Origin of the sequence: Sphaerisporangium sp. NPDC005288, from assembly GCF_040607475.1 — a bacterium.
Lineage (GTDB): Bacteria > Actinomycetota > Actinomycetes > Streptosporangiales > Streptosporangiaceae > Sphaerisporangium > Sphaerisporangium rhizosphaerae.
On record NZ_JBEXGT010000022.1, the window covers coordinates 1 to 114,771 of the forward strand.

At 71.9% G+C, this 114,771-nt stretch carries 102 protein-coding genes and 1 pseudogene (1 of these 103 only partly in view); 49 read left to right on the top strand and 54 right to left on the bottom strand.

The window, feature by feature from the left end:
• From ABZU32_RS21240 to ABZU32_RS21250, 3 genes are all read left to right on the top strand, one after another.
• On the top strand, positions 1-475 hold a 475-nt coding region (locus ABZU32_RS21240; protein WP_354924463.1), incomplete at its 5' end, for a hypothetical protein.
• Positions 472-1,104, top strand: coding sequence for a BREX system ATP-binding domain-containing protein (locus ABZU32_RS21245; RefSeq protein WP_354924615.1), 633 nt, complete (start codon positions 472-474; stop codon positions 1,102-1,104). The genes ABZU32_RS21240 and ABZU32_RS21245, both read left to right, overlap by 4 nt.
• Positions 1,105-1,166: 62 nt before the next feature.
• Entirely contained in the window at positions 1,167-1,334 is a 168-nt protein-coding gene (locus ABZU32_RS21250; RefSeq protein WP_354924465.1) for a hypothetical protein, read from the top strand.
• Between the two features lie 28 nt (positions 1,335-1,362).
• On the opposite strand, the gene ABZU32_RS21255 is transcribed toward ABZU32_RS21250, so the two are convergent.
• A complete protein-coding gene (locus ABZU32_RS21255) occupies positions 1,363-1,569 on the bottom strand; it encodes a hypothetical protein (RefSeq protein ID WP_354924467.1) in 207 nt (68 codons plus the stop codon).
• A 59-nt stretch (positions 1,570-1,628) separates the two neighbouring features.
• Between ABZU32_RS21255 and ABZU32_RS21260 the strand changes: the two genes are divergently transcribed.
• Positions 1,629-1,964 carry a hypothetical protein gene (locus tag ABZU32_RS21260; RefSeq protein WP_354924469.1) on the top strand — a complete coding sequence of 112 codons (336 nt, stop codon included), beginning with the start codon at positions 1,629-1,631 and terminating at the stop codon, positions 1,962-1,964.
• Here ABZU32_RS21260 and ABZU32_RS21265 read toward each other — a convergent pair.
• A pseudogene (locus ABZU32_RS21265) lies at positions 1,954-2,265 on the bottom strand (integrase core domain-containing protein); the annotation flags it as partial. The gene ABZU32_RS21260 and the pseudogene ABZU32_RS21265 overlap by 11 nt on opposite strands.
• Before the next feature lie 64 nt (positions 2,266-2,329).
• On the opposite strand from ABZU32_RS21265, the gene ABZU32_RS21270 reads away from it, so the two are divergent.
• Complete coding sequence (locus ABZU32_RS21270; RefSeq protein ID WP_354924471.1) at positions 2,330-3,706, top strand: IS30 family transposase; 1,377 nt, start codon at positions 2,330-2,332, stop codon at positions 3,704-3,706.
• 194 nt (positions 3,707-3,900) lie between these two features.
• On the opposite strand, the gene ABZU32_RS21275 is transcribed toward ABZU32_RS21270, so the two are convergent.
• From ABZU32_RS21275 to ABZU32_RS21290, 4 genes are all read right to left on the bottom strand, one after another.
• Positions 3,901-4,326, bottom strand: a complete 426-nt coding sequence (locus ABZU32_RS21275; protein ID WP_354924473.1) for an IS3 family transposase — start codon at positions 4,324-4,326, stop codon at positions 3,901-3,903.
• Between the two features lie 243 nt (positions 4,327-4,569).
• Positions 4,570-5,982: an MFS transporter gene (locus tag ABZU32_RS21280; RefSeq protein WP_354924475.1), complete on the bottom strand. Its 1,413-nt coding sequence runs from the start codon at positions 5,980-5,982 to the stop codon at positions 4,570-4,572.
• A 365-nt stretch (positions 5,983-6,347) separates the two neighbouring features.
• Positions 6,348-7,802 carry an aldehyde dehydrogenase gene (locus ABZU32_RS21285; protein ID WP_354924477.1) on the bottom strand — a complete coding sequence of 485 codons (1,455 nt, stop codon included), beginning with the start codon at positions 7,800-7,802 and terminating at the stop codon, positions 6,348-6,350.
• Between the two features lie 178 nt (positions 7,803-7,980).
• Positions 7,981-8,904 carry an oxidoreductase gene (locus ABZU32_RS21290; RefSeq protein WP_354924479.1) on the bottom strand — a complete coding sequence of 308 codons (924 nt, stop codon included), beginning with the start codon at positions 8,902-8,904 and terminating at the stop codon, positions 7,981-7,983.
• A gap of 84 nt (positions 8,905-8,988) precedes the next feature.
• Here ABZU32_RS21290 and ABZU32_RS21295 point away from each other — a divergent pair, with 84 nt between their 5' ends.
• Positions 8,989-9,534 carry a TetR family transcriptional regulator gene (locus tag ABZU32_RS21295; RefSeq protein ID WP_354924481.1) on the top strand — a complete coding sequence of 182 codons (546 nt, stop codon included), beginning with the start codon at positions 8,989-8,991 and terminating at the stop codon, positions 9,532-9,534.
• A gap of 275 nt (positions 9,535-9,809) precedes the next feature.
• Positions 9,810-10,583: a transposase family protein gene (locus ABZU32_RS21300; RefSeq protein WP_354924617.1), complete on the top strand. Its 774-nt coding sequence runs from the start codon at positions 9,810-9,812 to the stop codon at positions 10,581-10,583.
• A gap of 7 nt (positions 10,584-10,590) precedes the next feature.
• Here ABZU32_RS21300 and ABZU32_RS21305 read toward each other — a convergent pair whose 3' ends face one another.
• A complete protein-coding gene (locus ABZU32_RS21305) occupies positions 10,591-10,938 on the bottom strand; it encodes a hypothetical protein (protein WP_354924483.1) in 348 nt (115 codons plus the stop codon).
• Between the two features lie 384 nt (positions 10,939-11,322).
• Here ABZU32_RS21305 and ABZU32_RS21310 point away from each other — a divergent pair, with 384 nt between their 5' ends.
• On the top strand, positions 11,323-12,771 hold the full coding sequence (locus tag ABZU32_RS21310; RefSeq protein WP_354924485.1) for a mycothione reductase: 1,449 nt from the start codon (positions 11,323-11,325) through the stop codon (positions 12,769-12,771).
• 9 nt (positions 12,772-12,780) lie between these two features.
• Here the strand turns inward: ABZU32_RS21310 and ABZU32_RS21315 are convergent, their stop codons facing one another.
• The 4 genes from ABZU32_RS21315 to purN all read right to left on the bottom strand — a co-directional run bounded on the left by ABZU32_RS21315 (position 12,781) and on the right by purN (position 17,214).
• Entirely contained in the window at positions 12,781-13,632 is an 852-nt protein-coding gene (locus ABZU32_RS21315; protein ID WP_354924487.1) for a bifunctional methylenetetrahydrofolate dehydrogenase/methenyltetrahydrofolate cyclohydrolase, read from the bottom strand.
• 210 nt (positions 13,633-13,842) lie between these two features.
• Positions 13,843-14,577, bottom strand: coding sequence for a DUF899 domain-containing protein (locus tag ABZU32_RS21320; RefSeq protein WP_354924489.1), 735 nt, complete (start codon positions 14,575-14,577; stop codon positions 13,843-13,845).
• A gap of 412 nt (positions 14,578-14,989) precedes the next feature.
• Positions 14,990-16,537: a bifunctional phosphoribosylaminoimidazolecarboxamide formyltransferase/IMP cyclohydrolase gene (gene purH / locus ABZU32_RS21325; protein WP_354924491.1), complete on the bottom strand. Its 1,548-nt coding sequence runs from the start codon at positions 16,535-16,537 to the stop codon at positions 14,990-14,992.
• Positions 16,534-17,214, bottom strand: a complete 681-nt coding sequence (gene purN, locus ABZU32_RS21330) for a phosphoribosylglycinamide formyltransferase (RefSeq protein ID WP_354924619.1) — start codon at positions 17,212-17,214, stop codon at positions 16,534-16,536. The genes purH and purN overlap by 4 nt, the downstream gene beginning before the upstream one ends.
• Before the next feature lie 81 nt (positions 17,215-17,295).
• Between purN and ABZU32_RS21335 the strand changes: the two genes are divergently transcribed.
• Both ABZU32_RS21335 and ABZU32_RS21340 read left to right on the top strand, forming a co-directional pair.
• Positions 17,296-17,706, top strand: a complete 411-nt coding sequence (locus ABZU32_RS21335) for a hypothetical protein (protein WP_354837383.1) — start codon at positions 17,296-17,298, stop codon at positions 17,704-17,706.
• Between the two features lie 173 nt (positions 17,707-17,879).
• Positions 17,880-18,191, top strand: coding sequence for a UBP-type zinc finger domain-containing protein (locus ABZU32_RS21340; protein WP_354837385.1), 312 nt, complete (start codon positions 17,880-17,882; stop codon positions 18,189-18,191).
• Between the two features lie 280 nt (positions 18,192-18,471).
• Here the strand turns inward: ABZU32_RS21340 and ABZU32_RS21345 are convergent, their stop codons facing one another.
• The gene (locus ABZU32_RS21345; RefSeq protein WP_354924493.1) at positions 18,472-20,205 is read right to left on the bottom strand and encodes a DUF6350 family protein; all 1,734 of its coding nucleotides are present in this window, start codon (positions 20,203-20,205) and stop codon (positions 18,472-18,474) included.
• A gap of 182 nt (positions 20,206-20,387) precedes the next feature.
• On the opposite strand from ABZU32_RS21345, the gene ABZU32_RS21350 reads away from it, so the two are divergent.
• Both ABZU32_RS21350 and ABZU32_RS21355 read left to right on the top strand, forming a co-directional pair.
• The gene (locus ABZU32_RS21350; RefSeq protein ID WP_354924495.1) at positions 20,388-21,101 is read left to right on the top strand and encodes a hypothetical protein; all 714 of its coding nucleotides are present in this window, start codon (positions 20,388-20,390) and stop codon (positions 21,099-21,101) included.
• Complete coding sequence (locus ABZU32_RS21355; RefSeq protein ID WP_354924497.1) at positions 21,098-21,409, top strand: transcriptional regulator; 312 nt, start codon at positions 21,098-21,100, stop codon at positions 21,407-21,409. The genes ABZU32_RS21350 and ABZU32_RS21355 overlap by 4 nt, the downstream gene beginning before the upstream one ends.
• Positions 21,410-21,567: 158 nt before the next feature.
• Here ABZU32_RS21355 and sucD read toward each other — a convergent pair whose 3' ends face one another.
• Both sucD and sucC read right to left on the bottom strand, forming a co-directional pair.
• Positions 21,568-22,455 carry a succinate--CoA ligase subunit alpha gene (gene sucD / locus ABZU32_RS21360; RefSeq protein WP_354837393.1) on the bottom strand — a complete coding sequence of 296 codons (888 nt, stop codon included), beginning with the start codon at positions 22,453-22,455 and terminating at the stop codon, positions 21,568-21,570.
• A complete protein-coding gene (gene sucC, locus ABZU32_RS21365; RefSeq protein ID WP_354837395.1) occupies positions 22,455-23,633 on the bottom strand; it encodes an ADP-forming succinate--CoA ligase subunit beta in 1,179 nt (392 codons plus the stop codon). The genes sucD and sucC overlap by 1 nt, the downstream gene beginning before the upstream one ends.
• Before the next feature lie 324 nt (positions 23,634-23,957).
• Between sucC and ABZU32_RS21370 the strand changes: the two genes are divergently transcribed.
• Positions 23,958-24,851, top strand: a complete 894-nt coding sequence (locus tag ABZU32_RS21370; RefSeq protein ID WP_354837397.1) for a hypothetical protein — start codon at positions 23,958-23,960, stop codon at positions 24,849-24,851.
• Positions 24,852-24,944: 93 nt separating this feature from the next.
• Here the strand turns inward: ABZU32_RS21370 and pcrA are convergent, their stop codons facing one another.
• A complete protein-coding gene (gene pcrA / locus ABZU32_RS21375; RefSeq protein ID WP_354924620.1) occupies positions 24,945-27,167 on the bottom strand; it encodes a DNA helicase PcrA in 2,223 nt (740 codons plus the stop codon).
• A 201-nt stretch (positions 27,168-27,368) separates the two neighbouring features.
• On the opposite strand from pcrA, the gene ABZU32_RS21380 reads away from it, so the two are divergent.
• Positions 27,369-28,097 carry a PIG-L family deacetylase gene (locus ABZU32_RS21380; protein WP_354837399.1) on the top strand — a complete coding sequence of 243 codons (729 nt, stop codon included), beginning with the start codon at positions 27,369-27,371 and terminating at the stop codon, positions 28,095-28,097.
• Positions 28,098-28,157: 60 nt separating this feature from the next.
• On the opposite strand, the gene ABZU32_RS21385 is transcribed toward ABZU32_RS21380, so the two are convergent.
• From ABZU32_RS21385 to ABZU32_RS21400, 4 genes are all read right to left on the bottom strand, one after another.
• A complete protein-coding gene (locus tag ABZU32_RS21385; RefSeq protein WP_354924499.1) occupies positions 28,158-28,961 on the bottom strand; it encodes a CPBP family intramembrane glutamic endopeptidase in 804 nt (267 codons plus the stop codon).
• A 100-nt stretch (positions 28,962-29,061) separates the two neighbouring features.
• On the bottom strand, positions 29,062-29,757 hold the full coding sequence (locus ABZU32_RS21390; protein WP_354924501.1) for a neutral zinc metallopeptidase: 696 nt from the start codon (positions 29,755-29,757) through the stop codon (positions 29,062-29,064).
• 122 nt (positions 29,758-29,879) lie between these two features.
• Positions 29,880-30,512, bottom strand: coding sequence for a response regulator transcription factor (locus ABZU32_RS21395; protein ID WP_354837616.1), 633 nt, complete (start codon positions 30,510-30,512; stop codon positions 29,880-29,882).
• Between the two features lie 46 nt (positions 30,513-30,558).
• Positions 30,559-31,746 carry a PspC domain-containing protein gene (locus ABZU32_RS21400; protein ID WP_354924503.1) on the bottom strand — a complete coding sequence of 396 codons (1,188 nt, stop codon included), beginning with the start codon at positions 31,744-31,746 and terminating at the stop codon, positions 30,559-30,561.
• A 186-nt stretch (positions 31,747-31,932) separates the two neighbouring features.
• Here ABZU32_RS21400 and ABZU32_RS21405 point away from each other — a divergent pair, with 186 nt between their 5' ends.
• The 8 genes from ABZU32_RS21405 (at position 31,933) to ABZU32_RS21440 (ending at position 40,217) form a co-directional block, all read left to right on the top strand.
• Positions 31,933-33,894, top strand: a complete 1,962-nt coding sequence (locus ABZU32_RS21405; RefSeq protein ID WP_354924505.1) for a PspC domain-containing protein — start codon at positions 31,933-31,935, stop codon at positions 33,892-33,894.
• A complete protein-coding gene (locus tag ABZU32_RS21410; RefSeq protein ID WP_354837409.1) occupies positions 33,884-34,060 on the top strand; it encodes a hypothetical protein in 177 nt (58 codons plus the stop codon). The genes ABZU32_RS21405 and ABZU32_RS21410 overlap by 11 nt, the downstream gene beginning before the upstream one ends.
• A gap of 130 nt (positions 34,061-34,190) precedes the next feature.
• Positions 34,191-34,634: a VOC family protein gene (locus ABZU32_RS21415; RefSeq protein WP_354924508.1), complete on the top strand. Its 444-nt coding sequence runs from the start codon at positions 34,191-34,193 to the stop codon at positions 34,632-34,634.
• Entirely contained in the window at positions 34,634-35,653 is a 1,020-nt protein-coding gene (locus ABZU32_RS21420) for a pyridoxamine 5'-phosphate oxidase family protein (RefSeq protein WP_354924510.1), read from the top strand. Before ABZU32_RS21415 ends, ABZU32_RS21420 begins: the two co-directional genes overlap by 1 nt.
• Entirely contained in the window at positions 35,650-36,102 is a 453-nt protein-coding gene (locus tag ABZU32_RS21425; protein ID WP_354924512.1) for a nuclear transport factor 2 family protein, read from the top strand. The genes ABZU32_RS21420 and ABZU32_RS21425 overlap by 4 nt, the downstream gene beginning before the upstream one ends.
• Positions 36,103-36,355: 253 nt before the next feature.
• Positions 36,356-36,844, top strand: coding sequence for a (2Fe-2S)-binding protein (locus tag ABZU32_RS21430; protein ID WP_354837417.1), 489 nt, complete (start codon positions 36,356-36,358; stop codon positions 36,842-36,844).
• Between the two features lie 50 nt (positions 36,845-36,894).
• On the top strand, positions 36,895-39,246 hold the full coding sequence (locus ABZU32_RS21435) for a xanthine dehydrogenase family protein molybdopterin-binding subunit (protein ID WP_354924622.1): 2,352 nt from the start codon (positions 36,895-36,897) through the stop codon (positions 39,244-39,246).
• Positions 39,243-40,217: a xanthine dehydrogenase family protein subunit M gene (locus tag ABZU32_RS21440; protein WP_354924514.1), complete on the top strand. Its 975-nt coding sequence runs from the start codon at positions 39,243-39,245 to the stop codon at positions 40,215-40,217. Before ABZU32_RS21435 ends, ABZU32_RS21440 begins: the two co-directional genes overlap by 4 nt.
• A gap of 189 nt (positions 40,218-40,406) precedes the next feature.
• Here the strand turns inward: ABZU32_RS21440 and ABZU32_RS21445 are convergent, their stop codons facing one another.
• Positions 40,407-41,336: a hypothetical protein gene (locus ABZU32_RS21445; protein WP_354924516.1), complete on the bottom strand. Its 930-nt coding sequence runs from the start codon at positions 41,334-41,336 to the stop codon at positions 40,407-40,409.
• Between the two features lie 294 nt (positions 41,337-41,630).
• Here ABZU32_RS21445 and ABZU32_RS21450 point away from each other — a divergent pair, with 294 nt between their 5' ends.
• From ABZU32_RS21450 to ABZU32_RS21470, 5 genes are all read left to right on the top strand, one after another.
• A complete protein-coding gene (locus ABZU32_RS21450) occupies positions 41,631-42,839 on the top strand; it encodes a hypothetical protein (protein ID WP_354924518.1) in 1,209 nt (402 codons plus the stop codon).
• Positions 42,840-42,943: 104 nt separating this feature from the next.
• Complete coding sequence (locus ABZU32_RS21455; RefSeq protein WP_354924520.1) at positions 42,944-43,522, top strand: dihydrofolate reductase family protein; 579 nt, start codon at positions 42,944-42,946, stop codon at positions 43,520-43,522.
• Between the two features lie 17 nt (positions 43,523-43,539).
• Positions 43,540-43,917, top strand: coding sequence for a YciI family protein (locus ABZU32_RS21460; protein WP_354924522.1), 378 nt, complete (start codon positions 43,540-43,542; stop codon positions 43,915-43,917).
• Positions 43,899-45,140 (top strand): DUF6596 domain-containing protein, encoded by a 1,242-nt coding sequence (locus ABZU32_RS21465; RefSeq protein ID WP_354924524.1) that lies wholly within the window; start codon positions 43,899-43,901, stop codon positions 45,138-45,140. The genes ABZU32_RS21460 and ABZU32_RS21465 overlap by 19 nt, the downstream gene beginning before the upstream one ends.
• Positions 45,141-45,339: 199 nt before the next feature.
• On the top strand, positions 45,340-46,521 hold the full coding sequence (locus tag ABZU32_RS21470) for an SRPBCC family protein (protein WP_354924526.1): 1,182 nt from the start codon (positions 45,340-45,342) through the stop codon (positions 46,519-46,521).
• Positions 46,522-46,829: 308 nt separating this feature from the next.
• Here the strand turns inward: ABZU32_RS21470 and ABZU32_RS21475 are convergent, their stop codons facing one another.
• The 3 genes from ABZU32_RS21475 to ABZU32_RS21485 all read right to left on the bottom strand — a co-directional run bounded on the left by ABZU32_RS21475 (position 46,830) and on the right by ABZU32_RS21485 (position 50,033).
• On the bottom strand, positions 46,830-47,609 hold the full coding sequence (locus ABZU32_RS21475) for a hypothetical protein (protein ID WP_354924528.1): 780 nt from the start codon (positions 47,607-47,609) through the stop codon (positions 46,830-46,832).
• Positions 47,606-48,097, bottom strand: coding sequence for a SigE family RNA polymerase sigma factor (locus tag ABZU32_RS21480; RefSeq protein ID WP_354924530.1), 492 nt, complete (start codon positions 48,095-48,097; stop codon positions 47,606-47,608). Before ABZU32_RS21480 ends, ABZU32_RS21475 begins: the two co-directional genes overlap by 4 nt.
• Positions 48,098-48,350: 253 nt before the next feature.
• Complete coding sequence (locus ABZU32_RS21485; protein WP_354924532.1) at positions 48,351-50,033, bottom strand: alkaline phosphatase D family protein; 1,683 nt, start codon at positions 50,031-50,033, stop codon at positions 48,351-48,353.
• A gap of 282 nt (positions 50,034-50,315) precedes the next feature.
• Between ABZU32_RS21485 and ABZU32_RS21490 the strand changes: the two genes are divergently transcribed.
• Together ABZU32_RS21490 and ABZU32_RS21495 are read left to right on the top strand one after the other, a co-directional pair.
• Positions 50,316-53,006, top strand: a complete 2,691-nt coding sequence (locus tag ABZU32_RS21490; RefSeq protein WP_354924534.1) for a CDP-glycerol glycerophosphotransferase family protein — start codon at positions 50,316-50,318, stop codon at positions 53,004-53,006.
• The gene (locus ABZU32_RS21495) at positions 53,003-54,079 is read left to right on the top strand and encodes a glycosyltransferase (RefSeq protein WP_354924536.1); all 1,077 of its coding nucleotides are present in this window, start codon (positions 53,003-53,005) and stop codon (positions 54,077-54,079) included. Before ABZU32_RS21490 ends, ABZU32_RS21495 begins: the two co-directional genes overlap by 4 nt.
• On the opposite strand, the gene ABZU32_RS21500 is transcribed toward ABZU32_RS21495, so the two are convergent.
• Both ABZU32_RS21500 and ABZU32_RS21505 read right to left on the bottom strand, forming a co-directional pair.
• Positions 54,020-55,183: a sulfotransferase gene (locus ABZU32_RS21500; protein ID WP_354924538.1), complete on the bottom strand. Its 1,164-nt coding sequence runs from the start codon at positions 55,181-55,183 to the stop codon at positions 54,020-54,022. The two genes, ABZU32_RS21495 and ABZU32_RS21500, sit on opposite strands and share 60 nt — an antisense overlap.
• 3 nt (positions 55,184-55,186) lie before the next feature.
• Positions 55,187-56,530: a CDP-alcohol phosphatidyltransferase family protein gene (locus ABZU32_RS21505; RefSeq protein ID WP_354924540.1), complete on the bottom strand. Its 1,344-nt coding sequence runs from the start codon at positions 56,528-56,530 to the stop codon at positions 55,187-55,189.
• A 261-nt stretch (positions 56,531-56,791) separates the two neighbouring features.
• Here ABZU32_RS21505 and ABZU32_RS21510 point away from each other — a divergent pair, with 261 nt between their 5' ends.
• Complete coding sequence (locus ABZU32_RS21510) at positions 56,792-57,685, top strand: polysaccharide deacetylase family protein (RefSeq protein WP_354924542.1); 894 nt, start codon at positions 56,792-56,794, stop codon at positions 57,683-57,685.
• Positions 57,686-57,867: 182 nt separating this feature from the next.
• The gene (locus ABZU32_RS21515; RefSeq protein WP_354837447.1) at positions 57,868-58,098 is read left to right on the top strand and encodes a DUF397 domain-containing protein; all 231 of its coding nucleotides are present in this window, start codon (positions 57,868-57,870) and stop codon (positions 58,096-58,098) included.
• 10 nt (positions 58,099-58,108) lie between these two features.
• On the opposite strand, the gene ABZU32_RS21520 is transcribed toward ABZU32_RS21515, so the two are convergent.
• A complete protein-coding gene (locus ABZU32_RS21520) occupies positions 58,109-59,071 on the bottom strand; it encodes a YafY family protein (RefSeq protein WP_354924544.1) in 963 nt (320 codons plus the stop codon).
• Between the two features lie 61 nt (positions 59,072-59,132).
• Between ABZU32_RS21520 and ABZU32_RS21525 the strand changes: the two genes are divergently transcribed.
• Complete coding sequence (locus ABZU32_RS21525; protein ID WP_354924546.1) at positions 59,133-59,717, top strand: DinB family protein; 585 nt, start codon at positions 59,133-59,135, stop codon at positions 59,715-59,717.
• 1 nt (position 59,718) lies between these two features.
• Positions 59,719-60,156: a VOC family protein gene (locus tag ABZU32_RS21530; protein WP_354924548.1), complete on the top strand. Its 438-nt coding sequence runs from the start codon at positions 59,719-59,721 to the stop codon at positions 60,154-60,156.
• Between the two features lie 591 nt (positions 60,157-60,747).
• Here ABZU32_RS21530 and ABZU32_RS21535 read toward each other — a convergent pair.
• The 4 genes from ABZU32_RS21535 to guaA form a co-directional block, all read right to left on the bottom strand.
• Positions 60,748-61,239: a GDYXXLXY domain-containing protein gene (locus tag ABZU32_RS21535; RefSeq protein WP_354837455.1), complete on the bottom strand. Its 492-nt coding sequence runs from the start codon at positions 61,237-61,239 to the stop codon at positions 60,748-60,750.
• Positions 61,236-62,744, bottom strand: a complete 1,509-nt coding sequence (locus ABZU32_RS21540; protein ID WP_354924549.1) for a DUF2157 domain-containing protein — start codon at positions 62,742-62,744, stop codon at positions 61,236-61,238. Before ABZU32_RS21540 ends, ABZU32_RS21535 begins: the two co-directional genes overlap by 4 nt.
• Before the next feature lie 31 nt (positions 62,745-62,775).
• Complete coding sequence (locus ABZU32_RS21545; RefSeq protein WP_354924550.1) at positions 62,776-64,005, bottom strand: acyltransferase; 1,230 nt, start codon at positions 64,003-64,005, stop codon at positions 62,776-62,778.
• A gap of 88 nt (positions 64,006-64,093) precedes the next feature.
• Positions 64,094-65,644, bottom strand: coding sequence for a glutamine-hydrolyzing GMP synthase (guaA, locus tag ABZU32_RS21550; protein WP_354837461.1), 1,551 nt, complete (start codon positions 65,642-65,644; stop codon positions 64,094-64,096).
• A 157-nt stretch (positions 65,645-65,801) separates the two neighbouring features.
• Between guaA and ABZU32_RS21555 the strand changes: the two genes are divergently transcribed.
• Complete coding sequence (locus ABZU32_RS21555; protein ID WP_354924552.1) at positions 65,802-68,153, top strand: beta-propeller domain-containing protein; 2,352 nt, start codon at positions 65,802-65,804, stop codon at positions 68,151-68,153.
• Positions 68,154-68,533: 380 nt separating this feature from the next.
• On the opposite strand, the gene ABZU32_RS21560 is transcribed toward ABZU32_RS21555, so the two are convergent.
• Positions 68,534-70,270 (bottom strand): glycerol-3-phosphate dehydrogenase/oxidase, encoded by a 1,737-nt coding sequence (locus ABZU32_RS21560; protein WP_354924624.1) that lies wholly within the window; start codon positions 70,268-70,270, stop codon positions 68,534-68,536.
• Positions 70,271-70,682: 412 nt separating this feature from the next.
• Entirely contained in the window at positions 70,683-71,453 is a 771-nt protein-coding gene (locus ABZU32_RS21565) for a DeoR/GlpR family DNA-binding transcription regulator (RefSeq protein ID WP_354924554.1), read from the bottom strand.
• Between the two features lie 121 nt (positions 71,454-71,574).
• Here ABZU32_RS21565 and ABZU32_RS21570 point away from each other — a divergent pair, with 121 nt between their 5' ends.
• Together ABZU32_RS21570 and nagA are read left to right on the top strand one after the other, a co-directional pair.
• Entirely contained in the window at positions 71,575-72,675 is a 1,101-nt protein-coding gene (locus ABZU32_RS21570; RefSeq protein ID WP_354924556.1) for a sugar isomerase, read from the top strand.
• Positions 72,672-73,808 (top strand): N-acetylglucosamine-6-phosphate deacetylase, encoded by a 1,137-nt coding sequence (gene nagA / locus ABZU32_RS21575; protein ID WP_354924558.1) that lies wholly within the window; start codon positions 72,672-72,674, stop codon positions 73,806-73,808. Before ABZU32_RS21570 ends, nagA begins: the two co-directional genes overlap by 4 nt.
• Before the next feature lie 159 nt (positions 73,809-73,967).
• Here the strand turns inward: nagA and ABZU32_RS21580 are convergent, their stop codons facing one another.
• Both ABZU32_RS21580 and guaB read right to left on the bottom strand, forming a co-directional pair.
• A complete protein-coding gene (locus tag ABZU32_RS21580) occupies positions 73,968-75,086 on the bottom strand; it encodes a GuaB3 family IMP dehydrogenase-related protein (protein WP_354924559.1) in 1,119 nt (372 codons plus the stop codon).
• Between the two features lie 120 nt (positions 75,087-75,206).
• A complete protein-coding gene (gene guaB / locus ABZU32_RS21585; protein WP_354837473.1) occupies positions 75,207-76,685 on the bottom strand; it encodes an IMP dehydrogenase in 1,479 nt (492 codons plus the stop codon).
• Positions 76,686-77,207: 522 nt separating this feature from the next.
• Between guaB and ABZU32_RS21590 the strand changes: the two genes are divergently transcribed.
• Positions 77,208-77,585 carry a DUF5319 domain-containing protein gene (locus ABZU32_RS21590; RefSeq protein WP_354837475.1) on the top strand — a complete coding sequence of 126 codons (378 nt, stop codon included), beginning with the start codon at positions 77,208-77,210 and terminating at the stop codon, positions 77,583-77,585.
• Here ABZU32_RS21590 and ABZU32_RS21595 read toward each other — a convergent pair.
• The 4 genes from ABZU32_RS21595 to groES all read right to left on the bottom strand — a co-directional run bounded on the left by ABZU32_RS21595 (position 77,546) and on the right by groES (position 80,727).
• A complete protein-coding gene (locus ABZU32_RS21595) occupies positions 77,546-77,752 on the bottom strand; it encodes a hypothetical protein (protein ID WP_354924561.1) in 207 nt (68 codons plus the stop codon). The two genes, ABZU32_RS21590 and ABZU32_RS21595, sit on opposite strands and share 40 nt — an antisense overlap.
• Entirely contained in the window at positions 77,749-78,375 is a 627-nt protein-coding gene (locus ABZU32_RS21600) for a sigma-70 family RNA polymerase sigma factor (protein WP_354837622.1), read from the bottom strand. The genes ABZU32_RS21595 and ABZU32_RS21600 overlap by 4 nt, the downstream gene beginning before the upstream one ends.
• Before the next feature lie 306 nt (positions 78,376-78,681).
• Positions 78,682-80,304: a chaperonin GroEL gene (groL, locus tag ABZU32_RS21605; protein WP_354924563.1), complete on the bottom strand. Its 1,623-nt coding sequence runs from the start codon at positions 80,302-80,304 to the stop codon at positions 78,682-78,684.
• 108 nt (positions 80,305-80,412) lie between these two features.
• Positions 80,413-80,727, bottom strand: coding sequence for a co-chaperone GroES (gene groES, locus ABZU32_RS21610; RefSeq protein ID WP_082776538.1), 315 nt, complete (start codon positions 80,725-80,727; stop codon positions 80,413-80,415).
• 312 nt (positions 80,728-81,039) lie between these two features.
• Between groES and ABZU32_RS21615 the strand changes: the two genes are divergently transcribed.
• Entirely contained in the window at positions 81,040-82,236 is a 1,197-nt protein-coding gene (locus ABZU32_RS21615; RefSeq protein ID WP_354924565.1) for a class I SAM-dependent methyltransferase, read from the top strand.
• A gap of 218 nt (positions 82,237-82,454) precedes the next feature.
• Positions 82,455-84,146: a hypothetical protein gene (locus ABZU32_RS21620; RefSeq protein WP_354924567.1), complete on the top strand. Its 1,692-nt coding sequence runs from the start codon at positions 82,455-82,457 to the stop codon at positions 84,144-84,146.
• A gap of 111 nt (positions 84,147-84,257) precedes the next feature.
• Here the strand turns inward: ABZU32_RS21620 and tsaD are convergent, their stop codons facing one another.
• From tsaD to ABZU32_RS21670, 10 genes are all read right to left on the bottom strand, one after another.
• The gene (gene tsaD, locus ABZU32_RS21625; RefSeq protein WP_354837485.1) at positions 84,258-85,289 is read right to left on the bottom strand and encodes a tRNA (adenosine(37)-N6)-threonylcarbamoyltransferase complex transferase subunit TsaD; all 1,032 of its coding nucleotides are present in this window, start codon (positions 85,287-85,289) and stop codon (positions 84,258-84,260) included.
• Complete coding sequence (gene rimI / locus ABZU32_RS21630; protein WP_354924569.1) at positions 85,282-85,755, bottom strand: ribosomal protein S18-alanine N-acetyltransferase; 474 nt, start codon at positions 85,753-85,755, stop codon at positions 85,282-85,284. The genes tsaD and rimI overlap by 8 nt, the downstream gene beginning before the upstream one ends.
• Complete coding sequence (gene tsaB / locus ABZU32_RS21635; protein ID WP_354924571.1) at positions 85,752-86,420, bottom strand: tRNA (adenosine(37)-N6)-threonylcarbamoyltransferase complex dimerization subunit type 1 TsaB; 669 nt, start codon at positions 86,418-86,420, stop codon at positions 85,752-85,754. The genes rimI and tsaB overlap by 4 nt, the downstream gene beginning before the upstream one ends.
• A gap of 361 nt (positions 86,421-86,781) precedes the next feature.
• Positions 86,782-87,333, bottom strand: coding sequence for a class F sortase (locus ABZU32_RS21640; protein ID WP_354924573.1), 552 nt, complete (start codon positions 87,331-87,333; stop codon positions 86,782-86,784).
• 22 nt (positions 87,334-87,355) lie between these two features.
• Positions 87,356-88,003, bottom strand: coding sequence for a hypothetical protein (locus ABZU32_RS21645; RefSeq protein WP_354837497.1), 648 nt, complete (start codon positions 88,001-88,003; stop codon positions 87,356-87,358).
• Positions 88,004-88,187: 184 nt separating this feature from the next.
• Positions 88,188-88,643 carry a tRNA (adenosine(37)-N6)-threonylcarbamoyltransferase complex ATPase subunit type 1 TsaE gene (gene tsaE, locus ABZU32_RS21650; RefSeq protein ID WP_354924575.1) on the bottom strand — a complete coding sequence of 152 codons (456 nt, stop codon included), beginning with the start codon at positions 88,641-88,643 and terminating at the stop codon, positions 88,188-88,190.
• 76 nt (positions 88,644-88,719) lie between these two features.
• Positions 88,720-89,892: an alpha/beta hydrolase gene (locus tag ABZU32_RS21655; protein ID WP_354924577.1), complete on the bottom strand. Its 1,173-nt coding sequence runs from the start codon at positions 89,890-89,892 to the stop codon at positions 88,720-88,722.
• A gap of 13 nt (positions 89,893-89,905) precedes the next feature.
• A complete protein-coding gene (gene alr, locus ABZU32_RS21660) occupies positions 89,906-91,036 on the bottom strand; it encodes an alanine racemase (protein WP_354924579.1) in 1,131 nt (376 codons plus the stop codon).
• Positions 91,037-91,218: 182 nt separating this feature from the next.
• Entirely contained in the window at positions 91,219-92,721 is a 1,503-nt protein-coding gene (locus ABZU32_RS21665; protein WP_354924580.1) for an NAD(P)H-hydrate dehydratase, read from the bottom strand.
• 161 nt (positions 92,722-92,882) lie between these two features.
• On the bottom strand, positions 92,883-93,233 hold the full coding sequence (locus ABZU32_RS21670) for a holo-ACP synthase (RefSeq protein ID WP_354837507.1): 351 nt from the start codon (positions 93,231-93,233) through the stop codon (positions 92,883-92,885).
• Between the two features lie 88 nt (positions 93,234-93,321).
• Here ABZU32_RS21670 and coaA point away from each other — a divergent pair, with 88 nt between their 5' ends.
• The 6 genes from coaA to ABZU32_RS21700 all read left to right on the top strand — a co-directional run bounded on the left by coaA (position 93,322) and on the right by ABZU32_RS21700 (position 98,966).
• Positions 93,322-94,224, top strand: coding sequence for a type I pantothenate kinase (coaA, locus tag ABZU32_RS21675; protein WP_354924626.1), 903 nt, complete (start codon positions 93,322-93,324; stop codon positions 94,222-94,224).
• A gap of 9 nt (positions 94,225-94,233) precedes the next feature.
• Positions 94,234-95,205: a DUF389 domain-containing protein gene (locus ABZU32_RS21680; RefSeq protein WP_354924582.1), complete on the top strand. Its 972-nt coding sequence runs from the start codon at positions 94,234-94,236 to the stop codon at positions 95,203-95,205.
• A 151-nt stretch (positions 95,206-95,356) separates the two neighbouring features.
• The gene (locus ABZU32_RS21685; RefSeq protein ID WP_354924584.1) at positions 95,357-96,265 is read left to right on the top strand and encodes an ABC transporter ATP-binding protein; all 909 of its coding nucleotides are present in this window, start codon (positions 95,357-95,359) and stop codon (positions 96,263-96,265) included.
• Entirely contained in the window at positions 96,258-97,157 is a 900-nt protein-coding gene (locus tag ABZU32_RS21690) for an ABC transporter permease (RefSeq protein WP_354924586.1), read from the top strand. Before ABZU32_RS21685 ends, ABZU32_RS21690 begins: the two co-directional genes overlap by 8 nt.
• Positions 97,154-98,071 (top strand): ABC transporter ATP-binding protein, encoded by a 918-nt coding sequence (locus ABZU32_RS21695; RefSeq protein ID WP_354837515.1) that lies wholly within the window; start codon positions 97,154-97,156, stop codon positions 98,069-98,071. The genes ABZU32_RS21690 and ABZU32_RS21695 overlap by 4 nt, the downstream gene beginning before the upstream one ends.
• A 178-nt stretch (positions 98,072-98,249) precedes the next feature.
• Entirely contained in the window at positions 98,250-98,966 is a 717-nt protein-coding gene (locus ABZU32_RS21700) for an ABC transporter permease subunit (RefSeq protein ID WP_354837517.1), read from the top strand.
• Positions 98,967-98,976: 10 nt separating this feature from the next.
• Here the strand turns inward: ABZU32_RS21700 and ABZU32_RS21705 are convergent, their stop codons facing one another.
• The gene (locus ABZU32_RS21705) at positions 98,977-102,534 is read right to left on the bottom strand and encodes an NACHT domain-containing protein (protein WP_354924588.1); all 3,558 of its coding nucleotides are present in this window, start codon (positions 102,532-102,534) and stop codon (positions 98,977-98,979) included.
• A 269-nt stretch (positions 102,535-102,803) separates the two neighbouring features.
• Positions 102,804-103,178: a hypothetical protein gene (locus ABZU32_RS21710; protein WP_354837521.1), complete on the bottom strand. Its 375-nt coding sequence runs from the start codon at positions 103,176-103,178 to the stop codon at positions 102,804-102,806.
• Positions 103,179-103,309: 131 nt separating this feature from the next.
• Between ABZU32_RS21710 and ABZU32_RS21715 the strand changes: the two genes are divergently transcribed.
• Positions 103,310-103,858 carry a hypothetical protein gene (locus tag ABZU32_RS21715; protein ID WP_354924590.1) on the top strand — a complete coding sequence of 183 codons (549 nt, stop codon included), beginning with the start codon at positions 103,310-103,312 and terminating at the stop codon, positions 103,856-103,858.
• Between the two features lie 212 nt (positions 103,859-104,070).
• On the opposite strand, the gene glmM is transcribed toward ABZU32_RS21715, so the two are convergent.
• The 3 genes from glmM to rplM are packed head-to-tail and all read right to left on the bottom strand — an operon-like array spanning position 104,071 to position 106,450.
• Positions 104,071-105,432, bottom strand: coding sequence for a phosphoglucosamine mutase (gene glmM / locus ABZU32_RS21720; protein ID WP_354924592.1), 1,362 nt, complete (start codon positions 105,430-105,432; stop codon positions 104,071-104,073).
• Entirely contained in the window at positions 105,429-105,953 is a 525-nt protein-coding gene (rpsI, locus tag ABZU32_RS21725; RefSeq protein WP_354837527.1) for a 30S ribosomal protein S9, read from the bottom strand. Before rpsI ends, glmM begins: the two co-directional genes overlap by 4 nt.
• A gap of 53 nt (positions 105,954-106,006) precedes the next feature.
• Positions 106,007-106,450 (bottom strand): 50S ribosomal protein L13, encoded by a 444-nt coding sequence (gene rplM / locus ABZU32_RS21730; protein WP_354924594.1) that lies wholly within the window; start codon positions 106,448-106,450, stop codon positions 106,007-106,009.
• 378 nt (positions 106,451-106,828) lie between these two features.
• On the opposite strand from rplM, the gene ABZU32_RS21735 reads away from it, so the two are divergent.
• The 3 genes from ABZU32_RS21735 to ABZU32_RS21745 all read left to right on the top strand — a co-directional run bounded on the left by ABZU32_RS21735 (position 106,829) and on the right by ABZU32_RS21745 (position 114,329).
• Positions 106,829-107,572 carry a CAP domain-containing protein gene (locus tag ABZU32_RS21735; RefSeq protein WP_354924596.1) on the top strand — a complete coding sequence of 248 codons (744 nt, stop codon included), beginning with the start codon at positions 106,829-106,831 and terminating at the stop codon, positions 107,570-107,572.
• Positions 107,573-107,607: 35 nt separating this feature from the next.
• Positions 107,608-109,488 carry a hypothetical protein gene (locus ABZU32_RS21740; protein ID WP_354924598.1) on the top strand — a complete coding sequence of 627 codons (1,881 nt, stop codon included), beginning with the start codon at positions 107,608-107,610 and terminating at the stop codon, positions 109,486-109,488.
• A gap of 3,908 nt (positions 109,489-113,396) precedes the next feature.
• The gene (locus ABZU32_RS21745; protein WP_354924600.1) at positions 113,397-114,329 is read left to right on the top strand and encodes a hypothetical protein; all 933 of its coding nucleotides are present in this window, start codon (positions 113,397-113,399) and stop codon (positions 114,327-114,329) included.
• A 355-nt stretch (positions 114,330-114,684) separates the two neighbouring features.
• Here ABZU32_RS21745 and truA read toward each other — a convergent pair whose 3' ends face one another.
• Positions 114,685-114,771, bottom strand: the end of a protein-coding gene (truA, locus tag ABZU32_RS21750) for a tRNA pseudouridine(38-40) synthase TruA (protein WP_354924602.1). The gene runs 774 nt beyond the window's last position; 87 of the gene's 861 nt are visible here — the last part of the coding sequence; its start codon lies off the right edge, out of view; it ends in the stop codon at positions 114,685-114,687.

The following is a 114,771-nucleotide window of genomic DNA, read 5'->3' on the forward strand; positions in this document are numbered from 1 at the left end:
ATTCCTGGTACCGACAGTGGAGGCAAACGCGATCAAACGCTCGCAACCCGTACGGCGTGTCGCACCCCGGCGAACGTATGTGGACACCGCACTAGCCGGCCGTGACGTTTCGGGCGAGAACTACGGCTGGGCATCATCGGCGGTCTCATTCACAAAATCCTGGGTGCTGTCCCACGGCGGCGAATCCGAAGCCGGACGAGAAGCCCGTGATCGGATCCTCTCCGCGTCACCCGCATACCAGAACGGAACCAACATCCGCCTGCATGAAGCGATCAGCATCGGCAAGCAGGGCGGCCACAACGAAGCCCTTCACCTTGCCACCCAAGTCATCTCGGAACTCGACCCCGCGTACCGCTCACACATGATCTTGCACACGGCCAACATGGTGCTCGACACCGTGCCGACCTACAAGCGCGGAAAGCTTCCCGCGCTCAGCGACTACCGAGCTGTGGTCGGCGCTCCCGCGAGCAACTGACACGCACACACTCATCGGAGAACGGCGGCCCGCCGTCCCGGCGTGCGAGCACTCCGCCGGAGAACGCACGGCAGGACGCACGAGAGGTCGGGCGACGGCGGTCGGGGTACGGCCCGGGGGATCGCCGTCGTCGGCCGGGGGCCGCTGGCAGTGCTCGACCTGCTCGCCGTCGGCCTGAACCGCTTCGCCGCCGCCCTGGCCGCCGGTTCACCGCCGAGTCCCCGCCGAGCGCGCTGCGGGCCATCGTGGACGGCTGGATGTTCACCCTCGAAGAGGATTCCCTGACCGCCGGAGTCGCCGAGGACGACGCCGAGGCGCTGGAGGCGGCGGTCGCCGAGCTGCTGGAACGGCGGTTGGCCGAGGTGGGCCGGTCCGCGCCGACGTTCGCCGCCTCGCTGCGCGGCTACCGCGCCGCCGTCGCGGCCGGGGACACGGCGGCGGCCGAGGGCGTCCTGGCCTGGCTCGGCGGGCAGCCGCACGTGGCCGCCTCCGCCAAGCGGGCGGCACCATCATCACCCGGGCCGCGCCCGACTCTCCACCTCCGGCCACATACTGGAGGTGAGGCGACAGGAAGAAAGATGACCAGGAGAGAGTTCGATGCCTGGTACGCCAGAAACAAGGATGAGTGACAATGGCCACCCTTGGTCCCGGGGAGAACGCACCATATCGATGGGAGCTCTCTGATCGAGAGTTGACCCTCATCGTCTCGAGCCTGATCGACTCACTGACCCGGAACTCACCCCAGGAGATCGAGTATTTCTTCGGGTGGAACGCCTCCGACCTCCAGCGATTCGTGGAAGACACCAACCGGCAGGCCGATGCGGTGAAGCGGGCGGGCGGCGAGAAACCCTCCGTCTAGGTCGTACGGGTCGGAGATCGGCGAGCCCTCAGTCATCGAATTCCGGAAAATCCAGTCCGCCGCTGGCATTCCAGGTAACGAGCATTGTCGGCTGCTCCCGGTCGAATCGTGCTCGATCCAGCCGTATTCCGCTCTCAAGCTCTATCACCGCAAGTACCACTGCCTCCCGATACAGCGGATCTTGACGATCATCATCGATGTCATACCCGAGGAACAACTCGGCGTGGTGGGCCATCGGGCCCAGCCCGGTTGTCCAACCCTCACGCGGCGCGTATGGATCCCACCCGCCGACACATGAACCGTCAACCCAGTGAGGTGATCTCAGCGAAACAGTTCGGGGCGATCGGGATTTCTTGGACGCCGCTGATGGCGTTCCGGTCCTTTCAGGAGGAGTCGCCGAAGGCCGGAAACACACGTGGAGCCTCCGGTAGAAGAGCTCTCACCACAAGCGCTCAACCGGCCGGAAGGCTCCACGTGATTGCTCATCGTGCCACGCTCGACGTCTCCCGCGTACTGGTTCACTACACCGCCGGGCTGCTGCGGGCCGAACGCCGAGTGCGCGGCACGCCCACCGGCAGCCGGGCCCTGACCCTGAATCGCCCCGACTTTGATGGAGACCTCAGCGGCTGATTGCTAGGGCTTCGTTGGAGTGGTGCTGAGCGTAGTAGATCGCCTCGAACTCGTCGGGCGGGAGGTGTCCGATGGCTGAGTGCAGGCGGGTGCTGTTGAACCAGGCCACCCATTCAGCGGTGGCCAGTTCCACATCGGCCAGGCTGCGCCAGGGGCCTCGGGACTTGATCAGTTCGGTCTTGTAGAGGCCGATCTGCGATTCCATCAGGGCGTTGTCGAGCGCGTCGCCGACCGTGCCGATGGAGGCGTCGATGCCGGCCGCCAGCAGATGAGTGGTAAACCGGAAAGACGTGTATTGGGCGGATTCAACCGGTCGTCGCAACACCTTGATCCGGAGGTGTTGCATGGGCAGACAAGTCGGGTGGATGACGACCCGCACCGGGCGGCCGACGATGCGGTCACCGGGACGGCCTCCGATCCGTCGGGACGTGGAGCGAGCGTTCTGGAGGAAGATCGCCGAGGGGCTGACCAGCGAGGATGCCGCCCTGGCCTGCGGCGTGTCGGGGCCGGTCGGGTCTCGGTGGTTCCGCGAGGGTGGCGGCATGCCGTTGATCGAACTCAGTCCGCCGTCAGGCAGGTACCTGTCGTTCACCGAGCGGGAGGAGATCGCCCTGCTCAAGGCTCAGCGCAAGGGGGTTCGCGAGATCGCGCGCTGCCTGGGCCGGTCGCCCTCGACCATCTCGCGGGAACTGCGGCGCAACGCCGCCACGCGAGGTGGCCGCCTGGACTACCGGGCATCGATCGCGCAGTGGAAGGCCGAGCTGATGGCGCGGCGCCCCAAGACGCCGAAACTGGTGGCCAATAGCCAGCTACGGGAGTACGTGCAGGCCCGCCTGGCAGGTCGGCTCCAGGGGCCGGACCGCAATCCGGTAACCGGTCCGCGGCCCTCAGCCTGGAAGGGCCGGAACAAGCCCCGGCGTCAAGACCGCCGGTGGGCGCTGTCGTGGAGTCCTGAGCAGATCTCCAACCGGCTCAAGGTGGACTTCCCCGATGATGAGTCCATGCGCATCTCGCACGAGGCGATCTACCAGGCCCTGTTCATCCAGGGCCGCGGAGCGCTCAACCGCGAGCTGGTCGCCTGCCTGCGCACCGGTCGTGCGCTGCGTGTCCCCCGCGCCCGCAGCCGGCGTCAGGCCAGCGGCCATGTCACCCCGGACGTGGTGATCAGTCAGCGGCCTGCCGAGGTGGAGGACCGCGCCGTCCCAGGCCATTGGGAGGGCGACCTCATCATCGGCACGGACCGCTCCGCGATCGGGACTCTGGTGGAGCGCACGACCCGGTTCACCCTTCTGCTGCACCTGCCGCGGATGGAGGGCTACGGCACTGAGGAACGTGTGAAGAACGGCCCGGCGCTGGCCGGTCGCGGTGCCGAAGCCGTGCGGGACTCCATAGCCAAGCAGATCATCGGGTTGCCCGAGCAGTTGCGCCGCTCACTGACCTGGGACCGGGGAACAGAACTCGCCCAGCATGCACAACTGCGCATCGACACCGGGGCGCGAGTCTATTTCGCCGACCCTCATAGCCCCTGGCAGCGGGGCACCAACGAGAACACCAACGGCCTGCTGCGCCAGTACTTCCCCAAAGGCACCGACCTGTCTCGATGGAGTGCCGAAGAGCTGGCAGCCGTGGCGTCCACGCTTAACACCAGGCCTCGAAAGACCCTCGGGTGGAAGACACCGGCCGAAGCCTTCAGCGAGCACCTAAACTCGCTGATGAGCAGCAGTGTTGCGACGACCGGTTGAGCCCAAGTTGACTGCCCGCATCCGAGTGATGAATCAGTCCCGGCCCGACCGGATGACCGGTGCGCTCGCGCCGCCACAACGCCATGTCCAGGGCGTCCAGCACGAGGGTGGTTGTGCTTGGTGAGTGAGGCGGCCCAGCCGACGATCGCCCGGGAGTAGACGTCGACGACGAACGCGACGTAGACCACCCCGCATCAGGCCGTCACATGGGTGAAGCCGGCCACCCAGGCGGCGTTCGGCCGCTGAGCGGTGAAGTCGCGCTGCAGGTCGGCCGCCCGCGCATGTCCGGGATCGGGCGTCGTGGTGCGGATCCTTTTGCCCCGCCGGGCGCCTTGCAGGCCGAGCGCACGCATGCGCCGCTCGACGGTGCAGCGGGCCACCCGGACTCTCTGGCGCAGGAGTTGCTGCCAGACCTTGCGGGCGCCGTAGACGCCGTAGTCGGCGGTGTGGATGCGCTGGATGTGTTCGTCCAGCTCGGCGTCGCGCACCGCCCGCGGTGACGGTGGCCGGTTCTTGGCGGCGTAGTAGGTGCTGGTGGAGATGGGGCAGCCGTGTTCGGTCAGGACACGGCAGATCGGCTCGACACCGAACACGTCGGCGTGCTGGTCGATGAAGGTCACGAGTGCGTGTGTGGCCGGTCGAGCTCGGCCGCGAAGAAAGCGACTCAGATTCAAAGAGTCAAGGCAACGCATTGGGCCGGGGTTCGGTAGCCGAGGCACTTGTACTGGTGGGCGCGGCTGTGAGGACGGAGCACGATCACCGGCCGTCACGGCCTGCCTGAAACCGTCACCCAACGCACAGTACCTCCGTCGGGAGTCGCACGCGGCCTATGTCGGGGCCGCTCAGCCCTGGGTGGTCCCTGTCTACTCTGCGGCGGCGGGAGTCGGCTGGAGGTGGGGCGTACGGACGGCTTTGCGGGCCGGGGCGAGGGCGGCGGCGAGGGCGGCTCCGAGCAGGAGGAGGATCAGCGCGGAGAAGCTGTGGGTGTAGCTGGAGTCGTACGGCAGGCCGGAGGGCTGGAGGTGGCTGGTGACCAGGAGGCTGGTGATCGCGGTTCCGATGGCGCCGCCGATGGAGCGGAGGTTGGCGTTCATGCCGGTCGCGGCGCCGGTCTGCTCGGCAGGTACGCCGCCGACGATGAGGTTGGCCATGGATGCGAAGGCGAGACCGACGCCGAGGCCGAAAACGCCCGCCGCGACGGCGATCTGCCACTGCTGGGTGTGCCACAGGGCGAGGATGGCGCAGGCGACCGCGGCGGAGACGGCCCCCGAGATCAGCAAGCGTTTGGCGCCGACCATGGGTTCCAGGCGTCCGCTGACCACACCGGCGACGAACATCGCGATCAGCATGGGCAGCATGAGCAGTCCGGACGTGGTGACGCTGGCGCCGAATCCGTAGCCGGCGGAGCGGGGTGTCTGTACGAAGCCGGGCAGGAACGACCAGACCGAAGACAGGCCTGCGCCGAACAGCAGGGCGGCGGCGTTCGTGGTCCACACGGACCGCACGCGCATGATGCGCAGGTCGATCAGCGGGCTGCGGGAGTGGGACTCCGCGAACAGCCACAGGGCGAAGAGCACGACGGCCGCGGCGAACAGCGCGATCACAGCAGCGGAGCTCCAGCCCCACCGGCTGCCGCGGCTGACCGGCAGGAGCAGCGCGACCAGCCATCCGGACAGCAGCACCGCGCCGGACCAGCTGACCCGTCCCTTCGCCCGTCGGGGCGACTCGGGGACATAGCGCAGGGCTAGCAGGGCGGTGACGGCGACGATGACGACGGGAAACCAGAACAGCCAGCGGTAGTCGAGCCCGGCCACGATGGGACCGGCAGCGACTATGCCGACGCCGCCGCCGGCGGCGATCACGGCGGACAGGTTGCTGATGCTGCCGCTGACCCTGCCGGGTTCGAACTGGTCGCGGATGATGCCGAAGGACAGTGGGAACACCGCGCCTCCGGCGCCCTGAATGATGCGGGCGATGATCAAGACGCCGACGTTCGGAGCGAGGGCGGCGAGCAGACAACCGGCGAGGACGGTCAGCAGGACTGCGACGAGGGTGCGCTTCTTGCCGGCCAGGTCGCCGACCCGGCCGATGATCGGGGTGCACACCGAGGCGGACAGCAGGTAGGCCGTCATTACCCAGATGGCGGTGGATTGGGAGGTGTGCAGTGCGTGTTGGATAGTCGGCAGAGCCGGCGCGATCAGTGACTGCAGCATGGAGAACACGCCCGCCCCGCTCGCGAGGACTGCGAAGATGAGGCGGGTGGACTTGCTGGGCATGGGGTTGTCTCTCCGGGGAAACGGGGGCGTCTTGACGACGGCGCGGGACAGGTCGCGGGTCTCGTGCATGCGGGTGGCACGCCGGTACAGCGATTGCGGGGAGTGGTCACGGCCAGGAGGTGGGCCGGGCGCGTCGCAGCGGTTCGGGCCGCGCGGGGCGGCGGTTCGCCGGGGCGTCGCCGGTGACAGTGCGACCGACGGATCGACCCGGCCCGGCTCGGCTCGGCTCGGTTCGGTTCACGTTGCTCGCCCCCGTGCATGCTCAGGACGTGCCGGCGTCGAGCAGGGGGTGCGGCAGGCCGGGCCGGCCTGCCGACCGCACTGCGGGTGGTTCCGGCCCGGTAGGTCTGCGCCTCTCCGGTCGGCTACGGCTGCCGGAGCCGGGTGATGGACTTGTGCTCGATGTAGCCGGTGAGTCCGACCTTGCCGTACTCGCGGCCGAGGCCGCTGGCCTTGTAGCCGCCGAAGGGGCCGTCGAAGCTGATGGGCGAGCCGTTGAGGGTGATGGTTCCGGTGCGCAGCTTGCGGGCGACGGCCAGGGCGCGCTCGGGGTCGGCGCTCCAGATGCCGCCTGAGAGGCCATATTCGGAGTCGTTGGCGATACGGACGGCGTCGTCCTCGTCGTCGTAGGCGATGACGGCCAGGACTGGGCCGAAGATCTCCTCCTGGGCGATGCGCATGGAGTTGTCGACGTCGGCGAAGAGGGTCGGGGTGACGTAGTTGCCCTTTTCCAGGCCCTGGGGGACGTGCGGGCCGCCGGTGACCAGGCGGGCGCCCTCCGCTATGCCGATGTTGATGTAGTCGATGACGCGCTGCTGCTGGTCGGGGCGGATCATCGGGCCGATGAAGGTGTCGGGGGCGGAAGGGTCGCCGACCTTCAGCGATTCGACCATGTCCTTGAGCGCGGCGACGACCTCTTCGTAACGCTCGCGGGGAACCAGGATGCGGGTCTGCAGGATGCAGGCCTCGCCGTTGTTGCCGAGGGAGCCGAAGCGCAGGCCCTGTACGGCGGCGTCCAGGTCCGCGTCCTCCAGGATCAGAGCCGCGGACTTGCCGCCCAGCTCCAGGCTGACCCGCTTGAGGTGCTCGCCGGCGATGGAGGCGATGCGCCGGCCGGCACGCGTGGAGCCGGTGAAGGCAATCTTGTCGACGTCCGGGTGGGAGACGAGGTACTCGCTGGTCTCGCGGTCGGCGGGAAGGATGCTGAGCACGCCTGCGGGAAGCCCGGCCTCGTGCCACAGGTCCGCTAGCAGCATCATGCTGAGGGAGTTCTCCGGGGAGACCTTCAAAACAACCGTGTTGCCGGCCAGCAGGGCCGGGATCAGCTTGGCGGTGGCGGCGGAGAACGGCGAGTTCCACGGGATGACCGCGGCGACCACGCCGATCGCCTCACGCCGCACGATGGTGTCGAAGGCCACCGACGGGTCGGAGGGTTCGATGACCTCCTCCCAGCCGAACTCCTCGGCCGCCTTGAGATAAGCGTTGACCTGGCGGGTCAGGAAGGGCTGGCCGACCTTGGTGAACCAGCCGGCCGAGCCGTTCTCGACGGAGATTGCCGCGGCGACCTCGTCGGCGCGGGCGGTGCGCAAGGCGTCGTAGCGCCGGACGATCTCCTGCCGCTCCTCGGGCGTGGTGCGCGGCCAGGGGCCGTGGTCGAAGGCCTCGCGGGCCGCGGCGACGGCCGCGTCCACGTCGGCGGGTGCGGCCTGGGCCACGCGGCCCAGCACCGACTGGTCGTGGGGGGAAAGGATGTCGAGCAGCTCCGGGTTGCTGGGGGTGACCCAGGAGCCGCCGATGTAGAGCTTGTCGCGAACAGTCATGTCTGTCGATTTCTTCCTGTGAAACGTGGTGGGTGCAGGGCCCGGGCGGGAGTGCGTCCCGGGCGATGCCGCAGGGGTGGAGGAGACCACCGGAGCGAGCGGGTATCCGCGCTGTCGCCGGGCCCGTGGTCGCGTGCCGTCGGGCGGGCGACCGACGGCACGCGAAGCTGCAGGGTCGTTACGCGGTCTGGTGGTCGGTGGAGCGGCTCGCTTCGGCCCATGTGTCGGCCTCGGCCAGGCGAGCCTTTTCCGCGCTGACAGCGATTTCCAGGGCGTCGCTGCCGAGCAGGAGCCGGCGCGGGGGCTCGGGCGCGTCCACGGCGGCGATGACGGCCCGGGCCATTCGGGCGGGGTCGCCGGGCTCGTTGCCGCTGTAGGCCGCAAACTGCTCCAGCCATGCGCCGACCGTCTGCTGATAGTCAGGAGCGATGGGTCCGGACGGCTTCGCGGCGCCGGCGGCCCAGCCGGTGCGGATACCGCCCGGCTCCACGATGATCACCTTGATGCCGAACGGGGCCACCTCGTTCGCCAGCACCTCGGAGAAGCCTTCGACTCCGAACTTTGCTGTCTGGTAGGCGCTGAGCCCGGGCGTGCCGCCGACCCGGCCGCCGATGGACGAGATCTGCACGATGTGCCCGGACCGCTGGCCACGCAGTACGGGCAGGGCAGCCCGGGTCACGTTGATCACACCGAACAGGTTCGCCTCGACCTGCGCCCGGAACTCGTCCTCCGGGAAGTCCTCGATCGAACCGCTGGTGGCGTAACCCGCGTTGTTCACAATGACGTCGACGGTGCCGAATCGCTCCACTGCGGCCGCCACCACGTCCCGAGCCTCGGACCGCGACGTGACATCCAGCGCCACGGTCTCCAGCCGCTCCGGATACTTCGCCTTCAGATCAGCCAGAGCCTCCGGCCTACGGGACGTCACGACGACTCGATCACCGTCCTCAAGAGCCTGAAGAACCAGGGCCCTGCCCAGCCCCTGGGAACCACCGGTGATCAACCAAGTCCGTGACATGGCGTTCTCCTCATCATCTCGTTGCCTCTTGCCGCTCTCCAGGGCGCGATCCCAATGTAGACGTTTCATCGTCAACTGCAACATGCATGTTGCAATAAATAGATGAGATGTATCTCACTATGGGATGATGGCGCTGTAATCACCACTGCTGGTTAGGATCGCCGGACCATGAGAGCCGATGCCGCACGCAACCTGTCCTCCGTCCTCCGCACCGGGGCCCGCCTCCTGGCGGAGGATCCGAGCACGTCGATGGCGGCCATTGCCGCTGCGGCGGGTGTCGACCGCACCACCGTTCATCGCCGCTTCGCGAATCGGGAGGCGCTGCTGCGCGCCGTCTTCCAGGCCAAACTCGACTTGGCCGAGCGGGTGTTGGACGAGGCGCGGCTGACCGAGGCCCCGGTGCCGGTCGCTCTCCACCGCTATCTGGAGGGGATCATCCCGGTCAGCCGCGAGTGGCCTGCCGACACGCGCCGCATGATGCAGAAGGACCCCGAAGCCAGCGCTCGCCGTGAAGCGCAGAGTGCGCGCCTGAGCACCTTCATCCAGCGCGCTTGCGATGAGGGCTACCTGCGCGCCGATATCGATGCGGCCTGGGCACGTGCGGTCCTCGACGCACTCGTCGACAGCATCGCCCACCGGTTCCCCGCAGTGGATCCCCCGCAGGCGGCCGACCTCGTCGCGGACGCCTTCCTGCGCGGCCTCGGCGTGACCTGACCCTGCGGGTGAGCCAGTCGCCGGTGCCCTAGCCTTCTTCCGCGCCGTCGCCGTCCAGCATCAACCCGCACGCATGCAGCCACCCCTGGTGCGCTGATCCCGCCACTCCGGCGGGCCGGCCAAGCCCCCCAACCCCATCGCGCGCAAGGCGTGCGCACCCCACCAATCCCCTTTCACAGACTCACCTGCTGAAGAATCGAGGACACCATGGCGCGCGCTCGGATCACGCCACGCTCGATGTCTCCCGCGCACTCGTTCACCACCTCGCCCGGCTCCTGCGCGACGAACGCCGGCTGCGCGGCACCCCCACCGGCAGCCGAGCCCTGAGCCCGTTTCGGCAGGCGGTCCTGGTGCTGCGCTGGTTCCGAGGCGAGCACGACATCCCCAAACTCGGCCGCGACCATCGCGTCTCCCGAGCCACTGCCTACCGCTACCTCCACGAAGGGATCGACGTTCTCGCAGCTCAAGCGCCAGATCTACACGAAGCTCTCGACCGCGCCCACACCGAGGGACTGGCGTATGTGATCCTGGACGGCACGCTGATCCCCATCGACCGCTGCGCCGAACAGACCACCAGCGTCAAGGGCGAACCCATCGACACCTGGTACTCCGGAAAGGCCCACCAGCACGCCGGCAACCTCCAAGCACTGTCGGCACCCGGTGGGCTGCCGTTGTGGATCGCCGAGGTCGAACCCGGCTCCGTCCACGATCTCACCGCTGCCCGCGCACAGGTTCTGGGCGCGTTGTACGCCGCAGTCGCACGCGGCCTGCCCACCCTCGCCGACAGCGGCTACGACGGCGCCGGAATCGGCATTCACACGCCGATCAGACAGCCCGAAGGAAACCAGATCCTCAGCCCGGACAACCGCACCTACAACCGGCTTCTACGCGCCTTGCGCTGTATCGGCGAGCGCGGGTTCGCCCTGCTCAAGGGCCGCTGGCGGACCCTCCAGCACATCACGGTCAGTCCCAGCCGAATCGGCGCCATCGCTCGCGCGGCGCTTGTCCTCACCCATTTCGAGCACAGTTATCTATCGGCTATTCGCTGAGATCACGTCAGTGAAGCATGGTGAATTCGGCATTGACATCCCAGTGCGCCACCCATGCCCGGGCACCGCGGCTCAATGGCTCGATCACCGCTGGAATCATGCCCAGGAACCCAGCGACCTGCAGGACGGCGACTCCTGTCTCCGTCCGTTCAAAGGAGAGCGCATCTCCAGGAGACAGCAGATACGCGTCCACCGGAGTCATGTCACGACAGCGCTCAAGTCTGCCGCCGATCCGGGTCACGGCATCTTTCACGGTCAGCGCACCCGAAAGCGGCTGGACCACGATCCAGCAGATGTCATCGGGCAGATCCGTCTTGAGGGTCCTCAGATAAAGGTCGATCAGCTCGTTCGGCAACGTCGCCTCCTCATCTGATACGCCAGCCGCACTTGGAGACCGCCGTGCTGACGGAGCCGTCCCGCTTCACGCTCACCGGCCGACCGGACCAGATGACCGGCGCCAGGAGGGTAATAAAATATCGCTGCGGGGGCGGCGTCCGGGGACGGGCGCTGGAGCGCTGCTCGGCACCTTCGCCGACGACGAGGTGCGGGTCGTCCCGCCGCACGAACGGTCGGCGGCTCTTGTGGATCGAGCTCATCGGATGGCCGTCGCGACCTGGCGCAGTCGGTGTGAATCCGGGGGCCTGGCTGTGCGCGCGGGCGGAGTATGACCCATAGTCGTAAGCGGGTTACCGGGCCTCGGCTGCCGCGACGGAGCCGGTCCCGCGATCCCCGGAACGGCATGATCACGACAGCGAACGGCGTCGTCAACGGGTCCGCCGATGGTGAAGAACTGGCGAACCGTGCGGCGGCATCCGGCGGAATGGAGACGGACGTGCGGCACTACGACCTGGTGGTCCTGGGGGCGGGCAGCGGCAACATGCTGCTGAACGACGACCTCGCGCACCTGCGCACCGCCGTCGTCGAGCCCGACCGGTTCGGCGGCACCTGCCTCAACCGCGGATGCATCCCGACCAAGATGCTGGTCGCCGCCGCCGACGCGGCGACCGGCGCCCGCGCGGCGGCGCGGCTCGGCGTCACGGCCACGGTCGAGAAGGTCGACTGGAAGGCCATCCGCGAGCGGGTGTTCGACAGGATCGATCCGCTGCACGACAGCGCGCAGCGGTACCGCCGCCGGCACGGCGTCGACGTGTACGCCGAGGAGGCCCGGTTCGTCGCGCCGAAGGTCCTCCAGGTCGGCTCCGAGCGGATCAGCGCGGACACGATCTTGATCGCGGTCGGGTCCCGGCCGGTCATCCCGGACATCGCCGGGCTCGACGGCGTTCCGTACCACACCTCGGACACGATCATGCGCATCGACGAGATGCCGGCCTCGCTGGTCATCGTCGGCGGCGGGTTCATCGCCGCCGAGTTCGGCCACATCTTCGGCGCCCTCGGTTCTGAGATCACGATCGTGCAGCGCGGTCCGCGGCTGCTGACGGCGGAGGACGAGCAGGTGTCGGCGCGGTTCACCGAGCTCGCCGCGCAGCGGCACCGCGTCCTGCTGAACTCCCACGCCACCTCGGTGGCGCGGCACGGCGACGGTGTCGAGGTCCGCGTGGCCGGGCCCGACGGCGAGCAGGTCGTCCGCGCCGCGATGTTGCTGGTGGCCGTCGGCCGGCGGCCCAACACCGACCGGCTCGACTGCGCCGCCGGTGGCCTCGACGTCGACGAGCACGGCCACATCCGCATCGACGCCGCGTGCCGCACGTCGGTGCCCGGCGTCTGGGCGATCGGCGACGCGGCCAACCACTACCAGCTCAAGCACATGGCCAACGCCGAGGTGCGGCTCGTGCGGCACAGCATGCTGCACCCGGACGACGTGCGCGACCTGCGCACCACGGTCGCGCCGCACGCGGTGTTCTCCGACCCGCAGATCGCCTCCATCGGGCTCACCGAGCAGGACGCCCGGTCCCGTGGCATCCCCCACCTGGTCAGCGTCCGCGACTACTCCGACACCGCGTGGGGGTGGGCGCTGGAGGACACCACCGGCTTCGTCAAGATCCTGGCGAACCCGGCCGACCGCACGATCCTCGGCGCGCACATCATCGGCCCGCAGGCCGCCACGCTCATCCAGCCGCTGATCCAGGCAATGACGCTCGGGCAGACCGTGGACCGCATCGGGCAAGACGTGCTGTACATCCACCCCGCCCCGACCGAGGTCGTCGAACAGGCCCTCCTCGGCCTGTGACGAGCTGGGTCAGCGGGCCTGGTGTTCGGCGGCCTCTACGACGTTGGTGAGGAGCATCGCGCGGGTCATCGGGCCGACGCCGCCCGGGTTGGGCGCGACGAACCCGGCGACCTCGCGGACGTCCGCCGCGACGTCGCCCGCGAGCTTGCCGTCCACCCGGGAGACGCCGACGTCGAGCACGGCCGCGCCGGGCTTGACCATGTCACCGGTGATCAGGCCGGGCACGCCCGCGGCGGCCACGACGATGTCGGCCTCGCGCACCCGCGCCGGGAGATTCTGGGTGCCGGTGTGGCACAGGGTCACGGTGGCGTTCTCGGTGCGGCGGGTCAGCAGCAGGCCGAGCGGGCGGCCCACGGTGATGCCGCGGCCGATGACGGTGACGTCGGCGCCCTTGATCGGCACCCCGTACTCCTGCAGCAGCACCACGATGCCGCGCGGCGTGCAGGGCAGCGGCGCGTCCACCATGTGGACGAGCCGGCCGAGGTTGACCGGGTGCAGGCCGTCGGCGTCCTTGCCCGGGTCCATGCGCTCGATCAGCGCCTGGGTGTCGAGGTGGCGGGGCAGCGGGAGCTGGACGATGTACCCGGTGCAGGCCGGGTCGGCGTTCAGCTCGTCGATCGCGGCCTCGACCTCGGCCTGCGAGGCCGTCTCGGGGAGGTCCTTGCGGATCGAGGCGATGCCGACCTCGGCGCAGTCGCGGTGCTTGCCGGCGACGTAGATCTGGCTGCCGGGGTCGTCGCCGACCAGGATCGTGCCGAGGCCGGGAGTGACGCCCCGCGCGGCGAGCCTGCTCACCCGCTGCGCCAGGTCGGCCTTGATCTTCGCCGCTGTGGCCTTGCCGTCGAGAATCCGCGCGCTCACAACTCGCCATCCTCCCACGCCGCCCCGCCGCCCGAGGATACGAGGGTGCCGCTCCCCGCCCTGCCGCCCGGGCGAGGTGGGAGGCCGCCTTCCCTCGCCGGGGAACGGCCCGCCGCTCCCCTCGACATGGCACGCCCGGCCCCGGCGAACCGCCGCCGGGAGAACGGCCGCCCCCGGCCGCCGGGCGCCCGGGGCCGGGGATCGGTGGGGTCAGTGGCAGCAGGCGCCCGCGCCGGCGTCGCCGTAGCGGTCGTGGTGGGGGAACTCGCTCACGTGCCTCTGCCGGCCGAGGAAGGTGAAGTCGAGGTAGTTGTAGGTGTTCAGCAGCACCTCGGGGCCCCGGCCGAAGGTCGAGTAGGTGTGGAACACGCGGTCGCCGTCGCGCAGGAAGACGCTGAGGCCGTGCCCGTCCTGCCCGTTCTGGGCGAAGAAGTGCAGGCCCTTGGCCTCCAGGGTCGCCTTGTCCATGTAGTTGTACTCGACCGGCGCGACGGCCTCGTCGTTGCTGGCGTGGAAGTCGTAGTTGAAGTCGCCGCCGTCGGAGGAGTACCACGGCACCTGCCAGCCCATGCGCCGCCGGAACCGCTCGATGGAGTCCAGCGGCGCCCGCGACACCAGGGCCAGGGTCGTCTCGGAGTCGTTCAGATGACGCAGGTCGCCGACGTGGTCCACCAGGAACGAGCAGCTCGTACAGCCCTCGTCGGCCTCGCGCACCCACATGAAGTGGTACACGATGAGCTGGCGCCGCCCCTCGAACAGGCCGGCCAGGCCGGCCTCGCCGCCCGGTCCGCGGAAGACGTACGGCTTGGCGACCTCGACCATGGGTAACGCGCGGCGCTCGGCGTTGAGCGCGTCCCGGGCCCGGGTGAGTTCCTTCTCCTTCTCCAGCAGCTCGGTGCGAGCCTTCAGCCACTCCTCGCGCGACACGATCGCGGGTGTCTCCACCGGTCCTCCCTGAGATGCGACGACTGCCTTGCCCAGCGCCGCCGCGCGACCGTGCCACCCGCAGGGGGCACGGTACGGGCGGGGGCCCGGCGGGCGGCACGCGGCCGGGCCGCCGGACCCGTGTCCACGGTAGACCGGGCGTGCCCGGCGGTCGCCCTGATAGGGGGAGGTCAGGGGTGGTGGTGTGGTGGCGGCCCGGCCCGCTCGCCGGGCCGCCGCGCGACCAGTGACCACTAGCGACCAGTGCGGTGACCACATACGTTCACCGGGCGCGGCTCTCCGCCCCCGGCCACGTACCGCAGTGATCGGCGCCGGGTCGGCGGGTCGTGGTACGGCGATGCCGGCGCCTGCTACGGCGCCGGAGCCGGTGCACGTTCGTGGACAGCGCACTAGCAGTGACCACCAGTGGCGATCAGTGGAAGAAGTGGCGCGTGCCGGTGAAGTAGAGCGTGATGCCGGCCTTGGCGGCGGCCTCGACGACCTCCTCGTCGCGGACGGACCCTCCGGGCTCGACGACGGCCTTCACTCCGGCGTCGATGAGCACCTGGAGCCCGTCGGCGAAGGGGAAGAAGGCGTCGGAGGCGGCCACCGAGCCCTCCGCCCGGTCACCGGCCCGCGACACCGCCAGGCGGGCGGAGTCGACCCGGTTGACCTGCCCCATGCCGACGCCGACGGTGGCGCCGCCGGAGGCGAGCAGGATGGCGTTGGACTTGACCGAGCGGCAGGCCTTCCACGCGAACGCCAGGTCGGCGAGGACCTCGGGCGAGGCCGCCGACCCGGTCTTGAGCTCCCAGCCGGCCGGGTCGTCACCAGGGGCGTCCACCCGGTCGACGCTCTGGACGAGCAGGCCGCCGTCGATGCGGCGGAACTCGGCCGGGTTGGCCGGGCCGGCCGGGCAGCGCAGCAGCCGGAGGTTCTTCTTCTTCGTCAGCACGGCCAGGGCCTCGCCGGTGAACGACGGCGCCACGACGACCTCGGTGAAGATCGGCGCGATCTGCTCGGCGAGCTCCTCGGTCACCTCGCCGTTCACCGCGATCACCCCGCCGTACGCCGACACCGGGTCGCAGGCGTGCGCCTTGCGGTGCGCCTCGGCCACGTCCGCGCCGACGGCCAGGCCGCACGGGTTGGCGTGCTTGATGATCGCCACGGCCGGCTCGGCGAAGTCCCATGCGGCACGCCAGGCCGCGTCGGCGTCGACGTAGTTGTTGTAGGACATCTCCTTGCCGTGCAACTGCTCGGCGTTGGCCAGGCCGTCCTGACCGCCGGAGTAGAGCGCGGCCCCCTGGTGGGGGTTCTCGCCGTACCTCAGCACGGCCCGGCGCTTCCAGGCCGCGCCCATGAAGGACGGCCAGGCGGTGTCCTCCTCGGGGGCGTAGACACTGGCGAACCACGAGGCCACCATCGTGTCGTACGCGGCGGTGTGGGCGTAGGCGACGGCGGCGAGGCGACGGCGCTCGGGCTCGGCGAAGCCGCCCTCCTCCACGGCCCTGCGCACGTCGTCGTAGCGGGCCGGGTCGGTCACCACGGCGACCGTGCCGTGGTTCTTCGCCGCCGCGCGGATCATGGCCGGCCCGCCGATGTCGATCTGCTCCACGCACTCCTCCGGCGAGGCGCCCGAGGCCACCGTCTGCTGGAAGGGGTACAGGTTGACCACGACGAGCTGGAAGGGCTCGATCTCCAGCTCTTCGAGCTGCTTGACGTGGGAGGGGTTGGAGCCGTCGGCCAGCAGGCCGGCGTGCACGCGCGGGTGCAGGGTCTTCACCCGGCCGCCCAGGCACTCGGGGAAGCCGGTCAGCGACTCCACCGGAGTCACCGGCACGCCGAACGAGGCGATCTTGGAAGCCGTGCCCCCCGTGGACACGATCTCGACGCCGGCGGCGTCCAAGGCTCGGGCGAGCTCCTCCAGCCCGGTCTTGTCGTAAACCGTGATCAGCGCGCGCCGGATGGCGATGCGGGTCACTTCGTGCTCCTCCCTGTGTCCAGACGGGCCGGACCACCCGGACCGCCCGGAGATTGCGACTGGCTCAGATGGTCCCGCTCGCCCAGGCGGACGTGGCGGCCGGCGACCGTCCAGCCCTCCCGGGCCATGCGGCCCACGACCTCGACGAGCAGGCGGCGCTCCACGGTCTTGATGCGCTCGTGGAGCGCGTCCTCGTCGTCGCCGTCGAGGACGGGCACCGCCTCCTGGGCGATCACCGGGCCGGTGTCCACGCCGGCGTCGACGAGATGGACGGTGCAGCCGGTCACCCGCACGCCGTAGGCGAGGGCGTCGGGCACGGCGTGCGCGCCGGGAAAGGACGGCAGCAGGGCGGGATGGGTGTTGACCACCGGGAACGCGCCGAGGACCTCCGGGCCGAGGATCTTCATGAATCCCGCGGAGACCACGAGGTCGGGCTCGTGGGCGGCGATCGCCGCGCGCAGAGCCTGGTCCCAGGCCGAACGGGCCGAATGATCGGCCAGCTTGACGACGAAGGTGGGCAGGCCGGCGCGCCGGGCGCGGGCGAGCCCCTCGATGTCGTCGCGGTCGGCGCCGACCGCGACGATACGGGCTCCATATGCGTCATCAGCGGCGGCGTCCATGAGGGCCTGTAGGTTGGTCCCGGAACCGGAGACGAGGACCACGAGCCGAGCCGACAGGGCTGCACTCCTTCGGGGCGACGGTTGACGGTATGGCGTCAGCGTATCGGCCCGCCCGCTCCACGACGCAGAGGAGGTCAGGTGCAACCACCCGCGGAGACATCAACGGGGAGCGAGATCGGGCGCCGGGCGCTGCTGCTCTCCATCGGCGCGCTGGCGCTCACCTTCCTGGTGCCGGTGTTCGGCCTGGCCCTCGCCGTCTTCTCGGCCGTCGTGTGCTACCGGGCGTGGCGGGCGTTGTCGGCCCGGCATCGGCCGGTCGTGCTCGCCGTCCTCGGGATGCTGCTGTCGCTGGCGTCCCTGTGCCTGGCCACGCTGGTGATGTGGGTCCAGACGTACTTCAGCGGAGAGCTGACGGCCTACACCGAGTGCATGAAGGGGGCGGGCACGGCGACCTCGCAACAGGTGTGCGTCGGCGACCTGGAACGCGCCGTGGAGCACCGGCTGCCGTTCATGCCCAAGGGCAGCGTGAAGCTTCCCTTCCCTCCGTGAGCCCCGACCTCGCCGCGGCGTGGGTTCACCCTCGGGCCGTGGGACCGGCCTGACCCGCGGGGTGTGCCGCCGCTTATGGTGGCGTAGAGAGACAAGGACACCAGGGCCTGCCTCGCTGACACCCCGGTGACCAGGACGCCGCCGGGCGCGTCGCCGCCGAACCGAGGAGAACCATGAACCACTGCGAGCACATCGCGGCCATCCACGACGTCGAGCCCACCCCGCAGGAGGGCTGTGCGGAGTGCCTTGCCATGGGGTCGCGCTGGGTCCACCTGCGCACCTGCCTCACCTGCGGTCACGTCGGCTGCTGCGATTCCTCCCCCAACCGCCACGCCAGCCACCACTACGCGAGCGAAGGCCACCCGGTCGCCGAGTCGTTCGAGCCCGGCGAAGACTGGGCGTGGTGCTACGCCGACGAACAGCTGTTCGAGCCGTCCCCGAGCGGCAAGGGCGAGCGCTCCCACGCCACGCGCTTCCACCTCTGACGCGGTGACCACCTACGTTCACCGGGCTCGGCTCTTCACTCCGGCCATGTACCGGATCTGATGGGCGCCGGGTCGGCGGGTCGCAGTGCGGCGATGTCGGCGCCGGCTACGGCGCCCGGCCTGGTGAACGGGTGAACGTTCGCGGACAGACCACCTAGCCATCCCGTGACCCGTACTTGTTCCCGCCGCGCCGCCGACGGACGGCCCTGGCCGCGGTCCGAGGCGCGGCCGTCGGCCGGCGCCGTCGCACCGCGAGCGCTGGAAGGCGCCCGGCACGGGGTCAGGAGTCGCGGTCCCAGGCGTAGGGGTCGACGTAGATGATGTGGCCGCCGCGGTCGTCGGACTCGTCGACGATGTCGCGGCGCGGCGGGCGTGGCTCCTCGCGCCTGGCCGTGCCGCGGCCCGCGCCGGCCGCGGCCCCCGTCCCGGCGAGCCCCTTCCCCGTGGGACGCCTGCCCGCCGGCCCCTTGCCCGCGCGTGGCGCCTTGGCCGAGGGGCCGTCCACCGGGGCCGGGTCGAAGGTCTCCACGGCCGCCGAGGCGTGCTCGTCCGTCCAGTCGGCCCTGATCACCGGGATCGGCTGGGTGTCGGCCTCGGTGGCGTCCATCCAGTGGCCCGGCAGCTCGCCGGTGGTGGCCGGCGCGGCCAGCTTGACCTTGCTGGCCACCTTGACCAGCGCGTCCCCCGCCCTGCGGACCGGCGTCGCCTCGACCGTGGCGCCGTGGAACACCAGCCACCAGTTGGCCAGCCCCGCGGAGATGCCCGCGGCCACGCCGACTTCCAGGGTGACCGACAGCGCCACCTCCCACGCCGAGGGCCCGACGGCCGCGAGGCGCGCGCCGCCGAGTGGGCCGCCGGCCAGCGCCGCGAGCAGCCCCGACGCCAGGCCGGTGGCCAGACCGCAGACGAAGCCCCACAGCGGCGCCGACTCGAAGTGCGGGGTCGGCGAGACGCGCGCCACCACCACCCCGGCCACCGCGCCGGCGATGAACGGCACCGCGAGCACGCCCATGATCCATGGCGGCATGGAGCCCGAGTCGGGCAGGGCGCCGAGGATCGGCAGGGCGGGAAGCGCGCCCAGTTGCACGCCGGTGGGCGCGACCAGCGTGCCCGTGCCGAGGGCGAATCCCGGCCCGCTGATGTAGGCCAGGCCCCAGATGACGAAGTTGAACAGGTAGAGCACTTCGACCAGCAGCAGCAGCGCCCCGCCGACGAAGCCGGGGGCCAGCAGCTCCGACAGCCGCCTGACCTGGCCGAAATCGGCGACGACGGCTACGAGCACCAGAATGAGCCCGGCCACCAGCAGGATCGACAGCGCGACGGCCGTGCCGACCGCCACCGACCGCGCACGCTCGGGCAGCAGCCGCAGCATCGAGCGCCACGGTCCGATCGTGCGGGCGGTGGCCAGCGAGCCGGCGACGAACGCCAGGACGAGGTGGCTGACCAGCGCCTCGCCGACGGACGGCTGGGTGAGGTTGTTCTGCGCGGCCAGCGCGATGGCCCCGGCCAGCAGCGCGTACGGCGCGGCCAGCGAGATGCCGGCCTGGGCGATGAGCACGAGCTGGGCGCGGCGGCGGGCGTTGGCGAGGTCCTTGGTACTGCCCTTGGGCAGCCGGGCGGGCAGCCGGAGCCGCAGGTCGGCGTCGCGCGCCATCCACATCGCCGCGCGGTACAGCAGCGCGGCGGGCAGCACCGTGAGGCCGATCGGCAACAGGCCGACGCGCCCGCCGGGGATGGCGAAGCCGGCGTGGTGGGCGGCCAGCCAGACCTGGCAGGCGGCGCGGAACACCCCGGGGAGCCCCTGCCCGAACGCGCCGCGGGGCGCGGCGATCCACCCGATGAGGGTGAGCGTGGTCAGGACTGCGAGGCCGACGCCGAGGGTCCAGGCCGCGGCGAGCATGCCGGACACGGGCAGCGGACGGCGCGCCTCGTCGTCGTCGCCGCTCCCCGCGAGGGGGATGCGACTGAGGACGGTGCGGGGGGCCGCCCGGAGCTGGTCGAAAAGGGCCGTCACAGTAGTCGATGGTCTCAGCATGTCCGCCCGTCACGGGCCTACCGCGCCCCGCGTGTCGCCCCCTTTGTCCCCGGACGGTCAAGAGACCACGTAAGGCGTGCTCCACCGCCCGACGGCTTGACGGCCCGATGTCTGCGTTGCAAACCTGTCTGTGACGCAGACATATGACTCTGGAGGCCGCCATGACGGAGTTCGAGCCGGACGGGTTACTGCGCGACGTGGAGGCCCTGCGGCGGCGCGCCCGATCCGACCGGCACGCCTTCCGGTTACCGCTGCTGTACTTCGGCGCCTTCACCCTGGGCACCGCGCCCCTGTATGCGCTGGCCTACGCGGCCCACACGCCTCCGGAGGACGGGTCCGCCGATGGCGTCACCACCGGCTTCACGTCCTGGCTGCTCGCTCGTGAGACCTGGCTCGATCTGGTCTGGCTGGCTGGGCTGGCCGCCGGAGCCGTGCTGACCGTCTGGTGGTATCGCCGCCACGGCGACAGCGCCGGCATCCAGACTTCCGCGAGAGGCCCGGCCACCACGTGGGCCGTCGCGGGCGTCGCGCCGTTGATCTGGTTCCTGGCCCCGCTCGTCAGCCTGTTCGTCTGGTTCCTGTGGCCGCTGTTCGTCCGCAACACCTTCGGCTTGCTGGCCCTGGCCTTCGGCCTCATCGCGCTGGCACGGACCGAACGCAGCCGCCACCTGTGGATCGTCACCCTGCTCTACACGGCCGCCGCGGCGCCCGCCGTCGTGTACGACATGCAGAACATGTACTACCGGCTGTTCCATCTGTTCGGCTTCACCCCTGAGACCATGCCCTACGGTCCGCTCCAGGGCAGCCCCGTGCTGCTCCCGGGCCTCATCCTGCTCGTGGGCGGGCTCGCCGCGAGAAAGGAAAGCCGCGCATGACCCACCCGACCGGTGGCCTTTCCGATGTCGTCCACCAGCGCCACCGCCTCGGCATCCTGACGATCGCCGCGGAGGCCACGCGCGTCGAGTTCACCTACCTGAAGAACGCGCTGGAGCTGACCGGGGGCAACCTCAACCGCCATCTGGCGGTACTGGAGGACGCCGGAATGGTCGCCCTGGAGAAGGCGATCGAGGGCAGGCGCCCGAAGACCTGGGTGGTCATCACCAGAGCCGGCCGCGGGGCGCTGGCCGCCGAGATCGCCGCCCTGGAGGAGCTGGTCCGGCGTCACCGCGCCCAGCAAGCGTAGAGCGGCGAATCTGGCACGCACGAGACGGTCCGGGCATGGGGCACGAGACGGTCCGGGCATGGGGCCGGGCCGGCTGCTTGTTGAGAGGGACGCCCGGCCTTCGCGGCCGGGCGTCCCTCTGTCTCGCGTTTTCGCGCTGTCGTTTCTTCGCGGCCGCGTCAGCGGGTGCGCATGATCTCGCGCATGAGGCGGGCGGTCTCGCTGGGGGTCTTGCCGACCCGCACGCCGACCTTCTCCAGCGCTTCCTTCTTGGCCTGCGCGGTGCCCGCCGAACCCGACACGATGGCGCCGGCGTGCCCCATCGTCTTGCCCTCGGGCGCGGTGAACCCCGCCACGTAGGCCACGACGGGCTTGGTCACGTGCTGCTCGATGTAGGCCGCCGCGCGCTCCTCGGCGTCGCCGCCGATCTCGCCGATCATCACGATCGCCTCGGTCTCCGGGTCGGCCTGGAAGGCCTCCAGAGCGTCGATGTGCGTCGTGCCGATCACCGGGTCGCCGCCGATGCCCACCGCCGTGGAGAACCCGACGTCACGCAGCTCGTACATGAGCTGGTAGGTCAGCGTGCCCGACTTGCTCACCAGGCCGATGCGGCCCTTGGAGGTGATGTCGGCCGGGATGATGCCGGCGTTGGAGGCGCCGGGCGAGGCGATGCCGGGGCAGTTCGGGCCGATGATGCGGGTCTTGGCGCCCTTGGCGATGGCGTAGGCCCAGAACTCGGTGGAGTCGTGGACCGGGATGCCCTCGGTGATGACGACGGCGAGCGGGATCTCGGCGTCGATCGCCTCCTTGACGGCGGCCTTGGTGCCGGCCGGCGGCACGAAGATGACGGTGACGTCGGCGCCGGTGGCGGCCATGGCCTCGGCCACGGTCGCGAAGACCGGCAGCTCGACCCCGTCGAAGTCGACCGTGGTGCCCGCCTTGCGAGGGTTGGTACCGCCGACGACCTTCGCACCGGACTTGAGCATGCGACGGGTGTGCTTGGAGCCCTCGGAACCCGTGATGCCCTGAACGATGATCTTGCTGTTCTCGGTCAGCCAGATTGCCATTACGCACCTACCGCAGCGAGCTCGGCGGCGCGCTTGGCCGCTTCGTCCATCGTGTCGACGAGTTCGACGCGGGGCAGGCCCGCGTCCTTGAGGATCTGCCGCCCGAGGGTGGCGTTGTTGCCGTCCAGCCGGACGACCAGCGGGTGGGTGACCGCCTCACCGCGGTCGGACAGCAGCTTGAACGCCGAGACGATGCCGTTGGCGACGGCGTCGCAGGCGGTGATGCCGCCGAAGACGTTGACGAAGACCGACTTCACGCTCGGGTCGGACAGCACGATCTCAAGGCCGTTGGCCATGACCTCGGCCGAGGCGCCGCCGCCGATGTCGAGGAAGTTGGCCGGCCGCTGGCCGCCGTACTGCTCGCCGGCGTAGGCGACGACGTCGAGGGTCGACATCACCAGGCCCGCGCCGTTGCCGATGATGCCCACCGCGCCTTCGAGCTTGACGTAGTTGAGGTCCTTCTCCTTGGCGCGGGCCTCCAGCGGGTCCTCGGCGGCCTTGTCCGCGTAGGACTCGTGCTCGGCCTGGCGGAAGGTGGCGTTGTCGTCCAGGGTGACCTTGCCGTCGAGCGCCTTGACCTGGCCGTCCTCGGTCAGGATCATCGGGTTGACCTCGACCAGCGTGGCGTCCTCGTCCACGAAGACGGCCCAGAGCTTCTCGATGATCTCGGCGGCGCCGTCCAGCGCGGCCTCCGGCAGACCGCCCGCCTGGGCGATCTCGCGGGCGCGCGCGCGGTCGACGCCGGTCAGCGGGGAGACCGGGATCTGGGCGACCTTCTCGGGCGAGGTGTGCGCGACCTCCTCGATCTCCATGCCGCCCGCGGCGGAGCAGATGGCGAGGAAGGTGCGGTTCGCGCGGTCGAGCAGGAAGGAGAAGTAGTACTCCTCGGCGATCGCGCTGGCCTCCTCGACGAGGACCTTGTGGACCGTGTGCCCCTTGATGTCCATGCCGAGGATGCCGGTGGCCTTGCTCTCGGCGTCGGCGGCGTCGGCGGCGACCTTGACGCCGCCCGCCTTGCCGCGGCCCCCGGTCTTGACCTGGGCCTTGACGACGACGCGACCGGTCAGCTGCTCTGCCGCCGCGCGCGCCTCCTCCACGGTGTGCGCGACGACGCCGCGCGGCACCGGGATGCCATACTCCGCGAAGAGCTCCTTCGCCTGATGTTCGAACAGGTCCACGAGGGTCCGTCCTTGCTTGTCCGGCTGTCTTCTTCTCTACGTTGAGACCAGACCTCAGAGCACCCGCGATCGCCGGAAGCCTGGCCTGAGAAGCCTAGCCGCCACCAGGACGTGCGGCGCTCGCCGGGGGTCCATTACCCGCACGCCGGCGGTAATCGGATACGCCGTCTTTTCCCAAGAATCCCGCAAATCCCGCGACGATCCCCTACCACCCCGCTTACCGCTACATTTCCACAAGTCGTGATTTCACCGTGATCTTGACTGGAGAGAATGCGAAACCCCTCGACGACGGGGCGAGGGACTATAACGGGAGGAACCCCCCAAATGAGGCGACTCATCGCCCTTGCCGCGGTCACCGCGGCCGTACCTGCGCTCGCGCTGGCCGCCCCGGCCACCGCGCAGTCGGCGACCACCACCGCGGCGCCCGCCACCGCCAAGCCCGGCAACCCGGTCGACGCCCTGCGCCTGCAGTTCGCGAAGAAGAGCGGCGTGCGGGTCGACGAGAACACGAGAATGGGCATCGGCAAGCAGGACATTTTCGCGTTCCGGGAGACCGGAAGCCTGCGTTTCGGCCGATCGGGCGTCGACGCCTACGACGCGAAGATCACCCTCAAGGGCTTCGACAAGGACGGCGACAGCACCGTCCGCGCCATCGTGGTCGGCGGCAAGATGTACCTCAAGAGCGCGCTTTACGACGAGTTGCTGCCCGCCGGCCGCACCTGGGTGCGCACCTCCGGCAAGCCCTCGACCTACAGCAACGGCCCGATCGACCTGCTGAAGCCGAACGTCCTCAAGGCCATCCTCGCCACCGCGAAGGCCAAGAGCCCCGGCGGCACGGTCGGCGGCGCCAGGACCACGCTGGTGCGCGGTTCGATCCCGCTGTCCTCGCTCGGCAAGGTCTCGCCGATGCTGTCGTCGATCGCCAAGTCGAAGAACGGCAAGAAGATCACTGTGCCGTGGCGGATGTGGATCGGCGCCGACCAGCTTCCCCGCCGCTTCCAGACGACCGTCAAGGTGCCCGTCAGCCCGTCCACCGGCTCCTCCCTCGGCGACGTGTACATCGCCGCCGACAACCGCTACACCTCCTGGGGCGCCAAGATCGTCATCACGGCGCCCCCGGCGGACCTGGTCGTCGACGAGAAGGACCTCACCGACGAGCTTCCGGTGATCCCCGACCTCACCACCAAGATCCCCGGCCTTCCCACCCGCGAGCACTGACGAAGTGAGGCCCGGTGAGCGTGCTCACCGGGCCTCACCCGTTCAGGGGCCGACGGACACCGGCCGGGATCGGCCTCAGGGCCGGCCGGTGGGTCAGAGCTTCTCGAGGGGGGCGTAGGCGAGCAGGAGGGTCTTCTCACCGCCGGAGCCGAAGTCGACCTTCACCTTGGTCTTCTCGGCCATGCCGTCCACGGACACCACGGTGCCGAGCCCGAACTGGTCGTGGGTGACGCGGTCGCCCGGGCTGAGGTTCGGGACGGCGCGGCCGCCGGCCTTGCGCGCGGGCGCCGCCTGGGCCCGCGTCTCACGCTTGGTGGCCGCGCCCCAGGCGCTCTTGGCCGGATCGCCGCGCCAGTCGACCAGGTCGGCGGGCACCTCGGCCAGGAACCGCGAGGCCGGGTTGAACGCCGGCGACCCCCACGAGCTGCGGACGGCGGCCCGCGAGACGTAGAGCCGCTGCTGGGCGCGGGTGATGCCGACGTAGGCGAGCCGGCGCTCCTCCTCCAGCTCGCGGGGCTCGCCCAGAGAGCGGGTGTGCGGGAAGACGCCGTCCTCCAGGCCGGTGAGGAAGACGACCGGGAACTCCAGCCCCTTGGCGGTGTGCAGGGTCATCAGCGTGACGACGCCCTGGTGATCTTCACCTTCGGGGATCTGGTCGGCGTCGGCGACCAGCGAGACCTGCTCGAGGAAGTCGACCAGCGTGCCGTCGGGATTGGCCTCCTCGAACTCCTGCGCCACCGAGATCAGCTCGTTGAGGTTCTCCAGCCGGCTCTCGTCCTGCGGGTCGCCCGAGGTCTCCAGCTCGGTGCGGTAGCCGGTGGCGGTCAGGACCTCCTCGGCCAGCTCGGAGATCGGCAGCTCCTTGCCCCGCAGCTCCTCGAGCAGGGCGACGAACTCCTTGATGGCGTTGAGCGAGCGCGTGGCGAGCCCCGGCGCCTCCTCGGCGCGGCGCAGCGCCTCGTAGAACGGGACGCGCTCGCGGACGGAGTAGGCGTCCACCATCGCCTCGGCGCGGTCGCCGATGCCGCGCTTGGGGACGTTCAGCACGCGGCGCAGCGAGACGGTGTCGGTGGGGTTGGCGAGCACGCGGAGGTAGGCCAGCAGGTCACGGACCTCCCTGCGCTCGTAGAACCGCACGCCGCCGACGACCTTGTACGGCAGGCCGGTGCGGATGAAGATCTCTTCGAACACGCGGGAGGCGGCGTTGGTGCGGTAGAAGACCGCCACCTGGCCGGGGGTCACGTCATCCTCGTCGGCGAGCCGGTCGACCTCCTGGGCGACGAACATGGCCTCGTCGTGCTCGTTGTCGGCCACATAGCCGACGATCTTGGGCCCGGCGCCCTGGTCGGACCAGAGGTTCTTGGGCTTGCGGCTCTCGTTGCGCGAGATCACGGCGTTCGCGGCCGACAGGATGGTCTGCGTCGAGCGGTAGTTCTGCTCGAGCAGAATCGTGCGGGCGTTGGGGTAGTCGCGCTCGAACTCGAGGATGTTGCGGATGGTCGCGCCGCGGAAGGCGTAGATCGACTGGTCGGCGTCGCCGACCACGCACAGCTCGGCCGGCTCGACCGCGCCCTCGCGCACCACGTCGCCGTCGGCGGTGCGGACCTCGGGGTGGCCGACCAGCTCTCTGATCAGGATGTACTGCGCGTGGTTGGTGTCCTGGTACTCGTCGACCATCACGTGGCGGAAGCGGCGCCGGTAGTGCTCGGCCACGTCGGGGAAGAGCTGGAACAGGGTGACCGTGAGCATGATGATGTCGTCGAAGTCCATCGCGCCGGCCTCGGTCAGCCTGCGCTGGTAGGCGGCGTAGGCCTCGGCGAGCGTGCGCTCGAGATGGGTCTGCGCCTTGCCCGCCGCCGTCTCGTAGTCGATCAGCTCGTTCTTGAGGTTGCTGACCTGCGCGGAGAACGAGCGCGGCGGATAGCGCTTGGGGTCCAGGTCGAGCTCGCGGCAGACCATCGCCATCAGCCGCTGGGAGTCGGCCTGGTCGTAGATGGAGAAGCTGGAGGTGAAGCCCAGCCGCTTGGCCTCACGGCGCAGGATGCGCACGCAGGCGCTGTGGAAGGTCATCACCCACATGGCCTTGGACCGCGGGCCGATGAGCCGGTCGACCCTTTCCTTCATCTCGCGGGCGGCCTTGTTGGTGAAGGTGATCGCCAGGATCTCCTGCGGCTGCGCATCGCGCTCGGCCAGCAAGTAGGCGATGCGGTGGGTGAGCACGCGCGTCTTCCCCGACCCCGCCCCGGCGACGATCAAGAGCGGGCTGCCCGCGTGGACGACGGCGTCCCGCTGCTGCGGGTTGAGCCCGTCGAGCAAAGGGTGATCAACAGTGGGGTTCACGGCTCGGGTCGACACGCCCCTAGATTATGGCCGCCCACCGACAATGGGCGCCCCTTCGGCTCCTCTCGGGCCGCCGGATAGGCTTCGCGCCGCACGAGCTCGCACGCCCGGCGCCGGTCGCGGAAATATCGCGACCGTGCCGCTTGTTCAGCGCCCAGTGGACCAAGGAGGACGACCGTGACGGCACTTGACGACACCGAGATCGGCACGACCCTGGTGGTGACCGCGCACCCCGACGATGTCGACTTCGGCGCAGCGGGCACCATCGCGGCCCTTACCGACAAGGGTATTCGCGTGGTGTACTGCATCGTCACCGACGGCGACGCCGGAGGGTTCGACCGCGAGCTCGACAACGGCGGGATGGCCGAGCTGCGGCGCGGCGAGCAGATCGCGGCGGCCAAGGTGGTCGGCGTGGAGGACGTGCGCTTCCTCGGCTACAAGGACGGCACGGTGGAGCAGACCCTCCCCTTGCGCCGCGACATCGCCCGGGTGATCCGCCAGGTGCGCCCCGACCGGGTGATCACCTCTCATCCCGAGCGCAACTACCTGCGCATGGGGCCGAGCCACCCCGACCACCGCGCCGTCGGCGGCGCGACGCTCGACGCGGTCTACCCCGACGCGCGCAACCCGTACGCCTTCCCCGAGCTGCTCGCCGAGGAGGGCCTTGAGGCGTGGACGGCGCGCGAGGTGTGGCTGACCGGCGGGCAGGCCAACAACCACTACATCGACGTCACCGCCACGCTCGACCGCAAGTTCGCGGCGCTGCGGGCGCACGCCAGCCAGACCGCGCACATGGACGACCGGCTCGAGACCTTCGTCAAGGGCTGGCTGGCGACCAACGCCCAGGCCGCGGGCCAGCCGGAGGGCACCTACGCCGAAGCCTTCCAGGTGGTCCCCACCGCCTGACGCGAGCCACCGCCTGACGCGAGCCACCGGGTCCGCCGGCGGCCGTGGCCCCCGTCCGGCTCAGTCCGCCGTCCCCCGGCCGCTACGGTCGAGCCGGCGGGTGGCGCGGGCGGCAAGGAATCCCAGCGAGTTGGTCGCCAGGTGCAGCAGCGACGGCGCGAGCAGGCCCCCACGACGCCGCAGCTCCAGGAAGAACGCCCCGGCCAGCCCGGTGACCGCCACCGACCCCGCCACCGTCGCGGCCGCCCCGCCCTTCGCGGGGCGGGTCGCGGGCGGGTCGGCGGCCTGGACGAGGTGGCCGAGGGCGGGGTTGGCGGCCGCCATGTCCAGAGACGGCAGGATGTGCCAGAGGCCGAACAACGCCGACGAGCCCGCGACGGCGGCCCACGGCCCGTGCGAACGGCGCAGCGCGGCGGGCAGCACGCCCCTGAAGGCGACCTCCTCCAGCAGCACGGTGCCGAACGGCACCTGGAGCAGGATCTCCTCGGCCAGGCGGGCGCGGGACAGCCCGAGCGCCCGCTGGTCGCGGAAATAGCGCCGCGTCGGCGGCAGCAGCACCCCCGCCGTGTACACCGCCGCCACCGCCGCCGCCAGGCATCCGCCGATGCGCGCACCCCTGCGCGCGTGCGTGAAACCCATCTCCGGCCACGACAGCCCGCCGCGCCGGCCCAGGAGCACCAGTGCGCCGGTGGCCGCGGCCGAGGTCAGGGGCGCCAGCCGCCGGGCCGCGCGGTTGTTGAGGACGTTGGCCGCCGCCAGGACGCCCACCGCCGGCAGCAGCAGCCGCGTCGCGGGCATGACGCCCTCGTCCCGCGCCGGTGTTCCGCTCCCGCGCGGGGCTGCTTGGACGGCTCGCGTGCTCATGACCCACCTCCTGGCTTCCGGCCTGCCGGCCTGATCGCCGACGCCGACGCCGACGCGGGCCACGTTACGGGCCCCGACGGCCCGGAACGTCCACCCGGGCTCAGCAGGTGTTGACGCCGTTGTTGTATCCCTTGGCGAAGGACTGCTGGCGCTCGGCCGGGGTGCCGTGCGCGTCCTCACGCCACCAGGCGTCGGTCGGGTCGCCGGCGGCCGCCAGGTTGGCGAGCAGCTCCTCGTCGTCGCCGCTCTCGGCCTCCAGCTGCCCGGCGTCGATCAAGCCCTTGAGCGCGCCGCCGGCGTAGCAGTCGGCCTGCAGCTCGCGGTTGATGTTGAGGCTGAAGTCGCTCATGAGCTGGGCCTGCACCGCGTGGCCGAGCTCGTGCGGAATGATCACGTACACGGCCCCGTCGCCCTTCTCCTCGTACAGGGAACGCATCCACTGCGCGTCATAGGCGACGAAGTGCCCGACCGGGCAGTAGAAGGCGTTCTCGGGCACCGCCGGCTGGCCGCCGCAGTCGGGACCGTCCTGGCCGGAGTACGCCTCGAATTTGCTCAGCGGGCGGTAGGTGCGCCCGGCGGCCTGGAAGGTCTGCTGCCAGTAGCGCTCGGTGAGGGTGCGCGCGAGCTCGACGTCCTCCTCGAACGTCTGGCCGAGCGCGGACGGGCTCGCGGACCCGGAGGCGGAGCCCGTGACGGGGTCGGGCGCGGAGTGCCGGTCTTTCGGCGACGCCACGAGGGAGCAGCTCGCCGTGAGCACGGCCGCGAGCACGAGCGTCGAAAGTGCGCGAGGGGTCACACGCCCATCCTGGCGGACCGGCCCCCGCGCCGCGAACGGTTCCCCGTCGCGGGACGGGCGGCCACCCGGCCACCCGGCCACGCAGCCACACGGCCAGACGGCCATACGGCCACGCGGGCGGGTCAGACCAGGCGGCGGGCGGTGGCCCAGCGGGACAGCTCGTGCCGGTTGGACAGCTGGAGCTTGCGCAGCACCGAGGAGACGTGGGTCTCGACCGTCTTCACCGAGATGAACAGCTCTTTGGCGATCTCCTTGTAGGCGTACCCGCGCGCGATGAGCCGCAGCACCTCGCGCTCGCGCGTGGTCAGCGAGTCCAGCTCGGGATCGATGGAGGGCGCCTCGGTGGAGGCGAAGGCGTCCAGGACGAACCCGGCCAGACGCGGCGAGAACACCGCGTCGCCCTCCGACACCCGGACGATCGCGTCGGTCAGCTCGCGGCCGCTGATGGTCTTGGTGACGTATCCTCGGGCCCCGCCGCGGATGACGCCGATGACGTCCTCGGCGGCGTCGGAGACCGACAGCGCCAGAAAGCGGACCGGCGCCCCCGAGCCGAGGACCCGGCGCAGGACCTCCTGGCCGCCGCCCCCGGGCATGTGCACGTCGAGCAGGACGACGTCGGGCTTGAGCGACTCGATGGCGGCGACCGCGGACTCGACGTCCTCGGCCTCGCCGATCACCTCGATCTGGGGGCCGAGCTCGGCGCGCACCCCCGACCGGAAGAGCCGGTGATCGTCAACGATCAGAACCTTGACCATATTCACGGCATTCACGGCTTCCTCACCCTTCGGGGCAGGTGGCGGATCACGACTGCTCCCGTTTCATCGTCAACATCACCTCGGTGCCCTCGCCCGGCTCGGTCTTGACCCGGGCGCCGCCGCCGTGGCGCTCCATCCGGCCGATGATCGACTGGCGGATGCCCATGCGGTCGTCGGGCACGTCGTCCATATTGAAACCCTTGCCGCGGTCCCTGACGAACACGGTGACCTCGCCGGGCTCGACCTCGGTGTACACGGATATCACCGCCGCCTCGGAGTACTTGGCGGCGTTCACCATCGCCTGCCGCACGGCCTGGAGCATCGCGCGCAGCCCGTTGTCCAGGTCGCAGTCGCCGACGCAGACGATCTCGATGGGCACGCCGTGCTCGTCCTCGATCTCGGCCGCCACGCGGCGCACGGCGGCGGCCATGGTGGCGTCGGCGTCGGCCTTGGGCTGGTACAGCCAGTTGCGCAGCTCGCGTTCCTGCGAGCGGGCCAGGCGGGTCACCTCGAACGGATCGCCCGCGGTGCGCTGGATGAGCGTCAGCGTGTGCAGCACCGAGTCGTGGACGTGCGCGGCCATCTCGGCGCGCTCCTCCTGCCGGATGCGCTCGCGGCGCTCCTTCTGCAGTTCCTTCCACAGCGCGGTCAGCCAGGGGGCCGCGATGAGCGCGATGCCGCCCACCACGACGGCGGTGAAGACCAGGCCGGGACGCGCCTCGGCGAGCTTGCCCTGGGCGGCCAGGAAGCCGATCGCGCCGCTGACCACCAGCAGCAGCCCGATGCCGGTGCGGATCCACGAGCGGCGCACCTGGCGGACCGCGTCGGTCATCCAGCGCTGGCGGCGGCCGGGCTCGGCCTGCTGGAACAAGATGAGCGTGCCGATGCCGCCCACCGCGATCGACCAGGTGCCGACGCCGCCGGTGGAGGCGCCGGTGAGCCAGCCGAAGGCCGTCAGCGCCATGCCCAGCACGGCGTAGGCGGCGATCTGGCCCCAGTCGCGGCTGGGCGCCTCGCCCTCGTGGGGCTCGTGTGGAGTGAACATCCAAAGCGCGGCGTACGCCAGGACGCCGAGCCCGTCCAGGACGCTGAGCAGCACGAAGGCGAGCCTCAGCACGACCGGGTCAAGCTTCAGCTGGGCGGCGGCACCCTGGGCGACGCCCGCGACGAGCCGGCCGCGGAGCGGACGGACCAGGCGGGGGTAGGCCTCGGGAATGGTGGGGGTCTCAGACATCTCTCGAGCATCGTCACACGTGAAGGGAAGGAACGCATCAGGGCGCTCCCTGACTCCTGCCCTGAGTGCTCCGGGACGAGTCAGGGGTCTCCCCGATGGTGGGCGACGCGGGCGCGCGGCCACGATGGAGCCATGAACGACGCACGCGGTCCCGATACGACGATGGAGCCAGGTAGCTTCGCACCTGTGAACGAGGAGCGCGTACTCCAGCGTAGCGACGAGGGACGCATGCTCACGGGCGTGTGCGCCGGCCTGGGCCGCTACACCGGCATGGACCCGGTGATCTTCCGCGTGGGCTTCGCCGCGCTGGTCATCGGCTCCGGCATCGGCATCATGCTGTACGTCGCGGCGTTCCTGCTGATGAGGAGCACGAACGGCGGGCCGGGGTACGTCGAGCAGTGGAGCCGCAGGGTCTTCGACACCGAGACGGTGATGGCGCTGCTCGCGGCGATCTTCGCGCTCGGCCTGATCATCAACCTGGCGGCGGGCGGCATCAGCACCGCCACCGTCGTGGTCGGCACCCTGCTGGCCATCACCCTGCTCGCGGCGCACGCCCGCGGGGTCGACCTGCTGGCGATGGCGCGCAGCCTGCCCGAGCGGGTCAGGGGCAAGAAGGGCACCCGGCCGGCGCCCGACAGCTGGCTCGGCCACCCGTTCGGCGGCCCCCCGCCCTTCCCGCCCACCCCGTTCGCCGGCGGCCCCGGCGCGGCGGCCCCGCCCGCCGGCGACCCGTACGCTCAGCGCACCGCCGCCACCGCCGCCACCGCCGCCACCGCCGCCACCGGCGACCCGTACGACCCGTACGGCGCGTCCGCGCGCGACCCGTACGGTCCGCCGACCGACGACCGGTATGCCTCATACGCTCCGCCGGCTCCGGGGGCGCCGCCCGCTCCGCCCGCTCCGGGTGCGGCACGCGCCGCGTCCGCCATGCCCGCGGACACCTCGCTCTCCGGTGCCTCTCCCGGCGAGACGCTTCCCACGGACGGCCGTTCGGACGCGTCCCCGGCCGAGACGCTCCCCGCGGACGGGTCGGCCGGAACGCGGCTCGGCGAAACCCTTCCCGCGGACGGCTCCGGGCCGCGGCTCAGCGAGACCCTTCCCGCGGGTGGGTCCGCCGACGTGACGCGGGTCCAGGCGTCGCCGGCGGACGCCCCTCCTCCGGCCTCCGCCGCGTTCCCCCCTCCGGCTTCCGGCGCGCCCGCGGACTCCGGTCCCGCGCCGGCCCCTGACGCGCACGGCCCGTACCGGCGCCTCGCCGACCTGGCCGAGGAGGCGCGCGCCGCCTCCGGTTCCCCTGCCGGCCACGAATCGGCCCGGTACGGCTCCTCCACCGGCCGATCGGCCCGGTACGGCTCCCCGGCGGGCTCGGCCGGCTCCCGCTATGGGGACCGGCGGCCCGCGGGCGGCGGGTTCGACAGCTCGGGTGAGCCGTTCGCGCCGCGCGGCCCCTACCGCCCGTACGACTCGCAGCGCCAGTACGAGCCGCCCGCCTGGGTCTACGGCAACACGCCGCCCGCCCGCACGGCGCGGCGCGACCGGCCGAAGTCGTTCATCGGCGCGGTCACCGTGTTCATCGCCTTCATGGTCGGAGGGATCATGGTTGCCACGCAGTCATCCTCCAGTTCGCTCAACGCGCCGGTCATCGGCGGCGCGGTCCTCATCACCATCGGCGCCGGGCTGCTGGTCGCGACCTGGTTCGGCCGGGGAGCGGGCCTGGTGGCGACCGGAACGATCATCTCTTTCCTCCTCGTGGCCGGATCGACCGTGAACGGGATCCCGAAGAAGATCGGCAGCTACACCTGGGAGCCGGTCGACAGCTCGCAGGCCGTGCGCACCTACTCGGTGGGCATCGGCGACGGGACGCTCGACCTGCGGGACACCAAGTTCCCGCCCGGCTCGAGCACCCGCTTCGACGCCTCGGTGTCCGTCGGCGAGCTCAAGGTCATCGTGCCCCGCACCGCGCGCGTGAAGGTCTTCGGCTACACCCGGCTCGGTGACGTCAAGATCGAGCACGTGGTGCAGGGCGGCGCCGACGTCCACCATGACAAGGTGATCGAGCCGGACGTCACCTCCGCGGGGACGGTCCCGGTCATCGAACTGCACGTCAAGGCCGGCATCGGAGATGTGGAGGTCAGCCGTGCGGCATAGGACCGACTGGTTGTCGCTGCTCGCGGGGCTGCTGTTCGTCGGCGTCGGCATCCGCTTCGTGATCGCGCCCGTGCCCGACGTGATGGTCATGGCGCCCATCGTCATCTTCGGCCTCGGCCTGGCCGGCTTCGTCGGCGTCCTCAGCAAGGCCTTCCGCAAGCGCTGACGCCGGGTGCCCCCTCACCTCGCTACCTAACGGATTGAATCGAGATTATCCGTTAGGTAGGCTCTGCCCCGTCCTCTAACGGATGCATCTGTTTTTACCGTTGACAAGGATGGGCGAAGGGAGAGGGCGCATGACCTTCCAGATCGGGCATGTAGGGCTCAACGTGACGGACCTCGAGCGCAGCAAGCGGTTCTACCTGCGCCTCCTCGGGTTCGAACTGCTCAAGGAGTCGACCGAGGACGACCGGCGGTACGCCTCCCTGGGCCGCGACGGCCGGACGGCGCTGACGCTCTGGCAGCAGAGCGAGGGCCGCTTCCCGACCACCTCGCCGGGCCTGCACCACCTGGCCTTCCAGGTGCCCGACATGGACGCGGTGCGCCGGGCGGAGGCCACCCTCAAGGAGATCGGCGTGCGGTTCGCCTACGACGGGCCCGTCCCGCACAGCGAGGGAAGGCCGTCCGGCGGCGTGTTCTTCGAGGACCCCGACGGCATCCGCGTGGAGATCTCCTCCCCCACCGGCGCCGAGGACCTCAAAGCCCCGGTCGCCGACGCTCCCACCTGCGGATTCTTCTAATGGAGCACCCGGGGGAGCTGCTGCTCCAGCGCCGGGCCGGCATGACCAGGCCCCTGGGGTCGGCCCGGGCGCGTCCGGAGATCCCCGACGTAGCGGGCGCCTTCCTCCGCGACCAGCGCATGCTCGTGATCGCGACCCCGGACGACCAGGGACGGGTCTGGGCGAGCGCGCTCACCGGGCCCGAGGGATTCGCCGACGCGCCGGACGAGCGGCACCTCCTCATCGGCGCGCTGCCCACCGGGCCCCTGGCCGGGCTGTTCGACGAGGCCGGACAGGACGGGCGCGATATCGGCGTCATCGCCATCGACCCCGCCACGCGCCGCCGCATGCGCGTGAACGGCCGAGCCCGGCGCGAGGGAGACCGCCTGGTCGTCCGTACCGAGCAGGTGTACTCCAACTGCCCCAAGTACATCCAGCGCCGCGAGCCCGCCTTCGGCCCGGCGCGGCCGTCCGAGCCGTCCGGGGTATCCGAGCCCTCCGAGCCGGTCGAGCGATCCGAGCCGTCCGGGGTGACCGAACCGTCCGAGCCGTCGAGGCCGTCCGGGGTAACCGGGCCGCCCGCTCCGTCCGGGCCGTCCCGCCTGCTCGGTGCCGGCCGGGCGCTCACGGCCGCGCAGCGCCGGTGGATCGGCACGGCCGACACCTTCTTCATCGCCACCCACGTCGACGGGCTGGGCTCCGACGCCTCCCACCGGGGCGGCGCGCCCGGGTTCGTCCGCGTGCTGGACGAGCGGCGGCTGGCATGGCGGGAGTACCCGGGCAACTTCATGTTCATGACGCTCGGGAACCTGCGGCTCAACCCTGCCTGCGGCCTGCTGTTCCCCGACTGGGAGAGTGGAGGAGGGCTCCGGATCACCGGCCGGGCCACGCCCGGCGGCGGCGAGGCCGGAGAGATCGCCTTCGAGGTGGAGGAGGTCGTGGAGATGGCGGGGGAGGTGCCCGCGCCGTGGCGGTTCGTCGAGGCCTCTCCGTTCAACCCTCCGCTCCCCGTCCGGCACGAGGAAGGACCGTCGCGATGAAACCTCCTGTACCGCCCTTCGACGAGGAGAGCGCGCGCATCAAGGTCCAGGCCGCGGAGGACGCGTGGAACACCCGTGACCCGCGGAAGGTGGCCCTCGCCTACACCGAGGACTCGGTCTGGCGCAACCGGTCGGAGTTCGTGACCGGCCGGGAGGAGATCGTCGGATTCCTCACCCGGAAGTGGTCCGGCGAACTGGACTACGCCCTGCGCAAGGAACTGTGGGCCTTCACCGGCGACCGCATCGCCGTGCGGTTCCAGTACGAGTGCCGCGACGCCGCCGGCCAGTGGTGGCGTTCCTACGGCAACGAGCTTTGGGAGTTCGACGCCGAGGGCCTGATGCGCCGCCGCGAGGCGAGCATCAACGATCTGCCGATCGGCGAGGAGGAGCGCCGCATCTTCGGCCCCCGTCCCGCGGAGGAGCACGGCCGCCCGTTCCCCCTCGCCTGACCGTCGCGACCGCCGGGAGCGGTGTTTCGACGCCCGAGGGGTTGACCGGCCACATCAGGGGCGTACGTTCGCATTTGTCGGTTCTCACTCCATCCACTCCTCTCACCGTTAGTGCGCTCGCCACCCACCGCCTCCCCCGCAGGGGGGCGCCTCCGGCCGCCGGCCGGGGACGGCACCTCCCGCGAGGTCCGGCGATGTTCGCACAGGTCGGCGCACGGCAATAGTTCAAGCAGCCAGCGCGCTTGGAGGACCAATGACCCGTATCAACCTCACCGTCGACGGCGTCAAGTACGAGGAGGATGTCGAGCCACGCCTGCTCCTGGTCCACCTCCTTCGCGACCGGCTGGGGAAGACCGGGACACCGATCGGCTGCGACACCGGCAACTGCGGCGCCTGCACCGTCATGCTCGACGGCAGGAGCGCCAAGAGCTGCTCGGTGCTCGCCGTCCAGTCCGACGGATGCGACGTGCTGACCGTCGAGGGCCTGGCCGAGGGCGAGCGGTGGCACCCCATGCAGCGGGCCTTCCACGAGGAGCACGCCCTCCAGTGCGGCTACTGCACACCCGGCATGATCATGGCGGCCATCGACCTGCTGAAGGACGACCCCGACCCCTCCGACGAGGCCATCCGCGACGGCCTGGAGGGCAACCTGTGCCGCTGCACCGGCTACTGCAACATCGTCCGCGCCGTACGGCGGGGCGCGCAGAGCATGAGCGACCAGGAAGCGGTGAGCGGCAGATGACCGAGGAGCTCGACGCCGGCCTCGTCGCCCAGAAGATCGCCGAAAGCGACATGCTCGGCGAGCCCGCCCCCGACCGGCACGAGGTGGGCGCCGCCCGCAGGCGCAAGGAGGACGCGCGGCTGGTCACCGGCCGCACCCAGTGGACCGACAACATCCAGCTCCCCGGCATGCTGCACGTGGCGTTCCTGCGCAGCCCGATGGCGCACGCGCGCATCACCGGCGTCGACACCTCGGCCGCGCGGAGCATGCCCGGGGTGATCGCCGCCTTCAGCGGGCGCGACTTCGCGGGCGAGCAGGGCACCCTGCCGTGCGCCTGGCCGGTCACCGAGGACATCGTCATCCCCGACCACCCGCCGATGGCCGTGGACGAGGTGCGGTACGCGGGCGAGGCGGTCGCCTGCGTCGTCGCCACCGACCGGTACAAGGCCAACGACGCGCTGGAGGCCATCGAGATCGACTACGAGCCGCTGCCCCCGGTGCTGGACATGACCGAGGCGCTCAAGGACGGCGGCCCCAAGGTCCACGAGGCCGGCAACCGCGCCTACACCTGGAAGTACGCCGAGGGCGACATCGACGCGGCCTTCCGCGACGCGCCCGTGGTGATCGAGCGGACCTTCGTCCAGCAGCGGCTCATCCCGACGGCCATGGAACCGCGGGCCGTCGTCGCCCAGACCGACGGCGACCACTTCACCCTCCACTCGGCCACCCAGATCCCGCACATCCTGCGCATCATGCTGGCCCAGGTCACCGGCATCCCCGAGCACAAGCTCCGCGTGGTCGCGCCGGACGTGGGCGGCGGCTTCGGCTCCAAGCTGCAGGTCACCGCCGAGGAGGTCCTGCTCCTGCTGCTCACCAGGCGCCTCGGCAAGCCGGTCAAGTGGACCGAGTCGCGCTCGGAGGGCAACCTGACCGTGCACCACGGCCGCGACCAGCTCCAGCGGGTCTCCCTCGCCGCCGACGCCGACGGGCGGCTGCGCGGCATGCGGGTGGACCTGCTGGCCGACATGGGCGCGTACCTGATGCTGGTCACGCCGGGAATCCCGATCCTCGGCGCGTTCATGTACAACGGCATCTACAAGATGGACGCCTACGACTTCACCTGCACGGGCGTGTTCACCACCAAGATGCCGACCGACGCCTACCGCGGCGCGGGCCGGCCGGAGGCGACGTTCGCCGTCGAACGGCTCATGGACGAGCTGGCCGCCGAACTGTCCCTTGACCCGATCGAGGTGCGGCGGCGCAACTGGATCACCCACGAGGAGTTCCCGTACACCACGATCGCCGGGCTCACCTACGACTCCGGGAACTACGAGGCGGCCACCGACAGGGCGCTCGCCCTGTTCGGCTACGACAAGCTGCGGGCCGAACAGGTCGACCGGCGCGACCGCGGCGACCCGGTCCAGCTCGGCATCGGCGTCTCCACCTTCACCGAGATGTGCGGCCTGGCCCCGAGCCGGGTCCTCGGCTCGCTGAGCTACGGCGCCGGCGGGTGGGAGCACGCCTCCGTCCGCATGCTGCCGACCGGCAGGGTGGAGGTCGTCACGGGCGCCAGCCCACACGGGCAGGGACACGAGACGGCCTGGAGCCAGATCGTCGCCGACGCGCTCGGCGTGCCGTTCGAGGACGTCTCGGTCCTGCACGGGGACACGGCGATCTCGCACAAGGGCATGGACACCTACGGCTCGCGCTCGCTGGCCGTCGGCGGCGTCGCCGTCGTCCAGGCGTGCGAGAAGGTCAAGGATAAGGCCCGGCACATCGCCGCCCACCTGCTGGAGGCCTCCGCCGACGACGTCGAGTTCGACGGCGGGAGGTTCAAGGTGCGCGGCACCGACGCGGGCAAAACCATCCAGGAGATCGCGCTGGCGGCCTTCGCCGCGCACGACCTGCCCGACGGGGTCGAGCCCAGCCTGGACTCCGACGCGACGTTCGACCCGGAGAACTTCTCCTTCCCGCACGGGACGCACCTGTGCGCCATCGAGGTCGACACCGAGACCGGCGCCACGAAGATCCGGTCGTACGTCGCGGTGGACGACGTGGGCAAGGTCGTGAACCCGCTGATCGTCGAGGGACAGGTGCACGGCGGCCTCGCCCAGGGCATCGCGCAGGCGCTGTTCGAGGAGGCCGTCTACGACGCCGAGGGGAACCTGCTCACCACGACCATGGCCGACTACCTGGTGCCGTCGGCGGCCGACCTGCCCGACTTCATCACCGAACGCACCGAGACGCCGGCCACGAGCAACCCGCTCGGCGTCAAGGGCGTCGGCGAGGCGGGAACGATCGCCTCGACCCCGGCCGTGGTGAACGCGATCGTCGACGCGCTCCGCCCGTACGGCGTGAACGACGTCCCCATGCCCTGCACCCCCGAACGCGTCTGGCGCGCCCTCCAGGGAGGCACCTCATGATTCCGGCGCCGTTCGACTACGTCCGTCCCTCCTCGCTCGACGAGGCCGTCTCGGTGCTCGCCGACGCCGGAGAGGACGCCAAGGTGCTGTCCGGCGGGCAGTCGCTGCTGCCGCTGCTCCGGCTCCGGCTGGCCTATCCGAGCGTGCTGGTCGACGTCGGACGCCTCGCCGAACTGCACGGCGTCCGCGACGAGGACGGCCACGTGCTGATCGGCGCCACGACCACCCATGACGAGGTGGTCCGCTCGCCCATCGTCAACGCCGAGTGCCCGCTGCTGGCGCTCGCGGCCGCCACCGTCGCCGACCCGGCGGTGCGTCACCGCGGCACGTTCGGCGGCTCGCTCGCCCACGGGGACCCGGCCGGCGACCTGCCCGCGGTGGCCCTGGCCCTGGACATGGAGTTCCTGGTCCACTCCGCGTCCGGCGAGCGGGTGGTGGCGGCCCGCGACTTCTTCCTCGACTACCTGGAGACGGCTCTTGAGCCCGGCGACATCCTGGCCGCGGTGCGGGTGCCCAAGCTGGGCGAGGGTTGGGGCTTCCACTACGAGAAGTTCCACCGCACCGCCCAGTCGTGGGCCATCGTCGGCGTCGCGGCGGCCGTGCGCGTCTCCGGCGGCACGGGCGGCGAGCCCCGCCGGGTCGAGGAGGCCAGGATCGGCCTGACCAACATGGGCCCGACCCCGGTCCGCGCCACCGCCGTCGAGACGGCCGTCCCGGGCCTCGAACTGAACGGCTCCTCCTACGGTCCCACAGCGAACGGCAACGGCTCCAACCGAACCAACGGCTCCGGCCGGCCCGGCGCCCACTGTGCTGACGGCGCCCACGCCGGCGACGCCCTCCGCCAGGCCGCCTCGGCGGCGGCCGACGGCACCTCACCGCCCACCGACCTCCACGCCACCCCCGACTACCGCAGGCACCTGGCCGGCGTCCTCACCCACAGAGCCCTCCTGACAGCCGCCGCCACCGTCTGACCCCGGCACCACGGGCGCCGCATCCCACCCCAACGATGCGGCGCCCCACTCGGCGACGCCCTGGGCCGCCTCAGCCACCCCCTCACCGACGTCTCCATCTCTTCGGGGAGCAGCGTTGACGAAGCGGGGAACCACCAGGAGACCAGACGCGGAAGAGCGGTCAGGAAGGCCGACGCTGAAGGACGACCATCAGGCGAACAGGTCGTCGATGGCATCGGCGGTGGCCGCACGCTGGATCCAGACATCGAGCCGGGCCGCCTCCGTACAACCGAGGATGCGTCCCCGGGCCTCCTCGGAGACCGCGACCCCCCGCGTACCGAGCAGAATCAGGACCGCCTCGGCCTTCCCTTCGGCCCGGCCCTCGATCTTCCCTTCGGCCCGGCCCTCGGCTTTCCCCTCCGCGCGGCCCTCAGCCCTACCCTCAGCCCGACCTTCGGCGACGTATTGCCGCGCGAAGTCGCTTTGGTACTCGTAAGTCCCGGTAGCCATTAATTCCTCCATATGTTTGCGAGCCACCTCGGGGAGCATCATCAGGACGAAATCAGCGTACAGCCGTGCCTGATCCGCGTCGATGGTGGCCAAGGCCGCGAACAACGCATCCATGATCGGCTGCGCTTCGATGTCACCCCCGTGGGCGACCGCCGACAACACCGCCAGCTCCGGTGCGCGAACCGCCTCGGACGGATCGGTCACCACCGGAACGGTCGCCGGACCGGCGACCGTGGGGGTGAGCCGCCAGCCGGGATGGCCCATGTCGATCGGTGCCGCGCACCACTGCGCGATCGGGGCTTCGGTGCACACCACCAGGAGAATCGCCGGGCAGCGCGCCCGAGCCCGCACCGACGCCAGGTACACCGGCCAGCTCCACCGCTTGTGCGGGTCACGGCCACGCTGGACCTCCACCACCACCGCCAGCACCGGCGACGCACCCGACGAGAGCACCACGACGGCGTCCGCCTGGTACTCCACCGGCGGGCACTCGGTGAGGTCACCCGACTCGATTCTTACCTCGCTGTATTCCGGCATTTCCATACCGAATCCATCGCCCAGCAGCTCGGCTGCCAATGCCGGACGATTTCGGAAAAGCAGGATCAGCGCCTCGTGTTCTTGGGAAGGCACGGCAGCGACATTACATCCCCACCAAAGCCTGACCAAAACTTTGCATCAATACTGGACATAACCCGCTCGACCAACGTCCCGAATAGCATTTATCGCGTTATCGAGGGCAGCAAAGCAGGCCTGCGGAGTTCCGGATCAGGCCCGGCCGGCCGGACCGGCAGAGGTCTCCCCTGCGTGGGGATGGGCGGGCGACGTGGGTGGGCCACCGGGAATTCATTTGGGGATGGTTCGCCGGTCATTGAGCGGCCGGTACGTTGCCCGGGGAGACGTAGATCACTTACGGGGGACGGCGGCATGGTCGAAGTACCGTTACAGGTCGCTTCCAAGGCGCTGGCCTCGACTGCGGTGAGCATGGAGGAGGTCGCCGCCCACCTCGAACAGGTACGAGTGCTGATCGACCGGCACTGTCACCTGCCTTCCCTGGCGTTGGGCGTGATCGGCGCCCCGGCGTGCGCCCGCTACAACGACGGCTGCTCCGAGGCGGGCACCGCGATGACGGGCCTGGCGGGAGAGGCGGCGACGCTGGCGCGGACGCTCGGCAAGAGCGCCGTCGGCTACGTGTCCGCCGAGGTGGCCAACCTCTCCGCGATCGAGAGGGCCGCCGAGGCGCGGGCCACGGGCGCCGTCCCCGTGGCCGGCCGGACGGCCGAGGCCATGGGAGTCGGAGTCTTCCCCGCCACCTGGGTGACCGGTCACGTCGCGCGCTCCCTCGTGGACGGCAGGCTGGGCGAGGCGCGCGCCGCCGCACGCTCGGTGAGCGCCGAGCTGGACACGGCGCTGGAACAGGCGCTCAAGGTGTGGGGAGCCCAGAGAGATCTGGACTTCAGCAAGGCGTTCATGCATCCGGACGACGCGGTCCTCGCGGAGACCAGGTTCAACGACTTCGGCGAGTCGGGCATGGACAAACCGCTGGGCCGCACGCTGGAGAGGCAGATCGTCGCGGAGGACCGCGTCTCCGACCTCGCCAAGCTGAGCCGGCGGACCGACGCCATCCTGCGCAAGACGGGTTCGTTCTCCCTCGCCGCCGCGGCCGCGTCGATGCTCTGGACGGCCAACGCGGTGGTCATGTCCGACGAGACGATCGACGCGGCCATCGGCTCCTGGCACGGGACGGCGGCGGTGGCACGGACGATCTTCTCGGAGTGGATGCCCGCGATCCGCTCCTCGCTGTTCCCCGACTGGACCGGAGAGGCGAGCACGGCCGCCGAGCGAAGGTTCGCGGCGTTCGTCGCGGACGGGACGGCCTTCGCGGACCGGGCACAGCGCATGGCGTCCTCGCTCACCACGATCGTCGCCCGGCTGAACGGGGTCTACTTCGCCGCCTCCGCGTTCGCGTTCGCCCAGCTCGCCGCCATGGTCGCCCTCGCCGCCGCGGCCTGGTTCCGCCCCGAGGCCACGGCCCTGCTGCAGTACCTCGGCCTCGCCCTGCGCCACGGGGTGACCATCTCCGTCAACGCCGCCCTCGCCGTCCTCGGAACCCTGCTTTCCTGGTCGGCCGCCTGAGCCCGAAGGCGCGTTCGCGCACTGTCTGTCCTGCCCTCCCGACCTCGTCATCACCATGTCGCGCATGGCCGCGGCCTGGACGATCACGAGATGAGGAGTTCGAGGTGGGCACGATCAGCGTTTTCGCGAACGTCTGTGCGGACGGCGTCATGCAGGGGCCGGGCCGGGCGGAGGAGGACACCAGGGGTGGATTCCGGCACGGCGGCTGGGGCATCGGGTACACCGACGAGGTGATCGGGAAGTTCGTCGGGCGGATGGACAGGGCCACGGCGATGCTCTTCGGGCGCCGTTCGTACGACGACCTGCTGGGATACTGGACCTCGGTGACCGACCCCAACCCGTTCACCGAGGTGCTGGTGAACTCGCCCAAGTACGTCGCCTCCCGCCAGGCGCGCACCGAACTCGCCTATCCCAACTCCACGCTGCTGGCGGGGGATGCGGCCGACACCGTCGCACGGCTCAAGGGCCGTACCGACGGCGTGATCAGGGTGCTGGGCAGCGGTGAACTGGTGCGCTCACTGCATGCGGCCGGCCTGGTCGAGGAGTACGTCCTGCTGATCCACCCGATCGTGCTCGGTTCGGGGACGCGCCTGTTCGGCGAGGGGGAACGGACCGACCTGATACTTCAGGAGGCGACGACCTCCACGACCGGAGTGGTCATCGCACGCTACCGGGTCAAGTGACGAGGGAGGATCGGGATATGCGGTACATGCTGCTGTTCCATTACAGCGAGGCGAGCGAGGAGACGATCGGGGCCGAGGCGATGGCCGCGGGGATGCGGGCCATGGCCGCTTACGCCGCGACACTGGAGCAGGCCGGCATCCTGGTGAGCGGCCAGGTGCTGCGGCCGTCGACCGGTTCGACCACGCTCACGCTCGTCGACGGGGAGCCGCGGATCCAGGACGGGCCGTTCGCCGACACCAAGGAGCAACTCGGGGGCGTGATCGTCATCGACGTGCCGGATCTGGACGCCGCCCTGGAGTGGGCGCGGCAGGCGCCGCCGCTGTCGTGGGGCACCGTCGAGGTCCGGCCCGGTGCGGTGCACATCGAGGCCGGGACGTGGGTCGCGTCGTCGTGACCGGTGAGACGGCCGCGCACGTCGCCGAGCGCACCGCACGGGCGTCTTATGGCCGGCTGGTCGCCCTGCTGGCCGCTCCGACCGGCGATCTCCAACTCGCCGAGGACACCCTGGCGCAGGCCTTCGAGCAGGCTCTGATCACCTGGCCGCGCGACGGTGTGCCGGACAACCCCGAAGGCTGGCTGCTGACGGTCGCACGCAACCGGCAGCGAGATCTGTGGAGGTCCGCCGCGCACCGTCGCAACCAGCCGCTGGAGACGGCCACGGACATCGGTGCCGACGCCGTCCGGCAGCTGGACGATCTCGACCCGGGCCGGATCCCCGACCGGCGACTGGCCCTGCTGTTCGTCTGCGCGCACCCGGCCATCGCCGCCGGCGTCCGTACCCCGCTGATGCTGCAGGCCGTGCTCGGGTTCGACTCCGCCCAGATCGCGCGGGCCTTCGCCGTGCCCGCCGGGGCGATGTCGCAACGACTGGTGCGGGCCAAGCGGCGGATCAAGGACGCCCGGATTCCCTTCGCCGTTCCCGGGCGGCAGGCGATGCCCGAACGGCTGCCGTCGGTGCTGGAGGCGGTTTACGCCTGCTACGCGCTGACCTTCGCGGAGCGGGGCGAGGGGACGTCGCCCGCGGGAGAGGCCCGGTACCTGGCCGTCACGACCGCGAAGCTGCTCGGCGACCAGCCCGAGGCGTGGGCGCTGGCGGCGCTGCTCACCCTGGCCTCGGCGCGTGCCACGGCTCCCGGCGACCGCTATCTGCCGTTACAGGACCAGGACCCGGACGGGTGGGACCGCCGTCTCATCGCCGAGGGCGAGGCCTACCTCCGCCGGGCCGAGCGGCCCGGCCAGGCGCCCGGGCGGTTCCAACTGGAGGCGGCGATCCAGGCCGTCCACTGCGATCGGGCCCGCAGTGGCGCGACCGATTGGGACGCCCTGTGCACGCTGTACACCGCTCTGGTGGCGATCGCGCCAAGCCTGGGGAGCCGGGTCGCCCACGCCGCTGTCATCGGCCGGACCCGCTCACCCCAGACGGGCCTGTCGCTGCTGGCGGCATTGCCCGTCGAACGGGAGCGCTTCCAGCCCTATCACGCGGTACGCGGCGACCTGCTCGCCCGGCTCGGCCGGCACAAGGACGCGGTCGCGGCCTACACCCAGGCGTCCACCCTCAGTACGGACCCGGCCGTTCGGGCCTTCCTCGAACGACGGGCCAAGGAAACGTCCCGCTGACCGCTCCTCCACCAGGACGGATACCTGTACGGCGCGGAGAAGGCAGGGCGGCGCGGTGGACCGTGTACGGGGTGGGACGGATGATGCCTGGCCAATCACTGGGGTAGCAAGGTAGGTGAGGACGGTCATAATGGCGCAAGAGCGACGAGGGCCGTCCCGCGTCCACCGGCTGGGCGGCACCTGGATGAGGAGCGGGTCGATGACGATGCGGTTCGAGCACGAGTTCACGGTCCCGGTGCCGCTTGAGCAGGCGTGGGCGGTGCTCCTCGACGTCGAGCGGGTGGCTCCGTGCCTGCCGGGCGCTGCACTGGACAGCGCGGAGGGCGACGACTTCACCGGGCGGATGAAGGTGAAGGTCGGGCCGATCACCGTCACCTATCGGGGCCGGGCGAGCTTCGAGGCGGTCGACAAGGACGCCCACACTCTCACCCTCAAGGCGTCGGGCAAGGAGGCGCGTGGCACCGGCACCGCGACCGCCACGGTGAGCGCGGCGCTGGCCGGGGAGGGCGCCCAGACCCGGGTCAAGGTCGAGACCTCCTTCAACGTGACCGGCCGTCCCGCGCAGTTCGGACGCGGGGTGATGGCCGAGGTCGGCGCCAAGCTGCTCGACCGCTTCGCGGCCAACCTGGCGGCCCTCCTCCACGAGAGCCCCGCCGAGCCCCTCGACGCCGCGACCCCCGAGACTCTCGCTGACACGACGGACGCCGCGACCCCCGAGACCCCCGCTGACTCGACAGGCGCCGCCGCGCCGGAGACCCCTGCCGAGGCCGCAGCCGAGGTGACCGCTCCGCCGCTGTCCAGCGCGCCCGCCACGACCCCGTTCAACCAGCCGGGAACGTCTCTGCCGGACGCCGAAGAGCAGGAGGTTCCCGAGATCGTCCCGGTGGGCGACCAGGAGCCGGCCACGGTGACGGCGATCGGCGCACCGGCCGACGTGGTGCCGTTGAGGGGCACCGGCGACCAGGACCTCCAGCAGCCGGCCACCGCGGAGCCATCCGGCCAGGCCGCCGAGGAGAGGACCGGCCAGGCCGTCGAGGAGCCGCCCGCCCAAGCCGCCGCGGAGCCGCCCGCCCAGGCCGCCGCGCCGGCGGAGGCCGCGACGCCGGCCGCTGGTCCGGGCGGAGGGGAGCAACCGCCCGCGCGGCATCTCACCGCCGTGCCCGACTCCTACGAGCCGCCGTACGCCAAGGAGGCGGCGGCGGGCCGCGAGGTGCACCCCGCCGGGACGGCCCGCACGTCCCGCACCGCCGAGGAGGAGGCACTCGACCTGCTGGAGATCGCCGGAGTCCCCGTGCTCAAGCGCGTCGCCCCGGCCGTCGCCGCCCTGGCCCTGGTCGTCCTCCTCGCCTGGCTCGTACGCCGCATGCTCGCCCGCCGCTGACCACACACCCGCCTCCCCCGGCCAGGTGCTCGCCGACCTCCGGCCAGGTGCTCGCCGCACATAGGCGCCGGCATCGCCGTACCCCGGACCCGCCGACGCGGCGCCCCGAAAACCGTCGTACAGCAGCGAACACGGCGGGGACCGCAGGAACCACAGGGACCGCAGGGATGGCGGGACCGCAGGGATGGCGGGACCGCAGGAACCACAGGGACCGCACGGACAGCGGGACCGCAGGAACCACAGGGACCGCAGGGATGGCGGGGATGGCGGGGATGGTGGGGAGAGGTGAGGTTGGGCTGCGGGAATGGCTATTCGCCGGGCACGGACGGGGTGGGGGTTGGGGTGGCGGAAAGCGTGGCTTCGGGGCCGTCGTAGACGCCGATGGCCCAGCGGCCTGGCCGGGGACCGAGCCGGGTGGCGAGCTTCTCGACGCGACCGGGCTGGAGCAGCATCTCGGCCAGGTACCCGCCGTCACACCGGCCCACTGAGTCGTCCACGACCTTGCAGCCGGCGTACCTCTCGGTCTCATTCGCCCGCGGCCGGTGGTCGATGATCGGCGTGTCGGCGGGGAACACCCAGACGCGCAGCCGTTGGGGCCGCCGCAGCCAGTCGGAGGGAACCGATGCCCTGGTGAAGTAGTTGCCGATCCCGTCGGTCCCGCATCTGCCGGACAACCCCATGCCGTCGGACGTGCGGACCGCCACCCATGCCCTCGGATCGTCACAGACGATCTTGTAGGAGGTGTCGACGCTCAGCGGCCGGAAGGTGATCTCGCGGCCGGTGATGAGCGTGGTGGACACGACGGTCCTGATCAACGGATTGTCCAGATCGTTCATCGCCGGGAGGCCGGCGGGCGGGGCGACGGTCGCCGCCGTCACCGGCGTCCTGTCCACCGCCGCGGGGTCGAGCCCGGGCCTCGCGATCAGCACCGCCGCCGCGGCCGCCGCGGCGCCCGCGAGGGTCACCGCGGAGGCGGCCCTGCCCCGCCTGATGCGGTGACCGCGCCGCACGATGCCGGGCACGTCAGGAAGGCCGGCGCGCAGGTCGTCGGCCAGTGCCGCGCGGAGGTCGGCTTCGGTGAAGGTCATCGCTCAGCTCCCGTCAGGTGCGTCTCCGAGTCGACGCGAAGGCGTCTCAGTGCCCGGCTGAGCTGAGCCTTCACCGATCCGACGGAGCAGCCCAGCACGTCGGCGCACTGCACGAGGGTCAGGTCCTCGAAGTAGTGCAGGACGATGACCGCCCGCTGCTGGCGGGGCAGGTCGCCGATCGCCTGTCTGAGGACGTGCCTGCGGCCGACCTCGGTCGCGAGGTCGGCCTGCTCGGGCCGGTCGGGCAGGTGCTCGGCGGGCACCTCGCCGCGCCACTTCCTGCGCCACCAGGAGGCGTGGGTGTTCACGATGATGCGGTGCACGTACCGGTCAGGGTCGCCCTCGATGCGGCGCCAAGCCACCCACGCCTTGGCGAGCGCCGTCTGGACGAGGTCTTCGGCGGTGGCCCGGTTCCCCGTGAGCAGATAGGCCGCATGCCGCAGCCGCTCGTATCGCGCCGCCACGTAGTCGTCGAACCCGTCGTCCATCCATGGTCTCCGTCCGGAAGGTCTCACAGAGACCGACTCGTTGGGGACCCGATTCGGATGACCGCCCGCGATGAATCCGCCAAGATACGGCCTCGCCCCGAAAGCGGGAGCCCAGAACCGGACCCCCGCAGCAGGACCGCGAAAGCAGGACCCGAAAGCGGAACCGGAAGGCGGGGACCCGTAAGCAGGCCGGAAAGCGGAATCGCCGGGACGCCGCCGCCGGGCGGGTCCCGGTGATCGCCGGACGGGGAGGTCAGGGGCGCTCGGTCTCCCAGGTGACGGTGTCCTCGACGGTCATCGGGCGGGTGCGCATGAGGGTGGTGTCCAGCGGTCGCAGGTAGGTCTGCTGGACGCCGGGGACCTGGTCCTCGATGACGAACGTCGCGCGGGTGTAGGCCGGGTCCCCGGCGACCTGCACGTGGGGCACCACCTTGAAGTCGGCGCTCATGAGGTCGCGCTCGATCTTCGTCAGGACGTACCCGCGCTGGTTGTTGTAGAACTTCAGGTGCGGGTTGATGGCCAGGTAGGGGTGGGTGGCGGGGTCGGAGTCCGCTCCGTCGCCGCCGGTCGTGATCGACGTGGCGACCAGCTCCGAGCCGACCGACGGGCCGGTGGGGTCGTCGTAGTCGAGTTTGAGGTCCGAGGCCCAGTGCGCGTGCACGTCGCCGGTGAGCACGACGGGGTTGCGCACCTTGGCGTCCACCCATCCCTGGGTGATGCGCTGCCGGGAGGCGACGTACCCGTCCCAGGCGTCCATGCTGGTGACCTTGGCGGGTCCGGCGTTGTTGTCTCGCTGGGCGAAGAAGACCTGCTGGCCGATGATGTCCCACTGGGCGCGGGAGTGACGGAAGCCGTCCAGCAGCCACCTCTCCTGGGCGGCGCCGGTGATGGAGCGGGCCGGGTCGACGGCGGCGGGGCAGTCGCGGTAGCCGTCGCCGCAGCCCTGGTCGTCGCGGTACTGCCGGGTGTCGAGCATGTGGAAGGTGGCCATGCGCCCCCAGCGGACGCGCCGGTAGAGCTGCATGTCGATGCCGCGCGGGACGGAGGTGCGGCGCAGCGGCATGTTCTCGTAGTACGCGCGGAACGCGGCCTCGCGGCGGGCCAGGAAGTTCGGCTGCGGCACCTCGGGCTTCTCGGGCACCTCGTCGGCCCAGTTGTTGTCGACCTCGTGGTCGTCGAACACCACCAGCCAGGGGGCGGCGGCGTGGGCGGCCTGCAGGTCCAGGTCGGTCTTGTACTGGGCGTGCCGCTGCCGGTAGTCGGCGAGCGTCTCGGTCTCGGGGCCCTCGTGGTCGCGGACGTTGCCGCCGGGGATGGTGTAGGTGTTCTTGGTGTACTCGTACTGGTAGTCGCCGAGGTGCAGGATCAGGTCCGGGTGCTCCTCGGCCAGCCGCCGGTAGGAGGTGAAGTAGCCGTGCTCGTACTGGGCGCAGGAGACGAACGCCATCGACAGCGGCGAGCCGTAGGACAGCAGGTGCGGCGCGGTGAGCGCGCGTCCGACGGGTGACAGGTACGGGCCGACGCGGAAGCGGTACCAGTACTCGCGTCCGGAGGGCAGGGCGTCCACCTCGACGTGGACGCTGTGTCCCCATTCGGGGGCGGCCACGGCGACGCCCGAGCGCACCACGCGACGGCACCGCTCGTCGGAGTACACCTGCCACAGCACGGGGAAGGGCCGTGCGGGCATGCCGCCCATGCCGTCCTCGGCCAGCGGCTGGGTGGCCAGGCGGGTCCACAGGACGAAGCCGCTGTGGTCGGGGTCGCCGGAGGCCACGCCGAGGGTGAACGGGTCGGAGCGCAGGCCCCGGCTCGCGAGGCTCTGCGCGGTCTCGGCGGCGGGGTCGGGGTCGGCCAGCGCGGCGGACGCCGGGATGGTGGCGATCGCGCCCGCGGCGAGGCCGGTCACGAGGAAGGAGCGTCGGTCGAGGTGCGGCATGCGGGGCTCCCCATGGGATCAAGATGCGACATCCGCAGCCTTGCCGAGGATCATGACCGCCCCGTTAACGGCAACTGTCATAGAAAGGGCGACATATACCACTGAAACCCCCGCAGGCGTAAGGAAGGCGATATCCCAGCATCGCCACGGCCGCCCCGCGCCGCGCCCCGTCGCGTCAAAGGTCGCGGCAAGCGCCGGTCAGCACTCCGCCGTGGCCGGCGGCACGGGCATCCGCCCGGGAATACCCCGGTCAGGGCAATGCCGACTCGGGAGAGACCACGCATGCAGCCGGACGTCAGCGTTGTGCTCATCACCGTCAACGACTCCGCCCGCCTGCCGCGCGCCATCGCGTCCGTGCTCGGCCAGTCGTTGCGCAACCTCGAACTGATCATCGTGGACCACGCCGGCGCCGACGACACCGCCGCCCTGGTGTCCCGGCTGGACGACCCGCGGGTCAGGTACGTCCGCCGCGACACCCCGAGCGGCCACCGCGGCGCGCCGCGCAACGCCGGGCTGGACGCGGCGCGCGCGCCGCACGTCATGTTCCTCGACGGCGGCGACGAGCTGACCCGGCACGCCTGCAAGAGCCTGCTGCTGGAGGTCGAGCGCACCGGCGCCGACTTCGCCGCCGGACAGATCGCACGGCCGGCCGGGGCCACCGGGCGCACGCAGCGCTACCGCCCCGAGCTGTTCCGCCCGCGCCGGGTGGTCGACGGCATCCGCGCCGAGCCGCGCCTGTTCCTGGACGGGTTCGCCACCAACAAGCTGTACCGCACCGCGTTCCTGCGCGAGCAGGGCCTGCGCTTCGCCGAGAACCTGCACCACGAGGACCATGTCTTCACCGCCGCGCTCTTCTGCACCGCCCGCCGCTTCGCGATCGTGCCGTGGACGGTGTACCTGTCGCACCCGGCCGCCGCCCCGGCCTCCCCGCCGCCGTCCGCCGGGCACCTGGACGGCGTGCGCGACCGGGTGCGGGCCGCGCAGATCAGCGACGCGGTGCTGCGCGACAACGGGTGCTCCGACCTCGTCGGACACCGGCAGCAGCGCTTCCTCGCGCAGGACCTGCGCGTCCATCTCAACAAGCTGCCCCGCCACACCAAGGTGTGGATCAAGGAGTTCGCCTCGGTCGTACGCCCCTACCTCGCGGAACTGGAGCCGGGCGTGCTCCAGCGGGCCGATCCGATGATCAGGGTGTGCTGCCACCTGATCGCCGCCGACCAGGCCGAGGACCTGCTGGTGGCGGCGCGGTCGCTGACCGGTCCCAAGGCCGCCCCCCGCCACGCCCTGCGGGTGGACGGCCGGACGTACTGGGGCACGCGCGCTCACCCCGCGCTGGACATCACGCCGTTGCGGCTGGCCGAGCTGCCCTTCGCCGCGTCCCGGATCAGGCACGAGGTAGGCGAGATCTCCTGTCAGGGGACGGTCGTGTCGATGACGGTCCGCACCTACGACCCCTTCGCCGTGCTGCGCCGCTGGAAGACCACCGCCGAGCTGACCGTCAAGGGGCTGCGCGTGCCGCTGGCGCCGCGGCGGCAGCCGGACGGCAGCTACCTCACGCAGGTGGAGGTGGACCTGGCGCGGGCAAGGCTCGGCCGCCTGGGGTTCGACGGCGGCCGGGACGTGCGCGTCTCCCACGTCCGCCCGGACGGCCACCGCACCAGTGACCGCCTGCTGGTCGACCCGGCCACCCCTCCCCTGACCTTGACCGCGGGGCGGCACGAGGTCACCGTCGCCCCGAGCGGCGACGGCGCCGTCCTGCGCGTCTCCTGGCGGCCGTCGCGGGCGCTGCGCCGGGCGGCGCGGCTGCGCTCGCTGCGCGACCTGGCCGGGCGCACCGAGCTGAAGCTGTGGGTGTACCGGGGACTGATCAAGGTGGTGCCGCGCCGCCGCGACCTGGCGCTGTTCGAGTCCGACCTCGGCGCCTCCTACACCGGCAACCCCCGCTACATCTACGAGGAGATCCGGCGGCGTGACCTGCCGCTGCGGGTGCGCTGGTCGGCCCGGGCGAAGGCGGCCGGGTTCCCCGCCGATGTGCCGCTCGTGCGGCGGATGAGCTGGCGGTACGTCTGGACCATGGCGCGGGCGGGCTACTGGGTGGACAGCCACGGGTTCCCGCTGGACTTCCCCAAGCCCAAGGGCACCCGCTACCTGCAGACCTGGCACGGCCAGGCGCTGAAGACGGTCGGGTTCGAGTCGCCGGACCTGCGCGGGGACTTCCCCGGCCCGCGCGAGCGGTGGCACTCCGCCGTGGCCCGCTGGGACGCGCTGGTCTCCCCCGGGCCGGAGTTCGAGCGCGTCTTCGTGCCGTCGAACGAGTACACCGGCGCCGTCCTCGGGTTCGGCTCGCCGCGGTGCGACGTGCTGGTGAACGGGGACCCCGGCGCGGGGCCGAGGGTGCGCGAGGCCCTGGAGATCCCCGAGGACCGCCGCATCCTGCTCTACGCGCCGACCTACCGCGACCTGGACAGGCGCGGCGGCACGTCGGTGCGCGTCGACCTGGACGCCCTGGCCCGCGCGCTCGCCGACCAGTGGGTGGTGGTGCTGCGCACCCATCCGGCAGAACGCTTCACCGTGCCCGAGCGGGTGCGCCACCTCGTCCGGGCGGCCGGACCGTACCCCGAGGTCAACGACCTCATCCTCGCCTCCGACGCGCTGGTCAGCGACTACTCCTCGATCATCTGCGACTACGCCTGCACCGGGCGGCCCATCCTGCTGTACGCCGACGACCACGACGACTACGTGCGGATGGACCGCGGACTCAACTACGACCTGCGCGAGATCGCCCCCGGGCCCGTCCTGACGACCACGGCCGAACTGGTCGCCGCGCTGCGCGACCTGCCGGCCGTCAGCGCCGAGCACGCCGAGCGGTACGCCGACTTCGCCGCCCTGTTCTGCGCGGAGGAGACCGGCAAGGCGGCGGCGCGCGTGGTGGAGGCGTTCTTCTCCGGCCTGCCCGGCGAAAAGGGCACATGAACGCGGTCGTGTTCGCCTGCATGGACGCCGACACGCTCGGCGGCGTGCAGCAGGTGACCCACACGGTCGCCCAGGGCCTGGCCCTGCGCGGGCACGAGGTGCACGTCATCGGCCTGCACCAGGCCCCCGAGCCGTTCCGGTACGTCGAGCGGCCGCTGTACGAGCGCCACGTCGTGCAACGGCGGCCGCTCGGCGAGGGCGTCCGGTGGGTGGCGCGTGGCCGGGTGGCCCGGCTGCTGGCCTCCATCGGCCCCGGGTACGCGGTGCTCACCTCGCCCGGAGCGGTGTCCTGGCTGGCCGACCTGCTGCCGCCGCGGCTGCGCGCCATCGGGCAGTACCACGGCTCGTACGAGCGCGCCCGCGGCACCACGCACCTGGCCTCGGTACGGCGCGACTACGGCGCCCTGGACCAGGCCGTCTTCCTCAGCCCCGAGGACGCCCGCCGGTTCGCCGAGGAGGCGCTGCTGCCCAACGCCGCCCACCTGCCCAACCCGCTGCGCGCCTGGCCGGACAGAACGTCCCCTCTGGACGTGCCGCGCGTGCTCGGGGTGGGCCGGCTGGCCCCGGTCAAGCGGTTGGACCGGCTCATCACCGCCTTCGCGCGCGCCGGCCGCACCCGCGGACACTGGGAGTTGCACCTGATCGGGGACGGGCCGGAGCTGACCCGGCTGCGGGCGCACGCCTCCTCGCTCGGGATCGGCGACCGCGTGGTGTTCCGCGGCCGGGTGCCGGCCGCGCGGATGGGGCAGGAGTTCCTCGACGCGGCGATCTTAGGGCTGTCCAGTGAGCATGAAGGGCTTCCCCCGGCCGTGGCCGAGGCCGCCTCGTACGGCATGCCGTCGGTGGCCTTCGACGTCTCGGGAGGGGTGCGCTCGCTCGTGCTCGACGGCACGACCGGGACGCTGGTGCCGCCCGCGGACGTCGAGACCTTCACCGCCGCGCTGAGCGCGCTGATGGCCGACCCCGCCCGGCGCGGGCGCCTGGGCGCCGCAGCCAGGGCACGGGCCGCGGCGTTACGGCCGGAGAACGTCCTGGACCGCTGGGAGACCCTGTTCGCGCACATCCGCCGCTGACCGGCCGTCCTGGAAGGGGACCCGCGGAACGGGCGTGGAGTCCTGGAAGGGGACCCGCGGAACGGGGGCGGACTCCTGGAAGGGGGCGCGTGGGGCGGGGACGGCGAGGAGGGAGAGCTGGCCGGAGGTGAGCATGGCGGCCACCGGGCCGGGCTCGCGGCGGCTGTTCACCTGGTCGCGGAGGCGCTGCTTGCGCAGCGACAGCCACCGCCGGGCCGCCGTCCTGCGGTAGGCGAGAAGCCGCGGGACGGAGGGCCGCGGGCCGCCCGCCGGCTCGTAGCCCCTGGCGCGCAGGCGTCCGCCCAGGACGCTGTCGCACAGCGCGATCTCCCACGGCTCCAGCCGGGTGGTCCAGCTTCCCACCCTGGCCTGGGTGATCTCCTGGTGGGTGTTGCTGTGCCACACCTTGTGGGAGGGCACCGCCGCCGTCGCCATGCGCCGGGGCTCGCACATCGCGGGGTCGAACTCCTCGCCGAGGAAGCGGCACACCTTGGCCAGTTCACCGTGCGGGTCGGCGGTCAGGTCCTCGTACCGCAGCTCGTGGAAGGTGCCGACCGGCAGCGTTTCGGCGTAGCGGCGCCCGAGGTCGACGGCCTCCGCCCAGGTGGCGATCGCGTGAAGGATGTCCAGTTTGTACCAGGTCATCTCCTTGAGCGAGGCGACGCAGTCGCGTCCGTCCCTGACCAGGTGGACGAACTGGGCATCGGGGAACAGGCGCAGCAGCGCGCCCACATGCCGGATGTAGCAGGGCCGCTTGTCGCCCCAGCGCGGCTTGCCGTACCGCTCGGCGTACGCGCGGAACGCCTCGCCGATCACCGAACCCAGCGACCCGGGTCCCTCGACCGCCCTGCGGACGTAGGCCGCGCGGTCCAGGCCCAGCTCGCCGAACCTGGTGCTCCGGTCGGTGGCGATCCACTCGGCGAGCCCGCGGCGGTTCCCCGCCTCGCGCATGTCCCCGTGCAGGCGCCGGCGGAAGTACGCCTGGAGCAGGAAGCGGTTCTCCGGCGGCACCGCGATGCGCGGGTGCGAGTGCAGCATGAGCTGCAGCATCGTGGTGCCGGAGCGCGGGCAGCCGATCACGAAGACCGGCCGGTCCGTCCGCATCGGCTACACCCCCGTGAAGAACGGGTCGGTGCGCACGTGCGGTTCGTCGTCCGGACCGGCGGGCGGGTGCGCGGCCCCCGCCGCGAGGGCCCGGGTGGACTGCCACATGCGGTAGACCAGGAAGATCTCGTTGAGGACGAGGAGCGCCCCCGCGCCGGTGGTGACGGGCAGCAGCGCCGCGGGCCCGAGCACCGGGCCGACGATGAACACGGCCGCGTGGAACTCGATGCCGCTCATCAGGTGCGTGCGCACGCGGTGCCGGGCCAGGCACAGGCCGACGCGCTGGCGCAGGCCGGCCGGCGGCTCCTCCCCCTCCGGCGGCGAGGGGACCTGCCGGGCGTCCACCGCGTGCCAGGAGGCGGTCGCGCCGTCGGGGGCCGCCTGCCCGAAGGAGGCCGCGTGGCCGTGCGGGCCCGTCCAGTCGTGCGAGGACGCCTGGTCGAAGGGGGCCGCGCGGTCGTAGGGGTAGGTATGCCCGTACTCGCTGGACGGGGACGCCTGGCGGGGGATCAGCGGCCCGTTGTAGGTCTCGGTGGGCTGGTCGGCGTTGTCCGCGTTCACCGCGTCCACCGCGTTGTCCGCGTTCACCGCGTTGTCTGCGTTGTCCGCCCTGTCGATGTGCTCGCCCGGTGACCGTCCGGGCGCGCGCGGACCGGGCGGCGCGTCCTCGAACCGGTACCCCGGGTCGGCCATCTGGTCATACGGGTCGTAAGGATCACAGGGGTCGTAGCCGGACGGATCCCGCGGCTCGTTCGCGGCCGCCGCGGCGGCGTAGGGCATGTCGTACTCGGGATCCTGCGCCAGCGACTCCACGGCCATCGCGTCGCGGACCGCGTCCAGCTCCTCACGGCGGGCTGCGCGCCTGCGCGCCTTCACCGTCTGGCGCACCCGCTTCATCTGGGGGGCGTTGACGTAGCGGAACAGGTCCAAGATGGCGATGCCCGCCCCGAGCAGCACGAACGCGAGCCGGCCGGTCGCGGCGTACTGCCCGTAGGCAAGGCCGGCCGCGCAGCAGACCACCCGGATGCGGTCGCCGACGTAGTCCAGCCACAGCCCGAACGGGGTCCCGGTGCCCTTGAGCCGGGCGATCTTGCCGTCAACGCAGTCGATCATGAAGCTCACATAGAACAGCACCGCGCCGAGCACCAGGTGGCCCATGGCGAAGCAGCCCGCGGAGACCATGCCGAGGACCAGCGAGAAGCGCGTGAGGGCGTTCGGGGTGATCTCGGTGTGATTCGCTACGAACAGTGCCACCCGGCAGGCCACCGGGTCGACCATGAACACCGTCCACCATGAGTCTCTGCGTTTGCGCGTCGCGAGGACGTCATCGAGCGAATATGGCCTCATGACTGCCAGCATGGCCACGCGAAGCCACCGAAAATCACCGTCTGTAACTAACATGAGATCTCTAGATGGTTTCTTGACCGCCACCGGCGACCGCCTCCGAGGGCTTGACCTTCCCCTCCGACGTCCGCCGCGCGAAGCCGGATCGCGTCTCTCCCGGCGCTCCGCCCCTGGTGCCGGACCCATACCGATATTGAGCCACTTATCCGGTTATTAGTACGGCTGGGATAAGGTGACGCGGCGCCGAGCCAAGGAGGATTTTCGATGCGGCGATGGGTTCCCACCGTGATCGCGACCACGATGGCACTGGCGGCCACGCCCGCCGCCGTGGCGTCCACCGGCCAAGCCGCCTCCGGCCCGGCGCGGACCGGCCAGGCGAGAGCCGCCGCCTCCTCCACGGCCGCCGCCTCCTCCACGGGCGCCGCCTCCTCCACGGGCGCCGCCTCCTCCACGGGCGCCGCCTCCTCCACGGGCGCCGTCTCCTCCACGGGCGCCGTCTCCTCCACGGGCGCCGTCTCCTCCACGGGCGCCGGCAAGGTGAACTGCGCCAAGGTGAAGTGCATCGCGCTGACCTTCGACGACGGCCCCGGCCGCTACACCTCCACGCTGCTGGACCTGCTCAGGCGGCACCACACCAAGGTCACCTTCTTCCTGGTCGGCGCCCAGATCGGCAAGTACCCCTCGATCGTGCGCAGGATGGCCCGCGAGGGCCACGAGATCGGCGACCACACCTACGACCACCCGCACCTGACCACCCTGCCCGACGGCGACATCAGGGACGAGCTGACCCGCCCACGGGACGCGATCAAGAAGCTCACCGGCAGGGCGCCCGACCTCATGCGCCCGCCCTACGGCGACACCGACGAGCGGGTGGGCGGCATCGCGGCCGAGCTCGGCATGGCGCAGATCCTGTGGAACGGCACCAGCCGCGACTGGGAGCTCCGCGACACCGCCGCCATCACCAAGAAGGTGCTCGGCCTGGCCAAGCGCGACCGCGTCGTCCTCATGCACGACGTGTGGCCCGAGACGGTGAAGGCCATGCCGAAGATCCTCACCTCACTGGAGAAGAAGGGTTACCACGTCGTCCCGGTGACCGCCCTGCTGCGCGGCAGGTCGCTGGCCGCCGGCGAGGTCTACCCCGTGGGCGGCTGGAACTGACCGGCCGACCCGCCGCACCGACCGGCGAACCGCCGCGACCGCCCCGTCACCACAACCGACCGGTCGCCGCAACCGACTGGTCGTCGCGATCGAGCGGCCGTCGCAACCGACCGGCCGTCGGGGCGGGCGGCTGCTAACGTTGCCCGCGTGACCCCTCCCGCAACGACCCAGGCAGGCCGGCGATGAACGACGGGCACGAAAAGGCCGAGCTGTACGCGATGGACATCTCGGACGTCACCTGGCTCAGCGCCCCCGGCAGCACGTCCGACGACCGCATCGAGATCGCCTATCTGCCGGGCGGCGCGGTCGCGCTCCGCAACCCCGCCGACCCCAACGGCACGGTGCTGCGCTTCACACCGGGCGAGTGGAACGCCTTCGTCCTCGGCGTCCGCGACGGCGAGTTCGACGACTAGGGGCTGGCTCCTAGCCGCCCGCCTCGGCCATTGCCGTGAGGCGGCGGGCGAGCGCCGCGGCGGCCTCCCGCAACTCGACGGGCTCCAGCACCTCCACCTCGAAGCCCAGCCACGCCACGTGCAGGGCGAGCCGGTCGAGGTCGTCCCCGCCGGTGACGAGCAGGCACCACCCGTCACGGTCGTCCTCGACCCGCCCCACCTGGGGCGGCACCAACCGCCGCACCTGGTCGGGCATGGCGTGCACCCGCACCTGGGCCACATACCGGTACGGCGCCCCGGTCACCGACCGCTGCACGTAGGCGACCGGGTCCGGATGGTCCCGCGGCCGGAAGCGCCAGGTCGTGGCCGCCACCTCGCGCATGCGGTCCAGCCGGAAGGTGCGCCAGTCGTCGCGGTCGACGTCCCAGGCCATCAGGTACCAGCGGCGGCCGGTGGACACCATGCGCACCGGCTCGACCGTGCGCTCGCGCTCACCGCCGTCGCGGCCGGTGTACCAGAACCGCACCCGCACGGCGTCGCGGCAGGCCCGCGCGAGCGTCACCAGCAGCTCGGCGTCGATCGCGACCTCGGGGACGGCCATGGTCGCGGTGGCGCCGTACACCGCCCGCACCTCGGCGCGCAGCCGGGGCGGCATCACCTGGTCGAGCTTCGCCAGCGCCCGCAGCGCCGCCTCGCCCGCCCCGGCGACCGTGCCCCCCGACTCCAGCCGCAGGCACACCGCCGTCGCGATCGCCTCCTCGTCGTCCAGGAGCAGCGGCGGCAGCCGGGTGCCCGCGCCGAGCCGGTAGCCGCCGCCGACGCCCGCCGTCGCGTGCACGGGGTAGCCGAGCGCGCGCAGCCGTTCCACGTCGCGGCGCACCGAGCGGTCGGTGACCTCCAGTTCGGCGGCGAGCTCGGACGCGGTCCAGGACGGCCGGCGCTGCAGCAGCCCCAGCAGCCGCAGCACCCGCTCGGTCGTCGCCTCCACGGTCACGCGTTCATCGTTCCACAGATCGCGGAACGATCCTGTCCGCTATATGCGCCAGGTTGGACCCATGACCGACCAGACATGGAACTCCCTGCTCCGCGAGCAGTTCGCCTGGCACTGGACCGAGCAGCTGCGCGATCGCCTCGAGGGGCTCACCGATGACGAGTACTTCTGGGAGCCGGCGCCCGGCTGCTGGAACGTCCGCCCGCGCGGCACCGGCACCGCACCGATCCAGGCGGGGTCGGGCGCGATGACCATCGACTTCGCGATGCCGATGCCCGAGCCGCCGCCGTTCACGACGATCGCCTGGCGACTCGGGCACGTGATCGTCGGCGTGCTGGCCGTGCGCAACGCCGCGCACTTCGGCCGGGCGAGCACCGACTACCAGTCCTTCGAGTACGCCCCGACCGCGGCCGCGGCGCTGGCCCAGCTCGACGCGGAGTACGCCACCTGGCTGGCCGGGGTCGAGTCCCTCGGCGAGACCGGCCTCGCCCGCCCGTGCGGCGAGGCGGAGGGGCCCTACGCCGACCGGTCCCTGGCTACGCTGGTGCTGCACATCAACCGCGAGCTGATCCACCATCTGTCCGAGGTGTGCCTGCTCCGCGACCTCCACCTGCACACCCACCAGTTGACCGGCCGGGAGGCGAGCTGAGATGGCCCGCGACGTACAGATCACCTTCGACTGCGCCGACCCGGCCGCGCTGGCGGCGTTCTGGGCCGAGGCCCTGGGCTACCGGACGCAGGACCCGCCCAAGGGCTTCGAGTCATGGGAGCAGGCCCTGGAAGCGATGGGCGTGCCGCCCGAGAACCGCAACGACGCCTCGGCGGTGGTCGATCCCGACGACGCCGGGCCGCGGCTGTTCTTCCAGCGGGTTCCCGAGGGCAAGCAGGCCAAGAACCGTGTGCACCTCGATGTGCGGGCGGCCCCGGGGCTTGAGGGCGATGCGCGGATGGCGGCCCTGGAGGCGGAGGCCGAGCGGCTGGTCTCCCACGGCGCCACCCGCCTCCAGCGCCACGACCCCACTCCCCCACTCGGCGCCGGCCACATCGTGATGGCCGACCCCGAAGGCAACGAATTCTGCCTCGACTGACCACCCATCCAGAGACCACCAACACCGTCACGCCCCGGTCGGCCCGAAATGACGCCTCGCAGTACCAGGCACCGAGCGCGATGACCATGCACCTTCACCTTGGACGGTGTACGGGTTCTCCGCCGTATCCGGGCGCCGATATCGCCGTACCCCATCCCACCGCTTCGGCGCCCACAGAAGACCGACAAGTCAGGACGAAGAGAAACCCAGAGCAGCCGAGGCGTCCTCGTCAACCCCGCACCCCATAACCGGCTGACCGGATCCCCGATCCGGTGTTCGCTGCCTGTCATCGGCGCCAGCCCGGCAGGGCGTCAGACGCCGCCCCCCACCCAGCAAGACCAGCCGACACCCAACAACCAGCGCCATGCTCCACACCCGGCGTTCGCTGCCTGTCATCAGCGCCAGCCCGGCAGGGCGTCAGACGCCGCCCCCCACCCAGCAAGACCAGCCGACACCCAACAACCAGCGCCATGCTCCACACCCGGTGTTCGCTGGGTGTGATCGGCGCCGGGTCGGCGGGGTGGGGGACGGCGGTTGCGGCGCCGTTTACGGTGGGGGAGCCGGCGGGCGGTCGTGGAGGGTGCGTCGGCGTCAGCGGGGGACCACGTCGATGAGGGCGGCGTTGCCGTCGTCGTCGATCTTCACCACGGCCGCGGCGCGGTCGGCCGCGAGTTCGGAGCCGACGCGTCGGGCCTTGTCCTCGGGCAGGAACAGGCTGTCGATGCCGCACCGCAGGTCCCCGTAGCCGCCGGTGCGGCACGCCAGGTACGGGCCGGCGGCCGGGCGCCGCCGCTCGACGCCGGCCCCCTTCCACAGCGCGCCGTCGCGAACCAGCGGCACGTACACCCGGCCCGCCGCCTGCCCCTCGGCGGACGGCAGGCCAGGGTAGGTCAGCATCACGTAGGCGCCCCTGAACGGGTCGACCGGGTCCACCGGCCCCGCGGCGAGACGGTACTCGGCGCCCGACAGCCGGGCCGACAGCTGCGGTCGCAGCACGACGACCAGCAGCGCCATCTGGAGCAGTAGCGCGGCGGCCACCATGATCGCGGTGCGCCGGGAGACGCGCGAGGAAGAGCCGCTCATCGGGTCGCCTCCATCAGCCGCCGGCGCCCGTACTCGACCAGCGCCCCGGTGACGATGAAGATCACGCCGAGCGCCAGGAACAGCGCCGCGCCGGACAGCAGCGGCTGGAACACCGCGAAGCTCTGCGCCGTGACGAACACCACCAGGGCCACAGTGGCGATCAGCACGAGGTGGGTCTCATCCCGCCGGGCCGCCGCGACCGCGAACCAGCTCGCCGCGAGAATGTACAGCAGCGTGCCCGCCACGGCCCGCGCCGTCTGCGCGGCGGTGAACCCGCCCATCGCCGGCTCGGCGTCGCCAGGGGCCCACGCGACCAGGCTCACCGCGGCGACGACCATGACCAGCGCCGCGAGCACTTCGTACCGGTGGCCCGCGCCGCCGAGGACGCGCCTCGCGAGCATCTCGCGCCGGTCCTGCGCGCCACCGAGGACCTGCGCCGCGGCCGCCTCGCGTCCATCCCCCGCGCCACCGAGGACCTGCGCCGCGGCCGGCTCGCGCCGATCCCCGGCGCCACCGAAGACCTGCGCCGCGGCCGCCTCGCGCCGATCCCCCGCGCCGCCGAGGACGAGCGCCGCACCCGCCGCCACGGCCGCTGCGGTGAGCCCCGCCCACAGCGCCGGCGCGCCGTACATCTCGCCTTGTGAGACGCCGGGGAAGGCCGCGACGAACAGTCCGCCCAGCGCCAGCAGGAACCCGGCCGCCCGCCAGACCGCCGCGAACCGCCCGGACCAGGGACTCGGCGCGCCGACGTCCCTCACGATCCCGGCGGGGACGGGGCCGCCCGTCACGGCCCCGCCGGCACGGACGGGGCCGTCCTGCGTTTCGCCGTCGCCGGCAGAGCCCTCCTGAGTTCCGCCGGCGCCGTCTGGTCCGGCGATGGCCCCGGCGCGCGTTCGGAGGCGTTCGTGGAGGACGGCCAGGGAGATGGCGGTTGTTCCTGCGGCCACCAGGCAGACCGCGACGCCTCCGGCGGAGTCGGTCTGTTCGCCGGCCCACCAGCCGTACCAGGACGCCCCGAGGACGAGGGCCGCGAGCAGCGGCCCGGCGGCGTGGGTCGCGTACGCGTACGCCAGCGCGCCCGCCGCCCAGACGCCCAGCAGGCCGGAGCCGTACGCCGGGACCTGCAAGCTTTGAGCGGCCTGGAAGACCACTCCTCCTGCCGCCAGAACCGCCACCAGCCGGGCCGCCGATCTCACCGCCGGCCCGGCGAGCGCCTCGCCGAGGACCGCGGCGGCCAGCCAGACCACGGTGATGCCGGCGAAACGGGCCAACGGTGACAGCTGATCGAGGTTGGCCGCCACGACCCAGATGAGCCCGACGCCGAGGAAGCCGCCGCCGAGCAGCAGGACGACGCGCTCCAGGCTCAGCCTCCGCCCGGGGACGTACCGGCCGGCGATGCGCTCGGCGGCGGTCGCGTCGATGACGCCCTCCGCCTGCCAGCGGGCCAGCTCGCCGCGCAGCCACGCCAGCCGCCGGGCCGGGACGCGAACCCACGTCGGTTCCATGCCGCGTTCCTTCCTTCGCCCCTGTAGTCCGTCATGCCCCGGAACCGGGCGCTTCGCCCGGGCGCGGGCCCGTCCACGCCCGCGCCAGCCGCCGGCCGGCGCGCTGCATGGGGCGCTCGACGAAGCGGTAGGTCAGCCGGCTCAGCGCCAGCACCACGACGAGGAAGGCGAGGGCCAGCAGCGCCTGCACGCCGGCGGGACGCTCGCGGGGATCGCCGAACACGGCGAGGAACAGCTTCAGCAGCGGATGGTGCAGCAGGTACACCGAGTAGCTGATCACCCCGAGCCAGACCAGCGCGCGCGGCACCGTGCGGCGGCGCAGGGCCATGCCGCCCGCGAAGGTCAGCGCGACCAGCGCGAGCGTGGTGATCCACACCCTCGGGTAGGCCCACCCGCCGGAGGGGAAGGCGAAGAAGGGGACCGCCGCCAGCACGGCCGTCACGACGGCGACCGCGCGCAGGCCGCCGGTCTGCCCGCGCTCCCAGCGGTGGATCACCGTGCCGGTGAACATCACCGCGAGGATCGCCGGCCCGAGCCACGGGGTTCGGCTGCCGAGCAGCACCAGCGTCACGGCCAGACCGCCGAGGATCACCGCGCCGGCCCGGCGCGCCCACCCGGACGGGGCGAGCACGCAGGCCAGGCCCGCCACGAAGGCGCCGAGCGCGGCGAACGCCGCCGGGCCGCGGTCGAGGACGGGAGCGGCCAGCAGCAGCCCGACGACCAGCGCGGCGAGGGCGAACCCCACGGCGCACAGGCCGCTGCGGCGGTGGACCCCCGCGACGAACAGCACCGTCACCAGCAGGTAGAAGACCATCTCGTAGGAGAGCGTCCACATCGTGTCGGCGACGCCGCCCGAGCCGACCACGTCCAGCAGCATGGTGGCGTGCGCGGCCGCCGTGGCCGCGTCGGGCACCACGGCCGGCCGCAGCGGCACCAGGGGCAGCGACGCCAGCACCAGCCCGGTGACCAGCAGGTACAGCGGGTAGAGCCGGAAGAACCTGCCGACCCAGAACGCCCGGACATCGCCCCTGTGCTCCAGCGAGGCCGGGATGATGTAGCCGCTGACCAGGAAGAACACCAGCACGCCGTACATGCCGAGGTTGAACCAGCCCGGCCGCAGCCCCGGCAGGAAGCGGTAGAACATGTGCTCCAGGAGCACGGCCGTCGCGCCCACGCCTCTGATCGCGTCCAGCCATGCCAGGCGCGGCCCGGAACCCGGACCGGCGGGGGACGGCGCGGTGCGCGGCTGAGCCGTAAGCATTTGCCAGAATTTACTCGGTCAGCGACCGTCCAAACCCTGAACTCCGGCACTCATTCCGCTTTGTCCGATATGTCGACCGAGTGGCCGGTCACTCCCACTCGATGGTGCCCGGGGGCTTGCTGGTCACGTCGAGGACCACGCGGTTGACCTCGCGCACCTCATTGGTGATGCGGGTGGAGATGCGCGCCAGCACGTCGTACGGCACGCGCGACCAGTCGGCCGTCATGGCGTCCTCGCTGGTCACCGGCCGCAGCACGACCGGGTGCCCGTACGTGCGCCCGTCGCCCTGGACGCCGACCGAGCGCACATCGGCTAGCAGCACCACCGGGCACTGCCAGATCTCGCGGTCGAGACCCGCTCGCGACAGCTCCTCGCGGGCGATGGAATCGGCCTCGCGGAGGATCGCCAGGCGGTCCTCGGTCACCTCGCCGACGATGCGGATGCCCAGCCCGGGGCCCGGGAAAGGCTGGCGCCACACCATCGCCGGTGGCAGCCCGAGCTCTTCGCCCGCCCGGCGCACCTCGTCCTTGAACAGGGTGCGCAGCGGCTCGACCAGGCTGAACCGCAGGTCGTCGGGCAGACCGCCCACGTTGTGGTGCGACTTGATGTTCGCCGTGCCGGTGCCGCCGCCCGACTCGACCACGTCCGGGTACAGCGTGCCCTGGACCAGGAAGTCGACCGGCCCGTCGGCGAGGATGGCGCGCTGCTCGTCCTCGAAGACCCGGATGAACTCGCGACCGATGATCTTGCGCTTCTCCTCGGGGTCGGACACCCCGGACAGCGCCTTCAGGAACCGCTCGGCGGCCTCCACCACCCGCAGCCGCACCCCGGTGGCGGCCACGAAGTCGCGCTCGACCTGCTCGGCCTCGCCCTTGCGCAGCAGGCCGTGGTCGACGAACACGCAGGTCAGGCGGTCGCCGATCGCCCGCTGGACGATCGCGGCGGCCACCGCGGAATCGACCCCGCCCGACAGGCCGCAGATGGCCCGGCCCTCGGGGCCGACCTGCCGCCGGACGGCCTCGACGGCGTCCTCGACGATGTTGAGCATGGTCCAGGAGGGGCGGCAGCCCGCGGCGTCCAGGAAGTGCTTCATCACCGCCTGACCGTGATCGGAGTGCAGCACCTCGGGGTGGAACTGGACCCCGTACAGGCCCCGCTCCGGGCACTCCATGGCCGCGACCGGGGTGTCGGGCGTCCACGCGGTGACCGTGAAGCCCTCGGGGGCGGAGGAGACGCTGTCGCCGTGCGACATCCAGACCGACTGGACGGCGGGCAGCCCGGCGAACAGCACGCCCTCGCTGCCCACGGTCAGAGGCGTGCCGCCGTACTCGGCGATGCCGGTGTGCGCCACCTCGCCGCCGAGGACCCGGGCCATCTCCTGGAAGCCGTAGCAGATGCCGAACGTCGGCACCCCGGTGTCGAACAGGCCCTCCGGCGCCGCGGGCGCGCCCTCGGCGTACACCGACGCCGGGCCGCCGGACAGGATGATCGCCTTCGGGTTCTTCGCGAGCATCTCGCTCACCGGCATCGTCGAGGGCACGATCTCGGAGTACACGTGGCACTCACGGACCCGCCGCGCGATCAGCTGCGCGTACTGCGCGCCGAAGTCGACGACCAGGACCGTGTCGAACTCAGACACCGGAAGGACCCCCAAAGGAAAGACGCCGCGGTCCCCACAGTCTATCGGCGCCTCTACCCGCCGGAACGCGCCCGCCGACGGCCCGCTCCCACCGGCCGCCCGGCGCCCGCCCGTCCCTGATCCTGAACCGCGCCACGTCCCGGTGCGTCGTAGGGGCATGAGGACTTCGATCGGTACGGCCGCCGCGGCGCTCGCCACCGCGCTGCTGGTGGTGGCGTGCACGGACGCCGGGAGCCGTACGGCCTCCCCGGACGTGCCGCCGGCGACGCTGGGCGCCATCCGCCTGGTCGCCTACACCGGCTGCGACGACATGCTGGCCGGGCTGCGCGAGGCGACGGTCAAGAACGTCGGCCCCTGGGGCATCGGCCCCGGCCAGATCTTCACCGCCACCGGCAGGTCGGCCGACGGGCGGATGACCGCCGACGCGAAGTCCGCCGTCCCCGGTTACTCCACCACCAACGTGCACGAGGCGGGCGTCGACGAGCCCGACCTGGTGAAGACCGACGGCGAGCGCGTCATCACCTACGCGCGGGGCGTGCTGCGCGTCGTGGACGCCGCGTCCAGGAAGGTCACCGCCGGCCTGCGGCTCGTCCCGGCCGACAAGGGCTACGCCCCCGCGAACCTCCTGGTCCACGGCGACCGCGCGCTCGTGCTGTTCACCGAGGGTGGGACGGTGCCGTTCGGGGACAGGGCCATGCGCCCCGCGGCACCCCCTGGCCCTCAGTACACGCTGGTCGACCTGAAGGAGATGAAGATCCTCGCGTCGATGGCCACCGCCGGGTCCCATGTGGACGCCCGCATGATCGGCTCGACCGTGCGCATCGTCGTCCGGTCCCAGCCGGAGATCGCCTTCACCCACCAGCCCGGTCCGGACGAGCCCGAGGCCGAGCTGATCCGGCGCAACCAGGAGATCGTCCGGGCGGCGCCGGTCGACGCCTGGCTGCCCACCTGGGAGATCACCGGGCCCAGGCGCGCGACCACCAAGCACAAGGTGGCCTGTGAACGGGTCAGGCACCCCCGGCAGTACTCCGGCACCTCGATGCTGACCGTCCACACGGTGGAGTTGGAGGCCGGGTTCGACGGCGACGAGCCGATCAGCGTGGCCGCCGACGGCGACACCGTGTACGCCACTCCGACCAGCATGTACGTCACCAGCAACCCCCGCTGGGGGTTCCGGAACGCCATGATCGACGACACGCCCCCGCCGCCTCCGACGCTCACCCCCGCCACGCCGGCCGGGAGCGGCCTGCCCGCGACGCCCGGCGCGAGCGGCTCCGCCGTGGTCCCCGGCCAGACCGGTGCGACCGTGACACCCGGCGGGAACGCCTCGGCCGTGGTGCCCGGCCAGACCGGTGCGCCGGTGACGCCCGGCGGGGACGGCTCGACGGTCGCTCCCAAGGACCCGCCGAGCACTCCGCCCGCCGAGAAGGTCGAGCCGAGCGACGACCCGTCGATGCCCTCGCTGCTGCCCAAGCCCACGGCGACGGTGACCGCCACCCCGCCGGACGCGAGCCCCGCGCCCACCCTGACCTCGACGCCCGCGCCCAGCGCGCCGACCTCGCCCACCACGGCGACCTCGCCGGCCTCGCCCTCCTGGACGCCGAGCGGCGCGCCGAACGCGACGGCCGCCCCGGAGCCGCCCGAGCAGACAGAGGTGCACCGCTTCGACATCAGCGGCGCGGGAGTGCCCGAGTACGTCGCCTCCGGCGCGGTGCCCGGTCGCCTGCTCAACCAGTACGCGGTGTCGGAGTACGAGGGGAACCTGCGCGTCGCCACCACCACCTTCGACGGGGCAGGCGTGGCCACCGGCAGGAGCTCCAGCGCGGTCTACGTGCTCGACGCCGGCACCCTGTCCAAGGTCGGCGAGGTCACCGGCCTCGGCGCGGGCGAGCGCATCTACTCGGTGCGCTTCATCGGCCCGGTCGGCTACCTGGTGACCTTCCGCCAGGTGGACCCGCTGTACACCCTGGACCTGCGCGACCCCGCGGCGCCGAAGGTCACCGGCGAGCTGAAGATCACCGGTTTCTCCGCCTACCTGCACCCCGCCGGCGACGGGCGGCTGATCGGCGTCGGGCAGGAGGCGAGCGGGGAGGGCAGGACGCTGGGCACCCAGATCTCCCTGTTCGACGTCAGCGACCCGTCCAAGCCGGCCAGGCTGGCGCGCTTCCACCAGGAGAAGTCCGGCTCGGAGGCCGAGTGGGACCCGCACGCATTCCTGTACTGGCCGGCGACCGGGCTCGCCATGCTGCCGCTCGGCAGCTGGGGCGGCCACACCGACGACTACCGCACCGCCGCCCTGGTCCTGAAGGTCACCGACGACTCGATCACCAGCCGCGGCACGATCACCCACCCGAAGGAGAAGAGCCCCAAGGGCTTCGCGCCGGCCACCCCGACGATCCAGCGCTGCCTGATCGTCGGCGACACCCTGTGGACCCTGTCGGACAGCGGCCTGAAGGCCAGCGACGCCACCACCTTGGCCGACCGGTCCTGGATTCCCTTCACCGGCTGACCGCGCCGCCCCGCAGGGACGGCCGGGCCGCCGGCGCGGACGGCCAGGCCTCCGGCGGGGCGGCCGGTCGCCGGTGAAGGTCGGGGAGCTTCCGGGTCGTATCGCGCAATACGCCCCGGAGTGCCGGGCCGCACGGCTCCGGGCTCGCGAGGGACCGGAACGTGCGGCCAACGGCAGCCCCGACCGACCGGCTCGACGCCGGAACCGAAGACCGCACCGGTCAGACCGGCTCGGTGAGACCGGCTCGGCCTCCGGACCGCGGACCGCACCGGTCAGACCGGCCCGACCTCCGGACCGCACCGATCAGACCGGCTCGATCTCCGGAGCGCGGACCAGACGATCAGGCAGGTTCGATCTCCGGAGCGCGGATCGCGGACGGGTCAGACCGGTTTGGTGTCGGGTTCGGGGACCGGGACGATGTCGGGGGCGCCGAGGCGGATGGCGTCGGCCTCCTGGTCGGTGTCCTGCTCCTGCGAGGCGCGCTCGGCCTCGACGCGCTTGGCGTAGTACTCCACCTCGCGCTTGACCTGCTCGGCGTCCCAGCCCAGCGGCCCGGCGAGCAGCTCGGCCGCCTCCTGGGCGACGGCCGTGCCCCGGTGGAAGGTCTCGATCGAGATCCGCGTACGCCGCGCCAGCACGTCGTTCAGATGGCGGGCGCCCTCGTGCGTCGCCGCGTACACGATCTCGGCGCGCAGGTAGTCGTCGGCGCCCGACAGCGGCCGGGCCAGCGACGGATCCCGCTCGATCAGGGCCAGCACCTCGTCGATCATCGTGCCGTACCGCTGGAGCAGGTGCTCGATGCGGGCCACGTGCAGCCGCGACGACCGCGCCAGCCGGTGGCGGGCGTTCCACAGCGCCTGGTAGCCCTCGGCCCCGACGAGTGGGATCTTGTCGGTGCACGACGCCGGCACCCGCTGGTCCAGTCCGTGGACCACCGCGTCGACCGCGTCCCTGGCCATCACCCGGTACGTCGTGTACTTGCCGCCGGCGATCATCACCAGTCCGGGCACGGGGTGGGTCACGACGTGCTCGCGGGACAGCTTGGAGGTCTCCTCCGACTCTCCGGCCAGCAGGGGTCGCAGCCCCGCGTACACGCCTTCGACGTCGTCGCGGGTCAGCGGCACCGACAGCACCTCGTTGACGTGGTCGAGCACGTAGTCGATGTCCTGCCGGGAGGCGGCCGGGTGGACCCTGTCCAGCGACCACTGGGTGTCGGTGGTGCCCACGATCCAGTGGCGGCCCCACGGGATCACGAACAGCACGGACTTCTCGGTGCGCAGGATGATCCCGGTCAGGGAGTGGATGCGGTCGCGCGGCACCACCAGGTGCACGCCCTTGGACGCGCGGACGTGGATCTGGCCGCGTCCGCCGACCATCTCCTGGATCTCGTCGGTCCACACACCGGTCGCGTTGACCACCTGCCGGGCGCGGATGCTCAGCTCCGCCCCGCCCTCGAGGTCGCGCACCCGGACGCCGGTGACCCGCTCTCCCTCGCGCAGGAAGCCGACCACCTTGGTGCGCGAGGCCACGTGCGCCCCGTACGAGGCGGCCGTGCGCAGCATCGTCGTGACGTACCGGGCGTCGTCCACCTGGGCGTCCCAATATTGCACCGCGCCGGTGAGCGCCGACTTGCGCAGCGCCGGAGCGAGTCGCAGCGCCCGGCGCCGCGACAGGTGCCGGTGCCCCGGCATGCCCCGGGTGAGCCCGGTGGAGAAGCCGAGCGTGTCGTACAGGGTCAGCCCGGCGGCGACGTAGGGCCGCTCCCACACATGGTGGGTCAGGGGGAACAGGAAGGGCACCGGACGGACCAGATGGGGGGCGATGCGCTGCAGGAGCAGCGCCCGCTCCTGCAACGCCTCGCGCACCAGGTCGAAGTTGAGCTGCTCCAGGTATCGCACGCCACCGTGGATCAGCTTGGAGGAACGGGAGGAGGTGCCGGAGGAGAAGTCGCGCGCCTCGGCCAGGCCGACGGTGAGCCCGCGCGTCACGGCGTCCAGCGCCACGCCCGAGCCGACCACGCCGCCGCCCACCACGAAGACGTCCAGCTCGTAGTCGGGATCGGCCATCCGGGTCAGCGCCGCCGACCGCTCGGCCGGGCCCATGCGCGCCGAATGCATGCCGCCGTCGCGGATCTCCACCTCAGCACCCTCCCACTGAACCGATGAGTCGACACGCTCCACGCCTACGCCACTTTCGGGCACCTCGTGCCCGCGCGGACCTACGCGCCGTCGGGCCCGCTGCCGCGCGTCCCCGCCCGTTCGCGCCGCCGGGTCGCCGCCATGCGCGGCCTTCGCTTCTGTGCCCGCATCGGCCCCGCCGGCTGTGTGCGCTGTCATCTGCGACCCCCTGGGGTGCGGCTTGTCGCGTCGTGTCCAATTTCTACCCGTGAGTAGATACCAGCATGCGATAGGCGTGCTCCACCGGGGTCGGCGCGGATCGCCGATGGACCGGCTCACGCGTGCCGTGCTCCATCAACCACCCCACCGATCCCCGTGCGCCCCACCTCCCACCGGTAGATCTTTCCGTCGCTCAGACCCGCACCACCCGCAGGCCGGCGTCGGTGAAGGCGGCGGCGTCGGCGTCGGTCAGGCTCGCGTCGGTGATCAGCGTGTCGATCTGGCCGATGTCGCAGATCTTCGCGAACGCGCGCCGGCCCACCTTGGAGGCGTCCGCCACGGCGACGACGCGAGAAGCCCTGCCGATCAGCAGGTTGTTCACGCTCGCCTCGCCCTCGTGGTGGGCTGACGCGCCCGCCCCGGCGTCGATGCCGTCGACCCCGAGAAAGGCGATGTCCAGGGTGACCTGCTGGAGCACCCCGGTGGCCAGCGGGCCGATCAGCTCGTACGACTGCGGCCGGGCGACCCCGCCGGTGACGACGAGCTTGACGTTCCGCCGCACGGTCAGCTCGGCGGCGATGTTGAGCGCGTTGGTCACGACGGTGATCTGGGCGCCGGCCGGTATCCGCACGGCGAGCGTCCGCGCGACCTCCGACGTCGTCGTGCCGCCGTTCATGCCGACCACGGCCCCGGGCTGGACCAGGGCGGCCGCCGCCTCGGCGATGCGCTGCTTCTCGCCGGCGTGCCGGGCCGTCTTGTAGCGGAGCGGCAGGTCGTAACTGACGCTCTGGGCGACGGCGCCGCCGCGCGTGCGCATGAGCATCTGCTGCTGTGAGAGCTCGTCGAAGTCGCGCCGGATCGTCGCGGTCGACACCCCGAGGGTGCCCGCGGCCTCCTCCACCGTGAGGCGCCCCTGCTGGGCGAGGAGCTCCAGCAGGGAGTTCCAGCGTTCATACCGGCTCATGGTCCGAAAGCGTCGCACACCACACCGCCACATTCACCTGTCCACCCGACCTCGTCTGCACAATCATGCTCATTACTGTGGTAAAACCCGCAGAAGAGAGCAACCGTGTGGAGGAGGGCCCGTGACAACGCACACCGAGATGGAGATCGCCTCGCAACCGGCCTGCTGGCGCCGCGGAGCCGAGATGGCCGCCACCGCGGCCCTCCCGCGGCTCGGCGAGCGCGTGGCCGTCGTCGGCTGCGGCACCTCCTGGTTCATCGCCCAGGCGTACGCCGTCCTGCGCGAACGCGCCGGCCACGGCGAGACCGACGCCTTCGCCGCCTCCGAAGCGCCCATCGCCGTGCCGGCCTCCGCGAGCCCCCACACCCGCGAAGCCCCGCTCGCCACACCGACCTCCGCCGGTTCCCACGCCGCCGAGGCCCCACTGGCCACACCGACCTCCGCCGGTTCCCAGGGCGCCGAAGCCCCACCCGCCACACCGACCTCCGCGGGTTCCCCGGCCGCCGAAGCCCCGCTCGCCGTACCGACCTCCGCGGCCCCGCCCAGCGCCGGGGCCGCCTACGGCCGGGCCTACGACCGGGTGCTCGCCCTGACCCGGTCCGGCACCACCACCGAGGTGCTCGACCTGCTGCGCCGCCTCGACGGCACCCCGGTGACCGTCGTCACCGCCGACCCGCGGACCCCCGTGATGTCCCTCGCCGACGAGGTCGTGGTCCTCGACTTCGCCGACGAGCGGTCGGTCGTCCAGACGCGCTTCGCCACCACGCAGCTCGCCCTGCTGCGCGCCCACCTCGGCGAGGACCTCGGCCAGGCGATCGCCGACGCCGAACGTGCCATCGCCGAGCCGGTTCCCGAGGCCTTCGTCGCGGCCGAGCAGTTCACCTTTCTCGGCCGGGGATGGACGTGCGGGCTGGCGCAGGAGGCCGCGCTCAAGATGCGCGAGGCGTCCCGTTCCTGGACCGAGGCGTACCCGGCGATGGAGTACCGCCATGGGCCGATCAGCATCGCCGGCCCCGGCCGCGTGACCTGGATGCTCGGCACCGCCCCCGAAGGGATCGCCGAGGACGTGCGCGCGGCGGGGGGCGCCTTCGTCGGTGGGAACGCCGATCCGATGGCCGAGCTGGTCCGTGTCCAGCGGGTCGCGGTGGCCCGCGCCAATGCCCTCGGCCTGGACCCCGACCAGCCACTTCACCTGACCCGATCTGTGATCCTGTCCTCATGAGCATCACACTGGCCGACGCCCGCGTCGTGACCCCCGCAGGTGTGCACGACGGCTGGATCACCATCGAGGACGGGCGCATCACCCATATCGGCCGCGGACGCGCCCCTCACGGCGACGGGCACGGCCTGGACGGGCGGTACGTCGTCCCCGGGTTCGTCGACGTCCACACTCATGGCGGCGCCGGCGGGTCGTTCCCGTCCGGCGACCAGGAGGAAGCGCGGCGCATCGCCGCCTTCCACGCCGCGCACGGCACCACGACGATCATGGCGAGCCTGGTGACCGCCTCGCTCGCCGACATCGCCCGCGCCACCACCGCCCTGGCGGAACTGTGCGAGGACGGCGTGCTGGCCGGTATCCACTTCGAGGGGCCCTACATCGCGCGATCCCGCTGCGGCGCGCACGACCCGGCTCTGCTGCGCGACCCGTCCCCCCGCGAGCTCGCCGGCCTGCTCAAGGCCGGACGGGGGCACGTCCGCATGCTCACCATCGCCCCCGAGCTGCCCGGCGGGCTCGACACCATCCGCGCGGCCGTGTCGGACGGTGTGATCGCCGCCCTGGGGCACAGTGACGCCACCTACGACCAGGCGATCGCCGGCATCGAGGCCGGCTGCACGGTCGCCACCCACCTCTACAACGCCCTGCCGTCGCTGCACCACCGCGAGCCCGGGCCCGTCGCCGCGCTGCTGGAGGACGAGCGCGTCACCGTCGAGCTGATCAACGACGGGCTGCACGTCCACCCGGCCATGCTCCGCCTGGCCGCCCGCGCCGCGGGCACCGGCCGTGCGGTACTGATCACCGACGCGATGGCCGCCGCCGGCATGGGCGACGGCACCTACCGGCTCGGCCCGATGGAGGTCGAGGTGTCCGGCGGCGCCGCGCGGCTGGTCGAAGGCGGCGCCATCGCCGGCAGCACGCTGACCATGGACGTCGCCTTCCGCCGCACGGTGCGGGAGGTCGGCCTGTCGGTCGCCGACGCCGCCGTGATGGCCTCGCTCACCCCCGCCCGCGTGCTGGGGCTGGACGACCGCGTCGGCTCCATCGCCGTCGGCAAGGACGCCGACCTGGTCGTCATGGACGAGGACCTCACCGTCCACCGCGTCATGAGACACGGCACCTGGATCACCACCCCATGACCCGAGCCCTCCCCCCGCGCACCTCCCCCACTCCCCCGAGGACACGGCCGGACTCGGCATCGGCTCGGCTCGGTGATGTCCGACGCCTCGTTCTCATGGGGATCTGGTGGAGGGAGGGAATTCGCCACCCCGCCGGAGGGGGCGGGGTGGCGGGGTGGGTCAGGGGACGTGGGGGGCTACCACTACCTCTACGCGCTGGAACTCTTTGAGGTCGGAGTAGCCGGCGGTGGCCATGGTGCGGCGGAGGGCGCCCATGAGGTTCATGGAGCCGTCGGCGACGGTGGACGGGCCGTGCAGGATCTGTTCGAGGGTGCCGATGGTGCCGACCTCGACGCGGGCGCCGCGCGGGAGCTCGCCGTGGTGGGCCTCGGAGCCCCAGTGGTGGCCGCGACCGGGGGCCTCGGCGGCCCGGGCGAGGGGCGAGCCGACCATGACGGCGTCGGAGCCGCAGGCGATGGCCTTGGCGATGTCACCGGAGCTGGTCATCCCGCCGTCGGCGATGACGTGGACGTACCGGCCGCCCGACTCGTCGAGGTAGTCGCGGCGGGCCGCGGCGACGTCGCCGATCGCGGTCGCCATCGGCACGGCCACGCCGAGCACGGTGCGGGTGGTGTGGCCCGAGCCGCCGCCGAACCCGACCAGCACGCCGGCGGCGCCGGTGCGCATCAGGTGCAGGGCCGCGGTGTAGGTGGCACAGCCGCCCACGATGACCGGGACGTCGAGCTCGTAGATGAACTGCTTGAGGTTGAGCGGCTCGGCGCGGCCGGAGACGTGCTCGGCGGAGACCGTGGTGCCCCGGATGACGAAGATGTCGGCGCCGGCGTCGATGACGGCCTTGTAGTGCTGGGCGGTGCGCTGGGGCGACAGCCGCGCCGCGGTGGTGACGCCCGCGGACCTGATCTCCTCGATGCGGCGACCGATGAGCTCGTCGCTGATCGGGGCGGAATAGATCTCCTGAAGGCGCTTGGTCGCGGCCTCGCCGTGCATCTCGGCGACCTCGGACAGCAGCGACGCCGGGTCCTCGTAGCGGGTCCACAGACCTTCGAGGTCGAGGACGGCGAGCCCGCCGAGCCGCCCGATCTGGATGGCCGTCCTGGGCGAGACGACGCTGTCCATGGGGCTCACCACGACCGGCAGGTCGAAGCGGTAGGCGTCGATCTGCCAGGCGATGGAGACCTCTTCGGGGTCGCGGGTGCGCCGCGACGGCACGATGCCGATCTCGTCCAGCGCGTACCCGCGGCGTCCGCTCTTGCCACGCCCGATCTCTACCTGAGTCATGCTCTTGTCGTTCCCGTCCCTCGGTGAAGCCGCCGCTGTACTCGCGCGTCCTCGTACGTCATTACCCTCGCGCGCCCCGTTCGTCCACGGGGCGCGTCATCCCATCTGGTGCGCGGGGAGTCAGCGGCCGTGGTAGTTGGGGGCCTCTACGGTCATCTGGATGTCGTGGGGGTGGCTCTCGTTGAGGCCGGCCGAGGTGATGGGCATCAGCTGGCCGTTCTCGTGGAGGTCGTCGATGGTGCGCGAGCCCGTGTACCACATGCCCTGGCGCAGGCCGCCGACGAGCTGGTGGGCGACCGCCGCCACCGGGCCGCGGTAGGGCACCTGGCCCTCGATGCCCTCGGGGATGAACTTGTCCTCGCTGGCGACGTTCTCCTGGGAGTAGCGGTCTTTGCTGAAGGAGCCGCCGCGCTCGCGGTTGCGGACGGCGCCCAGCGACCCCATGCCACGGTAGGACTTGAACTGCTTGCCGTTGATGAAGATCAGCTCGCCGGGCGACTCTTCGCAGCCGGCGAGCAGGGAGCCGAGCATGACGGTGTTGGCGCCGGCGGTCAGCGCCTTGACGATGTCGCCGGAATACTGCAGGCCGCCGTCGCCGATCATCGGCACCCCGGCGGGACCGCAGGCGAGCGACGCCTCGTAGATGGCCGTGACCTGCGGGGCGCCCACCCCGGCCACGACGCGGGTGGTGCAGATGGAGCCCGGGCCCACCCCGACCTTGACGGCGTCGGCGCCGGCGTCGATGAGCGCCTGGGCGCCGGCGCGCGTGGCGACGTTGCCGCCGATGACGTCGACCCTGCCGTTGGCCTTGATCTTGGCGATCATGTCGCACACCCCGTGGGAGTGGCCGTGGGCGGTGTCGACCACGATCACGTCGACGCCCGCCTCGATCAGCGCCATGGCGCGCTGCTCGGCGTCACCGGCGACGCCCACCGCCGCGCCGACGACCAGGCGGCCGTCGGAATCCTTGGTGGCGAGAGGATATTGCTCGCTCTTGGTGAAGTCTTTGACCGTGATGAGGCCGCGCAGCCTGCCCTCGGCGTCGACGAGGGGGAGCTTCTCCACCTTGTTCTGGCGCAGCAGGTGGAACGCCTGGTCGCGGGAGACCCCGACCGGCGCGGTGACCAGCGGCATGGGGGTCATGACCTCGCGCACGACCCGGCTCTGGTCGGTCTCGAAGCGCATGTCGCGGTTGGTGACGATGCCGACCAGGACGCCGCCGCGGTCGGTGACCGGGACGCCGGAGATGCGGTAACGGGCGCAGAGCTGCTCGACGTCGGCGAGGGTGTCGTCGGGCGAGCAGGTCACCGGGTTGGTGACCATGCCGGCCTCGGAGCGCTTGACCAGATCGGCCTGCTGGGCCTGCTCTTCGATGGAGAGGTTGCGGTGCAGTATGCCGATGCCGCCCTGACGTGCCATCGCCACGGCCATGCGCGCCTCGGTGACGGTGTCCATCGCGGCGGAGACCAGGGGGATGCGCAGCGTGATCGACCGCGACAGGCGGGTGGTGGTGTCGGCGTCACCCGGCTGCAGATCGGAGTACGCGGGCACCAGGAGCACGTCGTCGAACGTGAGCCCCGGCTCGGTGAACTTGGCCATCTGCAACCCTCCTGCCATGGCGCTCTCAAGATGGGGAAAGGCGCCGGCCCCCTGCGGTCAGTTTAGTGGTCCGCTCATCACCGGCTCGGCGACCCTGTGGACAACCGGCCCGACGATCCGGCGGCCGTCCGTTCCTGTGGATGAACGGGTCGAGAGATCCGATGATCTGCCGGTTCGGTGGGCGGCCGGTCGATGTGGCACAGCGGACAGAGAAATTTCAGGTCCTGTCATCTTTTCGGCACCAGAGAGCGGAGATCTCAGTCCTGGCGCCCGGTGTGGACAACGCACGGCGAGGCGTCACGCTTCCCTCGGCCCGCGAACCCCTGCCCCATCGGCGCAGACCGTCCCTTCCCTGGAGAAGCGGGGTCTCCTGCTCGCCGGGCCGGCGCTCCTCACGCCGCCAGGCGGCGTGTGACCGCCGTGACCGCTGTGCCACGGGAGGCGAAGGCGAGGTGGCGGGCGTCCTGGGCATCCCCGCCACTTGCCCTCATCAGGGTAGGTGGGGGTCATAAGGTGGAATGCGTGCTGGAAGACGTCCCCCGCGACCCCTTCGCGGAAGACCCCAACGACCCTGCCTCCGTGCTCGGTGATCTCGACGACTCCGAGCCGCTCACCACGACCGAACGCGAGGAGGCGCTGACCGACCTCGCCGATGTAGAGGTCTTCCGCTCGCTCCTTGAGCCCCAGGGGGTTCTCGGGCTGGTCCTCGACTGCCCCGAGTGCGGTGAACGGCACTACTTCGACTGGGACCTGCTGCGCGGCAACCTGCGGCAGATGATCGACCACGGCCGCCCCCAGGTGCACGAGCCGGCCTTCGCCCCCGACCCTGCCGACTACGTGAGCTGGGAGTACGCCAGAGGCTACGTCGACGGGGTGATCGACACCGAGGAGAGCCGCTGATCGACGTCCCTGGTGAGCGCCTGGAGCAGGCCCACCACAGGGTCGGCGTCCTGGTCGAGAGGCCGCCGCCCGGCGAGCGCGTCGATGATCGCGTCCGTCCTGACCACGTCGGCGTCGGCGTCGGACCCCCGTTTTCGCAGTGAACGGGCCGGGTGGAGGGCGGTCAAGCTATCGACTCCATGTCGGCCATCGCCCGCAGCCTTGCCAGCGCCCGATGCTGGGCGACGCGAACCGCACCTGGTGACATACCCAGTACGTTACCGGTCTCCTCGGCCGACAGTCCCGACACCACCCGCAGAATGATCAGCTCGCGCTGGTTCTCCGGAAGACGCGACAGCAGCGCGCGGGCGTGTTCGGCCTCGATGTAGCGCACCACGGTCTCCTCGGGCCCCGGCCCCTGGTCGGGACCGTCCGGCAGGTCCTGGGTGGGCACGGCGGAGCGCACCGAACTGCGCAGCGCGTCGGCGACCTTGTGCGAGGCGATGCCGAAGACGAACGAGGCGAACGGGCGCCCCATGTCGCGGTAGCGCGGCAGCGCGGCCAGCACAGCGATGCAGACTTCCTGGGCCACGTCGTCGGCTATGTGGTAATGGCCGGACACCCGGCCCAGACGGGCACGGCAATAGCGCACCACCATCGGGCGCAGTTGCCCGAGCAGTGACTCGATCGCGGTGCGATCTCCTTGCACGGCGAGGCTCGTCAGATCCCTGAGGTCGGACTCGTCCGATCTCGTCGCAAGCCTTACCCCAGCTTTGGCGTCGGCGACGCATCCCTCGGTCACGTTAGGCATGATGCCCGCCACGATCGCGCATGTCGTCATAGTGAACGGATACGGATTGGTCACATTGACGCGACGATAACGCAGGGTAATCGAGCGAACACAGTAGTGTTTGCATATTTCACTCGCGACCCGAATTCGCTGGATATTCGTTAGATGTCGCACCAGCTCGCAGGCGGCGCGGAGCGCCCTGGCCGACGCACTGCCGCACCGGTCGGTTTACCGTCCCGTCAAATCGAGGGGCGGCAAAATCGATTCGACGCAAAAAACACGGCCCCCGCCCTGCGGCGGGAGCCGTGCTTCGATCGATTGATCGGATCAGTGGCCGTGACCGTGGCCGTGACCCTGACCCCCGGCGGCCGGAGCCTCCTCCTCGGGCTTGTCGACCACGAGGACCTCGGTCGTGAGCAGCATGCCGGCGATGGACGCGGCGTTCTGCACGGCCGAGCGGGTGACCTTGACCGGGTCGATGACGCCCTCGGCGATGAGGTCGCCGTAGGAGCCGGTGGCGGCGTTGAGGCCGTGGCCGGCCGGCAGCTCGCCGACCTTGGCCGTGACGACGTAGCCCTCCAGGCCGGCGTTCTCGGCGATCCAGCGGGCCGGCTCGACCAGCGAGCGGCGGACGATGGAGACGCCGGTCGCCTCGTCGCCGGTCAGGCCGAGGTCGTCCAGCTCCTTGGCCAGGTGCACGAGCGCGGAGCCACCGCCGGAGACGATGCCCTCCTCGATCGCGGCGCGGGTCGCGGAGATGGCGTCCTCGAGGCGGTGCTTCTTCTCCTTGAGCTCCACCTCGGTGGCCGCGCCGACGCGCAGGATGCAGATGCCGCCCGACAGCTTGGCGAGGCGCTCCTGGAGCTTCTCGCGGTCCCAGTCGGAGTCGGTCTGCTCGATCGCGTGCTGGATCTCGCGGACGCGGTCCTGGATGGCCTGGGGGTCGCCGGCGCCGTCGACGACGGTCGCGGTGTCCTTGGTGACCACGATGCGGCGGGCCGTGCCGAGCACCTCGGTGCCGGCGTTGGCCAGCGTGAGGCCGAGCTCCTCGGAGATCAGCTGGCCGCCGGTCAGGATCGCCATGTCCTGCAGCATCGCCTTGCGGCGGTCGCCGAAGCCGGGCGCCTTGACGGCGACCGAGGTGAAGGTGCCGCGGATCTTGTTGGTGACCAGGACGGCCAGGGCCTCGCCCTCGACGTCCTCGGCGACCACGAACAGCGGCTTCTTGGTCTGGGCGACCTTCTCGAGCAGCGGCAGGAACTCGGCGATCGAGGAGATCTTGCCCTGGTGGAGCAGGACGTAGGCGTCCTCGAGGACGGCCTCCATGCGCTCGGGGTCGGTCACCATGTACGGCGACAGGTACCCCTTGTCGAACTGGAGACCCTCGGTGAACTCGAGCTCCAGGCCCATGGTGTTGGACTCTTCGACGGTGATCACACCGTCCTTGCCGACCTTGTCGAACGCCTCGGCGATCAGCTCGCCGATCTTGGCGTCCTGCGCGGAGATCGTCGCCACATTGGCGATCTCCTTCTTGTCCTCGACGGGACGGGCCCGCTCGAGGAGGCGGTCGCTGACCGCGCGGGCGGCCAGGTCGATGCCGCGCTTGAGGGACAGCGGCGACGCGCCGGCGGCGACGTTGCGCAGGCCCTCGCGGACCATCGCCTGGGCGAGCACGGTGGCGGTGGTGGTGCCGTCACCGGCGATGTCGTTGGTCTTGGTCGCCACTTCCTTGGCGAGCTGAGCGCCGAGGTTCTCGTATGGCTTCTCGAGCTCGACCTCGCGGGCGATGGTGACGCCGTCGTTGGTGATGGTCGGCGCACCGAACTTCTTGTCGATGACGACGTTGCGGCCGCGCGGCCCGAGGGTCACCTTGACGGCGTCCGCGAGGGCGTTGACGCCGCGCTCAAGAGCGCGCCGCGCGTCCTCCTCGAACTCCAGGATCTTGGGCATTAAAAGGTCCTCCCAGCGTCAGGCCCCGGGCCTCGTGAAAGGGCCCGGGGCTTGACACGCGTATTCGGGTAAGGCTCCGTACAGGTGGTCGCTTACGCGCCCCGGGGCTTACTTCTCGATGATCGCGAGAACATCGCGGGCGGAGAGCACGAGGTACTCCTCGCCGCCGTACTTGACCTCGGTACCGCCGTACTTGCTGTAGAGGACCACGTCCCCTTCCTTGACGTCGAGCGGGATGCGCTTCTCGCCGTCTTCGTCCCAGTTGCCCGGGCCCACCGCGAGGACCTTGCCCTCCTGGGGCTTCTCCTTGGCGGTGTCCGGGATGACCAGTCCGGAAGCGGTCGTCTGCTCGGCCTCAAGCGGCTGGACCACGATGCGGTCGCCGAGCGGCTTAACGGGAACCTTGGTGGCGGTCGTCACGATCGGACCTCCCCTTCAGATTGTGGTGATGAGCTGAAGAGGCGACCAGCGGCCTGCCGTCGCGGGTGTCAGACCTGCCTCGTCGCATTATTGATTGGCACTCTCACTAGCCGAGTGCCAACACTGAACAGTATGCAAGGCCGCCGACACAGTCAACACGGACAGGCCGCCCCAGGTCAGTCCGGTCATGAGCCACCGTACGACTCGCCCGAATTGTCCGCCTATGGGGGCGGCCTCGGCGCACGGTCGCGGTGACCCCGCGCGCTCACGAGGTCCGGCCACGCAGGTGGGAGCAGCGCGATAGCGTCGGGAGACGTGGACCTCTACGCCTTCCGCGAATTGCTGACCCCCCGCGGGCAGAAAGCCCTCGGCGAGGCCGTGGGCGCTGTGACGGACGGCACAGATCCGGTGACGGCCGCCAGCCGGCTGAGGAAGACCTACGACGCCCCTCTCGCCGCGGCCGCCCTCACCCAGGCGCGACTCCGGGCGCGCGGCGCGGTCAAGTTCGGGCACGACGCCGCCCGCATGTACTTCACCCCCGACGGGCTGGAGCAGGCCACCCGCGCCGAGGTGGCCGCCCACCGCGCCCGCCGCTTCGCCGCCGGCGCGCGCGTGGCCGACGCCTGCTGCGGCGTCGGGGGCGACCTCATCGCCCTGGCCCGCGCCGGATGCGAGGTCGACGCCGTGGACCTCGACCCGCTCACCGTCGAGGTCGCGCGGGCGAACGTCCTCGCGCTCGACCTCGGCGACCGCGTCACCGTCCGCGCCGCGGACGCCGCGGAGGTGGACCCGGCGGCCTACGACGTGCTGTTCGCCGACCCGGCGCGGCGGTCCACCGGCAGGCGGGTCTTCGACCCGATGGGGTACTCGCCGCCGTGGCCCGCCGTGCTCGCCATGGTGGCCCGGGCGCGCGCCGCCTGCCTGAAGGTCGCGCCGGGCATCCCCTACGAGTTCATCCCGCAGGGCGCCGAGGCCGAATGGGTGTCCTACCGCGGCGAGGTCAAGGAGGCCGTCCTGTGGACGGGCGCCTTCGCCGCGGGCGGGGACCCGGGCTCCGCCGAGACGATCCTGCGCAGGGCGACCCTGCTGCCTTCCGGTCACACGTTGCCGGCCGACCCGTCCCTCGGCGCGCCCGGCCACGGGCCGGTGGCGCGCTATCTGTACGAACCGGACGGCGCGGCCATCAGGGCGCATCTCGTGGCCGAGGTCGCCGCCCAGGTGTCCGGCCACCTGCTCGACCCGCACATCGCCTACATCACCGGGGACGACCCGGCCACGACTCCGTGGGCGTCGCGGTACGAAGTCCGGGAAACCCTGCCTTTCTCCCTCAAACGCCTGCGCGCCGCACTCCGGGAACGCCGCGTCGGCACGGTGACGCTGAAGAAACGCGGTTCGGCGCTCGACCTGGAGCGCCTACGGCGAGATTTGCATCTTTCCGGGGATAATTCGTGTGTCGTGGTGCTGACCCGCATCGGCGAACGTCCCTTCGCCATCATCTGCGACCCATCCTGACCTGCCACGATGCCTTTCGCCGCCAACAAATGGGGGCAATCCAGCGATAATCACGATGTTTTAAAGTCGGACCCGAAAGTCACCGGCCGAGCCACTACAGTTGGCCAACGCGCGGGATTCTGCCTGATCCATGGTGCACCCGCCCGATTCGCCACAGAGAACGACCGTACCGACCCCACCGCCGTGCGGCCGACCGCCCGCGAGTGAAGGAGCTTTCGGTGGATCACTCCAACCACACCCTCCTCCAGGCTGGAAGCCAGACCGCCATCTCCGACCGCATGCGCGAACTGCTCGCCAGGGCGGCGCAGGACCACGTCTACGAGCAGCGCACCCAGGGCGCCGTGCTCGACGAGATCCGGCAGCGGCTGGAAGGCATGGAGTGGTTGCTGCGGGAGGTCCGCGAACGCGAGCTCGGCGGGTTGAACGGCGCGCTGGAAGGGGTCAGCGGCCGGCTCGGCGAGCTGGTCAGCCGTCCCCCCGCCTGGGCGGAGGGCCTGGCGCAGCACGTCGAGATCGTGCGCGACCGCGTCGACGGGGTGGGCAACCGCGTCGCCGGGCTCGGCGACCGCATCGAGGCCGTCGGCGACCGCGTCAAGCCCATCGCCGAGCTGCCCGGCCTGTGGACCGACCTCGGCACCGTGCGCGAAGGCGTCGCCGAGGCCCTCAAGCGCCTCCAGGCGGTCCTGGAGGGCACCCAGGGCATGCCCGAGCTGACCAGGCGCCTTGCCCAGCTCGGCGCGAGCATGGAAGCCGCGGGAGGCCGCTTCACGCGGGTCGACAAGGCCCTGCTCGACCTCACCCAGCGCACGGAGCGCGTCGAGGGCGGCGTCCTGGACCTCGGCGAGGGCCTGGACGAGACCCTCTCGTCGGCCGTCCAGCGCCTCACCGGCTCCATCGAGCAGCTCGCCGGCAAGGTCGACGGCATGACCGCCAAGCTCGCCGAGACCGAGACGTGCCTGGCCGCCCGCCTGGAGGGCGTCGAAGGCCGCCTTGCGCCGCTGGAGGCGCTGGACGGGCGGCTCGAGAGCGTGGACCAGCGCCTCGGGAGCGTCGACGGTCGGCTCGACGGCGTCGACGGTCGGCTCGCGGCGGTGAGCGACCGGCTGGCCGGCTTCGACGGGCGGCTCGAGACCATCGCGGGACGGGTGGACACCACCGACGGGCGGGTGAGCGACCTGTCGGGCCGCTTCGACACGGTCGACAGCCACGTCGGGGCGGTCGAAGGACGGCTGGAGACGGTCGACGTCCGCCTGCAGAGCATCGACGGCCGCATCGAGACCGCCCAATCGTGCCTCACCGAGCTCGACGGCCGCGTCGACACGGCCCAGTCCTGCCTCACCGGGCTCGACGACCGCATCGAGACGGTCCAGTCGTGCCTCGCCGGGGTCGACGGCAACCTCGCCGGCGTCAAACAGCAGATCGCCGACGCCGACGGCCGCCTCACCGACCTGGCCCAGCACCTCACCGGCGTCGACGGCCGCCTGTCCAAGCAGGACGAACGCCTCGGCGCCATCGACGCCGGGTTCGAGGACGTCAACGAGCGGCTGGAGATGGTGGACGACCGCGTCGAGGCGGTCAACCAGCGGGTGGGGCAGCTGCCCGCGCTGCTGGAGGTCGGCGAGGTGCACAAACGCGTCGGCGAGCTGATCCGCGCCCAGTCCGACGACCAGGGCAGGCGGTTCGACACGCTCGACGAGCGGCTCACCGAGGCCGCGGCGGCCCTGCCGCCCCTGGGCGAGCTGGTGGAGCTGGTCCGCGCCCGCCCCGACCGCGACCAGCTCTCAGAAACCGTCGACCAGATCGTCCAGCCGACGCACCGCGACCTCACCCGCAGGCTCGGAGCCCTGGAGGAGACCATGCTGGCGCTCGCCGAGGCCCTCCTGCGCCCCGCCCGCTCCCCCAAGGACTGACCGCGCCTCCCGACCGCCCGGCGCCGCCCCTCCAATGGGACCACCCCGGCGGCACCTCAAGACGGACCATCCCGGTGCCGCCCCACCCGACGGGCATCGGGTGGCGAGCCGTCAGACGTGGACGGTGGTCACGGGCATGGAGGAGTCGGCGGGAATGTCCAGCGGCGAGGGGGCCACCCCGGCCGCCACCAGCTCCGACCCGAGAGCGGCGATCATCGCGCCGTTGTCGGTGCACAACCCCGGACGCGGCACGCGCAGACGCACCCCTGCGGCGTCGCACCGCTCCTGCGCCAGCGCGCGCAGCCGCGAGTTGGCGGCCACGCCGCCCCCGATCAGCAGATCGTCCACCTCGTAGCGCCGGCACGCCTGCAACGCCTTGCGCGTCAGCACGTCCACCACGGCCTCCTGGAAGGACGCCGCCACGTCCGCCACGGGCACCGGCTCGCCCGCGCGCTCCTTGGCCTCCACCCAGCGCGCGACGGCCGTCTTGAGCCCCGAGAACGAGAAGTCCAGCGTGCCGTCGTCGTACTTGCCGCGCGGGAACGCGACCGCCGTCCCCGACCCCTCGGCCGCCGCGCGGTCGATGTACGGGCCGCCCGGGAAGGGCAGGCCGAGCACCCTGGCCACCTTGTCGAACGCCTCGCCCGCCGCGTCGTCCACCGTCGAGCCGAGGGAGATCACGTCCTTGGCGACGTCCGGGACCAGCAGCAGAGACGAGTGACCGCCCGACACCAGCATCGCGATCGACGGCTTGGGCAGCGGACCGTGCTCCAACTGGTCCACCGCCACGTGCGCCGCCAGGTGGTTCACCCCGTACAGCGGCACCCCGAGCCCCAGCGCGTACGCCTTGGCCGCCGCGACCCCCACCAGCAGCGCCCCGGCGAGCCCGGGGCCCGCGGTGACGGCCACGGCGTCGATGTCGGAGAAGCGCAGGCCCGCCTGCTCCAAGGCGCGCTCGACGGTCGGCGTCATGGCCTCCAGGTGCGCCCGCGACGCCACCTCCGGCACGACGCCGCCGAACCGCGCGTGCTCCTCCACGCTCGAGGCGACCGCGTTGGCCAGCAGCGTGTTCCCGCGGACGATGCCGACGCCCGTCTCGTCGCAGGAGGTCTCGATGCCCAGGACCAGAGGTTCCTCAGCCATTCGCGTTCCCCGCCTCCTCCAGCTTTCTCATCATCATGATCGCGTCGGTCCCGTCGTCGTAGTACTCGCGCCGCAACCCGATGCGCTCGAACCCGAAACGCTCGTACATCCCCTGCGCGGGCGGATTGTCCGCCCGGACCTCCAGGAACACCGCCGTCGCGCCCCGGCGCCCGGCCTCCTCCAGCAGCGCCCGCAACATCGCGCTGCCGATGCCCGCCCGCTGGTGGCCCGCGTTCACGGCGATCGTCTGCACGTCCGCCTGGTCGCCCGCCGCCGCCAGCCCGGCGTACCCGACCACCTCTCCGCCGGCCACGGCCACGATGTAGTGCCGGGTGCGCGGCTGGTCGGCCAGCTCGCCCCGCAGCATGCCCTCGCTCCAGGCGTCGAACGGGAACGTCGAACGCTCGATCGCCAGAACCGCCGGCAGGTCGTTCTCGGTCATCTGGCGCAGCGTGGCGCCGGTCATACGGTGACCTTCTTCGGCGGACCGGGCACCCGGGCGTCCGGACGGCGCAGGTAGATCGGATGCGGCGCCGTCAGCACCCCGTCGTCCCCAGGGGCGCCCTTGGCCAGGCGCTCGGCGGCCAGCCCGGCCAGCGCGCCCGCGGCCGGATAGTCGGCGGCGCCCGGCACCAGCCGGTCCTCGCCCACGATCTCGGCGTACATGCGCGCGCCCGCCCCGAGCACCGGCAACCCGCCCGGCACATCCTGCGGACGGTCCACCGACGGGCCCTCCACGCGCGTGCGCATGTCCGCGTAGCGCGCCCAGAAGACCTCCTTGCGGCGCGCGTCGGTCGCCACCATGAACGGCTCGTCCAGGCCGCTCGCGTACGCCAGCACATCCAGCGTGCACACCCCGTACGCCGGGACACCGGCCGTCAAGGCGAACGCCTGCGCCGTCACCAGCCCCACGCGCAGCCCCGTGTACGGCCCGGGACCCGCCCCCGCCACGATCGCCGTCACATCGCGCAGCGAGGCCCCCGCCTCGCGCAGAACCTCGCGCACGGACGGAACGAGCAGCTCACCGTGACGGCGCGCGTCGATCGTCGTCGACTCGGCGAGCACCCGCTCGCCGTCGTGAAGCGCCGCCGTGACGGCCGGAGTCGCGGTATCGAAGGCCAAGACCAGCACGAATCAAGCCTAGTGGTGTTTGGCTGTGCCTATGGCGCTCCCTCCGGTCGCGCGTGCTCGGGCGCCCTGCTTATGGCGCTCGCTCCGCTCGCGCGATGCTCGGGCGCCTTTGAGCCGGTGCCCTTCCCTCCTCACTCGGAAGCGCTCGTTCCTCGCACTTCCTCCCTCGTCGGTCAGGACACCGGCGCGCCCGAGCACGCCTTGGGGGCCAAGCCGTGGAAAACGGCATGGAAACACCCTGACGGGCAAGGCCACGAGGATTCAGGGGACGAGACCGCCACATGCCACAGGCGGGCGGGGAGCCGGAGCCGTGCTTGTGGCGCTCGCTCCGGTCGCGCGGAGCGAGCGCCATGGCGCAGGGTTAGGGCGTTTTTGAGGCGTAGACGATGATGTTGTCCAGGTATTCGTGGGTCTTGCGGTCGAAGACGCCGCCGCAGGTGATGAGGCGGAGGCCGTCGTCCACGTAGACGCGCTGGGCGGGGAAGTGGTCCTTGGCGATCTGCTCGATGGCGTCGACCTTGTAGGTGGCCGTCTTGCCGTCGCTGCGCAGGATCTTGACCAGGGCGCCCTTCTTGACGTCGCGGAGGCGGTAGAAGACCGCGGGGGCCGTCTTGGTGTCCACGTGCCCGATGATCACCGAGGCGCCCTCGTCGCCGGGCACGACGCTCTGGTCGAACCATCCGGCCGTCGCGGGCTTCTCGAACGGCGGCAGCTCGACCTCTCCGTCGTCGGAGAGCCCGAGCTTCATCAGGGGCGCCTTGAGGTCCAGCGAGGGGATGTCGATGCGCTTGGGGACGGTGGCGGCCTGCCGGGGCGCGGCGGCGTCCTTGTCCCGGTTGGTCATGGCGAACATGATCGTCCCGGTGACGAACCCGATCGCCACGACCTTCAGCCACTTGGGGGAGTCAGCCATGGGTGGTGCGGGGGCGCGAAGCTCAGCCGGTCTTGGACCTGCGGCGGGCCACCGCGACGCCGCCGGCCAGGGCCGCGGCGAGGGCCGCCGCGACCACCCCGCCAGGGATGCCGGAGGGCTCCTCGGCCGGTCCGCCGGCCGCCGTGCCGCCGCCGCCCGCGCGCGGCGCCCGGGTGGGCACGACGCGGTTACGGGTGGGGGTGGCCGTGGCCTTGGGCCGGGCGACCACGGTGAGGGTGGCCTTGCCGATGTCGTTGGTGGCCTCGCACTTGACCTCGACCTGGTAGCGGCCAGGGTTGGAGTCCTCGTCGACGAGGGCGAAGCCGTGCACCTCCGGCGGCGGCGCGGCCGCGGTCACCGGGGTGGAGGTCGCGGCCGGGCTGGCCGGGGGCGGCTGGGTCAGGGTGACCAGGCCGGTGAACGCGTCGGACCGCGCGGTGGCGCGGTAGGCGGTGCCGCCCTGCGGCAGCGGGCAGTACGCCCGGACCCTGATGGACCGCGTCGCCCCGCCCTGCACCCGGTCGGGAATGAGCTGGACACGGATGTCCTGCCTGCTCACCGACGGGCTCGGGGTGGGCGTCGGGGCGCCGCTCTGCGCCTCCGCCGTGCAGGCGACGCCTCCCGTGAGTAGGAATGCTCCAGCAACCGCGACCTGCCCGACCCTGTGCACCGTCGCACTCCACTTCGCCTGCGATACGACCCCGCCCGACACGACCACGCTTAGGCGCTACCCCACCTGCATACCCAGAAAAATAAGGGCAATCCATTGGAACGATCTTCATTCCGATGATCCATAGCAACAGGGGCGCGCGTCAAGGCTGGCTAGATTACCGGTCTAGATCGCGGAAAGGCGGTCAATCGAAGGAGCCGGGCATGTCCTTCCATCGCGCCCCGACGCCGCGCAGCCGCACCAGCCGCTCGTCGCCCGCGTCGCCGCGCTCGATGGTGATCTCGAGCCGGTCGTCGGCCAGGCCCTCCACCAGGCCCTCCCCCCACTCGACCACGGTGACGGAGTCCTCCAGGGAGGCGTCGAGGTCGAGGTCGTCGACCTCCAGCGCGCCCCCGAGCCGGTAGGCGTCCGCGTGGACCAGGGCCGGGCCGCCGGCCAGTGACGGGTGGACCCTGGAGATCACGAACGTCGGCGAGGTGATCGGGCCGCGGACCTTCAGCCCTTCGGCGATGCCCTGCACCAGCGTGGTCTTGCCGGCGCCCAGCGGGCCGGACAGCACCACGAGATCGCCGGGGCGCAGCAGACGGGCGACCTCCTCGCCCAGCGCCCACATCTCCTCGGTCGTCGCCGCGCGCCTCATCGTGGTCCCTCCACCGCGTGCCTGGTCGAACCGTGCATCGAACTCTCCCCCCGTACCCCGTACTCGCGGACCCCGCTCACGAGGCTTCCTCCTCGCCGGGACCCTCGTCCTGCTGTGGCGCCGCCCCGTCGGCCTTCCCCGAGCCGCCGGCGGCGACGGCGGACATGGTCGCCCCCGCCTCGTCCGCGGCCTCGGCGGGCCGCCCTGCCGCGGCGACCCTCTCGAGCAGTTCGGCGATCACCTCGTTGACGACCGCCGGCTTCTCCAGGAGCACCAGGTGCGAGGTGCCGGGGACCTCGGTGAGCCGCGAGGAGGGCACGCCGGCGTTGATCGCCTTGCTGTGGTCGGGCGGGGTCAGCCAGTCTTTGTCGCCCACGACGACCTCGACCGGCACCTTGCCCACGATGTCCAGCGCGGCCAGCTTGTCGTGCGACATCAGCGCCGGGTAGAAGTCGGCGATGACGTCGGTGGGCGTGGAGCGGATCATCGACTCGGCGAAGTCGACCACCGTGGGGCTGACGTTGGACGGGTCGCCGAACGCCAGGTAGCGCAGGGCGAGGAACGACACGTCGTTGCCGGCCTGCCTGCCCCGGTCGATGAGCGCGGCGCGGCGGCCGAGCACCGACACCGCCGGCGGCGCCGCCCAGTGGACGACCTTGGACACCAGCGCCGGCAGGCCCAGGGTGATCTCGGCCAGCTTGCCGGCCGAGGTGGAGATCAGCGCGACGCCGCGCACCTTGTCGCCGAACAGCTCGGGCCGGCTGTCGGCCAGCGCCATGACGGTCATGCCGCCCATGGAGTGGCCGACCAGCACACACGGACCGGGCACCAACTGCCTGAGGATCTCGGCGAGATCGTCCCCGAGGCGGTCGATGGTGCAGTCGTCGGCCGGGGTGCGCGCCGAGCGCCCGTGGCACCGCTGGTCCCAGAAGACCAGGCGGTAGCGGTCGCGCAGGTCGCGCCGCTGGTAGTGCCAGGAGTCGAGGTTCAGCGTGTACCCGTGGCAGAACACGACGGTGAGGGGGGCGTCCTCGGGCCCGTCGACCTCGGCGTACAGCTCGACGCCGTCGGAGGTCTTGACGGTCGTGCGCCGCCCGCGCAGCTCGCCGAACGGCTCGCTCGCCTCCAGGTCGGGCCGCAGGCGGATGCGGCCCACGACGTACCGTTTGGCCAGGGCCGTGGCCGCGAGCCCCGCCGACGCCGTCCCGACGACCGCCCCGGCGATTCCGACCCTGCGCCGTGTCGACATTCACGACCTCCTATCAGCGGTGAACGCGCGGCACGCGTGAACCGATGCTGGTCACGATCTCATGAGTGATCGTGCCGAGGGAATCGGCCCAGTCTTGGGCGGTCGGCTCGCCCGCCGTCCCCGGTCCGAACAGGATCACCTCATCGCCCTCGCTCACCTCGTCGTCGCCCAGGTCGATCATGAACTGGTCCATGCACACCCGGCCGGCGATCGTGCGCCGCCGGCCCGCGGCCCACACCTGCCCGCGATTGGTCGCCGCACGCCTGACGCCGTCGGCGTAGCCGAGGGGCACCAGCGCCATGGTGGTCTCGCGCTCGGTGACGTAGAGGTGCCCGTAGGACACCCCCGACCCGGCCGGCACCCGCTTGACCATCGCCAGCCGGGCGGTGAGCGTCATCGCCGGGCGCAGCCCGAAGTCGCCCATCTCGGGGATGGGGCTCAGCCCGTACATCGCGAGGCCGGGCCGCACCATGTCGTAGTGGGCCCCCGGGATGTTCAGCGCGGCGGCCGAGTTGGCGATGTGACGCAGGACGCGCGGCCCGGCCACCCCGGCCTTCTCGGCGACCGCGAGGGCGTCCTCGAACGCGGCGAGCTGGCCCTCGATCGCGGGGTGCCCGGGGATGTCCGCGCAGGCCAGGTGGGACCACAGGCCGACGATCTCGACCAGGCCCTCGGCCTGGGCGGCCAGCGCGCGCTCGAGCAGCGCCGGCCAGTCATCGGCGGTGGCACCACCGCGCGTCATGCCGGTGTCGATCTTGAGATGGACGCGCGCCGTGCGGCCGGCGCGGCGGGCCGAGGCCGCGATGTCGTCCAGCACCCAGACGGCGCCCGCCGACAGGTCCACCGCGGCGGCCACGGCGTCGTCGATGGGCTCGCCCGGGGTGATGATCCACGTCAGGATGGGCGCGGTCACGCCCGCGGCGCGCAGGTCCAGCGCCTCCTGGATGTAGGCCGTGCCGAGACGCGAGGCGCCGGCGTCCAGGGCGGCGCGCGCGCAGGGCACCAGGCCGTGGCCGTAGGCGTCGGCCTTCACCACCGCCATGATCTCGGCGGCCGGCGCGTGCCGGCGGACCACGGCGAGGTTGTGCGCGATGGCGGAGAGGTCCACCCGGGCCTGAGCCGGCGTCACGAGAGAACCGTCCATGGGGAAGCTCACCTTCTCAGTTTGGCAGTGACGGGCCGTGCCCGTGCCGGTCGGCGGCACGGGAGCCGGTGGCGCTCGCCACAGTGGTGCGGTTTGTCGGGATGGGTCGGGTCACGGCCTTGGACGCCGCCCCTCAGAGGGCGGCCGGACGCCGGGCGGGTCGCCCTGGACGGAGGCCGGGGTCAGGCACGCGCGGTGAGCGCGCGGACGGCGGCGGGGATCTCCAGCGCGACGTCGAGCGCCGCGATCGGCGCCTCGCCGTCCCGCGGATCCCCGGCCGCGAGCCGCCCGGCCAGGCCGTGCAGGTAGGCCGCGCAGGAAGCGGCGTCATAGCAGCTCAGCCCCCCGGCGAGGAAGGCTCCCGCGATGCCGGCGAGCACGTCCCCCGTACCGCCGGTGGCCAGCCATGGGGTGCCCGTGACGTTCACACGGACCGGCCTGCCCTCCTCGGCGACCAGGGTAGTCGACCCCTTGAGAAGAACGGTCACTCCGAGCTCCCGCGCCGCATGCTCCGCGTAGTGCAGGCGCCGGGCCTCGATGTCGGCGGGTGCGACGCCGAGAAGGCGGCCGAGCTCGCCCGTGTGCGGCGTGATCAGCGTCGGCGCGTCGCGGCGCAGCAGCGTCCGGTCGCGGGAGACGACGGTCAGCCCGTCGGCGTCGACCAGCACCGGGACGTCGCTCGCCAGGACCGACCGTGCCAGCGCGTGCGCCTCGTCACCGGTGCCCATGCCCGGCCCGAGCACCCACGCCTGCACCCGGCCGACGTCGCCCACCCCCTCCTCAGGGGTGATGACCTTCGTCACCGCCTCGGGCCACCGGGCGCGCACCTGGGCGACCGGCTCGGCGGCGCTCGCGAAGCGCACCAGCCCGGCGCCGGCCCGCGCGGCGCCGCCGACCGTCAGCACGGCGGCCCCGGTGAACCGGTCGCTGCCCGCGACGACGCCGACGACGCCCCTGCGGTACTTGTCGGACTCGGCGCCCGGCCGGGGCAGCCGGGCGGCGACGTCCGCGCCCGTGAGCGCGACGACCTCGGGGGCTGGAAGGTGCGGCCCGAGGCCGATGTCCACCGGGTGCAGGGTGCCCACGCGGCTCGCCCCCGGGTCGATCAGCAGGCCGGCCTTGACCCCGCCGAAGGTCACCGTGAGGTGCGCGGCGACCGCCTCGCCCGCGACCTCGCCGGTGCTCGCGTCGACGCCGCTCGGCACGTCCACGGCGACGACGACGCCGGGCGCGCGCGCCGTCATGCGGGCCAGCGCCGCGTACGGCTCGCGCAGCGCGCCGGTGCCGCCGATGCCGACCAGGCCGTCCACGACGACGTCCGCCCGCTCGACCAGCCCGGCGAGCTCGCGGTCGGCCCCGGGGTCGCCGTCCTTCGCCTCCACGGTCCTGCCGCCGGCGCGGCGCAGCTCGGCGAGGCCGCCCTCGTGCGTCCTGCGCCCGGCCAGGACGGCGTGCACCCGGGCGCCGCGGCGGGCCAGCAGGGCTCCGGCGTACAGCGCGTCGCCGCCGTTGTCGCCGCTGCCGACCAGCAGCACGACGCGGGAGCCGTATACGCGGGGCAGGACGTTCACGCAGGCCACGGCCAGGGCGGAGGCGGCACGGCGCATGAGCGTGCCCTCGGGGAGCAGTGCCATGAGCGCCCGTTCGGCCGCCCTGATCTGGTCGGAGGTGTACGCGGTCAGCATCTCACCGAATGTAGCCCGCACCGATCACCATCGCGAAGGGCACCCGCCGCGCGGTCACCGGCCGCCGGGCCACGCACCCGGCCGCCGTCGCCCGGCCGTCCTCGCCCGACCGTCCTCGCCCGACCGCCGTCGTGTCATCGCGATCGTCCAGGGGTGCGGGGTCAGCCTTCGGCGATCACGTAGGCGATGGCGAGGCCGCCGTCGTGGCTGAGGGAGACGTGCCAGCGCCGGACGCCGAGCCGCGCGGCCACCTCGGCGACCCGGCCGGACACCCCGAGCACCGGCCGGCCGTGCTCGGCGACGGTGATCTCGGCCTCGCGGTGGCCGAGGCCGGGCGGCGCGCCCAGCGCCTTGGCGACGGCCTCCTTGGCGGCGAAGCGGGCGGCCAGCGACGCGACGGGAAGCCCCTTCTCGGCGTCGGTGAAGACGCGGTCGCGCAGGGTCGGCGTGCGCTCGAGGGCGGCGCCCAGGCGCGCGATGTCCACGATGTCCACGCCGATCCCCACGATCACCGCACCATTCTGCCGCAACGCGGCCCCGCCGAGATCGAAGGCCGGGCCGTCAGTAGAGTTTGCCGCCATGGAGGCACCCAACCCGTACGTGGAGCTGAGCCGCGAGCACTGGCGGGACCTGCGAGAGAACACGCCTCTCACCCTCACGGCCGCGGAGCTCGAAGAGCTGCGCGGCGTCGACGACCCGATCGACCTGGCCGAGGTCACCGACATCTACCTGCCGCTGACCCGCCTGCTCAACCTCCACTTCACCGGGGCGCGGCAGCGCAGCGCGGCCGTCAACACCTTCCTCGGCGACGACCGCGAGCCGCCGCCGTACATCCTCGGCATCGCGGGCAGCGTCGCCGTCGGCAAGTCCACCACGGCGCGGCTGCTGCACACCCTGCTCGCCCGCTGGCCCGAGCACCCCCGGGTGGACCTGATCACCACCGACTCCTTCCTGTACCCGAACGCGGTGCTGGAAGAGCGCGGCATCCCGCACCGCAAGGGCTTCCCCGAGAGCTACGACCGCCGGGCGCTGGTGCGTTTCGTCGCCGACGTCAAGGCGGGAGTGCCCGAGGTCCACGCCCCGGTCTACAGCCACCTGGAGTACGACATCGTCCCGGGCGCCGCACAGGCCGTGCGCCGGCCGGACATCCTGATCGTCGAGGGCCTCAACGTGCTGCAGCCCGCCCCGCCGACCGCGCTCGCCGTCAACGACTTCTTCGACTTCTCGATCTACGTGGACGCCAGGGTCGAGGACATCCGGTCCTGGTACCTCGACCGGTTCCACCAGCTGCGCCGCACGGCCTTCGCCGACCCCAAGTCCTACTTCGCCTACCTGGCCGACCTGTCGGAGCAGGACGCCACCCGCTTCGCCAAGGACGTCTGGCGCGACGTCAACGAGCGCAACCTGATCGAGAACATCGCCCCCACGCGCGGGCGCGCGGGCCTGGTCCTGCACAAGGGGGCCGACCACTCGGTGCGCCGCATCCAGCTCCGCCGCACATAGGCTTCGCCCGTGTTGCACTTACGGGTTATCTCCCCGTCCGACCGCACCGCCGACGTGCTGAGCCTGCTGGACGGCGCCACCGGCGTCACCAACATCGTCGTGATGCCCGGCGCCGGCCACCGTCCCAAGGGGGACGTGCTGCTCTTCGACGCCGCGCGGGAGGCCACCAACGAGATCATCGAACGGCTGAAGGAGCTGCGCCTGCCCGAGGACGGCTCGATCGCCGTCGAGCGGGTCGATCTGTCGCTGTCGCAGGTCGCCGACGCCGCCGAGGCCGAGGCGCCGGGCGCCCCCGACGACGCCGTCGTGTGGGAGGAGTTCTCCCGCCAGGTGGCGGGCGACTGCCGCGTCACCTGGGCGTTCCTCGCCTTTCTCACCATCGCCACGCAGCTCGCGGCGATCGGCGTGCTCCTCCCGTCCCTCATCCTGATCGTCGGCGCGATGGTCCTCGGGCCCGAGTTCGGCGCGGTGGCCGGCATCTCGTTCGGACTGCTGCGCCGCGACCGGCGGCTCATCGGCAGCGCCGCCCGGGCGCTCGTCATCGGGTTCGCCGTGGCCATCGCCGTCACCTGCGTGTGCGCGCTGCTGTACTCCGCCGTCGGCTGGATCACCCCGCACAGCCTGGACGGGCACGCCGAGGTGGAGTTCATCGTCAAGCCGGACAAGTGGTCGTTCATCGTCGCGCTGCTCGCCGGAGGGGCCGGGGTGCTGTCGGTCACGGCCGGCAAGTCCTCGGCGCTGGTGGGCGTGTTCATCTCGGTCACCACGGTGCCGGCCGCCGGGTACGCCGCCGTGGCCCTCGCGCTCGGCCGCTGGGGGGACGTCGGCGGCTCGGTCGTCCAGCTCGCGGTCAACATCGCGGGCATGGTGATCGCGGGCACGCTCACCCTGCTGGTCCAGCGTTTCTTCTGGTCGAAGTACGGCGTGCGCATCACGCGCGCCCCCGTCCAGCACGCGCGGGCGGGTTCGCGGCGCTCCTGAACCCCTCCCGGGCGCGTTCACGGCGCTCGGCGTCCGCGGAGCCCTGAAGAAGCCCTTAGGGGGAACCGTCGCCGAGCCCGTCCCCCGGATGAGGCGGGGTTCCTCCGTGTGAGGGAGGCCCGGCCGCGCGGGCTTGGATAGTGTCCAGGTCATGACCATCCTCGCGACCGAGGGACTCACCAAACGCTTTCCCCGGGTGACGGCGCTCGACCGCCTCACCGTCACCGCGGGGTCGGGTGTCACCGGCCTGGTCGGCGCCAACGGAGCGGGGAAGTCCACGCTCATCAAGATCCTGCTCGGCCTGCTTCCCCCGACGGAGGGCCGCGCCACCGTCCTCGGCTTCGATCCCGGCACCCAGGCCCTCGACATCCGGCACGTCGTGGGCTACATGCCCGAGCACGACTGCCTGCCGCCCGACGTGTCCGCCACCGAGTTCACGGTGCACATGGCGCAGATGTCCGGCCTGCCGCGCACCGCCGCGCGTGAACGCGCCGCCGACACCCTGCGCCACGTCGGCCTGTACGAGGAGCGCTACCGGCCCATCGGCGGCTACTCCACCGGCATGCGGCAACGGGTCAAGCTGGCCCAGGCCCTCGTGCACGACCCCAAGCTGGTCTTCCTGGACGAGCCGACCAACGGCCTGGACCCGCAGGGCCGCGACGACATGCTGGCGCTGATCCGGCGCATCGGCACCGAGTTCGGCATCAGCGTCGTGGTCACCTCCCACCTGCTCGGCGAGCTCGAACGGGTGTGCGACCACGTCATCGTCATCGACGGGGGGCGCCTGCTGCGCTCCTCGGCCATCGGGGAGTTCACCCAGGCCACCCACTCGATCCTCGTCGAGGTCGAGGAGGGCGCCGACCGCCTGGCCGCGCGGCTCGGCGAGATCGGGCGGCAGGTCACCCCGCTCGGCCGCATGCTGAGCGTCGAGGCCGGCTCCCCCGACACCTTCAACGTCGTCCGGGACGCCGTGTGCGACCTGGATCTCAGCCTGGTCCGCCTTGAGCAGGGCCGCCACCGCATCGAGGACGTCTTCAGGGAGGAGGCCTCCCATGTCTGAGACCATCCCCGCGCCGGTCGGCGCCCCCACCGGCGTGATCCACGACATCGGCTACCGGCACTACGAGGGCCCGAGGCACGGGCGGGGCCACGCCTTCGCCGCCCTCGCGGTGCACAGCCTGCGCGGCGTCTTCGGCCTCGGCCGCACCGCCCGCGCCAAGATCATGCCGTTCGGGCTGGGCGCGGTCATGATGCTGCCGGCCGCCGTCTCGATCGCGATCATGGCGCTGATCAAGCGCGAAGGACTGACGTACCCGTCCTACACCGTGACGATGCAGGCGGTGCTGGCGGTCTACCTCGCCGCCCAGGCGCCCTATCTGGTGGCCCCCGACCTGCGCTTCCGCGTGCTGCCGCTGTACCTGTCGCGGCCGGTCAAGACCGGCGACTACGTGGCGGCCAAGCTCACGGCCATGGCCGCGGCGCTGTTCCTGCTGGTCGCGGTGCCGCTGACCACCCTCTACATCGGCGAGTTGCTCATCGACCTGCCCGGGCCGCCGCACACCCACGACTACTTCGCCGCACTGGGCACCTCGGTCGTCTACGCGGTGCTGCTGGCCTCGGTGGGCGTGGCGCTCGCGTCGTTCACCCCGCGGCGCGGGCTCGGCGTGGCCTCGGTCATCGCGGTCTACCTGCTCTCCTCGGCCATCTCCGGGGTGCTGGTCGGCGTGCTGATGTCGGTCAGCCGCGACAGCGCCGCCCAGTGGGCCTGGCTGATCAATCCGTTCTTCCTGGTGGACGCCGTGCAGGTGTGGCTGTTCGGCACCGCGCCCAACAACGGCGACGGCTACCCGGCCGGGGCGGGCGGCCCGTTCGCCGCCGCGGTCGTGCTCGCGATCATCGCCGTGTCGGTGACCGCGCTCGTCCTCCGCTACCGCAAGGCGGCCTCATCGTGAACATCGAACTGGCACAGGTCTCCCGCTGGTACGGCAACGTCGTGGCCGTCAACGACGTCACCATGACCGTCGGGCCCGGCGTGACCGGGCTGCTCGGCCCGAACGGCGCCGGCAAGTCCACGTTGCTGCACATGATGGCCGGGTTCCTCGCCCCGTCCACCGGCACCGCGACCCTCGACGGGCGGCCGATCTGGCGCAACCACCAGATCTACCGTTCGATCGGCCTGGTCCCCGAGCGCGAGGCCGTCTACGGCTTCCTCACCGGCTGGCAGTTCGTGCTGTCCAGCGCCCGCCTGCACCGCCTGCCGTCCCCCGAGGACGCCGCGGCCAAGGCGCTGGCCATGGTCGAGATGGAGGACGCCAAGGACCGCCGCGTCGAGACCTACTCCAAGGGCATGCGCCAGCGGGTCAAGGTCGCCGCCGCCCTGGTCCACGACCCGCAGGTCCTGCTGCTGGACGAGCCGTTCAACGGCATGGACCCGCGCCAGCGCCTGCACCTGATGGACCTGGTCAGAGAGCTCGGATCCGCCGGGCGCACGATCTTGTTCAGCTCGCACATCCTGGAGGAGGTCGAGCGGGTCGCCCAGCAGATCGAGGTGCTGGTGGCCGGCCGGCACGCCGCCTCGGGCGACTTCCGCGAGATCCGGCGGCGCATGACCGACCGGCCCCACCTGTTCCGCGTGCGCTCCAGCGACGACCGGAAACTGGCCGCCGCGCTGATCGCCGACGCCTCCTCCGGCGCGGTCTCGCTGAGCGAGGCCGGCCTCGAGGTGCAGGCCGTGGACTTCCGCAGGTTCACCTGGCTGCTCCCCCGCGTCGCGCGCGACGCCGGCGTCAGCGTCTGGCAGCTCTCGCCCGCCGACGAGGACCTGGAGAGCGTCTTCTCCTACCTGATCTCCCGGAGCACCCGATGACCGGTCCCCGGTTCTCAGAGCACCCGCTCACCGGTGCCCGCTTCCTGGGCCGCTCCGTGTCCGGTCCGCGCTTCCCGGAGCACCCGGCGACCGGTCCGAGCTTCCTGGACCGCTCGGTGACCGGCCCGCGCCGCCCCGGCCGCCCGACCCCCGCACACCTGACCTTCCGGAGCGTCCGATGAACTCCGTCGTCGCCGGCATCACCTACCGCGCCGTGCTCGGGCGCCGCCGGGTGCTGCTGCTGATCCTGCTGCCGCTCGTCCTCATCGGCCTGGCCGTGGTGCTGCGCCTGGTGGGCAGCACCGACGAGCGGGCCACGGTCACCCTCATGCAGGTCTACGCCATCGGCACGATGCTGCCGCTGCTCGGCCTGATCGCCGGCACGGGCACCATCTCGCCCGAGATCGACGACGGGACGATCATCCACCTGCTGTCCAAGCCGATCTCGCGCCCGGTGATCGCCGTAACGAAGTTCGCGGTCGCCGCCTCGCTGCTCGCGCTGTTCGCCGCCGTCCCGACGTTCGTGGCCGGGTACCTCCTGCTGCGCGACGAGGCCGGCATCGCCGCCGGGTTCGCGCTGGGCGCGCTGATCGGCGGCATCGCCTACTCGGCGGTGTTCCTGCTGCTCGGCGTGATCACCCGGCACGCGGTGACGGTCGGCATCATCTACGCCGTGGTCTGGGAGAGCCTGGTCGGCGGCCTGGTGCCGGGGGCGCGCAACTTCTCCATCCAGCAGTGGGCGCAGACCTTCGCCGGGCAGCTCACCTCCACCGACTTCTTCAAGCCCACCGTCACCATGGGCTTCGCCGTCCCCGCCGTCCTGATCGTCACCATCGGCGCCGTCCTGTGGGCCGGAAACCGCCTGCGCTCCCTCTCCCTCACCGGCGACGAGTGACCCGCCGGTTTCAGCTCCGCACCAGGACGATGAGTTCGTTCGCCGGCAGGCGGCCCTCGAACCGTTCCTGAAGGCCCGCGAGCCCGGCCATGGCCTCGGCAAGCCGTTCAGCTGCCTCGTCAGAGCGCATCAGCAGCGTCACGGCCGCGAGCAGGCGCATGCGCGCGTGAGCGAAGTCGATCACGTTGTAAGGGGCGCCACCGCACAGTACCGGGGCGATCAGTTGTTCGGCCTCCTCGGCCAGACGCAGGGCGCGCCCGTAGAGGCTCTCGGCATGGCCGGGCGAGGCCGGAGAGGTGTCCACCGACAGGACGGCAATGCCTGCTCGCAGGGTCGCGACGGGGTTTCCGCGGTGTCGCAGTGTGAAGGACAACCCTGCGCTGAACTCGGTGAGCGCACGATCGAAGGCGGCGCGGTTGAAGGTCGTGAGCGGGGGTCCCCCCTGGGGCGTCCGCCCCCGGCCGCCCCCGGCCGTGATCCGCGTCGGCCGCCACAAGGTCCGCAGGGCGCGCAGCGCGACCATCGTGCCCTCGAACCGCTCGTCATGCATCACCAGGGCCAGGCCGAGCGCGCGCCTGAGGTCGTGTGCCCCGCCAGAGGTGTCCGAGCCGTCGTAGTAGTCGAGGAGCGCGTCCGGGGGGTGAGCCGGGTCGCCGGCGAGGCCGGACAGCCGGCCCAGAGCGCCGGCGCGGTCGAACTCCCCCGCCGGATCACCGCCCATGAGGCCGAGCCGGCGCGCATGAGCCAGATCGGCGGCATGCTGGAGCGCCTCCTCCAGGTGCGACACGATGAACCCCCACTGCTCCAGGCCCAGGTAATCCAGCAAGTCATCGACTTGCCCCAAGGCGCCCAGAACCTCGTCGATCTGCTCGATGAACGGCGCGAGCAGGGTGGCCGACGAGAACAACGGGGAGAGTTCGCTGGAGTCCAGGGATGCCCTGCCTGGCAGGTTGGAGCCGATCAGTTCGTCCAACGTGAGGAACCTGGTGAGGCCGACATGGGACGCCAGATCCAGGCCGAGAGCCTGTCCCAGTCGCATGACACGGGAGAGCACAACGGCGCGGCGGACGTGCGGCGCGCGGTCCAAGACGAGGTTTCCGAGGCGTTCGAGCTCCAGGCGCAACGCCAGGACCAGGACGCGGGCGAAGTCGTCCCGGTCAGGTCCCGGCGACGGCGTCTCGACGTATCTCAGCGCGGCGGCGAAGACGCGCGTGTGCGACCACACCTCGGCGGGAGGCTCCGCACCCAGCGCCAGGGCGAGGTGGTCGCCACAGAGGGAGACGTCGCGCGCCAGGTAGCCGACGAGCCGCGAGACGTCGGGCGCGTACGGGGAGGCGACGCCGACCGGCTGGTGCAGGACGACGCCGTCGGCGGTGACGGTGACCTCCGATGGCTCGGGATCACCGGCGGCCCCGGCGTCGCCTGGGCCGCGCGCCCAGACGGTGTGCCCCGACACACCGGCCACCAGGCTCAGGGCGGGGTCGCCCATCTCTTCCAAGGTCGGCAACCGGTAGGTGACGTCGCCGTCGAGCAGGTCGTTCAGCCAGCCGACGAACAGGTGGGCGTGACCGGCGAGAACTCCCACCGCCGGCCCGTCTCCGGCCGCCCTGGGCGGCGCGTCCTGGCGGCCGGCGGACGGCATGTCCCGACCGTTCCGGGGCGGCGCGTCCCCGCCGCCCGAGGGTGAGGCGTCACCGGACGGCGCCTGGCCACGCGCGCCGTACCAGGTGTCGCCGCGTACGCCCGTGTCGCGGAGGAACATGTCGTACAGGTCGCGGGAGACCGGGCGGGCGCAGACGGCGGTGTTCTCGTCGAGCCAGATGACCTCGCGCAGGCTCCGCGCGGCCTTCACCCCGGCGAGCAGGCGCCGGCGGTCCTGGTCCTGCTCGGCGTCACCCGCGTCCAGCAGGGCCTCCAGCCGCTCCCGGACGCCGGCGTCCACCTGGAGGGCCTGCTCGGCGCAGTCGAAGGCCAGTGCAAGGGCCCGGACGGTGCCCGAGGCCAGGCACGCCTCGATGACCGGGGTCGCGTCGGCGTTGGCCGACCACAGCAGGATGGTCTCCCGCCACCACGGGTCGTCCACGTGGCCGGCGAGCGGGCCCGGGTCGTGCTGGCCGATCTGGGCGGCGGCCAGGTACTCCTGCAGGGTGAGGTGGGCGAAGGCGTACCTGCCGTGCTCGCGCTCCACGAGCAGGCCGCTCTTGCGTGCCTCCTCCAGGAACACCTCGGGGGTCACGGTCCCCGACACCTGGCGCAGCGCCCCCCTGATCGCCCTGCCGGCGTCCATGGCGGCCATGTCGCGGACCCTGCCCCGCATCATGGCCAGCGCCAGGTGCCGGACGACGCGCTCCTTCTGCGGGCCGCGCAGGCCGGTGGCGTCGGTCAGGTTGCGGGCCTCCTGGCGGCGGTGCAGCAGGACGTCGCACATCTCGGCGTACAGCGCGGCGCGGCCGGCCGGGAGCTGGCCGCGGTAGCGGTGCACGTTCGCGATCATGGTGAGCAGCAGCGGGTTGGCCGCCAGATCGTACAGGCCGGGAGCCGCGCGGAGGCGGGCGAGCAGTTCGTCGGCCTTGCCGGCGGCGATCTCCTTGACGGCCGGGCCCGTGGCGTCGGCGGCGCGGCTCTCGATGGCGTGGTACCAGCCGTGCAGGTAGCGGGTGATCTGCTCGTGGGTGAAGCGCCGCACCTGGAGCACCTCGGCGCTCGGCAGCGGGTTGGACAGGTAGCCGTGCGGCCGGGAGGTGACGACGTACCGGTTGCGGGGATGCCGCTCGATCTGCCGCCGGATCCACGCCACCACGCGGACGCGGTCTTCCTCGTCGGCGACCTCGTCCAGGCCGTCCAGCAGCACGACGCAGCCGCCCCGGTCGAGCCGCCGCTCCAGCCACGCGGCGGGGATCCTCCCGGCCAGCCAGCCGGCCGACGTCGCCACGTCGGCGAGCCCTGGGGGCTGCGCCGCCGGCAGCGCTCCCGCGTGGTCGCGGAGATAGAGCAGAACGGGCAGCGGGCCGCGCCTCCAGAACCGCCACCGACGCGTGCTCAGGTTGAGCGTGGTGGTGCGGACGAGGGTCGTCTTGCCCGAACCGGGGCCGCCGATGACCGCGAGCACCCGGCCGCCGTCGTGCCCCGCCGCGAGGAACGACTCCAGCGTCCGCCGCTCGCCGGCCACCGCGTGTGGCCGCGCGGGAACGGCGCCGACGTACGGCTCGCGGGCGGTGTCGTGCGTTGGCTTGGGCATCAGGCTGACATCGACGTACACCTGCCGCGTGCGCAGCATGAACTCGCTCTGCGTGGCCACCCCGAGGGTCTCCATGTAGCTCACGCTGGCGCGCACCTGGCGCAGGTAGACGCCGAGGCTTCCGCGCGGCGGCCGGGCACCCGGGGCGGGCGACGGCGGGGAGACCAGCAACTCCCGGGACAGTTCGGCGATCAGGGCGAGGGCGAACGCGGCGTACGCCCAGTTCCAGCTCAGCGCGCCGTTGTCGAGCACCTGGTTGGTGGCCACCCCCGCCGCGACGACGCCGGCCGCGCCGGCGACCACCCGCGCCAGGACCTTCAGACCCCGCACCGATGCCCTCCTCCTCGCCGGCCCACGGACACCACTGAACCGGAATCGCCCCCGGCGGACGGGGCGTTTCGCCGATCCGAGATCTCCGCCGAGCGAAGCGAGGCCAAGCGAACACATCCAAGCGATTCCAACGGATCGGCCCAAGAACCCGCTCGGGGCGCGGCGGTGCTCTGAGGAGGAAGGAGGGTGAGGAACGAGCCCGGATGACGACGAAGAGCGCCGCCTCAAAGGCGCCCCGAGCCCGCCGAGCGAAGCGAGGCCAAGCGAACTCAGCGGCGGAACATCAGGCGGATGCACACTCCGATGGCGACGCATCCGACCGAGAAGACCAGCAGCAGCGTCGAGACGGTGAAGCCGAGCACCCACAGGCCGCCCTCACCGTCGGGCCGGGGCGTCATGCCGTTCCACACGGCCAGCAGCGGCTGGGGCAGCGAGAAGGGCACCAGGACGGCAAGGGCGCTCCCCACGCGGACGACGGCGCCCAGGATGACCGCGACCAGCAGCACCCCGGCGCACGTCCACGGATACAGCAGCGAACGGAAGAAGTCGCCGTCGGTGCCGGTGGCCGCCAGCGTCCATGTCAGGGCCACACCTCCGGCAAGGGAGATGACGGCCATCACCTGGTGCCTGCGCCTACCGACCACGAGCAGCCACCTTAGATCACCCTAGATGCGGAAAAGCGGTTGAGTCTCCACCGACTGGAAGGTGAAGTCTTGACCCTCGAAGCATCGCCCTGACCGATGCTTCGAGGACATGACCGAGGAGACGAGAAAGCATGAACGATATGGCCAATCTGTCCGCACGGGAGCGACAGCAGATCATCGACGACTTCGTCGACCGGGCCTTCGCCGGCATCGACCCCGACGCCCCGGGCGCGGGCATCGCACAGGCCATGCGCCGGTTGCCCGACGAGCTGCCGGACGCCCCGGCCGCGGAAGTGCGCGAGGCGTGGTCCGAACTGGTCGAGCTGGTGTCGGACGAGGCGTTCGGGCAGCGTGTGCGGGCGATGGCGCTCGCCGGGGCCGAGGGCGGCGGGCAGGCGGAGTCCTACGACGCGCAGACGGTGATCGAGCACGCCGGGGCGGCCGTCGCGGCGGGCGTCGCCCCGGAGTCGCCGGAGGGCCAGCGGGTCCTGGACCGCATCGTCGCGCCGGAGACGCCCGCCGCCGAACGGGCCGCGCTGGCCGACCGGCTGGAGACCTTCACCGATCGCCGGGTGGAGCGCTACTGGGAGCTGATGTGCGTGCTCAACGGCCGCCCGCCGTACCCCTCGGGCGTGCCGTCCTTCGAATGGGTCATCGCGGCGCTGCGCGCCCACGCCTGACCCGCGCTTCGGGCTCCCGTACCAGCGCCACAGGCGCCCGGCCCGTGCCTGCCGCGCGCGGCCCCATCGTGCGGGCCCGTGTGCGGCCCTGGACGCGAACGTCCCCCGCACGACGAGGTCGTACGGGGGACATCGGCGTCAAGGCCACGACCGTCCGCTCCGCGCCGTGGCCGTACCGGGGCCGCCGGCGCCCGTGCGGGCGTCGCGGCCGGTCAGGCGCAGGTGGCGCGGACGACGTCGGCGAGCTTGCGGGCGATGGACTCGGCCTCGTCCTGGGACTCCGCCTCCACCATCACCCGGACCATCGGCTCGGTGCCGCTCGGCCGGATGAGCACCCGGCCGCCGTCGCCGAGCGACTCCTCGGCGGCGGCCACGGCCGCCGCCAGCTCCGGCGAGGCGGCCGCCTTGGCCTTGGAGACGTCCCGGACGTTCACCAGCACCTGCGGCAGCCGCGTCATGACCGAGGCCAGCTCCGACAGCGAGCGGCCGGACCGGTTGACCTCGGCCAGCAGGTGCAGCGAGGTGAGCAGGCCGTCGCCGGTGGTGGCGTGGTCGAGCATGACCACATGACCCGACTGCTCGCCGCCCAGGTTGTACCCGCCCGCCTTCATGGCCGCAAGGACGTAACGGTCACCGACGGCGGTCTCCACCATGGTCAGCCCGGCCTTGGTCAAGGCGTGCTTGAAGCCGAGGTTGGACATGATGGTGGCGACGACGGTGTCCTTGGTGAGCGTGCCGGCGGAGTGCATGGCCATGGCCAGCACCACCATGATCTGGTCGCCGTCCACGACCTCGCCGGACGCCGTCACGGCCAGGCAGCGGTCGGCGTCGCCGTCGTAGGCGATGCCCGCGTCGGCCCCGCGCTCCACGACCGCCTCGCGCAGAGCGTCGAGGTGGGTGGAGCCGACGCCCTCGTTGATGTTGAGGCCGTCGGGCGAGGCGCCGATCGTCTCGACGACGGCCCCCGCGCGCAGCAGCGCCTCAGGCGCCACCATGTGCGCGGCGCCGTGCGCGCAGTCGATGATCACCCGCAGGCCGTCCAGGCGTCCCGGCAGCGTCTCCAGCAGGTGGGAGACGTACCGGTCGGCCTCGCCGTACGCCTCGCGCACCCGCCCGACGGCCGCGCCCACCGGACGGCTCCACTTCTCGCCGAGCCGCTGCTCGATGTCGTTCTCGACCGCGTCGGGCAGCTTGTACCCGCCACGGGCGAAGAACTTGATGCCGTTGTCGGGCGCCGGGTTGTGCGACGCGGAGATCATGACCCCGAGGTCGGCCCCGAGGGCGGAGGTCAGATAGGCGACGGCCGGGGTGGGCAGCACGCCGAGGCGCAGCACGTCCACACCGGACGACGCGAGGCCGGCGACCACGGCGGCCTCGAGGAACTCCCCCGAGGCACGCGGGTCCCGGCCCACGACGGCGACCGGGCGGCCACGCCGCCCGACGCTCGACTCGAACGCGCCGGCATCGCCGAGGACATGAGCCGCCGCGACCGAGAGGTCCATGGCGAGCTCGGCCGTGAGGTCGCGACCCGCGACCCCACGAACCCCGTCGGTGCCGAACAGCCGACCCGTCAACGCTTGCTGTACTGAGGAGCCTTACGGGCCTTCTTCAGACCGGCCTTCTTCCGCTCCGTCTCACGGGCGTCGCGGGTGAGGAAGCCGGCCTTCTTCAGCGGCGGACGGTTGACCTCGGTGTCCAGCGCGGTGAGCGCGCGGGCGAGGCCCATGCGGACGGCGCCGGCCTGACCGGTCACGCCGCCGCCGTCGATGCGGACGAAGACGTCGAACTGGTCCTCGGCGCCGAGCGTCACGAAGGGCTCGTTGACGATCTGCTGGTGGACCTTGTTCGGGAAGTAGTTCTCCAGCGAGCGACCCTCGATGGTCCACTTGCCGGTGCCCGGCATGATGCGAACCCGGGCGATCGCCTCCTTGCGGCGGCCGGTGCCGTAAGAGTTGCCCGTGGTGATGGGCTTACGTGCGGCGACCTCGCTGCTGGGAGCGGACTCGCTGGTGTACTCGGACGGGAACTCCTCGGAGTTGTCCGCAATGTCCAGCTCGCCCTCGAGGGGCGTCTCGACACCGGTGGGCTCGGCCACGGTTCTCCTCTAACTTTCGATCTCGGCGTCAGCCGTCGGCCAACGGTGTGCGACTACTGGGCGACCTGGGTGATCTCGAACTGCACCGGCCGCTGCGCCAGGTGCGGGTGCTCGGAACCGGCGTAGACCTTGAGCTTCTTGGCCATCTTCCGGCCGAGAGAGTTCTTGGGGAGCATGCCCTTCACGGCCTTCTCCACGGCCCGGTCGGGACGCTTCTCGAGCAGCTCGCTGTAGGAGACCGAGCGCAGACCGCCCGGGTAGCCCGAGTGACGGTACGCCTTCTTCTGCTCCAGCTTGTTGCCGGTCAGGGCCACCTTGTCGGCGTTGATGATGATGACGAAGTCACCGGTGTCGACGTGCGGCGCGAAGATCGGCTTGTGCTTACCGCGGAGCAGCGTCGCGACCTGGGTGGCCAGCCGACCCAGCACGACGTCGGTGGCGTCGATGACGTACCACTGACGCTGTACGTCGGTGGCCTTAGGGGTGAACGTGCGCACGGTGGTAAGCCTTCTGTCGGGTTGGCGTGTCTGGCGGAGGTCGTGGGCGGGCGCACGACAGCCCAGACCTTCCGTCTCCACGAGCAGGGAGATGACGCCGGACCGCGCCGCGCACCGGTCACGAGGGACCAGTTCGCACACAACAAATGTGCAGACTACCGCCGGTGACGGGCCCGGGTCAAAACGGCGACGCCGGAACCTGGACCGTCACAACGGGTCCGCCCGGCGAGTCTACTCCGTGATCGGACCAATGCCTCAACGAAAACCAGTCCCTCGCGTCTCTTCTTTAACATGAGCTGACCTCTCTATATTGGCAGCGGTATGTGTCAGCGCCCTCACCTTCGGCACACCCAGCGGTTCCCCCGTCGGCGGACCCACGTGGGTCTGTTGGCATGCCTGACACTGGCCCTGGTCGCCTGTTTCGTGGTGGTGCGGCTGAACGGCGCCGAACGGCCCGACGAGATCTACCTCCAGACCGGCCCTCCCGCGCCGACCCGCACCCGGCTCCTCGCGGCGCCCCGGCCCACCGCGACGTCCTCGGTCGACCGCGCGCCCCTCGGCCACGTCACGCGCCCGCTCGTCTCCCCCACCGCCGGCGCGCGCTCGCAGCCCACGCCCACGGCCACCAGGCGGCGCCACACCATCGACGGCTCGGGGTCGGAGATGCCGCCCGGCACGAGCGTCGGCACCGCGAGCGGCAGAGACGACACGGCGCAGGCGCCCCCCGATGGAGCACCTCCGGTCGCCCGGCTCGAGGCCGCGGCCGTCCGCCTCACCAACCAGGAGCGCACCGCGCGGGGATGCGCGCCGTTGCGCGTCGACCCGCGGCTCACCCGGTCCGCGCGCGCCCACAGCCTGGACATGGCCGCGAAGAACTACTTCGGCCACACCTCGCCCGGCGGGCTCAGCCCGTGGGACCGCATGGCCCGCGCGGGATACAGCAACAGCGCTGCCGAGAACATCGCCCGCGGCTACGAATCGGCCGAGGAGGCCGTGCAGGGCTGGATGGCCAACACCGGGCACCGCCGCAACATCCTGAACTGCCGGATCACCACCGTCGGGGTGGGCGTCGCGTACGGTTCTGGAGACACATGGTGGACACAGGACTTCGGCTATTCCTGACTTGTCGTGTCGTCGTGCCCGGCTAGTCTCGGCGCATGGGTTACCCCGGGGATCGACAGCCACGCCGCCAGCCTTACCAGCCGTACGAGACACCTCGGCAGCCCGGCGACCTCCGGCCGGAGACCGAGCCGCAGGAGGAGGCGGGCGGGCCGGCGTCATGGACGGCCACGCCGGAACCCGACCCTGACCCGCCCTCCTGGGCCCGCGCCGACGAGCGTCGTCCACACCCATATGGCGACCCCTCCGGCGCGTCCGGCGCGTCCGGCGATCCCACTTTCGGCGTCGGCCGCACGTACGGCACGCCCCGCACCTCCGCCTTCCCCGAGCAGCCGGGCCACGTCCGCCCCTTCGAGACCCCACGGGCGGGCGACGGCGCCACGTACGGGCACACGGCAGCCGGCTCGACGTTCGGCGACACAGGCGAAGGCCCGGCGCCCGGCAACACTGGCGCGGGGCCGGCGTTCAGGAACACGGGAGCGGGCTCGGCGTTCGGAAGCACCGGCGAGGGGTCGGCGTTCGGAAGCACCGGCGAGGGGTCGGCGTTCGGGAACACGGGCGCGGGGGCGGGGGCGGCGTCCGGCCGGCCGGCGTACGGCGAGACCCGTGGCGACACGGGCGGGGACGGCGCCTACGGCCGGACGCGGGCGTACGGCGCGGAAGGCCCCGGCGGCTCCTTCGGCGGGACGCAGAGCGGCCCGGCGTACGGCGACACGCAGGGGAGCAGGTCGTCCGGCGAGCCCCGCGGCGGTTCGTTCGATCCCCGCGGCGGTTCCCCCGAGACGCGTGCAGGCTCCTTCGAGCCCCGCGGCGCTTCGTTCGAGCCGCGCGAGAGCGGGCCGCTCTCCGGACGGCAGGCGCGACCGCGTCCCTTCGAAGACCTCGGCCGGCGGCCGTTCGAGCCGCCCGCGCCGGCGCAGAACGACCCGTTCACCCGAGCCCCGTCCCAGACGGGCCCCTTCTCCGCCACCCCGTCCCAGCCCACGTCCTCGTTCGAGAACACCCGCGCACAGACAGGGGCCTTCGAGAGCCCCCGCGCGCAGACCGGATCCTTCGAGAGCCGCCGTGCACAGACCGGGTCCTTCGACAGGACGCGGGCGCAGGCGGAGCCGTCCGAGGCCGGGTCGGCGGGGGCGGTGCCGCCGCCGCCCAAGGAGGCCAGGAGGAGCGAGCCGGACCTGGTGCCCCGCACGTCGCGCGCTCCGCTCTTCATGATCGGAGGCGTCCTGGCGCTGGTCGCCGTGATCGTCGTGGGCATCGCCATCATGAGCGGCAGCGACCAGCCCACCGGCACGGCCGCTCCCTCGCCGAGCGGTGCGACGGCGCAGGCGCCCGTGGTGGGCCGCGTCGGAGGCGGCAAGTACGGCTTCGCGGCCTCGCGCAAGAGCGATCCCCAGCCGCTCACCCTCGGCGAGGTGTTCGGGCGCAAGAAGGTCACCACCCACGGGCGCTCGTACCTCATGACGGTGCGGCGGCTGGACAAGAAGTGCAAGGACGCCGTACACGGCACCAAGATGCAGAAGGTTTTGACGGCCGGCAAGTGCACGCAGTTCCTGCGGGCCAGCTTCCGCGACGCGCACGGCAAGCTCATCGGCACGGTCGGCGTGGCCAACCTGAACACCGCCGCCGGGGCGAAGAAGGCGGCCAAGACCGGCACCGGCGGCGAGCTGGAGGACTACGTCAGCCCGCTCCAGGGCAAGGACTCCGCCACCAAGCTGCTCGGCAGCGGCGGCGAGTCGTACGCCACAGCGTGGCCCCAGGGGCACTACCTGGTGTTGCTGTGGTTCCAGTACAAGGACGGGCACAAGCCGTCCAAGGATGAGCTGAAGCGGCTCAACCGGGCGGCGATGGACATCACCGAGACGACCGTCTTCTCCGCGCTGGACACCCGAGCGCTCACCGGGGCCCGGAGCAACTGACCGTCAAACCAGCCTTTATAGAAACTTAAGCGGACAAATCACCTGTCGAGCTAGACCAGGAAACGCCCATAGCGGTATGCCGATCTCTGACTGTGGATACGCTTCCGCGTATGCGTGGCCAGGATTCCGGATCCGAGCACGAACGCGGGACCGAGAGCTCGGGGGCTCCTTCGATGCCACCCCCGAGCTTCGGGCAGGTACGCCCGCACGTGCCAGGGACCGACCAGAGCGTGACGGACCCCGACTCGACCCAGGACGTGAGATCCCCCGCCCTCGGAGAGGCGCGGGGCCCGTCCTCCTCCCAGGGGACACCCACTCCCACCTCCGGTGACACTCCGCCCGCCCACCCCGGCGACACCGTGTCCCACCGCCCCGGCGACATCCCGACCGCCCACCCCGGCGACACCGTGTCCCGCCGCCCCGGCGACGCCCGGCCGGCCGACCGGTTCCCCCTGGACTACGAGTGGTTCGATCCCGACCAGCCTCCCCAGCACAACTACCGCTCCGTCGGTTCCTCCGGCAGCCCCACTCCCGCCGCTCAACCCGCACCGTCCCAGACCGGCTTTCCCGCGAGCCCGCATCAAGGCCTCGCCGCCTCCCATGGCGGCCCGGCCGGCACGCCCCCCGGTGGCGCGGCGAGTCCGCCCGGTGATGCGATGAGTCCTCCTGGCGGCATGGCGAGTCCTACCGGTGGCTTGGCGAATCCTCCCGGCGGCATGGCGGGTCCGCCCGGCGGCATGGCGGGTCCGCCCGGCGGCATGGCGAATCCTCCTGGCGGCATGGCGAGCGGTGCTTCGCCGGGCAGCGCCCCTCGGATCGGCCCGGAGGCATGGCAGTCCCCCGCGCCCTACGACGCGACCACCGGCCGGTCATACGGCTCGCCACAGGACGGGTCCAACGGCGCCACCCGCAACAGCCCCATCGGCACCCCTGAGAACGGGCCGTACGGTGGTACCGGCGACGGGACGCGCCCCCCGTCAGGTGACCAGCCGCCCGCCGCGTCAGGTGTGCACCAGATGTGGGCCGCACCGGTGCTCCTTCCGCAGGAGACCGCGCCCGCCGAGCCGCAGGTCTCGACGCCGGCGCTCAGCCCGCCGAGCTCCTGGGCCGTCCCCCCTGTCCCCTCGACTCCAGCTCCTCAGGACGCGCCCTCTCCTGCGCAGAACCCATCAACGTCACCTGCGCAGAACTGGTCAACGTCTCCTGCGCAGAACCCGTCAACGTCTCCTGCGCAGAACTGGTCATCGTCGCCGCTGGACGCCCCCCGGCCCGCTCCACACTGGGCGGCGACTCCCCAGGACGCGCCGCCTCCTCCCCTCCCCGGACCGCAGGCCGGTTCGGCGCCGCAGCAGGCGCCGTGGGCGTCGCCCACCCCGCAGGACCGCCCATGGGCGCCGCCGGCCCCGCAGGGCACCCCGTGGACACCACCCGGGTCACAGGGAACGCCGCCGGGATCACAGGGAACGCCTCCGGCGTCGCAGAGCGGCCCCTGGACACCGCCATCGGCTCAGGACGGCCCCTGGACGCCTCCGGCGCCGCAAGATGCGCCGTGGACTCCGCCGACACCTCAGGACGGGTCCTGGACGCCTCCGGCACCGCAAGATGCCTCCTGGACGCCCCCGGCACCGCAGGACGGCCTCTGGACGCCTCCAGCACCGCAAGGTGCCTCCTGGACGCCCCCGGCACCACTGTCCAGTCGTTCGGTGCCACAGGACGCGCCGCCCACCCCACAGGACATCCTGTTCGGCCGGTCCGCGCCACACGACGCGCCACCCGCACCACAAGACCTGCCGTCCAACGGCCCCACGCCACAGAACGTCTCATCGGTGCCACCCATGCCACACGACCCGCTGTCGGGGCGTCCCACGCCGCAGGACGCGTCATCGGCGTCCCCCAAGCCGCAGGACGGGCCGGCCACCTCGCCGCAGGATGCGCCTCTCACCGGGCAGAACGCCACTCGGTCCTCTCAAGGCGGCCGGCAGGACGGCGGCTACCGCTCGGGCGACGGCGCGTGGCGTCCTCAGACACCGCAATACCCCGACATCCCGGTCTGGCCGCCGCCGGACATGCTGGACGACGATCGTCTCGGCGCGACGAACCCGGGCGGCATCCAGGACGGCACGCCGCGCACTACAGATGCCAAGGACGGTAAGCACTCGGCCGGATCGGCGGACGGCGAGCGCTCCAAGGTGCCGGACGTGGGACACATCCCCGATGCCAAGGGCGGCAGGCACACCGATGGCGCCTCGTCCTACGTCAGCGGGTCGTCCGGCATGTCGTCGAACGCCGGTCGACCCGAGACGTCGCCAAGCGCGGAGCGGTCCGAGACCCCACCAGGCACCGAACAGGCCGAGACCTCACCCGGGTCCGTGCCGCCGTCACAGCCTTCACCCACACCTGGACCGACACCGTCACCCGATCCGAGGCCGACGCCGTCCATCCCGGCGCCGTCACCGCCTCCGGCCCCGTCACCGCCCCCGATCCCGGCGCCGTCCATCCCTGCGCCGCGTCCCGCCGCGCCCGCCACGCCACCACCGTCCGATCCCTCCACGTCTCCGGGATCCGGTGCCTCCGCGTCTCCGGGATCCGGTCCCTCCACGTCTCCGGGAACTGGTGCGTCCGCGTCTCCGGGAACTGGTGCGGCCACGATGTCTGGTACGTCGGAGGGGACGGGCAGGTTCAGCGACTCCGGCATATCGTCGGGCACCTCCGACGCGGCGAAGCGGAGCGAGGCGAAGGGCCTGCCGGCCATTCCGCGTTCGCAGGCCGGTCCTCCGCCGCGCGCGGCCCTTCCTCCCCCGCATCGGCCGGGCACTCCGCTGCCGCCCGCGCCGATGTCGCTCCCTCCGCTGGACCGCCCCTCGCAGGGGACGCACACGCCGTCGCAGGGGGCTCACAAGCCTGGGGGCCCCACCGCACCGGCCCGTCTGCCCGGCACGCCTCTGCCACCGGCTCCGCTGACCAGCGATGCGCTGACGCTGCGTTCCCGCAACCCGCTCGCACGCGATGCCGCCGAGGGGTCGGCCCAGCAGCCGGCTCCGGGCGCCACCGACCCGGCCCCTGGAACGCGGGGCCTGACCTCGAGCAGGCCGTACCAGCCCACGGGCGCACAGGGCTCCGCTCCAGGCGCGCCCGCTTCCGGTCCAGGAGCACGAGGTCTTCCGCCCGCGCCCGCGCCGGGCACACCGCTTCCGCCCGCTCCTCGTACCCTCTCGCCGCTCCCCCTGCCTGCCGGCGGCACCGCATCGCCCGCCGAGGGCGCCAGGACCGGCGAGAGCACCGCGCCCGCGACCGGCCTTTCCCGAGGCCGAGGCGGCACCGCGGCGGGCGACGACCAGCCCACCACCGGTGGCACCCCGTCCACGCCCGCCGGCATCCCCTCCACGCCCGCCGGCCCCCTGTCCACGGCCGACGCCGGCGCCCCGTCCGCGATCGGCGGCTTCGCGGGCCCGCCACCTGCCACCGGCACGCAGCCCCCCACCGGCGGCATCGCCGGCACATCCCCTGGCACCGGCGGCACGGCCGGCACGCCGTCCGCCATCACCGGCCTCACGGGCACGCAGATGGCCGTGAACGGCATCGCGAGCGCGCCGCCCGCCACCAGCGGCGCTACCAGCACGGCGCCCGCCACCGGAGGTGCCGCAGGTTCGCCACCCAGCACCGGCACCGGCGTCACACCGGCAGGCGGCGGGACACCGGTCGCCTCGAGGTCTCCCTTGTCGGGGCCCACGACGACACGACCGGACGCGCCGTCGACGGGACTGGCAGCAACGGCGCCATCAATGGCACCGAACGCACCTGTAGCACCGCATGGATCGAATGCACCGGACGCGCTCTCGGGACCGGCAGGATCGGCAGCACCCGGCGGAGCTCCGTCTGGACCGGCGGCAACAATGGCACCGGGAGCAGTGGCGGGCGCTGTGGCGGCCGGCGGCCTCGCCTCCACGGTGACATCCGGGCCGAGCGCCGGCGTCGGGGGTACCGGAGGCTTCGCGGCCGGCGACCGTCCGACGGCGTCGGAGGTCGCGGTCGAACGGCCGCCGTTCGTACCACCCGGCGCCACGCCGCCCGAGCCGCCCGCAGGTACGGGCGCGGCCGAGCCGGCTCCCCGCTCAGGGAAGCGGGTGGTGCTGGCCGCCGGAGTCGCCGTGGCGATCGCGGCGATCGGCACGGCCGCGTACTTCGGGTACCAGGCCTACAACGGGGGCGGCAAGCCGGTGACCATGCCCGACCCGTTGCCGTCGGTGGACGTGCGCCTGCCCGAGGAGGAGCCGACCGAGACCGCCTCCCCGGAGCCGAGCACGGCGGCCACCACCATCCTTGACTCGGTGAAGACCGACCCGAAGAAGCTCACCCTCAAGGAGGCGTTCGCCCAGCGGCGGGTGATCGTCGGCGGACGCGCCTACACCCGCGCCAAGGTGGACATCACCCCGCGGTGCGACAAGGTGGCCGTGGGCGGCTTCGCCACGGCGCTGAAGCGCCAGAAGTGCAGCCGGGTCCTGCGGGCGACGTACGTTGACAACAAGCGCCGCTACGCGGTGACGACCGGCATCGCCGTGTTCCCCACCAAGCAGGCGGCCGTCGCGGCGGACAAGAAGAAGAACCTCGCGAAGACCGTCTGGTTCCGCGGACTGGCCGGCGGCGCGGGAACCGGCACCGACAAGGCCGACATCTCCGGCGGTTACGCGGCGGGGCTGGTCTGGGGGCACTACATCGTCTTCAGCTTCGCCACCTACAGCGACGGTCACACCCCCACCGGCCAGGAGAAGGACCTCGGCCCGGTCAGCGGCGCCTTCCGCGACCACACCGCCCAAGTGATCGAAAAGCGCGTCACCGACTGACACGTCACCGCCCGACGGAGACGACCCGGGTGAGCACCTCCCGCCCGGGTCCGACCCACTGAGCCCGGCTCCTCGATCGGATCCGCCACGACAGGCCGGCCGGGGCCTGTCCACGCCGGCCCGCCCGCGTGGAAAGCGCCGGCGGGCGCGGCCGGGCGACCACACTCGACCATGCGGTGGTCGCCTGTGGAGCGGGGACACCAGCACACCCCATCGCACAGCTCAGAGGTGGGAGCTCGCGGGCTCAGGCGGTGAGGGTGCGGAGATGGGGATCTCGCGGACTCAGGGGTGAAGGTGCGGAGACGGGAGCTCGCAGACTCAGACGTGAGAGCGCGGAAGTGGGGAGCTCGCGGGGTCAGGGGGTGAGGGTGCGGAGGTGGCGGGTTTGGCGGGCTCGGGGGGCCAGGTCGGGGTCGGCGGGGTAGCGGACCTCCTCCAGGCA

What these genes read in the sequence shown, in the direction of transcription:
- ABZU32_RS21525 (WP_354924546.1), top strand. Translation starts at nt 59,133, where the DNA reads ATGACCGACCAGACATGGAACTCCCTGCTCCGCGAGCAGTTCGCCTGG.
- ABZU32_RS21470 (WP_354924526.1), top strand. Translation starts at nt 45,340, where the DNA reads ATGACGATGCGGTTCGAGCACGAGTTCACGGTCCCGGTGCCGCTTGAG.
- ABZU32_RS21530 (WP_354924548.1), top strand. Translation starts at nt 59,719, where the DNA reads ATGGCCCGCGACGTACAGATCACCTTCGACTGCGCCGACCCGGCCGCG.
- ABZU32_RS21435 (WP_354924622.1), top strand. Translation starts at nt 36,895, where the DNA reads ATGCTCGGCGAGCCCGCCCCCGACCGGCACGAGGTGGGCGCCGCCCGC.
- ABZU32_RS21270 (WP_354924471.1), top strand. Translation starts at nt 2,330, where the DNA reads ATGACGACCCGCACCGGGCGGCCGACGATGCGGTCACCGGGACGGCCT.
- ABZU32_RS21280 (WP_354924475.1), bottom strand. Translation starts at nt 5,982, where the DNA reads ATGCCCAGCAAGTCCACCCGCCTCATCTTCGCAGTCCTCGCGAGCGGG.
- ABZU32_RS21295 (WP_354924481.1), top strand. Translation starts at nt 8,989, where the DNA reads ATGAGAGCCGATGCCGCACGCAACCTGTCCTCCGTCCTCCGCACCGGG.
- ABZU32_RS21665 (WP_354924580.1), bottom strand. Translation starts at nt 92,721, where the DNA reads ATGCTGACCGCGTACACCTCCGACCAGATCAGGGCGGCCGAACGGGCG.
- ABZU32_RS21485 (WP_354924532.1), bottom strand. Translation starts at nt 50,033, where the DNA reads ATGCCGCACCTCGACCGACGCTCCTTCCTCGTGACCGGCCTCGCCGCG.
- ABZU32_RS21290 (WP_354924479.1), bottom strand. Translation starts at nt 8,904, where the DNA reads ATGTTGCAGTTGACGATGAAACGTCTACATTGGGATCGCGCCCTGGAG.
- ABZU32_RS21580 (WP_354924559.1), bottom strand. Translation starts at nt 75,086, where the DNA reads ATGACTCAGGTAGAGATCGGGCGTGGCAAGAGCGGACGCCGCGGGTAC.
- ABZU32_RS21740 (WP_354924598.1), top strand. Translation starts at nt 107,608, where the DNA reads ATGGGTTACCCCGGGGATCGACAGCCACGCCGCCAGCCTTACCAGCCG.
- ABZU32_RS21600 (WP_354837622.1), bottom strand. Translation starts at nt 78,375, where the DNA reads ATGCCTAACGTGACCGAGGGATGCGTCGCCGACGCCAAAGCTGGGGTA.
- ABZU32_RS21495 (WP_354924536.1), top strand. Translation starts at nt 53,003, where the DNA reads ATGAACGCGGTCGTGTTCGCCTGCATGGACGCCGACACGCTCGGCGGC.
- ABZU32_RS21475 (WP_354924528.1), bottom strand. Translation starts at nt 47,609, where the DNA reads ATGACCTTCACCGAAGCCGACCTCCGCGCGGCACTGGCCGACGACCTG.
- ABZU32_RS21400 (WP_354924503.1), bottom strand. Translation starts at nt 31,746, where the DNA reads ATGTCTGAGACCCCCACCATTCCCGAGGCCTACCCCCGCCTGGTCCGT.
- ABZU32_RS21515 (WP_354837447.1), top strand. Translation starts at nt 57,868, where the DNA reads ATGAACGACGGGCACGAAAAGGCCGAGCTGTACGCGATGGACATCTCG.
- ABZU32_RS21685 (WP_354924584.1), top strand. Translation starts at nt 95,357, where the DNA reads ATGACCATCCTCGCGACCGAGGGACTCACCAAACGCTTTCCCCGGGTG.
- ABZU32_RS21490 (WP_354924534.1), top strand. Translation starts at nt 50,316, where the DNA reads ATGCAGCCGGACGTCAGCGTTGTGCTCATCACCGTCAACGACTCCGCC.
- ABZU32_RS21395 (WP_354837616.1), bottom strand. Translation starts at nt 30,512, where the DNA reads ATGGTCAAGGTTCTGATCGTTGACGATCACCGGCTCTTCCGGTCGGGG.
- ABZU32_RS21540 (WP_354924549.1), bottom strand. Translation starts at nt 62,744, where the DNA reads ATGGAACCGACGTGGGTTCGCGTCCCGGCCCGGCGGCTGGCGTGGCTG.
- rimI (WP_354924569.1), bottom strand. Translation starts at nt 85,755, where the DNA reads ATGACCGGCGCCACGCTGCGCCAGATGACCGAGAACGACCTGCCGGCG.
- ABZU32_RS21370 (WP_354837397.1), top strand. Translation starts at nt 23,958, where the DNA reads ATGAGGCGACTCATCGCCCTTGCCGCGGTCACCGCGGCCGTACCTGCG.
- alr (WP_354924579.1), bottom strand. Translation starts at nt 91,036, where the DNA reads ATGGACGGTTCTCTCGTGACGCCGGCTCAGGCCCGGGTGGACCTCTCC.
- ABZU32_RS21340 (WP_354837385.1), top strand. Translation starts at nt 17,880, where the DNA reads ATGAACCACTGCGAGCACATCGCGGCCATCCACGACGTCGAGCCCACC.
- guaB (WP_354837473.1), bottom strand. Translation starts at nt 76,685, where the DNA reads ATGGCCAAGTTCACCGAGCCGGGGCTCACGTTCGACGACGTGCTCCTG.
- ABZU32_RS21440 (WP_354924514.1), top strand. Translation starts at nt 39,243, where the DNA reads ATGATTCCGGCGCCGTTCGACTACGTCCGTCCCTCCTCGCTCGACGAG.
- sucD (WP_354837393.1), bottom strand. Translation starts at nt 22,455, where the DNA reads ATGGCAATCTGGCTGACCGAGAACAGCAAGATCATCGTTCAGGGCATC.
- ABZU32_RS21555 (WP_354924552.1), top strand. Translation starts at nt 65,802, where the DNA reads ATGAGGACTTCGATCGGTACGGCCGCCGCGGCGCTCGCCACCGCGCTG.
- ABZU32_RS21385 (WP_354924499.1), bottom strand. Translation starts at nt 28,961, where the DNA reads ATGAGCACGCGAGCCGTCCAAGCAGCCCCGCGCGGGAGCGGAACACCG.
- ABZU32_RS21420 (WP_354924510.1), top strand. Translation starts at nt 34,634, where the DNA reads ATGGAGCACCCGGGGGAGCTGCTGCTCCAGCGCCGGGCCGGCATGACC.
- ABZU32_RS21545 (WP_354924550.1), bottom strand. Translation starts at nt 64,005, where the DNA reads ATGCTTACGGCTCAGCCGCGCACCGCGCCGTCCCCCGCCGGTCCGGGT.
- ABZU32_RS21260 (WP_354924469.1), top strand. Translation starts at nt 1,629, where the DNA reads ATGAACCGTCAACCCAGTGAGGTGATCTCAGCGAAACAGTTCGGGGCG.
- groL (WP_354924563.1), bottom strand. Translation starts at nt 80,304, where the DNA reads ATGCCCAAGATCCTGGAGTTCGAGGAGGACGCGCGGCGCGCTCTTGAG.
- ABZU32_RS21510 (WP_354924542.1), top strand. Translation starts at nt 56,792, where the DNA reads ATGCGGCGATGGGTTCCCACCGTGATCGCGACCACGATGGCACTGGCG.
- nagA (WP_354924558.1), top strand. Translation starts at nt 72,672, where the DNA reads ATGAGCATCACACTGGCCGACGCCCGCGTCGTGACCCCCGCAGGTGTG.
- ABZU32_RS21415 (WP_354924508.1), top strand. Translation starts at nt 34,191, where the DNA reads ATGACCTTCCAGATCGGGCATGTAGGGCTCAACGTGACGGACCTCGAG.
- ABZU32_RS21480 (WP_354924530.1), bottom strand. Translation starts at nt 48,097, where the DNA reads ATGGACGACGGGTTCGACGACTACGTGGCGGCGCGATACGAGCGGCTG.
- ABZU32_RS21355 (WP_354924497.1), top strand. Translation starts at nt 21,098, where the DNA reads ATGACCCACCCGACCGGTGGCCTTTCCGATGTCGTCCACCAGCGCCAC.
- ABZU32_RS21255 (WP_354924467.1), bottom strand. Translation starts at nt 1,569, where the DNA reads ATGGCCCACCACGCCGAGTTGTTCCTCGGGTATGACATCGATGATGAT.
- ABZU32_RS21655 (WP_354924577.1), bottom strand. Translation starts at nt 89,892, where the DNA reads ATGTCGACACGGCGCAGGGTCGGAATCGCCGGGGCGGTCGTCGGGACG.
- ABZU32_RS21285 (WP_354924477.1), bottom strand. Translation starts at nt 7,802, where the DNA reads ATGACTGTTCGCGACAAGCTCTACATCGGCGGCTCCTGGGTCACCCCC.
- ABZU32_RS21700 (WP_354837517.1), top strand. Translation starts at nt 98,250, where the DNA reads ATGAACTCCGTCGTCGCCGGCATCACCTACCGCGCCGTGCTCGGGCGC.
- ABZU32_RS21350 (WP_354924495.1), top strand. Translation starts at nt 20,388, where the DNA reads ATGACGGAGTTCGAGCCGGACGGGTTACTGCGCGACGTGGAGGCCCTG.
- ABZU32_RS21505 (WP_354924540.1), bottom strand. Translation starts at nt 56,530, where the DNA reads ATGAGGCCATATTCGCTCGATGACGTCCTCGCGACGCGCAAACGCAGA.
- tsaD (WP_354837485.1), bottom strand. Translation starts at nt 85,289, where the DNA reads ATGGCTGAGGAACCTCTGGTCCTGGGCATCGAGACCTCCTGCGACGAG.
- tsaE (WP_354924575.1), bottom strand. Translation starts at nt 88,643, where the DNA reads ATGAGGCGCGCGGCGACGACCGAGGAGATGTGGGCGCTGGGCGAGGAG.
- ABZU32_RS21690 (WP_354924586.1), top strand. Translation starts at nt 96,258, where the DNA reads ATGTCTGAGACCATCCCCGCGCCGGTCGGCGCCCCCACCGGCGTGATC.
- ABZU32_RS21430 (WP_354837417.1), top strand. Translation starts at nt 36,356, where the DNA reads ATGACCCGTATCAACCTCACCGTCGACGGCGTCAAGTACGAGGAGGAT.
- ABZU32_RS21425 (WP_354924512.1), top strand. Translation starts at nt 35,650, where the DNA reads ATGAAACCTCCTGTACCGCCCTTCGACGAGGAGAGCGCGCGCATCAAG.
- ABZU32_RS21535 (WP_354837455.1), bottom strand. Translation starts at nt 61,239, where the DNA reads ATGAGCGGCTCTTCCTCGCGCGTCTCCCGGCGCACCGCGATCATGGTG.
- ABZU32_RS21460 (WP_354924522.1), top strand. Translation starts at nt 43,540, where the DNA reads ATGCGGTACATGCTGCTGTTCCATTACAGCGAGGCGAGCGAGGAGACG.
- ABZU32_RS21640 (WP_354924573.1), bottom strand. Translation starts at nt 87,333, where the DNA reads ATGGCTGACTCCCCCAAGTGGCTGAAGGTCGTGGCGATCGGGTTCGTC.
- ABZU32_RS21715 (WP_354924590.1), top strand. Translation starts at nt 103,310, where the DNA reads ATGAACGATATGGCCAATCTGTCCGCACGGGAGCGACAGCAGATCATC.
- ABZU32_RS21310 (WP_354924485.1), top strand. Translation starts at nt 11,323, where the DNA reads ATGATCACGACAGCGAACGGCGTCGTCAACGGGTCCGCCGATGGTGAA.
- ABZU32_RS21565 (WP_354924554.1), bottom strand. Translation starts at nt 71,453, where the DNA reads ATGAGCCGGTATGAACGCTGGAACTCCCTGCTGGAGCTCCTCGCCCAG.
- ABZU32_RS21450 (WP_354924518.1), top strand. Translation starts at nt 41,631, where the DNA reads ATGGTCGAAGTACCGTTACAGGTCGCTTCCAAGGCGCTGGCCTCGACT.
- ABZU32_RS21500 (WP_354924538.1), bottom strand. Translation starts at nt 55,183, where the DNA reads ATGCGGACGGACCGGCCGGTCTTCGTGATCGGCTGCCCGCGCTCCGGC.
- ABZU32_RS21560 (WP_354924624.1), bottom strand. Translation starts at nt 70,270, where the DNA reads ATGCATTCGGCGCGCATGGGCCCGGCCGAGCGGTCGGCGGCGCTGACC.